The 115,343-nt window shown below is 60.3% G+C and carries 93 protein-coding genes and 2 pseudogenes (1 of these 95 running past the window's edge); 33 read left to right on the top strand and 62 right to left on the bottom strand.

Going from position 1 to position 115,343, the window contains the following annotated elements; translation table 11 throughout:
- Positions 1-730, top strand: the 3' portion of a protein-coding gene (locus QW379_02320; GenBank protein MEM2869244.1) for an enoyl-CoA hydratase-related protein. Its footprint begins 53 nt before the window's first position; only the last 730 of its 783 coding nucleotides appear in the window; its start codon lies beyond the left edge, outside the window; it ends in the stop codon at positions 728-730.
- A gap of 100 nt (positions 731-830) precedes the next feature.
- Here QW379_02320 and QW379_02315 read toward each other — a convergent pair whose 3' ends face one another.
- The 5 genes from QW379_02315 to QW379_02295 form a co-directional block, all read right to left on the bottom strand.
- Positions 831-1,361 carry an O-acetyl-ADP-ribose deacetylase gene (locus QW379_02315; protein MEM2869243.1) on the bottom strand — a complete coding sequence of 177 codons (531 nt, stop codon included), beginning with the start codon at positions 1,359-1,361 and terminating at the stop codon, positions 831-833.
- Positions 1,362-1,500: 139 nt separating this feature from the next.
- Entirely contained in the window at positions 1,501-1,911 is a 411-nt protein-coding gene (locus tag QW379_02310; GenBank protein MEM2869242.1) for a CopG family ribbon-helix-helix protein, read from the bottom strand.
- Positions 1,908-2,741, bottom strand: coding sequence for a metal ABC transporter permease (locus QW379_02305; GenBank protein MEM2869241.1), 834 nt, complete (start codon positions 2,739-2,741; stop codon positions 1,908-1,910). The genes QW379_02310 and QW379_02305 overlap by 4 nt, the downstream gene beginning before the upstream one ends.
- Positions 2,738-3,595 carry a metal ABC transporter ATP-binding protein gene (locus QW379_02300; GenBank protein ID MEM2869240.1) on the bottom strand — a complete coding sequence of 286 codons (858 nt, stop codon included), beginning with the start codon at positions 3,593-3,595 and terminating at the stop codon, positions 2,738-2,740. The genes QW379_02305 and QW379_02300 overlap by 4 nt, the downstream gene beginning before the upstream one ends.
- A 1-nt stretch (position 3,596) precedes the next feature.
- Entirely contained in the window at positions 3,597-4,547 is a 951-nt protein-coding gene (locus tag QW379_02295) for a zinc ABC transporter substrate-binding protein (GenBank protein ID MEM2869239.1), read from the bottom strand.
- A 381-nt stretch (positions 4,548-4,928) separates the two neighbouring features.
- On the opposite strand from QW379_02295, the gene QW379_02290 reads away from it, so the two are divergent.
- The 3 genes from QW379_02290 to QW379_02280 all read left to right on the top strand — a co-directional run bounded on the left by QW379_02290 (position 4,929) and on the right by QW379_02280 (position 7,901).
- A complete protein-coding gene (locus QW379_02290) occupies positions 4,929-5,261 on the top strand; it encodes a hypothetical protein (GenBank protein ID MEM2869238.1) in 333 nt (110 codons plus the stop codon).
- Between the two features lie 301 nt (positions 5,262-5,562).
- Positions 5,563-6,384 carry a serine protease gene (locus tag QW379_02285; protein MEM2869237.1) on the top strand — a complete coding sequence of 274 codons (822 nt, stop codon included), beginning with the start codon at positions 5,563-5,565 and terminating at the stop codon, positions 6,382-6,384.
- Positions 6,385-6,677: 293 nt separating this feature from the next.
- Positions 6,678-7,901: a DUF72 domain-containing protein gene (locus QW379_02280; protein MEM2869236.1), complete on the top strand. Its 1,224-nt coding sequence runs from the start codon at positions 6,678-6,680 to the stop codon at positions 7,899-7,901.
- Between the two features lie 45 nt (positions 7,902-7,946).
- Here the strand turns inward: QW379_02280 and tusB are convergent, their stop codons facing one another.
- From tusB to QW379_02260, 4 genes are all read right to left on the bottom strand, one after another.
- Complete coding sequence (gene tusB, locus QW379_02275) at positions 7,947-8,234, bottom strand: sulfurtransferase complex subunit TusB (GenBank protein MEM2869235.1); 288 nt, start codon at positions 8,232-8,234, stop codon at positions 7,947-7,949.
- A gap of 60 nt (positions 8,235-8,294) precedes the next feature.
- A complete protein-coding gene (locus QW379_02270) occupies positions 8,295-8,642 on the bottom strand; it encodes a DsrE family protein (protein ID MEM2869234.1) in 348 nt (115 codons plus the stop codon).
- A gap of 190 nt (positions 8,643-8,832) precedes the next feature.
- On the bottom strand, positions 8,833-9,183 hold the full coding sequence (locus QW379_02265) for a DsrE family protein (GenBank protein ID MEM2869233.1): 351 nt from the start codon (positions 9,181-9,183) through the stop codon (positions 8,833-8,835).
- 4 nt (positions 9,184-9,187) lie between these two features.
- Entirely contained in the window at positions 9,188-9,418 is a 231-nt protein-coding gene (locus QW379_02260; protein ID MEM2869232.1) for a sulfurtransferase TusA family protein, read from the bottom strand.
- Between the two features lie 258 nt (positions 9,419-9,676).
- On the opposite strand from QW379_02260, the gene QW379_02255 reads away from it, so the two are divergent.
- Genes QW379_02255 through QW379_02245 form a run of 3 tightly spaced genes read left to right on the top strand, consistent with a single transcriptional unit; the run spans position 9,677 to position 13,609 of the window.
- Positions 9,677-9,898, top strand: a complete 222-nt coding sequence (locus tag QW379_02255; protein MEM2869231.1) for a hypothetical protein — start codon at positions 9,677-9,679, stop codon at positions 9,896-9,898.
- A gap of 12 nt (positions 9,899-9,910) precedes the next feature.
- Positions 9,911-11,461: a flippase gene (locus QW379_02250; protein MEM2869230.1), complete on the top strand. Its 1,551-nt coding sequence runs from the start codon at positions 9,911-9,913 to the stop codon at positions 11,459-11,461.
- 54 nt (positions 11,462-11,515) lie between these two features.
- Positions 11,516-13,609, top strand: coding sequence for a site-2 protease family protein (locus tag QW379_02245; protein ID MEM2869229.1), 2,094 nt, complete (start codon positions 11,516-11,518; stop codon positions 13,607-13,609).
- A gap of 47 nt (positions 13,610-13,656) precedes the next feature.
- Here the strand turns inward: QW379_02245 and QW379_02240 are convergent, their stop codons facing one another.
- Both QW379_02240 and QW379_02235 read right to left on the bottom strand, forming a co-directional pair.
- The gene (locus tag QW379_02240) at positions 13,657-14,361 is read right to left on the bottom strand and encodes a hypothetical protein (protein MEM2869228.1); all 705 of its coding nucleotides are present in this window, start codon (positions 14,359-14,361) and stop codon (positions 13,657-13,659) included.
- Between the two features lie 16 nt (positions 14,362-14,377).
- Positions 14,378-14,566 (bottom strand): hypothetical protein, encoded by a 189-nt coding sequence (locus QW379_02235; protein MEM2869227.1) that lies wholly within the window; start codon positions 14,564-14,566, stop codon positions 14,378-14,380.
- Between the two features lie 50 nt (positions 14,567-14,616).
- Here QW379_02235 and QW379_02230 point away from each other — a divergent pair, with 50 nt between their 5' ends.
- Complete coding sequence (locus QW379_02230; GenBank protein ID MEM2869226.1) at positions 14,617-17,340, top strand: DUF4398 domain-containing protein; 2,724 nt, start codon at positions 14,617-14,619, stop codon at positions 17,338-17,340.
- A 31-nt stretch (positions 17,341-17,371) separates the two neighbouring features.
- Here the strand turns inward: QW379_02230 and QW379_02225 are convergent, their stop codons facing one another.
- The gene (locus tag QW379_02225) at positions 17,372-20,476 is read right to left on the bottom strand and encodes a hypothetical protein (protein ID MEM2869225.1); all 3,105 of its coding nucleotides are present in this window, start codon (positions 20,474-20,476) and stop codon (positions 17,372-17,374) included.
- 102 nt (positions 20,477-20,578) lie between these two features.
- Between QW379_02225 and QW379_02220 the strand changes: the two genes are divergently transcribed.
- The 3 genes from QW379_02220 to QW379_02210 are packed head-to-tail and all read left to right on the top strand — an operon-like array spanning position 20,579 to position 24,764.
- Entirely contained in the window at positions 20,579-20,995 is a 417-nt protein-coding gene (locus QW379_02220; GenBank protein MEM2869224.1) for a V4R domain-containing protein, read from the top strand.
- A 13-nt stretch (positions 20,996-21,008) separates the two neighbouring features.
- Positions 21,009-21,371, top strand: coding sequence for a roadblock/LC7 domain-containing protein (locus QW379_02215; GenBank protein ID MEM2869223.1), 363 nt, complete (start codon positions 21,009-21,011; stop codon positions 21,369-21,371).
- 57 nt (positions 21,372-21,428) lie between these two features.
- Positions 21,429-24,764, top strand: a complete 3,336-nt coding sequence (locus QW379_02210) for an FG-GAP-like repeat-containing protein (protein ID MEM2869222.1) — start codon at positions 21,429-21,431, stop codon at positions 24,762-24,764.
- Here the strand turns inward: QW379_02210 and QW379_02205 are convergent.
- Complete coding sequence (locus QW379_02205) at positions 24,670-25,170, bottom strand: nitroreductase family protein (GenBank protein MEM2869221.1); 501 nt, start codon at positions 25,168-25,170, stop codon at positions 24,670-24,672. The genes QW379_02210 and QW379_02205 overlap by 95 nt on opposite strands.
- 96 nt (positions 25,171-25,266) lie before the next feature.
- Here QW379_02205 and QW379_02200 point away from each other — a divergent pair, with 96 nt between their 5' ends.
- Both QW379_02200 and QW379_02195 read left to right on the top strand, forming a co-directional pair.
- Positions 25,267-25,656: an aspartate 1-decarboxylase gene (locus tag QW379_02200; protein MEM2869220.1), complete on the top strand. Its 390-nt coding sequence runs from the start codon at positions 25,267-25,269 to the stop codon at positions 25,654-25,656.
- A gap of 84 nt (positions 25,657-25,740) precedes the next feature.
- Positions 25,741-26,730, top strand: a complete 990-nt coding sequence (locus tag QW379_02195; protein ID MEM2869219.1) for a GRP family sugar transporter — start codon at positions 25,741-25,743, stop codon at positions 26,728-26,730.
- A 115-nt stretch (positions 26,731-26,845) separates the two neighbouring features.
- Here the strand turns inward: QW379_02195 and QW379_02190 are convergent, their stop codons facing one another.
- The 5 genes from QW379_02190 to QW379_02170 all read right to left on the bottom strand — a co-directional run bounded on the left by QW379_02190 (position 26,846) and on the right by QW379_02170 (position 33,088).
- Complete coding sequence (locus QW379_02190; protein ID MEM2869218.1) at positions 26,846-27,115, bottom strand: hypothetical protein; 270 nt, start codon at positions 27,113-27,115, stop codon at positions 26,846-26,848.
- A gap of 127 nt (positions 27,116-27,242) precedes the next feature.
- On the bottom strand, positions 27,243-28,559 hold the full coding sequence (locus QW379_02185; GenBank protein MEM2869217.1) for a UDP-glucose/GDP-mannose dehydrogenase family protein: 1,317 nt from the start codon (positions 28,557-28,559) through the stop codon (positions 27,243-27,245).
- Positions 28,560-28,605: 46 nt separating this feature from the next.
- Positions 28,606-28,956 (bottom strand): MoaD/ThiS family protein, encoded by a 351-nt coding sequence (locus QW379_02180; protein ID MEM2869216.1) that lies wholly within the window; start codon positions 28,954-28,956, stop codon positions 28,606-28,608.
- Between the two features lie 169 nt (positions 28,957-29,125).
- Positions 29,126-31,231 carry an aldehyde ferredoxin oxidoreductase C-terminal domain-containing protein gene (locus tag QW379_02175; protein ID MEM2869215.1) on the bottom strand — a complete coding sequence of 702 codons (2,106 nt, stop codon included), beginning with the start codon at positions 31,229-31,231 and terminating at the stop codon, positions 29,126-29,128.
- A 1,299-nt stretch (positions 31,232-32,530) separates the two neighbouring features.
- Entirely contained in the window at positions 32,531-33,088 is a 558-nt protein-coding gene (locus QW379_02170; protein ID MEM2869214.1) for a GDSL-type esterase/lipase family protein, read from the bottom strand.
- A gap of 729 nt (positions 33,089-33,817) precedes the next feature.
- Between QW379_02170 and QW379_02165 the strand changes: the two genes are divergently transcribed.
- Positions 33,818-34,324, top strand: coding sequence for an Hsp20/alpha crystallin family protein (locus tag QW379_02165; protein ID MEM2869213.1), 507 nt, complete (start codon positions 33,818-33,820; stop codon positions 34,322-34,324).
- 90 nt (positions 34,325-34,414) lie between these two features.
- Here QW379_02165 and glmM read toward each other — a convergent pair whose 3' ends face one another.
- Positions 34,415-35,797, bottom strand: a complete 1,383-nt coding sequence (glmM, locus tag QW379_02160; protein MEM2869212.1) for a phosphoglucosamine mutase — start codon at positions 35,795-35,797, stop codon at positions 34,415-34,417.
- A gap of 197 nt (positions 35,798-35,994) precedes the next feature.
- Between glmM and QW379_02155 the strand changes: the two genes are divergently transcribed.
- Together QW379_02155 and QW379_02150 are read left to right on the top strand one after the other, a co-directional pair.
- Positions 35,995-37,890 (top strand): PEP/pyruvate-binding domain-containing protein, encoded by a 1,896-nt coding sequence (locus QW379_02155; protein MEM2869211.1) that lies wholly within the window; start codon positions 35,995-35,997, stop codon positions 37,888-37,890.
- Positions 37,854-38,585: an N-acyl homoserine lactonase family protein gene (locus tag QW379_02150; protein ID MEM2869210.1), complete on the top strand. Its 732-nt coding sequence runs from the start codon at positions 37,854-37,856 to the stop codon at positions 38,583-38,585. Before QW379_02155 ends, QW379_02150 begins: the two co-directional genes overlap by 37 nt.
- Positions 38,586-38,743: 158 nt before the next feature.
- Here QW379_02150 and QW379_02145 read toward each other — a convergent pair whose 3' ends face one another.
- From QW379_02145 to QW379_02135, 3 genes are all read right to left on the bottom strand, one after another.
- Positions 38,744-38,881, bottom strand: coding sequence for a hypothetical protein (locus tag QW379_02145; protein ID MEM2869209.1), 138 nt, complete (start codon positions 38,879-38,881; stop codon positions 38,744-38,746).
- 98 nt (positions 38,882-38,979) lie between these two features.
- Positions 38,980-39,285 carry an elongation factor 1-beta gene (locus QW379_02140; GenBank protein ID MEM2869208.1) on the bottom strand — a complete coding sequence of 102 codons (306 nt, stop codon included), beginning with the start codon at positions 39,283-39,285 and terminating at the stop codon, positions 38,980-38,982.
- The gene (locus tag QW379_02135; protein MEM2869207.1) at positions 39,251-39,418 is read right to left on the bottom strand and encodes a zinc finger domain-containing protein; all 168 of its coding nucleotides are present in this window, start codon (positions 39,416-39,418) and stop codon (positions 39,251-39,253) included. Before QW379_02135 ends, QW379_02140 begins: the two co-directional genes overlap by 35 nt.
- Positions 39,419-39,545: 127 nt before the next feature.
- Here QW379_02135 and QW379_02130 point away from each other — a divergent pair, with 127 nt between their 5' ends.
- The 4 genes from QW379_02130 to QW379_02115 all read left to right on the top strand — a co-directional run bounded on the left by QW379_02130 (position 39,546) and on the right by QW379_02115 (position 50,458).
- Positions 39,546-42,854 (top strand): hypothetical protein, encoded by a 3,309-nt coding sequence (locus QW379_02130; GenBank protein ID MEM2869206.1) that lies wholly within the window; start codon positions 39,546-39,548, stop codon positions 42,852-42,854.
- A gap of 217 nt (positions 42,855-43,071) precedes the next feature.
- On the top strand, positions 43,072-46,377 hold the full coding sequence (locus QW379_02125; GenBank protein MEM2869205.1) for a hypothetical protein: 3,306 nt from the start codon (positions 43,072-43,074) through the stop codon (positions 46,375-46,377).
- A gap of 227 nt (positions 46,378-46,604) precedes the next feature.
- A complete protein-coding gene (locus QW379_02120) occupies positions 46,605-49,865 on the top strand; it encodes a hypothetical protein (protein MEM2869204.1) in 3,261 nt (1,086 codons plus the stop codon).
- A 359-nt stretch (positions 49,866-50,224) separates the two neighbouring features.
- Positions 50,225-50,458 carry a hypothetical protein gene (locus QW379_02115; GenBank protein MEM2869203.1) on the top strand — a complete coding sequence of 78 codons (234 nt, stop codon included), beginning with the start codon at positions 50,225-50,227 and terminating at the stop codon, positions 50,456-50,458.
- A 623-nt stretch (positions 50,459-51,081) separates the two neighbouring features.
- On the opposite strand, the gene QW379_02110 is transcribed toward QW379_02115, so the two are convergent.
- Both QW379_02110 and QW379_02105 read right to left on the bottom strand, forming a co-directional pair.
- Entirely contained in the window at positions 51,082-51,279 is a 198-nt protein-coding gene (locus tag QW379_02110) for a hypothetical protein (GenBank protein MEM2869202.1), read from the bottom strand.
- Between the two features lie 511 nt (positions 51,280-51,790).
- Positions 51,791-52,345 (bottom strand): TATA-box-binding protein, encoded by a 555-nt coding sequence (locus QW379_02105; GenBank protein MEM2869201.1) that lies wholly within the window; start codon positions 52,343-52,345, stop codon positions 51,791-51,793.
- 238 nt (positions 52,346-52,583) lie between these two features.
- Here QW379_02105 and QW379_02100 point away from each other — a divergent pair, with 238 nt between their 5' ends.
- Complete coding sequence (locus QW379_02100; GenBank protein ID MEM2869200.1) at positions 52,584-52,943, top strand: RNAase P; 360 nt, start codon at positions 52,584-52,586, stop codon at positions 52,941-52,943.
- 8 nt (positions 52,944-52,951) lie between these two features.
- Positions 52,952-54,223 carry a phosphomethylpyrimidine synthase ThiC gene (gene thiC, locus QW379_02095; protein ID MEM2869199.1) on the top strand — a complete coding sequence of 424 codons (1,272 nt, stop codon included), beginning with the start codon at positions 52,952-52,954 and terminating at the stop codon, positions 54,221-54,223.
- A 20-nt stretch (positions 54,224-54,243) separates the two neighbouring features.
- Here thiC and QW379_02090 read toward each other — a convergent pair whose 3' ends face one another.
- The 3 genes from QW379_02090 to QW379_02080 all read right to left on the bottom strand — a co-directional run bounded on the left by QW379_02090 (position 54,244) and on the right by QW379_02080 (position 57,682).
- Positions 54,244-56,085 (bottom strand): hypothetical protein, encoded by a 1,842-nt coding sequence (locus QW379_02090; protein ID MEM2869198.1) that lies wholly within the window; start codon positions 56,083-56,085, stop codon positions 54,244-54,246.
- Positions 56,086-56,202: 117 nt separating this feature from the next.
- The gene (locus QW379_02085; GenBank protein ID MEM2869197.1) at positions 56,203-56,511 is read right to left on the bottom strand and encodes a hypothetical protein; all 309 of its coding nucleotides are present in this window, start codon (positions 56,509-56,511) and stop codon (positions 56,203-56,205) included.
- A 1-nt stretch (position 56,512) separates the two neighbouring features.
- Entirely contained in the window at positions 56,513-57,682 is a 1,170-nt protein-coding gene (locus tag QW379_02080; GenBank protein ID MEM2869196.1) for a hypothetical protein, read from the bottom strand.
- A 114-nt stretch (positions 57,683-57,796) separates the two neighbouring features.
- Between QW379_02080 and gcvPA the strand changes: the two genes are divergently transcribed.
- The 4 genes from gcvPA to purC all read left to right on the top strand — a co-directional run bounded on the left by gcvPA (position 57,797) and on the right by purC (position 62,102).
- A complete protein-coding gene (gene gcvPA, locus QW379_02075; GenBank protein ID MEM2869195.1) occupies positions 57,797-59,209 on the top strand; it encodes an aminomethyl-transferring glycine dehydrogenase subunit GcvPA in 1,413 nt (470 codons plus the stop codon).
- The gene (gene gcvPB / locus QW379_02070; GenBank protein ID MEM2869194.1) at positions 59,206-60,642 is read left to right on the top strand and encodes an aminomethyl-transferring glycine dehydrogenase subunit GcvPB; all 1,437 of its coding nucleotides are present in this window, start codon (positions 59,206-59,208) and stop codon (positions 60,640-60,642) included. Before gcvPA ends, gcvPB begins: the two co-directional genes overlap by 4 nt.
- A 65-nt stretch (positions 60,643-60,707) precedes the next feature.
- Positions 60,708-61,118, top strand: coding sequence for a DUF3198 domain-containing protein (locus QW379_02065; protein ID MEM2869193.1), 411 nt, complete (start codon positions 60,708-60,710; stop codon positions 61,116-61,118).
- Positions 61,119-61,196: 78 nt separating this feature from the next.
- Positions 61,197-62,102 carry a phosphoribosylaminoimidazolesuccinocarboxamide synthase gene (purC, locus tag QW379_02060; GenBank protein MEM2869192.1) on the top strand — a complete coding sequence of 302 codons (906 nt, stop codon included), beginning with the start codon at positions 61,197-61,199 and terminating at the stop codon, positions 62,100-62,102.
- Positions 62,103-62,105: 3 nt separating this feature from the next.
- Here the strand turns inward: purC and QW379_02055 are convergent, their stop codons facing one another.
- Positions 62,106-66,683 (bottom strand): M6 family metalloprotease domain-containing protein, encoded by a 4,578-nt coding sequence (locus QW379_02055; GenBank protein MEM2869191.1) that lies wholly within the window; start codon positions 66,681-66,683, stop codon positions 62,106-62,108.
- Between the two features lie 133 nt (positions 66,684-66,816).
- Positions 66,817-68,196 carry a tRNA (N(6)-L-threonylcarbamoyladenosine(37)-C(2))-methylthiotransferase gene (locus QW379_02050; GenBank protein ID MEM2869190.1) on the bottom strand — a complete coding sequence of 460 codons (1,380 nt, stop codon included), beginning with the start codon at positions 68,194-68,196 and terminating at the stop codon, positions 66,817-66,819.
- An 82-nt stretch (positions 68,197-68,278) separates the two neighbouring features.
- On the opposite strand from QW379_02050, the gene QW379_02045 reads away from it, so the two are divergent.
- Both QW379_02045 and hypE read left to right on the top strand, forming a co-directional pair.
- The gene (locus QW379_02045) at positions 68,279-69,523 is read left to right on the top strand and encodes an MFS transporter (GenBank protein ID MEM2869189.1); all 1,245 of its coding nucleotides are present in this window, start codon (positions 68,279-68,281) and stop codon (positions 69,521-69,523) included.
- Positions 69,524-69,526: 3 nt separating this feature from the next.
- Complete coding sequence (hypE, locus tag QW379_02040) at positions 69,527-70,606, top strand: hydrogenase expression/formation protein HypE (protein ID MEM2869188.1); 1,080 nt, start codon at positions 69,527-69,529, stop codon at positions 70,604-70,606.
- Positions 70,607-70,681: 75 nt separating this feature from the next.
- Here the strand turns inward: hypE and hypD are convergent, their stop codons facing one another.
- The 7 genes from hypD to QW379_02005 all read right to left on the bottom strand — a co-directional run bounded on the left by hypD (position 70,682) and on the right by QW379_02005 (position 76,974).
- Positions 70,682-71,740, bottom strand: coding sequence for a hydrogenase formation protein HypD (gene hypD / locus QW379_02035; GenBank protein ID MEM2869187.1), 1,059 nt, complete (start codon positions 71,738-71,740; stop codon positions 70,682-70,684).
- A gap of 90 nt (positions 71,741-71,830) precedes the next feature.
- Positions 71,831-72,454, bottom strand: a complete 624-nt coding sequence (locus QW379_02030) for a hydrogenase maturation nickel metallochaperone HypA (protein ID MEM2869186.1) — start codon at positions 72,452-72,454, stop codon at positions 71,831-71,833.
- An 83-nt stretch (positions 72,455-72,537) separates the two neighbouring features.
- A complete protein-coding gene (locus tag QW379_02025; protein ID MEM2869185.1) occupies positions 72,538-72,780 on the bottom strand; it encodes a HypC/HybG/HupF family hydrogenase formation chaperone in 243 nt (80 codons plus the stop codon).
- A 78-nt stretch (positions 72,781-72,858) separates the two neighbouring features.
- Entirely contained in the window at positions 72,859-73,131 is a 273-nt protein-coding gene (locus QW379_02020; protein ID MEM2869184.1) for a hypothetical protein, read from the bottom strand.
- A gap of 18 nt (positions 73,132-73,149) precedes the next feature.
- Positions 73,150-75,555 carry a carbamoyltransferase HypF gene (locus tag QW379_02015; GenBank protein MEM2869183.1) on the bottom strand — a complete coding sequence of 802 codons (2,406 nt, stop codon included), beginning with the start codon at positions 75,553-75,555 and terminating at the stop codon, positions 73,150-73,152.
- An 80-nt stretch (positions 75,556-75,635) separates the two neighbouring features.
- On the bottom strand, positions 75,636-76,289 hold the full coding sequence (gene hypB / locus QW379_02010; protein MEM2869182.1) for a hydrogenase nickel incorporation protein HypB: 654 nt from the start codon (positions 76,287-76,289) through the stop codon (positions 75,636-75,638).
- Between the two features lie 106 nt (positions 76,290-76,395).
- The gene (locus tag QW379_02005; GenBank protein ID MEM2869181.1) at positions 76,396-76,974 is read right to left on the bottom strand and encodes a hydrogenase maturation protease; all 579 of its coding nucleotides are present in this window, start codon (positions 76,972-76,974) and stop codon (positions 76,396-76,398) included.
- Between the two features lie 221 nt (positions 76,975-77,195).
- Here QW379_02005 and QW379_02000 point away from each other — a divergent pair, with 221 nt between their 5' ends.
- Positions 77,196-78,116 carry a methyl viologen-reducing hydrogenase gene (locus QW379_02000; GenBank protein MEM2869180.1) on the top strand — a complete coding sequence of 307 codons (921 nt, stop codon included), beginning with the start codon at positions 77,196-77,198 and terminating at the stop codon, positions 78,114-78,116.
- Between the two features lie 5 nt (positions 78,117-78,121).
- Positions 78,122-79,564, top strand: coding sequence for a Ni/Fe hydrogenase subunit alpha (locus QW379_01995; GenBank protein MEM2869179.1), 1,443 nt, complete (start codon positions 78,122-78,124; stop codon positions 79,562-79,564).
- A gap of 350 nt (positions 79,565-79,914) precedes the next feature.
- Here QW379_01995 and QW379_01990 read toward each other — a convergent pair whose 3' ends face one another.
- The 26 genes and pseudogenes from QW379_01990 to QW379_01865 form a co-directional block, all read right to left on the bottom strand.
- The gene (locus QW379_01990) at positions 79,915-80,361 is read right to left on the bottom strand and encodes a hydrogenase iron-sulfur subunit (GenBank protein ID MEM2869178.1); all 447 of its coding nucleotides are present in this window, start codon (positions 80,359-80,361) and stop codon (positions 79,915-79,917) included.
- Entirely contained in the window at positions 80,362-83,475 is a 3,114-nt protein-coding gene (locus QW379_01985; GenBank protein MEM2869177.1) for a CoB--CoM heterodisulfide reductase iron-sulfur subunit A family protein, read from the bottom strand. It lies immediately after the preceding gene.
- 373 nt (positions 83,476-83,848) lie between these two features.
- Positions 83,849-84,250 (bottom strand): annotated as a pseudogene (locus QW379_01980) (hydrogenase iron-sulfur subunit).
- A 10-nt stretch (positions 84,251-84,260) separates the two neighbouring features.
- Positions 84,261-85,139: a CoB--CoM heterodisulfide reductase iron-sulfur subunit B family protein gene (locus QW379_01975; GenBank protein MEM2869176.1), complete on the bottom strand. Its 879-nt coding sequence runs from the start codon at positions 85,137-85,139 to the stop codon at positions 84,261-84,263.
- Positions 85,136-85,681: a 4Fe-4S dicluster domain-containing protein gene (locus QW379_01970; protein ID MEM2869175.1), complete on the bottom strand. Its 546-nt coding sequence runs from the start codon at positions 85,679-85,681 to the stop codon at positions 85,136-85,138. Before QW379_01970 ends, QW379_01975 begins: the two co-directional genes overlap by 4 nt.
- Positions 85,682-85,685: 4 nt before the next feature.
- The gene (locus QW379_01965) at positions 85,686-87,722 is read right to left on the bottom strand and encodes a CoB--CoM heterodisulfide reductase iron-sulfur subunit A family protein (protein ID MEM2869174.1); all 2,037 of its coding nucleotides are present in this window, start codon (positions 87,720-87,722) and stop codon (positions 85,686-85,688) included.
- Entirely contained in the window at positions 87,719-89,041 is a 1,323-nt protein-coding gene (locus QW379_01960) for a CoB--CoM heterodisulfide reductase iron-sulfur subunit A family protein (GenBank protein ID MEM2869173.1), read from the bottom strand. The genes QW379_01965 and QW379_01960 overlap by 4 nt, the downstream gene beginning before the upstream one ends.
- A 31-nt stretch (positions 89,042-89,072) precedes the next feature.
- Positions 89,073-89,348 carry a hypothetical protein gene (locus QW379_01955; GenBank protein MEM2869172.1) on the bottom strand — a complete coding sequence of 92 codons (276 nt, stop codon included), beginning with the start codon at positions 89,346-89,348 and terminating at the stop codon, positions 89,073-89,075.
- Positions 89,349-89,397: 49 nt separating this feature from the next.
- The gene (locus tag QW379_01950; GenBank protein MEM2869171.1) at positions 89,398-90,558 is read right to left on the bottom strand and encodes a (Fe-S)-binding protein; all 1,161 of its coding nucleotides are present in this window, start codon (positions 90,556-90,558) and stop codon (positions 89,398-89,400) included.
- 57 nt (positions 90,559-90,615) lie between these two features.
- Positions 90,616-91,050 (bottom strand): annotated as a pseudogene (locus QW379_01945) (hydrogenase iron-sulfur subunit).
- A 23-nt stretch (positions 91,051-91,073) separates the two neighbouring features.
- On the bottom strand, positions 91,074-94,379 hold the full coding sequence (locus QW379_01940) for a CoB--CoM heterodisulfide reductase iron-sulfur subunit A family protein (protein MEM2869170.1): 3,306 nt from the start codon (positions 94,377-94,379) through the stop codon (positions 91,074-91,076).
- Positions 94,379-94,819 carry a hydrogenase iron-sulfur subunit gene (locus QW379_01935; GenBank protein ID MEM2869169.1) on the bottom strand — a complete coding sequence of 147 codons (441 nt, stop codon included), beginning with the start codon at positions 94,817-94,819 and terminating at the stop codon, positions 94,379-94,381. Before QW379_01935 ends, QW379_01940 begins: the two co-directional genes overlap by 1 nt.
- On the bottom strand, positions 94,816-95,997 hold the full coding sequence (locus QW379_01930; GenBank protein ID MEM2869168.1) for a (Fe-S)-binding protein: 1,182 nt from the start codon (positions 95,995-95,997) through the stop codon (positions 94,816-94,818). The genes QW379_01935 and QW379_01930 overlap by 4 nt, the downstream gene beginning before the upstream one ends.
- Positions 95,990-96,538 (bottom strand): hydrogenase iron-sulfur subunit, encoded by a 549-nt coding sequence (locus QW379_01925; GenBank protein ID MEM2869167.1) that lies wholly within the window; start codon positions 96,536-96,538, stop codon positions 95,990-95,992. The genes QW379_01930 and QW379_01925 overlap by 8 nt, the downstream gene beginning before the upstream one ends.
- A gap of 13 nt (positions 96,539-96,551) precedes the next feature.
- Positions 96,552-98,381: a CoB--CoM heterodisulfide reductase iron-sulfur subunit A family protein gene (locus QW379_01920; protein MEM2869166.1), complete on the bottom strand. Its 1,830-nt coding sequence runs from the start codon at positions 98,379-98,381 to the stop codon at positions 96,552-96,554.
- A gap of 67 nt (positions 98,382-98,448) precedes the next feature.
- The gene (locus tag QW379_01915) at positions 98,449-98,883 is read right to left on the bottom strand and encodes a CBS domain-containing protein (GenBank protein ID MEM2869165.1); all 435 of its coding nucleotides are present in this window, start codon (positions 98,881-98,883) and stop codon (positions 98,449-98,451) included.
- The gene (locus QW379_01910; protein ID MEM2869164.1) at positions 98,880-99,431 is read right to left on the bottom strand and encodes a CBS domain-containing protein; all 552 of its coding nucleotides are present in this window, start codon (positions 99,429-99,431) and stop codon (positions 98,880-98,882) included. Before QW379_01910 ends, QW379_01915 begins: the two co-directional genes overlap by 4 nt.
- 76 nt (positions 99,432-99,507) lie before the next feature.
- Positions 99,508-100,434 carry a heterodisulfide reductase-related iron-sulfur binding cluster gene (locus tag QW379_01905; protein MEM2869163.1) on the bottom strand — a complete coding sequence of 309 codons (927 nt, stop codon included), beginning with the start codon at positions 100,432-100,434 and terminating at the stop codon, positions 99,508-99,510.
- A 79-nt stretch (positions 100,435-100,513) separates the two neighbouring features.
- Entirely contained in the window at positions 100,514-101,038 is a 525-nt protein-coding gene (locus tag QW379_01900; protein MEM2869162.1) for a 4Fe-4S dicluster domain-containing protein, read from the bottom strand.
- Positions 101,039-101,121: 83 nt separating this feature from the next.
- Positions 101,122-103,155 carry a CoB--CoM heterodisulfide reductase iron-sulfur subunit A family protein gene (locus QW379_01895; protein MEM2869161.1) on the bottom strand — a complete coding sequence of 678 codons (2,034 nt, stop codon included), beginning with the start codon at positions 103,153-103,155 and terminating at the stop codon, positions 101,122-101,124.
- Positions 103,156-103,239: 84 nt separating this feature from the next.
- The gene (locus tag QW379_01890; protein ID MEM2869160.1) at positions 103,240-103,704 is read right to left on the bottom strand and encodes a helix-turn-helix domain-containing protein; all 465 of its coding nucleotides are present in this window, start codon (positions 103,702-103,704) and stop codon (positions 103,240-103,242) included.
- A 143-nt stretch (positions 103,705-103,847) separates the two neighbouring features.
- Positions 103,848-104,555: an NUDIX hydrolase gene (locus QW379_01885; GenBank protein MEM2869159.1), complete on the bottom strand. Its 708-nt coding sequence runs from the start codon at positions 104,553-104,555 to the stop codon at positions 103,848-103,850.
- A 63-nt stretch (positions 104,556-104,618) separates the two neighbouring features.
- Positions 104,619-106,205 carry a replication factor C large subunit gene (locus QW379_01880; GenBank protein ID MEM2869158.1) on the bottom strand — a complete coding sequence of 529 codons (1,587 nt, stop codon included), beginning with the start codon at positions 106,203-106,205 and terminating at the stop codon, positions 104,619-104,621.
- 76 nt (positions 106,206-106,281) lie between these two features.
- Positions 106,282-108,162: a cation:proton antiporter gene (locus QW379_01875; protein MEM2869157.1), complete on the bottom strand. Its 1,881-nt coding sequence runs from the start codon at positions 108,160-108,162 to the stop codon at positions 106,282-106,284.
- 262 nt (positions 108,163-108,424) lie between these two features.
- Positions 108,425-108,592: a hypothetical protein gene (locus QW379_01870; GenBank protein MEM2869156.1), complete on the bottom strand. Its 168-nt coding sequence runs from the start codon at positions 108,590-108,592 to the stop codon at positions 108,425-108,427.
- A gap of 457 nt (positions 108,593-109,049) precedes the next feature.
- A complete protein-coding gene (locus QW379_01865; GenBank protein MEM2869155.1) occupies positions 109,050-109,412 on the bottom strand; it encodes a hypothetical protein in 363 nt (120 codons plus the stop codon).
- Positions 109,413-110,639: 1,227 nt separating this feature from the next.
- Here QW379_01865 and cas3u point away from each other — a divergent pair.
- The 3 genes from cas3u to cas7u are packed head-to-tail and all read left to right on the top strand — an operon-like array spanning position 110,640 to position 115,298.
- Positions 110,640-113,351: a type I-U CRISPR-associated helicase/endonuclease Cas3 gene (cas3u, locus tag QW379_01860; protein ID MEM2869154.1), complete on the top strand. Its 2,712-nt coding sequence runs from the start codon at positions 110,640-110,642 to the stop codon at positions 113,349-113,351.
- On the top strand, positions 113,348-114,121 hold the full coding sequence (locus QW379_01855; GenBank protein MEM2869153.1) for a hypothetical protein: 774 nt from the start codon (positions 113,348-113,350) through the stop codon (positions 114,119-114,121). Before cas3u ends, QW379_01855 begins: the two co-directional genes overlap by 4 nt.
- Positions 114,069-115,298, top strand: a complete 1,230-nt coding sequence (gene cas7u, locus QW379_01850; GenBank protein MEM2869152.1) for a type I-U CRISPR-associated RAMP protein Csb1/Cas7u — start codon at positions 114,069-114,071, stop codon at positions 115,296-115,298. The genes QW379_01855 and cas7u overlap by 53 nt, the downstream gene beginning before the upstream one ends.
- Positions 115,299-115,343 lie beyond the last annotated feature (45 nt).

Below are 115,343 nucleotides of genomic sequence, written 5' to 3'. Positions count from 1 at the left end.
CATCAACAGGCCGAAGTCACTCAACGCTCTCAACACCGCGACTCTTCGCGAGCTCGCGGCTGCGTTGGAGGAGCTGGAGAGGGACGAGGGCGTTAGGGTAATAATAATCACCGGCGCGGGTGACAGAGCCTTCGTGGCTGGAGCCGATATATCCGAGATGTCTGGCTTCGGGCCGATGGAGGCAGAGGCCTTCGCCTCTCTGGGTCAGCAGGTTATGATGAAGATTCAGCGGTGGCCAAAGCCCGTTATCGCTGCGATCAACGGCTTCGCCCTCGGCGGCGGCTGCGAGCTCGCGCTTGCCTGTGACATCAGGATAGCCTCAGAGAAGGCTCGCTTCGGCCAGCCGGAGGTCAAGCTTGGCGTCCCGCCGGGGTTCGGTGGAACCCAGAGGCTCGCCCGTCTCATAGGCCCGGGCAAGGCGAAAGAGTGGATTCTCTCCGGGGATATGTACGACGCCGCCGAGGCGCTCAGGATAGGGCTCGTGGAGAGGGTCGTGTCCCCGGACAGGCTCATGGAGGAGGCGAGAAAGCTCGCTGCCACAATCGCCTCTAGGGGCCAGATCGCGGTCAAATTGGCAAAACTCTGTATAGATAGGGGACTTGACATGGACCTAGAAAGCGGGTGCGCCCTCGAAAAGCAGTCCTTCAGTCTATGCTTCTCAACACAGGACCGGGTCGAGGGTATGAAGGCTTTCCTCGAGAAGAGAGAACCGAAGTTCATCGGTAGATAGAGAGCCCCCTTCACTCCACCAGCTCCTGAGGAGGCATTCGGCTGCTCCATGGATCCCAACCTCTCAGGACAATATGGGCCCCACGCACAACCAATGGTGCTCAGGAGCGCATTAACTCCTGCAGAGCCCTTGCGTGAATCTCAAACGCCTCCCTCCCCCACAGCACGAAGATTACCTCCTCCACCCCATCTCCCTTTTCAAGAACCTCAGCGACGGTCCGAAGAGCGACTCTCGCCGCTTCTCCCATAGGGTAGCCGTAGGCGCCGGTGCTGATGGAGGGGAAGGCGACGCTCCTCAATCCCCGCTCCCTAGCGATTCTGAGGCACTCCCGGTAGCATGAGGCCAGAGCAGCCTCCTCCCCGGCCCTCCCACCCTTCCAGATAGGCCCGACTGTGTGAATTACGTACCTCGCCGGAAGGTTTCCACCAGTTGTGAGGACCGCCTTCCCCGGAGGGAGGCGGCCGATTCTCTTCACTATCCTCCTACACTCCTCGAGAATCGCGGGTCCTCCAGCCCGATGAATGGCCCCGTCCACACCCCCGCCGCCCATAAGGGAGCTATTGGCGGCGTTGACAATGGCGTCGACCCTCTGCTTTGTTATGTCGCCCTCGACAATTCTGAGGGTGCCCATTCCGATTCTGACCTCCAACCCTTCTCCCGTGGACAGGGGGGGCTCATCCTTTTGGTCCCCCTTCGCCCCCTTTCGAGGCGGTTTGCTACCTTCGGTGTTCTCTCCCCTCACATCCCCAATCACGTGACCGGACCCCCTGTCATCGGGCAATGAATACCTGAATCTCATCCACCTTCTTTATCGCTTGCATTCCATTTGCGAGTCCCCTGACCCTCCCCGCCTCTCCTCTGAATATCAGGACCTCGCAGCATCTCCGGTCGTTCAGGTCGAAGTCGCAATGGGTGTAGGAGCGGACGATGTCGGTGAACCTGTGCCTGAGCTCGGAGACCTTCTTCTCCGCAGAGTGGTCGTAGATGGCGATGATTATCCCCTCCGCCATACCCTCGAGACGCTCGAGCTTCTGGTGGCGCTTTATCAGGAGCCTTATGGCGTCTCGAATCAGCTCGGATCGCGCGGTGTACCCGACTTTTCTGGACAGGGCATCCAGCCCGCGCACGAGCTCCGCCGGCAGGCTGAAAGACAGAACCTCGAGATTGTTTCTCTTTCTCACCCGCGACCACCAAGCCTTCTGTATATCCCGCAAAGCGCCGCTGCCGTGATTGATACGAAGATTATCACTGCGCTGGTCGGCAGGTCGGCCAGCGCGGACAGTATGATTCCTGTGATGACGGACACCACCGCGAGCCCCACCGCCACCGAGATGGTACCCCTGAAGGAGGCCCTGAGCTGGAGGGCCGATACGCCGGGGAGAATCAGAACTCCAGTGACCAGCAGAATGCCGATGAGCTTGATGGAAAGGGTGACCGTGACTGCCACCAGGACATTGAAAGAAAGCTCAATCGCCTCCACAGGCACCCCCGAGACCCTCGCAGACTTCTCGTCGAAGGTTATGTATAGAATCTCCTTGTGTAGAATCAGGAGGAAAATAAGGGAGAGGATTGCTAAGCCAGCAGAGGTGTAGAGGTCCTGCACGTCCATAGTCAGGATAGAGCCGAAGAGATAGGAGAAGAGGTCCACGCTAAAGCCCTTCGAGAGAGAGATAAGCACGAGCCCTAGGGAGAGGCCGAAGGCAACAACGATTCCGATGCCGGCGTCAGATTGGGCTATGCCCTTCCGGTGCAGATAGGTGATGATAATCGTGGCGATAATGGAGAGCAGGAGCGCGGTATAAATCGGGTAAACCCCGAGGAAGAGGCCTAGCGCGATGCCGCCGAAGGAGAGGTGGGCCAGCCCCTCCCCTATCAACGCCTGCCTGCGAAGAAGAAGAAATAGCCCTATGGCGGCGCAGGTGGCCCCGGCGAGCGCCCCGCCAACCAGCGCGTTCTGGAAGAACCCGTAACCGAGCAGGGATGGGAGGTCAGAGACGGAAAGGCCGCTCATCTGAACCCCCCCGAGCACTCGTGCCTGTGGAAGACGAATGTGAAGTGCTCGCCGTAGACCTTCTTCAGGAGCTCACCATTCGCGAGGTCCCCTGTGACGCAAGAGGAGAACACCACCCTATTGACACAGAGCACCATCGACATTCTGCAGAAAACGGTCGAGAGATCGTGCGACACCACGAGCGTCGTTATACCCCGGTTCCTCTGCAGCTCGCTAAGCTTTCCATAGAAGCTCTCGAGCGCAGGTGCGTCCATGCCCGACTCAGGCTCGTCGAGCACGAGAAGGTCGGGCCGGCGCACCATCGCGCGCGCCACGGCCACCCTCTGCTTCTCTCCCCCAGAGAGCTCTCCGATTCTGCGGTTCGAGAGCTCCGCGAGGCCCATGAACTCAAGCTCCTCATCGACCCTGACCCAGTCACGGGGACGGAGCGGGCGGCCCAGCCGCCTGCCTGAAACGAGACCGATGCCGACGAGCTCCTTCACGGTCAGCGGGAATGAGGGGTCGTATGCCGTCGCGTCCTGCGAAACGTACCCCACCCTGTCCCAATCCTTGAAATCGCGGAGCTCCTGCCCGAAGATTCTGACACTGCCACCGGAAAGGGGCAGGAGGCCGAGTAGACCCTGGATGAGGGTGGTCTTCCCCCCTCCGTTGGGGCCGACGATGCCGACGAACTCGCCCCTCGGTATCCTGAAGGTGGCATCCTCGATCACTGTCCGGCCGTTGCGCTGGATGGTCAGGCCCCTGGCCTCGATCGCCGGCGTCGAGTCGGCCCCGGCCCCTCCCGCTTCTCCCGATTTTTGGTGCAACTCGCTCTCCCCGCTCGGCCCGGCTCCCGTGGACCCAGCCCCGCCCATCTCACTGGACCTCCAGCCCCTCCCTGAGGGCCTTGAGGTTCTCCCTCATGATTTCGAAGTAGTCCATCCCGGCGTGGGGGCCGGCGCGGCCGTGGATGCCATCAAGGAGGAGCACCCGGACCTCCCAACCCACCTGTCTCGACACCTCGGCTGCAATTGTCCTGATGTACTGGTCGTCGTAGACCGGCTCCCCGAAGACCACGGAGAGATTGTTGGCGCGCGCGAGCTCGACCACCTCTGCCATCTGGGCTGCGCTCGGCTGCTCGTCGGGCGAGAGGCCCAGGACCGCCTCGACCTCGAAGCCGTACCGGCGCGCAAGGTGCCCGAAGCCCTCGTGCGTGGTGACTATCAGGTTCTTTGTCCTGTTTTTCAGGCCCTCCTCGAACTCGGTGTGGAGCGCCCTGAGCCTCGCCTTCAGGCCCCCAGCCCTCTCTAGGTAGTAGGCCTCGCCCTCTGGGTCTACCACGATATAGCCCTCGAGAATTCTGTCCACCTGGTGGGAGGCGAGCATGGGGTCGAGCCAGATGTGGGGGTCCGTGTCATGGTGGTGTTCGTGCTCTTTCTCCTCCCCACCGTGCTCTTCCGTGAAGTTGAGACCAATCGATGTGTCCACGACGACGAGAGAGGCCCGGTTGTGGAGGGAAGAGAGGAGGTCTTCCACCCAAGGCTCGAGCCCGGCGCCGTTGTAAATGAATAGCCTCGCCTTGTCGGCCCTGACGATGTCCCTGGGTGTCGGCTCCCAGCTGTGGGGCTCGGAGTTGAAGGGTATCAGGCTCTCGACCGCCGCCCTATCGCCCCCGATTTCGGAAGCAAAGTAGTAGAGAGGGTAGAATGTCGCTAACACGCGCATCCTCCCCCGGGGCTCCGGTGGAGACTGGACCAGCAGAGCCGTGACGAGCCCCGCAACAAGGAGCGAAACCACCACGAGAAACGCAACCTGTCTGCGGTTCACGCCACGCAATTCTAAAGGCAGTTAATAAATTTTTTGATTTTTTTAATAAAATGCAAGAATCGTCCGGCGCCCTCCTCCCCAGAATTCAGGCCCCGGAGCCTTGGCGCCGGTTCGAGCCTCCCCCCGGGGCTGGGAGATGGACCCGCGCGGCTCGGGTCACGGCCTCCACCGCCAGAGGGGACGGCACAGTGGTTCCCGGAAGCCCCCCACTTTCACTCACCCCCGCGTATCGTTCTTATGAGTTGACGGAGAGTCATAGGCTATGGGGTGCGGGAGGGGCGTGGGCGGAGAGGGCGGGGACCAAGCGCGCGAGGAGGGAATAACGGGCTCGGGGAGGAATGAAAAGGACTCGCGCAGAGGTGATGCGCCACGGGCAGGAGCGTGCCGACCTACAGGACGAGGCTCGAGATGCTGATTGCCGAGCTTGGGCCATACAGGCGCGCCCTCCGCGAGGAGGACAGGAGGGCCTTCGACGCCCTGATGAACAGGGCTAGAGGGTACGCGTCGGCCGCGGGCTACCTCGCGGCTGCGGACCCGCTCGACACGGCCTTCCTCTCGATGCTCGTCGGTCTCGAGAGGGAGCTGGGGGCGCTGAGGGAGAGGGTAACGGGGGTGCTAGCACGGGAGCATGGGCATCCAGTAACGGATGCAGCGAAAGAGGAGACGAGGAGAATGGGAGGGGGCGAAGGCTCTGGGGGAGGAGTGAGTCCCTAGATTGTGAGCGGATCGCTCCTCCGGAATGGTCAAGAAATTTGCAGAAACCGGAAGATATACCAATCGATATAGCGTTGAAGAAGAAGGCGGGTGGAAAATCATAGAGAAAGTAAAGGGGTGGCAATAATGAATAGAGAAGAGAGAATAAAATTAATTGAACGAAGTGAAAAGGAACGTGGTTCTTAATCGTTTTTATAGCTGGTGACCGAAGTGGCTTGGAGACTCGAATAGCATTTGATATTTTCCCTATTTTTCATGAACATCTCATGACAATTGGGGATCAAAAGAAAATAGAGCTTTTTTGTATAGTACTGGAGGACTAACGATGGCGGGATATGGCCTAGTTAATTTGATTCGGGAGTTTTGTGATGAATTTCACGTCATTATTCCATTTAAAGCGTACAGTTGTGCAACATTAATCTCTTTGGGAGCGAATAGCATCTCTATGACGCGAATGGGACAACTGAGCCCAATTGACCCTTCTCTGGAACATCCTCTTGGACCAGTCGTTCAATTGCCGGGTCAGCCTCCGCGAATCATGCCTGTGAGTGTAGAAGATGTAAACGCTTATATCGATTTAGCCACAAAGGAAGTTAAATTAAAAGAAGAAAGTTCGATGGCAAAAGTATTTGAAATCCTTTCAACAAAGGTTCATCCTATGGTGCTTGGTGCGGTCCAAAGATCAAGGGAACAGATTGGCTTCTTGGCTAGATCTCTCTTAAAGATGCACATGATGAATTCGAGGCGTATTGAAAAAATTGTTTCAGTTATGACGAGTGAGAGTTTCTCTCATACGTACCTCATTAGCCGAAAAGAGGCGAGACAGGTATTGGGCCTCAATATAATTGATGCGGAGCCGGAGGTGATGAGGCTTTTTGAAGAGTATCGTAAAATATTATTGCTGGAGCAACCATTCAATCCCGAAACATTTTTAGGAACGGAACCAAAGAAGGTGGGTCAATTCGACAGAGCGCTCATAGAATCTAGGGAGCTAACACATGTATTTAGAACTATTAAATCAATTGAGAGGGCATCAATAACCCAGCCTGGAATTCCAATCCCTGTGAGCGGTTATCAGGAGATAATCAATCAGGAGGAATGGATAAAATGCCTCGACATATAAAGCCCCACAATAAAATATTAGTACAAGAGAGAGGATAATGGATATGAAAGAATGAACTATCAAGCGAGTGAGAGATGCGCCTTGAGCACAAGTGGTCTCACTTCTGTGGACCAGCTCAGCAATTCTACTGCAGGGGAGCTCTTTCGGTTCAATGGAACGACTTCGGCAACTGACAACTTTATAATTGTGCCTCTTTCTTTTTATGAACGCCCCGAGTAAGCTATTTATTGTGCCCTAGCTGTCAAGCTGGAGAGAAAATAGTGTCTTTACAATATTAAGAGGGGCCGGTTCCCATGACGAGCGTCAGGGTCGCCTGCTGCGGCTGGCAGTACGACGACTGGGTCGGGCCGTTCTACCCAGAGTCGCTGCGCGGGAGGAGGGGGGAGTGGCTCGCCTACTATGCCCGCTACTTCGACGCCGTCGAGGTCGACAGTACATTCTACTCCTTCCCCGGGGAAAGGACGGTGGCAGCTTGGATAGAGAAGGGGAGGGCCATTGGCAGGATGCTGCGGGGTGGGGGCGTGGGCGAAGGGCGTAATGGAGGCGAGCATGCAGGAATAGTGTCCGGTCGGGGCGCATCGCAACTTGTGGTTTCTGGGGCCTCCGGTATCGGGATTGATTCGGCGGACGCCGGTGGATTTGAGTATTCTGTGAAGATGCACCAGGACGTTACTCACGCGCATCTCGTGCGCGGGAGCATTGACGAGGCCGTGTCACTAGCGAAGGACTTTGAGACGGCGGTCTGCCGGCCCCTCTCTGACCACGGGCTACTAGGTGCGGTCCTGATTCAGCTCTCCCCGCACTTCCACAGGGAAGGGAGCGGGGAAAAAGATGCTTGCGCGGGAGGAGGAGCGGGTGGAAGGGGAGGGCTTGAGGCGCTAAAGTCCATCCTGGACGGGCTTGATGTCGATAGATACCGGTACGTCGTCGAATTCAGACACAGGAGCTGGCTCGATGGTAAAGGCAAAGAGATTCATCCGGAGGCGCTAGCGCTGCTCAGGCGGAAGCGAGTGGCAGTGTGCATCCTCGACTCCCCCGGCTTCCCTGCGACCCGGGCCCTCACAGCGGACCACGCCTACGTTCGCTTCCATGGCCGCAACTACGACCTGTGGTACAGAAAGGAGAGGCCGGAGGGCGACCTGAGAATCAATAGATATGACTACCTCTATTCTGACGAGGAGCTGAGGCCCTGGGCAGAGAGGGTCAGGCGGTGGATGGGCTCCGACCGGAGGGCAGGCGGGAGGGCTGGAAATAGCGATGGAGAGGTTGAAATGGAGGAGGCGCAGACTGGTGAAAGGATGGGAAAAGGAGACGACCATGCCTGTGTTGCTCCGGCCAGCGAGGTGTGGGCGGGGACAATCGACGACTACGAAGCCCGCCTGCGGGAGGTCAGAATCGCTTTCAACAACCACGGCCACGCCAAGGCCGTTATCAATGGCCTTAGGTTCAGGCAGATGCTCGGGCTTGGCTCGCGCGAGCTGCGTGCGAGGCCGAGGACGCTGGATGATTTCGGTTGATTAAAAAAGGTCACTGGGAGAGGGGGAGAGAGGGGCGAGACTTTTCTAGCGCCAGCTCACGATTTCGTTCCTCTCGACTAGCTCGACGAAGCCGTCGTACCCCACAGCATGGATTCCCTCAACCACTCGCTCAAGGAGACCACGGGCGAGCAGGTCGTCCTTGAGGGCGTAGAGCTCCGCGCCCCCAGCCAGCAACTGCCGGACAAGGGGTTCCGAAGGGGACCCTCGGAGCGCACAGAGCACACCGTCTTCGATAAAGATGGCGCATACCGCACCGGCCCTCACCGCGGCCTCAAGATCCTTCTCCGGCCTCGAGATCACATGGAGTTTCATGGTCGCTCCGCCCCTCTGCCGGACTGGCGCGCACGCGGGCCCACCGGCGCTTTATAAGCCTCAGAATGGCACAACCGCCCTCGCCTCCTCAATCATCCCTCGAAGCTCCTCAGGCGTGATTATTCTGATGGGCGCCCCGACAAGCTCCTCCAGCCTCAGCCCCCTCGCCTCAAGGTCCACCCCGACAACGCATAGCTCGCCCAACCCCATCCCAGACAGCTCCGCAAAAGCGGCCCCAAGGTCGCCGAAGCCCAGCTCTCCGCCGCCCTGCCCCCTTACCAGATTATAGACCCCGTCTTCTATGAAGACCACGCGCAGGCAGACCTGGAAGGCGAGAATCGCCTTGGCGACCCTCAGCCCCTCAGCGGGATATACAGAGCCGTAGGGCGGTCTGCGGAAAAGCAGCAATACGGTTCGGATGGAGTTCGCGCCGGCTGAATCGGCGTGGTTGCGGGGAAGGTGAACTGGGGGTGGAGGACGGGGGGAGTGCGCTTCGGCCGGGAGCGACCCATGCGTGGGATGGGGCTCTCGCTGAGGGGAGGATGAGTTCATGTGAGGCTCATCACCGAGTTGGTCAGTCCACATCGACCCCTTCACTCTACCCGCTCCCGAAGACTAAGAAACGGTCGCACTCCTCGAGCAGTTTAACGAGGGTACCTAGTCCGCCCAGGACGATGTTTGGGGGGAGGACATCCTTCACCACGCCGCGGAATCGGGCGCAGGTCCCGCACGCCGTGACCCCCGCCGCACTCCCGAGCTCGGAAAACATTTGGGGGAGATTCCTGTGCCCAGGGGCGCTGATGGCTTTATTGGCTATGTTTACACCGTCGGTGTAGAGAAATATCTCGACCGAGTGGCCTCGCGCGATTGCGGCCTTTGCGAAGTGGTAGGCGCTGTCAGCCCCTTGGTACTGGTAGGGGCCTGTGAGCAGAAGAATTCCGATTCTCACAGAATCACTTCTTTCTTATATAAGCCGTCACCACACCCCCCTCCTCCGTAATCTCGACAAGCTCATTGCCCGTCCGCCGGCACCAGGCCTTTATGTCCTCATACGAGGCGGGGTCATCCGCGAGGAGCTTCAGAACCATTCCACCCCTGAGGTGCTTCATGCACTCGGCGAGCTTCACGACTGGTTCGGGGCAGAACATACCTCGTGCGTCGAAGGTCTCATCCTCAACGACCATTACCTCTCCCGGCCGGAGTTGAGGGTAATTTTTCTATATATAATTTCTCCTGAGTCTCGGTCTTCCGCGCCCACGATTGTCCCCCAAAAATCACAGGCCTTGATTTAGAATGAGCCCTCTGGATTGGTGTAATGCCGCGATGAGAATGCGGTCTCGGGAGGGGAGCCGGATAGGTTGCCGAGGTTTCGGGGTATAACAAACTGTTAAATAACGCAAGCGGGATGGCCGGACAAGCATGGGGTGCGGGGGAGTGAGGCGATGGCGCTCAGGGAAATAACCTTGCAAGAGGCGATGACGATTGCCCAGAAAAAGGGGCTCAGGCCGGGAAAGGTGAGGGGAACCACGCGTGTCCAGTTCACCAGAGGCAAGAATTATAGGATCGAGGTCGTGGACTGGAGTTTCTTCAGGACTTGTCTCAAGAAAAGGGGTCTCGCTATATATGAGGATGAGGGTTTCCTGAAGCTCATGAAGAGGCGATAAGAGGGCTATCCGATGCCCAATATTGGGCCGGGCCGTATGGTCAGCGGCATCGGCTGGAACATATTCGGGGTGGTCATCGGCTCCGCGGCAGGCATTCTCACCTCAATAATCCTGGCCCGCCTCCTAGGCCCCGCGAACTACGGGACCCTTGCGCTGACGCTCTCGATTCTGAACGTTCTCGTCGTCTTCTCCTCTCTCGGATTCGAGTTTGCGCTGAATAAATACATCCCGATACTTCTTGAGCAAAAGATGGGAGGAGCCATAAGGAGCGTCGTGGCCAGACTCATTGTCATAAAGCTTGGGATATCAATTGCCCTGGCCGTGTTTATTTTCATCGCTGCGGGACCGATTGCGGAGCACCTTTTTAAAAAACCGGTTCTTGCAAACTATTTTCGCCTCTTAGGGCTGATGGTCGTTCCCTACTCCCTCGAGCCCATCTTCAAGGGGGTTCTGACGGGCTTCTATATGCAGAAGTTCATCAACCTCGTGGACGCCGGGGCCAAGATTTTGTACCTTGTAGTGGCTGCGACGGTTCTGATCGCCGGTCAGGGCGTCGCCGGCGTTCTAATGGCAAATCTGCTGGCGAACCTAATGTTTGTGACGATGGCGGCTCGGCGGAGCTGGAGCGTTATGCCTGAGGCGAAGCGGGGCCGCTCCTTCCCTATGCGACCCATTCTAAGGTATTCACTTTTTCTTTTCGTCTACACGATAATGAATTTCCTTCTGGGTCAGCAGCTCGACCTACTGATGATCGGCTCGATGCTGGAGGACGTGAGGGAGGTCGCCTTCTACACAATCGCCTACTCTCTCTCCTACATGGTTCTGAGCTTTTTCTCTCTTGCCCTGATGGGTGGTATCACCCTGACGTATTTCTCCGAACTCCACGCAAGAAAGGACATGGAAGGCCTGAGAAGGGGCTACACAGTCATGCTGGAGTACCTCTTCGTCTTTATAATCCCTCTCGCGGTCGCCGGGGCTCTGTTCGCTCCCGAGATTCTACAACTCCTATACGGCCGCGATTTCGCGACGACGGGCGCCCTCCTTCTACTCCTTATCTACTTTCCCACAATGGCCATGATGAAGATCGGGACCCTGACATCGACATTCATGAGTGCGATGGACCAGGAGAGGCGGCTGGTCACATCCCGAGCAATTTTCGGAGGAGTAAATATTTTACTCAACCTCATCCTCATACCACGCTTCGGAGCGCTCGGCGCGCTAGTGGGAACCACGACAGCGTCAATCACGGGGTCGATTTATGAGTGCTGGGTCGTCCACCACTCCCTCCACCCCCACTACCCCGTACACTTCGTACGCACGATGCTCGGAGCCTCGCTCATCGCAGGTGGGGTTGCCATTTTGATAAAACACCTTCTCATCCCCCTCAACCCCTACACGGGGAGCGCGGGTGCGGCTGTGATTCTTCTAGGTGCGGGCCTTCCATGGTTCGGAGTGGTCCTGGCCCTTTTCATTGCCCTGAAGCCTCTCTCGCCGGAAACCGTGGAGGTTATAGGGCGCCTACCGATACCGTTCAGGGAGAAGGTGAGGGAGCTCCTGATCTAATTCCCTCAATTCTTATCAAAATCCTTATCTACGAGCACCAGACATGCACTAACGATGCCGGAGGAGCTGGGGCCAGAGGGCCTGAGGCGTGCGGTCGGATCCTACTTCACCACGCTCGGTCTTCACTGGGACGCTGAATCGGTCTATGTCCCGATAGCTGTACCTTCAGAGGAGGCGAGGCTAGAGAGGGCTTTCGACCAGCTGAGGCGGGAGCTGGTCTCCAAGGGCTTCATCCCGATGCTGATCAGGGACCGCTCGGAACTCGGAATCTACATCACAAAGAAGCCTCCTGCCCGTTACCGCAGCCCTTACTGGAACGTCGGTCTCCTCCTCGCCACGGTATGCACAACGGTCTTCGCGGGGACCCTCTCCTGGGCTTCTTACGAGGACCTGGATGTACTGTCCCCGAGGGCCATCGCCTACGGGTCTGTGTTTTTCGCCCTTCCCCTTATGCTCATCCTCGGCGTCCACGAGCTATCGCACTACTACGCTGCAAAAAGGCACGGCGTCGCGGCTTCCTTTCCTTTCTTCATACCCGCCTTTCCGCCGCTTGGAACTTTCGGCGCTTTTATCTCAATACGGGAGCCGATACCGGACCGAAAAGCGCTCATGGACATCGGCGTCTCAGGCCCCATCGGCGGCTTTCTCATGACCATTCCCGTCACCATCGTTGGTCTGTACCTCAGTAGCTACTTCCACATTCCGGCCCCAGAGGACACCAGCGGCCTGATATACCTAGGGACACCGCTGCTATTCGAGGGCCTGAGTTCCCTCGTGGGCTCGGACCCCAGCTACCTCCTCCACCCGACAGCATTCGCGGGTTGGGTCGGGTTCCTAGTCACCGGCCTCAACCTACTCCCCGCGGGCCAATTAGATGGAGGCCACATCGCCAGAGCACTCTTGGGCGAGAGGGCGAAGTACGCGGGCTACACCGCCGTAGCGGTTCTGGTGCTACTCTCCATATTCTCGGGCTACCCGGCGTGGATGGTCTTCGTCCTCCTCATCCTCTTCCTGGGCCTCTACCACCCCCCTCCCCTCAACGACGTCACGAGGCTCGACCGCCGCGGCAAGGCGCTGGGCGCGGTCGGGGTAGCGATTCTGCTCGTGGCCTTCGTGCCGACGCCGATGATTCAGGTTGAGCCCCGATACGACATGGCGCTCAGTGCGGAGGCCGCGGAGGGGAATGTTCTGCCCAACGAGAGCCTGAATTACACGATATATATCCAAAACCGCGGCAATATTGGCTTCGATGTCAGGCTTGAGGCCCGTCTCACCGACCCCGACGACGTCTTCGAGGGCTGGAGCGCCAACCTCTCGAAGAGGGCGATATTCGTGCCCGCGTCGGGCTACCGCGAGGTAAATTTGACTGTGAGGGCACCGGAGCACGCAGCCCCGGGAAACAGGAGCCTGGTCAATATCACTGCCCACCCCGTTCCCGACTCCAGAGCAAAGAGATACCTTGAGCTAGCAACCACTGTCGGCTACCTGAGGGTCTCGGCTGACAGCACGGTGAAGCTCGTCTCCGCTCCCCCCGGGCAAAAAGGGGCCCCGCAGGCGGCTTTCAGCGTGACCTTGCTGTCCCTCGAGAATACGAGCGCGCCCATCACCGCTAACTTAAGCGTTGTGGCGGGAGATGGTTGGGCAGCATCACCAGGTGGGAACTTCTCCATCATGCTCCTGAGCGCCCACCCTGTGACCTTCGAGCTGACTGTCCGCAATATCACCCCCATGCCCGCAGGCTCGACGGGTCTGGTTGAAATCAGGGTCGAGCCGGGCGGAAACGCCAGTCGCGCTTCCGTTCTCGAGCTTACGGTCTCGATGGCCCAGCTCCACTCACTTGAGCTAAAGGCAGAACCCCCTTCAGTCTACATTGTGCGGGGGGGGAGCGCCACGGTTAATGTAACCCTCCGGAACACCGGAAACGGAAAGGACGAGTTTGACCTCTGGACAGCGGCGACCCCCGGCCTGAGCGCGGTCGGCCTCCCCGCCTCCGCGGCTCTAGGGCCTGGAGAGGTCGCTGTCTGGGAGATGACGGTGGAGGCCACCCAGTCTGCCGCGACCGGCCTCCTCTCTCTGCGGATATTTACCGCCTCCTCCGGAATGCCGGCTGCGCAGCAGAGCGCCGTGGTCGGCGTTGTTGTAGAGTGATATCGCCCGAGCCGCTCATGCGAACCGGGAGGCGCAGGGGGTGGGGCTCATCGGCGGCGCCTCTGCCTCCGCAGAGCCCTCTTGACATCGCCCGGAAGTGACTCTGATAGGTACACACGGATCACGAATCGCGATAGCCATCCAGTGTAGCCGAGCATCAGGAGCACCACCGGGACCCAAAGCCACATTTCAAAGTAGATGCCAGCATAATACACCAGCATGAAGAGCGTTCCGAAGGGAATCTGGGCTAGGAAGGCCTTCGCCGCTCCATGCCAGGGCGTCGAAGTTGCGCTCCCAATGCCGAGAATCGCGCCGGCCGAGATGCGGAAGAGAGTCGAGGATAGAGCGATTCCGGTCAGGGAAAGAAGACCGATGGGTGTCAACCCGCCCGCTGGGGACGTAGCTGCATAGGTCAGGCCCATGACACCTGAAGCCGAGAAGCCCGCCCCGACCGCCGCGCCGGTGAACGCGGCGTCGTTCTGCCCCCGGACCCACTTCGAGTTGAGAACCACGAATATCATCATCGTGTCGAGCACTGCGAAGCCGACGACATAGACAAGAAACCCAGAAACACTGGGCGGAAAAAGAACGATGTCGAGGAAACCGTGGAAGAGGAAGGAAAGGAGGCCGAGCATCAACCCTACGGTAATGCCGATGAAGACGCATCTCTCGTTAAAGGCGCCTTCGTACCTTCTCAGCACGAGCCACAGCACAAGCAGCGCCAGACCCAGTCCGAGCAGGGCCGACAGCATAAACCCGGGCTGCAGTTCAGGTCCCTCCCTTCCCCGCGCGCCGGCGGACGAGCAGATTCCCCATTAAGAGAATCAGAGCAAATGAAACGAACAAGAGGAGGAGCTGGTCGGTGCTCTCCTGGACGAGGAGTAGGACGGCGATTGAAATGAGGGCGTAGAGAGCGCTCATCGCCGCCGTGATTTTCCAATGTAGCACCAAGGGCACGGGGCGTGAAACGCCACACAACACTAAATATATATCCATACGAATCATTGATGAAAACGCAGAGGCGGCGCTCGCCGTCTGCAGCCTCGGAAGCGGAGGGAGAGTATTTGGTGGAGGAGGAGCCGAGAACGGAGCTGGATTTCGCCCAGAGGGTCAGACAGCTCAGGGAGGCCGAAGAAAGCCTCAAAAGGTCGAGGGAGGAACTCGCCGCAAAAGAAAGAGAAATCAGGGAGAGGTCGCTGATGCTCCAGCACCTGGCGGAGGAATTGGTCAGGAGGGAGGATGAGGTTGCCGCCAGGGAGCTAGCCCTCCTCTCTGCGGTGGAGCAAAGGAGCGCGGGAGCTGTGGAGGGACTGGTGGACATTTCCGGGGCGCCCGGTGTCGTGGCCGGAGAGAGAAGGCTTGCCGAAGAGGCCCGGCGCCTGAAGGAGGTAGCGGCCCAGCTGAGGAGACGGGAGGAGGAATACGCTGAGAAGGTCAGGCGTTTCAATATAGAGGCCGAAGCTGAGCTCAGGAGAAGGGTGAATGAGATACTCAGGAGGGGGAAGGGAGGGACTGTGGAGGGTGGGGAGTTTCTCGCCCGTGAGGAGGAGGTGAGAAAACGGGAGGCCAGCCTGGATGCGCGGGAGGATGAGCTAAGGAGAAAGGAAGCGAATCTACTCTCGAGAGAGGAGTCGCTAGGGAAGAGGGAGTCGGAGATAAAGGCAATGGAAGAGGAGCTGAGGAGACTCAAGGAGGAGACATCCGAAAAAGCGAAGGAGCTCAGGAGGCTTGAGGAGGAGTTGGTCCAGAAGAGCGGAGCTTTGGCCGAAAAGGAGGCGATGGCAAAGGAGCTCGATGAGCTGAGGGGCGAGCTGGAGAGGCGGCGCGAGGAGGTGAGGGCGAAGGAGAAAGAGGTGAAGGTCAGGTTCGACGAGGCGGAGAGGAGGTATATTGAATTAAAGGAGAGGGAAGAGAGGGTCCGGGGAATGGAGGAGGAGGTGGTGAGGAGGGATACCGAGGTGAGGAGGAAGGAGGAGGAGGTGGCGAACAAAGAGGCGGAGGTGTTGAGGAGGGAGGAGGCTGTTGAAAAAAAAGAGGCGGAGCTGAGGGATAGGGAGGAGGGATTGAGGGCGAAGGAGGAGGAGTTGAGGGTACAGCGTGAGAATCTAGAGGCCATGAAGGCGTCAATGGAAGCACAGCGAGCGGCAGGAGCGGCAGAGGAGCTGGAGGAGAGGGCTAGGCTGCTCGACGAGCGCGAGAGGGCGCTTGAGCAGTTCAACCAAGAGCTGAGGGCGGCGGAAGCCATCAATCAGAAAAAGGAGATGGAGCTGGAGGAGAGGCGTAGGGCGCTGGAGGAAGCCGAGGCGGCGCTTCAGGAGAAGGAGAAAGCTCTGGCGATGGAGACCGAAGCCCTAGCCGCGGACAGGGAAACCTTTTCGCAGAGGGAGGCGGAGTTCCTGCGGCAGAGGGCGGAACTGGAGAAATTCCAGGAGTATTTACGCACTCGTGCGCTCGAGCTGGATGGCACGCAGAAAATACAGGACCGGAGGGAGGAATCCCTAAAGGAGGAGGAGGGGAGAATATCGGCGCTGAGGGCCGAGCTGGAGAAGAAGAAAGAGGAGCTTGAGGCCCTTGAAAAGGACCTGAGGTATCACGAGATTCATCTCCTCACCCTCGAAGAGGAGATTGCGGACTGCCCCTACTGCTCGACAATGGATGGTTTCATCACCACCATGCAGCTGATCGCGGATGCAAAGGGGCTCGGTGCGGACGTCACGGAGGCCGAAAGGTATCACAAGCAGGCAAGACAGGCATTGGAGAGTGGCGACTTCGACAAGGCCGCCACACTTAACCGGAACGCCATGACACTGGCGAAGGAGGCCAAGCAGAAATACCTCCACTACGGAGTGAAGTACATAATTTCCGGCGCGGAGACCGCCGTGAAAAGCGCTTCCCAGATGGGCGTGGACACCTCCGAGTGCGAGGAAATGTTGAAGAGCGCGCGCGAGGCCCTGGACAGAGGAGAGTACGAGAGCGCCGAAGAGCTCGCGCGCAGGGCCGAAAGGACCGCCATCCTCGCCGAGGAAAAGCTCAGGGAGCTCGTAGGCACCCTCGAGCGCATCGAGACCCGGCTGAAGGAGATTCGGAGCTACGGTGTGGACCTTTCCGAGGTGGAAAGCGCTGTCTCGGCGGCTAAAGAGCTGATGAGGGAGAGGAAACGGAAGGAGGCGCAGGAGAGACTGCAGGGGGTAGAGGAAATAATGCTCCTCTCATTCAGGCGCCATGCTGCAAAATTGCGAGACGAAGCACGTGACCTCGTGATGGCGCTGAAGGCGGAAAGCGCCGACGCGGGTGACGCCGAACTCTTTCTGGGAAAGGCTGAGGAGGCCCTCCTTGAAGGGGAATATGGGAAATGTATTCAGTGCGCTTCTGAGGCCCTCCGCCTAGCGAACGAGGCAAGGAGTGCAGGGGCACCGGGAGTGGTGGAAACTAGGACAATGGTGCCACAGACACAGGCTCCAGCCCCCGCCCCGGGAGCGGTCCCCGGCCTGAGAAGGGGTAGGGTGCCACCCCGAGTCGTCGCGGCTACAATGCGAATTCAGGGTGGAGAGGCCGGCCCCCGGCAGCCCTCGGCCCCGGCTGTGGCTATTCCCCGCGGCCCCGCTTCCCCCGGCACCCCGCCGGGTGAATACGAGTGCCCGGGCTGTCGCAGTCATTTCTCGGTCGAGGACAGGCGCAGGCCCGTCCTTACAAAGTGCCCGGTGTGCTCCATGCTTCTCCAACTCCTCTAATTCATATAGCGACCTCATCTAGCGACCTCTTCTACCTGCGCCTGCGTGGCCTTGGGCCCCCTCGACCCACCCTTTTCTTATAATAGATATAGGCCGCGCCAGAGCTGACGGCCGCCAGAAGGAGGAGGGCACCGACGGCGTGGGTCCAAAGTGGGCGGTCGGGGGCCGGGCCTCTCGCCTTAGGACTGAATACATCAATAACCCACTCAACGCCCACGCTGGTCCAGCCATCACTCACATTGAGCCTCACGATGTGCCCACCAGGGACCGCTGGCGCTGTGAAGTCAAAATAGTCGACCCCAGTGGCGGCGAGCTCTCCATCTGCATACCATGTGTAAAGGAGGACGTCGCCGTCCGGGTCGGCAACACGGGCTTCCAGCCTGACAGTCTCCCCTGTCCTGAGCGGGACGGGACTCGGCGGATTGAAGCGCTCCACCTCCGGCGGGCGATTGACATCCCGGACCGTGACCGTCCAGGAGGCTGAGCTCGACAGAACTCCATCAGAGACGGAGAAGGTCAGAGTGTGGACCCCGCTCTGGGTGTGGTCCGGACGATATGCAAAGCTCAAGGTTCCAGAGGCAACCTGGACGCCGTCAAGGAGCCACCGGCCAGTCAGGGGGTCGTTGTCCGGGTCCAGAACTTCGACGGAAAAGCTCCTCGAGCTCCCCTCGTCCATGGAGACTTCGCTGGGAGGACTCTGCGATATAATGCGAGGCGGGAGGTCATAGACAATCCTGATGTTCCTTACCTCGATGATACCGGGCGTGGAGGAAAAAAAGTTCAGGCATACGCTGGCAGTGTCTCGTCCGAGCCTCCTCTCCTCTATAATCGCCCGGTTGAGCGGCTCCCTGAGCTCTGGGGAGGCGAGGGGCTCCCCGGGCGCCAGCCCTCCCAGTCGTGTCCAGACCACTGCGCTTGAGCGTCCGAGAGAGAGGCGGAGGTCCGAGGGGAGGCTTTCCGTTCGCAGGTCTATATACACCGACGAGAGGCTCGGAGAGGAGGACGATGAGCCGGCGAAACGGAATCGGTATACTAGGACCCGGCCCATTGCTGGAAACTCGACCGTCTGGCCTGGGCTCGCCTCTAGCCAGCTGCTCCCGTTGTTGGCGCTGAGCTCCAGTCGAAGGGAGGCCGGGCCCGCGCCAGCGATGCTGTAAACCCAGGAGGCAGTGGCGGATCGCAGGGTCTCGTTGAACTGAACCGGTCTCGACGTCAGAACACCCGAGCTCACGTAGACATTCCATTCTAGGTTCAGGCTTGAGATCCGTGGCGTGGCCGAAGGCAGAGAGGTATTCAGCTCCACTCTCCACTGCACGAACTCGGCCGGAGGGAGAGCCCCCTCCCGTCTGAGCCTATCAACCGGGACCCAATCGGTCCATGGTCCAGAGGAGCTGTTCGAGCTTCTGAGAAAAAGCCCCACCGCCGTTCCGTGTGGAGTCTCTATATCAGCGGAAGCGTTTGTGAAGCTGGCTGGAATCTCGCCGAGGTCGAGTGCCTGGCTCTCCCAGAATCCTGAGGAGAGGTAGGGGTGGAGGCCTCGGGCATAAAATGTCTGGAATATGAAACCGTAGCTCCCTTGGCGGGTCCTATTGTCCTGCCAAGCGACATGTATATCCCCGAATGAATCCACGCAGACCACGGGCGAGTAGGAAGTGACCTCACGAGCGGTGTCGTCCACTCGGACCGAGGGATTGAAGGAACCCCCTCCGTTGGTGGAGTTGGCATAAAATATGTCCGGGTCGCCATAGCGCCTATCGTGCCATACAACGTGAATAACGCCGTCCCGGTCGACAGTGAGCTTGGGCTGGTACTGGTCCTTCCAAGGGCCCGATGGAGGGTCCACCAGCATATTCGTCGAGAAGGTCCTCCCGTCCTGGGTTGAGGAATACATAACCCTATAGTAGCCGGATCGCATGTCGTGCCACACGATGTGTGCCCTCCCATCACCACCCACCGCAACATCTGGGAGGGCCTGAAAAGTGTGCGAGTCTCCGGAGCTGTCCACCCGCACCTCGGGGAGGAAGGTCCCCCCACTGAAACGGGAGTAATAAATGTCGAAATCCCCGCTCCTGTTGTCGTACCAGACGATGTGGAAATCGCCGTGAGGGCCAGCGGCGGCGCGCGGGCGGAGTTGCTCTTTTCCAGAAGCGTCAGTATTAATCCGCGCGCTGGCTCCAAAAACGGTCCCATCGCTCGAGAAGGCGCACCTGATATCAATGTCGCCCTCCCGGTCATCCTCCCATACCACAATCACCACTCCGGAAGGGCCGACCGCAATCGACGGGCAGGACTGGTTCGTTCCCGCGGGGCCGTCGTCGACCCTGCGGTTTGGCGAGAAAGTCGCTCCCCTATCCTTCGATAGGGCAATGTATACGTCATTGTCGCCGCTACGGTTGTCCATCCAAACAACGTAGACCGTTCCATCGGGACCCACCGCGACGTCCGGCGAATCCTGCAGATTTTTCCCGACTCCAGAGTCGTCGTTCACGCAGACCGCAGTGGAGAAGCTCGCGCCGCGGTCTAGGGACCGTGAGAAGTAGATGTTTAGGTCGTAGTCCCTCTGGTCGACCCAAGCGATGTAGATTTCGTTATCTGGGCCGGCCGCAATCGCTGGGTCCCACTCGGACTGATTGCTGGGAGCGGGGCGAGAGTTCGGTGTGAAGTACACAGTCCCGGAATTCTTTTCGAGGACTAGCTCCTCTCCCGATGTGTCTATGCCCTTTCCCGACCGCTCCCGCCAGTTCGTCAGGTTAAAGGAGTGCGTCAGCTGCGCCAGCCTCAGCTCTCCACCAGCTGGCGCAAGACCCTCGGAAGAGCTCCCGTTGAGGAGAGCTTTGATGCCGGCGTCGGAGATGAAGGCGGGAGTTCTAATAGGGCGCGCGACCACCTCGAGAGACCCGCTCAGAACGGTGCAATCTGCCGGAAGGAGGACTGAGGCGGAGCTGTTGGAGCCGGGGGGCACCGTGATCACGAGCTCCCTCGAGAGCTCTCCGCTCGAGAGCGTGAAGAGCTCGGAGAGGCCACCCGTAGGGGGGCTCGCAGCGAGGGCTGTCAGAAGGAGCGCTATGGCTGGGAGGAATCTGGAGAGCCGCCTCTCGCGGACCGCCCTCTCGTGGGGCACCACCATTCCCGCCATATCCCATTAAGACATTAATCACTGCCGCTATATAATGTGTTGTGCGATGCCAGTATCGGGGATAATCTTTATTTATAAAGAATAGCATTGATACCCTGGAACATGTCTAGCAGGCACGTGATGATTTCACAGGAGGAACTCAGGGACATCAGGGAGCTCTATGAGGGCGTGATGTGTCAGGCCTCCCACGGTCTTTTCTTTAAAGAGGGATGTATCATTGGAATAGGTATCGCCAGCCTCGCTAGTCGCGACAGGGCGGTATACTTCGAGACCTGCGGAAAGCTGCTGAAGGAGAGGAACTGGGTCAGGGAGGTTGAGTTCGGCCCGGACACAGTGACTGTTCGTGGTTCCATCGAGGTCTCGAAGAGCGACCGACCGACCTGCCACCGGCTGAGAGGAATTCTGAGGAAGCTTTACGAAGTCCATGGGGGCAAGAATGTTTACTGTCAGGAAGTCGAGTGCGAGAGCACGGGCAAGGAGGCCTGTGTTTTCAAAATAATCAGCGAGTCGAAATGGTGATGGGGGAAAGAGGATGCTGAGGTCGGAAAAGCTTGGTGAGATTCTGAGAGAGCTCAAGAAGACCGGGGGCATCGAGGCCTCCGCGGTGGTGAGCCGAGACGGAATTCTGCTGGCCTCCGACATCCCAGACGATGTCCACGGCGAGACATTCGCCATCATGAGCGCCACGATGCTCGGGGCAGCAATCACGGCGAACTCCGAGCTCAGGAAAAAAACCCCCGAAAGAATTCTTGTCGAGTCCACTGATGGAAAAACCATCGTAGCAGGAGCGGGCGAGAAGTCCCTCATTGTGGCCAGCACAAGGGGCGACGCGGACTTCCAGGCAGTTCTAAAGGCGATATCTGTGGCCGCGAATAAGGTCGCGGAGATGGACTGACGGGTATTGGCAAAGGGGGGCGGGCGCTGGTGGATTCGCGATAAAAGGGGGTCCGTGTTGAGAGCCCGGGCCGTCTGCGCTGCCCTCGCCGCGCTTGTTATTGCAGCAACGATGCACGGCGTCATCGGAGGAGGTGCGCTGGAGAGGGCGGGAGACAGCGAATCACAAGCGCAGGTGCGCTTCGTCAATGTGACAGCCGAATCGGGGCTCTCGGGCATACCCGGGAACTTCTTCGCCTGGGGCGACTTCGACAGAGATGGACATCAGGACTTGCTAGTCGATGGAAAGCGGCTATTCAGAAATTCAGGGCCACCGGACTGGAATTTCATAGAGGTCACCGCGCGCGCGGGAATCGGTGACAGTGGGGCCAACACGGGCTCCTGGGCCGACTACGACAACGATGGCTATCTCGACATCTACTGCCCATCTGGCGGCTGGAGCACCGACTACTCCCCCCTCTGGGACATCCTCTGGAGGAACAGGGGGGACGGAACCTTTGAGAATGTGACTGAGGCCGCGGGCCATGTGACGGACACATTCCCCTCGGTGGCGGCGGCTTGGGGGGACTACGACAGGGACGGCTTCGTAGATATATATGTTGCGAACTACGAGAACTCGTCAATGAGTTCCTACTACCCAGATGTGCTCTGGAGGAACAGAGGGGACGGGACCTTCGAGAATGCAACGAACCGGGCCGGAGTTGACGAGAGCGCGGCGCCGAGGCCGGGCCGCGGTGTTTCGTGGTGCGACTTCGACAATGACGGATGGTTGGACCTCTACGTATGTAATTACAGGCTCCAGGCAAACTACCTCTACAGGAACAACCGCAACGGCACTTTCACGAATGTGGCGGAGAATTGCGGTGTCGAGGGTGAGCCCTCTAGTCGTCTCGGGAGGACCTATTACGGACACAGTGTGGGTGCGGCCTGGTCCGACATTGAGAATGACGGCGACTTTGACCTCTGGGTCAGCAACCTAGCCCACAAAGACCTCTACAGGGGGCCGATATGCGACGATTCAGAGTTATACCTCAGCGCCGGCGCTGGAGGGGGTTACGTATTCGAAAACGTCCGGTCGGACTCCGGAATTCCGACAAAAAGAATCGGTGGCGGCGAGGACGAGCTCTTCGTCGGATGCGCGTGGGGGGACTTTAACTGCGACGGTTATGAAGACCTCTTTATACCCCAGATATACGACGACGTCCCCTACGCTTTCTCATACCTCTTCCGCAACAACGGCAACGGGACATTCACCGACGTCTCGGCCGAGGCCGGCGTGTCGGTCTGGGACACCTACGGGGGCTGCTGGTGCGACTACGACGAGGACGGGGACCTCGACCTGATCACGGGTGGAAAGGGTGTGGCGACAGCCGGCGCCCCGCACGAGATTCACCTCTTCAAGAACCTGCTCAATGAAGAAGGGGACACGAGCTGGCTGGAGCTTGAGCTGGTCGGTACGAGATGCAACGCCGCAGCAATCGGCGCCCGCGTCCAGGCCACCGTTGATGGGATGACCCAGATGAGGGAGGTCCAGGGCGGCATGGGAGCCCACTCTATGCAGAACTCGATGAGGCTGCACTTCGGATTCCCCGGCAGGCCTCGAAGCGCTGACCTGAGCGTCCGCTGGCCTGACGGCAGCCTCCAGGAGCTGAAAGGGGTTGCCTTGAACAGAATATTAAGGATAGTGCAGGGCGCAGGGTGGCAGCCGGACCTCAGCGTTGAGAGACTCACTATCTCGCCTGCCGTACCGGTCGAGGGGGACGAGGTCACAATTCTCGTCACAGTGAAGAACGCGGGAGCAGGGGCCGCGGAGAGGTACAGGGTTTCGGTTTATAGGGACGATGTAGTGCCCTCGAACAGACTGGGGGAATTGGAGATAACTACCCCCCTCCCGAGCGGCGCCTCAGTGGACCACCCGTTCGTCTGGCGAACGGAGGGAGCATCCGGAGACCACACTGTCATCGCTATAATCGGCGACGTGAGACCGCCAGAAAGCAATACAGGAAACAACCGGAGGGAGGCGAGGGTATCGGTGCTCCCGCCGGGTTCGGGCCGTCCACCGGTCGCTCTATTGACTGTTTCTGCGGGTACCGTCAGGACGGGCGAGAGCGTCCTTTTCGACGGAAGCGGCTCATACGACCCCGACGGGAGGGTCGTGGCGTGGAATTTCGACTTCGGCGATGGCTCCTCCACGGGCTGGGTGGTGGACCCTCTCGCGCAGCACTCCTACTCGGCTCCCGGGAACTACACCACCCGGCTGTACGTTTTGGACAACTCCTCCCTCGTCAGCAGCAACGATGCTCATGCGACGGTCAGGGTTGAGCCAGCGGAGAACAGGAGGCCGGTGGCCAGAATCGTCGCCATCCTGCCCAACCCCGCAGTCGCGGGCGAGGAGATTTCTTTCATCGGCGAGGCTCGCGACGACGACGGAGTGGTGGTTGCCATCTGCTGGACCTCTGACTTGGACGGCCATCTGAGCCACCGACTCAGCTTCTCTACATCATCTCTCTCCACTGGTAATCATCGAATCACGCTCACCGTGATGGACGACAGTGGTGAGTGGTCCCCGCCCGCGGGAGCTGGACTCGAGGTACGGGAGCCGCCCAGCAACAAACCCCCAAGAGCGTTTATCGAACGAATCTCGCCGAGCCCAGCTTTGGTTGGAGAGATGGTAACGCTGAGGGGCAGGGGCGAGGACGACGACGGCTCCGTGGTCGAGTACTTGTGGAGCTCCTCCCTCGATGGTTCTCTGGGTTCCGGAGCCATCCTGACCGTCAACGGCCTGCGCGCTGGGAGCCACAGGATATCGCTAAGAGTCATGGACGATGACGGGGCCTGGTCCGGCGAAGCGACCGCAAGGCTCGAGGTCCTGAGCTATACCAAGGAGGAGGGGGCGAACAGACCGCCGAGGGCTTTCCTTTCTGTTTCCCCGCCCACGGTTCAAACTGGGAGGTCTGTCCGCCTTGACGGCTCGATGTCCACCGACCCCGACGGGAGGGTGGTGGAGTACCAGTTCGACTTCGGCGACGGCAGTGGAATCTGCTGGACCGCATCGGCCATAATAGAGCACACGTATCCCGCACCAGGCCAGTACGCGGCCCGGCTGAGGGTTAGGGACGACGCGGGTGCAGTCAGCCCATGGTCGCCAGAGGTGCTGGTCACCGTCGAAAGACCCTCCGGCACTAAACAGCCCCTAAGTCCGCTCCTCCCCGGTCCAGGGACTCTCACCGTGGCCCTTGCGATATCGGCGGCCGTGGTTTTTGTCCAAAGAAAACGCCGGGGGAATACGAGGTACGCTCTCAGCCGCGGACCCCGTACCGCTCTCTATAGACCAGGGCGTCTAAGGGCTTTTTGGCACGGTGAGGGGGCTCCTCCGCCGGATACCCGACCGTGAGGAGCATTACTACCTGCTTCTCTGCCGGAATTCCGAGTAGCTCCTTCACTTTTTCCGGTCTGAAGGAGCCGATGTAGCACGTACCCAGACCAAGTTCCACTGCCTCCAGGACCATGTTTTCCATCGCGAGCGCAAGGTCCACACGGGCCCATTTTGCGGTCGGGTCGTCCACGCCACAGATTACCACTGGGGCCTCCGCGATCTGCCTTTGGTTGTTGCACGCGGGAACCAGAGCCTGCCTGCCCTCTTCCGATGTCACAACAACGAGCTCCCAGGGCTGGAGGTTCATGCCGGAGGGGGCCAGGCGTGCCGCTTCGAGCAGCTTCAGGAGTTTCTCTGGCTCCAATGGCCTGTTCTGGTATCTGCGAATTGTTCTGCGCTTCAGAATGGCCTCGAACACTTCCATGGCCCACAAATCCAAGACTTAATATAAAAGGATTCCAGCGCGGCAATCATGCCCCGCGTCGCAAAGCTTTATTAGTGGCACGCTTCTGCTCAGGCGATGATGCGCCTGATGTGCTGGGGGAAAATCCACCGGGCCACAGTCACGGGTGCTGTGGTGGACTACGTCGGCTCGATCACGATTGACGAAGCCCTGCTCGAGGCTGCGGACATCCTGCCCTACGAGCTCGTCCAAGTTTACGACCTTACCAACGGAGCTCGTCTAGAAACCTATACCGTACCCGCGAGCAGAGGTTCGGGGACAGTGGAGATGAACGGCGCCGCGGCGAGGCTGATCCGGAAGGGGCATAAGGTGATAATTGTGAATTATGTCTGGATGGAAGAGGAGCAGGCTCGCAGGCACAGGCCCAGAATCGTGCTCGTCGACTCTAAGAACAGGCCTGTGGCAGCGAGGAAGGGTCAGTCTGGCGGCGCCCCGGGCCGACTCTGACGGCGAACGCCGGAGCTGCGGCACTGAGCGCGTTGCGAAGGGCCCGGGCCACGGGGTAAGAGCGGGGCTGGGACAACGGCGGAAATGACACCTTTGCTTTGGATTGTGCTGTCGGGAGTTCTCTTCGGGAGCCAGTTCATACCCCAGAAGTACTGCCCGGCCTTCCCTACAGGAGCCTATAATGTCTCAATGGCCCTCGGCATCGCAGTCACAGGTGGGATCTTTTTTGGCGTCGCGCAAGGACCCGCACCCACGCTGCCACTTTTCTCTCTTGTGGCTACTGGAGGATTGTGCTGGGTCATCGGCAATTATCTCCTGATTTTCGCTGTCCGGAGGGCGGGGATGGCGAGGCCCTTTTGCATAATCAACCTAACCTCAGTCCTCTCCTTCATCGGGGGAGGGTGGCTCCTGGGCGAGTTGGGAGAGGTTTCCATGGCAAGGCTGGCCCTGATGGCACTGGGGGTCGCTCTCGTTGTGGTCGGCTCAGCTCTCATCAGCCTCATATCAGAAGACCGGGGGGAGATTTCGGTCGCGGGCGTGACTGGAGTAGGTGGAGGAAGGACGATGAGAACTGGTGGTGAGAGGAGGGGGATCGCGGCGGCCTTTGTCGCCCCCTTCTTCTTCGCTGTCTTCAACGTCGTCATCGCCCAAGCAATCAACCATGCGGGCGTCGCGCCCGGTCCGGCGTTTATTTCCTTCTCTCCAGGAATCATAATCGGAGCGCTCGCTCTGGCGCTCCTCCCGGAGGGGGGCGAGAGCCATTGGTCGCCCTCCGTGACCGAACCCGGAATTCTGGCATGGCGGAGGGCCCCTCTGAGGTGGCATGGCCTGGCCCTCTCTCAGGGAATAATATGGGGCACGGCGATGGTGTGCGTTATGATAGGGTGGCTCGGGACGGGTCTCGCGATAGGGGTTCCGGTGGGGCAGGGTGTGATAACACTAGTCAGCGCGCTATGGGGTCTTCTGGTTTTCAAGGAGCTCGAGCGGCTGAAAGACAGGCGCCGCTCCGGTCTCCAGTTCTTGGCTGGCGCAGCCCTGACCGTGTCTGGAATAGCCTTCATTGTGCTAGCGTAAGAGAGTTTGGCTCCCTCGTGGAGTGGTGCGATAGGATAGCCTCCGATGGGAAACGGCTGGCCGCTCTGAAGGCCGCTCTAACAGAGTTCCCGGGCTCTTGGAGGTGAGAAGAGTCTCACTCGATTCCGAGAAGGTCCACGACAGTTCTCTGCGCTATAAACTTCTTCGCGAGCTCGATGAGTCTTGTCATATCCTCCACTGTCTTCGCGCTCCGCTCCGCCTCTTCGAAAGCCTGCCTGTATTTGGGGTCTATTAGCTGGGCGAGGTAATTCATTGCGACCTTCATCTGAATCATGCGATCAGTCCGGCCAAGCTCCTCTTCCAAGCTGGCGAGCGGGTCGCTCTCCGACTTCTTGGGCACGTCCGGTGGCTTGCTGCCGATCATCTCACGAGCCCTCCCTTTCTACGGTCTCCAAATGCAACTCGGGGCTATATAACCATAGTGGTCGAGCGCGCGCCCGGCATTTCAGACCTCTCGCACCGCCTAGTTGCCCCCTCTTCTCTCCGCCGCCTCAGTCCCTCGGTGCCCCTATAGCGAAATACCTCACCCCGGCGAGCTTGAGCTTGCGGGGCTCAACCGTCCTCCTTCCATCAATAACTATTGGTCTCTCCATCAGCCTTATGTAAGCGGAGGCTGGAATTCGGCGGTACTCGGGCCACTCAGTCTGGAAGACCACCGCGTCCCTTCCCTTGAGAGCGTCCAGAGCCGTCTCGGCATACTCGATGTTGAGTCCGAATTCCTTTTTGAAGTTCTCCATCCCATGCGGGTCGTGGGCAATCACCCGCGCTCCTCTGGCCAGAAGTGCACGGATGAGTGGCTCCGCCCTCGAGTTCCTGACGTCGTCCGTGCCAGGCTTGAAGGTCAGTCCTAGCACCGCCACAGCTTTTCCTCTCAGGTCCCCCAGCGCCTCTTCGGCCAGCTCGACCACTCTCAGTGGCTGCTCCTCGTTCTGGCGCAGCACTGCCTCGATTATCCTGCTCCGGGCGCCGACCTTTCTGGCCACCCTTGCCAATGCCAGGAGGTCTTTTGGAAAGCAGGAGCCTCCGAAGCCCATGCCTGCCCGAAGGAATTCGCGCCCTATGCGGGAATCGAGCCCGACGCCCTCCATGACCTCATACACGTCCACATTGAATTTCTCGCACAAGTTTGCCATTTCGTTCGAAAAGGCGATTTTGGTAGCGAGGAAGGAGTTGGAGATGTATTTCACGAGCTCGGCCGCCGTGAGCCACATCCTTAGCTTTGGGCACCTCTTTCTCGAGTAGAATGCGAGGAGATTGTCGCCGCTTCGCCTGTCGAGCTCTCCTATTACGATTCTGTCAGGCTTAAGACTGTCCTGCAGTGCGTCGCCCTCCCTCAAGAACTCGGGGCACATGCAGGCCCCAAAGTCCCCGGGCTGGGCGCCGGAATAGCGCGCAACGGTCGGGACAACGAACCCTGCTGTCGTATCCGGGGGGACGGTGCTCTTGACCACGACGACGTGATAGCCCTTTCTGTCCCTCAAGCCCGTACCAATGAGACGGGCGGCCTCGCTGACTTGTCTGAGGTCAGCGGAGCCATCCCTTCTTGACGGAGTGCCAACGCATATAAACGACATCTCCGAGGCAGCTACCTCACGCTCGATATCTGTGGAGGCACTCAGCCTCTTTTTCGAGACCATCCTTCGCACTGCCTCCTCAAGGCCCGGTTCATAGAATGGGGCCCTCCCGGAGCGAAGCGCCTCGACCTTATCGTCGGCAACATCCAAACAGATGACTCGGTGGCCGTCCAAGGCGGCTGTGGCACCTGTGACAAGGCCGACGTATCCAATGCCGAGCACAGCCACTCTCATATCCCATCCCCCTTTCCATCGAGACCTCTCTTCGATTTCCCGCCGTTCACCCCCCGGCCACGAAAGGCATTATGGATAGAACGTCTCCGGATTTAAGCCTGAGGGTTGGCTCCGGGAACTCCAGCGCCCTCCCGTTCAGGACGAAGACTAGAAATCCGGCCGCCGGGTCGCTCAGGCGCTCTCGGAGCACGGGCCACCTTCTCCCGAGCTCCGTCAGGAGCTCTCCAAGAGTTCCCCAGGTGATGCTGACTAGGACTCTCTCGGTGCCGGTGTCTCTCGCGATGCCCCCGTAGAACCTGACCTCGCACTCCACCACACCTCGCGCCCGCCCCTCTCCCCCTTCCTCCTCCTCCCGCTCTGCCCTTCCATCCTCAGAACCTGTTTCTCTCTCCGTCATCCCCAGCCCATCCAACCCCATAAAGCGCCCCGTCTCACTATCGCTTTTTGTTGCTGAACATCTGCTCCTGAACAGTCTGGCCTATCGAACGGTGCTCCAATATCATGCCCCAGGGCACCCGAAACCCTCCTCAACCGCTTCTGAACTTCCTCCTACCCGCGTGCTCTCGTCACAGGTGCTTTTTCAGCAGCTCCATCACATCTGGGAAATCGATTCCGAGTTCCCTGACTTTCTCTGGAGTGGGTATTCCGTTCTGGGTCCAGCCGCGCCTTTGATAGACCGCGTCCATGAGCCTCTCGTACTGCTCCTCCCGGTATCTGCGCAGCGCGGCGAGCTTCTCCTTCGTGCTCTTTCCCTCGGGGTTCATTATCCCATTCTCAACCAGCTGTTTGTCGTACCGGTCTCTTCTTGACTCATATTCTTCCTCGGTGACCGGGCCCATCGCGCGATAGGGAATTCTGTCATCCTTTCTTGTACCGAAGCCCATCCGCAGGTTGAACAACCTCTGGAAGTTGTAGACCCGCTCGCTCATCTTAATTAGGTCGTCGGGCGTGGCCTTCCTACCCGTGGTTGCAGTGAAGTACTCCGCGTACCACTCGACGTGCTGCATTACCTTTGCCGGCTCTGGGGTGTTTTTATTCTCTGGGGGCACTATGTCGTTCCAGGGCAGCTTGCAGAGACCGTTCAGGCCGAACCAGGTCCTCCACATTGGGAACCAGTGGAGGGCCTCGGCCTTCTTCTCGAATGTGGGGAGGTAGCCGTGGACCATGTCCAGGAATATCAGCCAAGCCTCGTCATGCTGCGGCCCCTTCAGCGCCAGTCCATATCCTCCCTGCTGAGCCAGCGATTCTTTGGTTATATACTCGGAGAACTCGAGACCCTTCGCTTCCATGCCTATATCAGCCATAATCTGTGGGTCGGCTCCGAAGTGGGCGGCGAAGTATTGCTTCATCCTCCTGACCCCCTGCCCCACGATCTTACCAAAGCCCTCCCCCCAAGCCACTTTATGCAGGAGCTCAAGGGCGGCATCCGCGTTTCCGAACCTCAGCTCAAGGCCGTCGGTGTGTTCCTTCTTAATCAGGCCCATCTCATAGCACTCCATCACGAAGGCGAACCCCGTGCCAACCGATATCGTATCGAGGCCGTAGGTGTCGCAGTAGAAGTTCATTTCGATAACGAAGTTAGGGTCGAAGACACCAAGATTGGACCCGCAGCCCGCGATGGTTTCATATTCGGGTCCATCGACCCAGACCCTCTCTCCCTTGTAGGGTCCGGTTCTCGGAACGAAGTCCTTCACCGTGTGCGAGCAGGCGACCGAGCATCCGACCCAGCAGCCGTCGTAGCCGGGATGGAATATTCTCCTGAAGACCTCCTTGCCGAGTTTCGGGGCGTCAGGATGGCTCCCGTACCGGAAGTTATGGACAGGGAGGAGGTCGTGGTCGTTCATGATGGTCACAAGATGCGTCGTTCCTATCGTGGACATCTCATTCTGCTTGGGGTCGAGTTCCCGAATCTGCGCGTTGTACCTCCTGCCTCCCTTCTTCAACGTCTCGGGGTCCGCGGGGTGGTTGATATCGGGTTTCATCTCCGAGAACTTGGCCACCAGCGCCTTGAGTCTCTTGTTCCTCATGACGGTCCCGAGACCTCCCCTGCCGGCCTGCTTGCTGCGGTAAGATTTGCGCGCGAGGTCGTAGTAGGAGAAGTTCAGGCATCCCCAGAGGCTGTGCTCAGCGCCCCTCCCGCTAGTGACCGACGCAACTGACCTAGGGTTACCCTCCCCGTATCTCTCACCGAGAGCAGGGGCGAGCAGGTGTGTGTCGAGGGGGAGGCCCTCGGCCTCCTCAATCCTGACCTCCCTCCTGTCTCCATCCACGACAATGATGGAGTCTTTTGCCGCCCTGCCCTGCACCTCGATAGCGTCGAAGCCGCAGAACTTCAGATAGGGGCCGAAGAACCCGCCGACGTTCGAGTCCATTACGGAGCCGGTCAGTGGGGAGATACTAACAACAATGCTCTTTCCAGAACCGGGGTAGAGGGTCGTTCCACCGAGCGGGCCGGAGGCTATGCAAAGCTCGTTCTCCGGGTCGTCCCATCTTATCACCCTATCGCGGGGGAGTGAGTTCCAAAGAAGCCAGAGGTCGAATCCCCTTCCCCCTATGAACGTCTCCTTCATTCTTGCGTCAACGGGCTTCTCCCGGAGCTCGCCGGTAGAAAGGTTGATGTAAAGTGTCCTGTTGTTGTAGCCCCTCTCAATGATTCCCGGTTTATAGTTCATAATCGCTAGAGCCACCGAACTCCCCCATAGGGTCTGAATACCTTCCTTCAATATAGATTTTATCGCTCCGATACTCCCCCCAGGTTAGCATCGAAAATCCACCAGACCATCCCGGAGAAAATACATTAGCACCCCTTCCCTCCCCACAAACCTCTGTCTCCCATCGGAATTCTCTCTCTCCGGGCAAGGTAGCTCAATCCTTGATAGGAAAGTCCATATTAAACAAGGCCCATTAACCAATCTTACGGCACGCCCTGTGAGGACATTGAGGAGCAGTCGCAGCTCATAATGTGTGGCTGCGGGGGGAAGGAATGCCGCAAAATATGGTCTCCCGGAGTTGTTGTGATAATGAAATCGCTACTCACTCAGAGCCCCTTCTCTCTTCCCCAGCGATGTTCGTAGTTCTCAATCATCCTTGGAAAGCCTCGGAATCGGCCCTTCGGAGGTGCTCCCTTTCGTGTGAAAGACGAGCAGCCTGTCGATGTCTCGAAACTCTCGCTCTTTTATCATTGAGGGACTCATGACTGTCAGGGCAGTCACCACTCCCGCTTCGAGCAGATTGTGGAAGTGTGTATCGAGGGATGGGGGGCCCTATGGAAAGCGGGTGTGGACGAACCATCGTAGTAGGCTAATCGGTCATCTCCAACACGATTCCCATCTCTTGGATGTTCGTTACCCCCTCAATGGAGTGGAAGCCCCTCTTAAGCCCACGATTCCGATGTCATTGAGCCAAATTACCCACATCAAGACGGGGTTAAGAGGCACAATGGCATCCACAAGGGACGGAACCCGCATTCTCTCCTATTGAAGCTTTGACCTGAACTACAATATCGGGGACGGGATATTGATAGGCATAGTTGGGGCCCTTCATTTCCCGCTCCCCTTTACCTCCGGAGGCTTTTCTTTTACGTAGTGGGGCTATTCGTGGCAGCCACTCGCTACAAGGATGGGTTTTACAGCAAACATTTGCGCTAGGCTCCGGCGACGATAGGGATTGTGGAAGCGTTGAATATCTCAACGAGCTGCTTTCTATCAAATCTATCCAGCTGGTCTTCATCCGGCGCGCTGACGGCATTTGTGTTCCCAGCCCAGGGAGCGGCGTGCCACCTTGAATTCCCTTATTATCAGCAATTCGCGCACCCCGGCTCTACACTCAACTTCTTTTTACCAAACCAGTGCCTTGGGTGGATTGCGGGGCTGGAGTGCGCACGCGCTACCATTCCCATACTGAAGAGGAGGAATTGTAAATACTAGGCTCTGGTATCCAGGCCAGTTCCGGAGGTTTCGTAATATCAGGGCCTAATCAATCGGGAGAACCGTCACTGCCACAGGCAAGATGTGGTATCTGTCCAGCTCGGCGTACATAGCCTTTAGGTTCTCGAAGACCTCCTGGACTGGTGTCCCGCCGAGTAGGTCGTTGATGCCCCCTAGAAGGATGCATACGTTGGCACCACTCCGCGCCACATCCCTGTGCAGGCGGAGCATCATTCCATCGGTCGTGTCGCCGGACACCCCAAAATTAAGGACTTTAACGCCGGGCCTTTTCAGGTAGTGCGTATATGGCTCCCACTCGTTCTCCGTGCGGCTGTTGATGTGGCCTGGGTAGCCCTCGGTAATGCTGTCGCCCAGACAGGCGACGGTTGTGCCCGGCCTCAGCAGATCCACAAGCTCGATAGCGAGGAATTCCCCCAGACGTCTGTAGCCCGCCGCATTAAGATGCCCCCCATCCCCATATGAATACTCTCTCTTCAGTCGCCCAGCGCCGTCGTCGAAAACTGGATAGGCATCCGCCAGCCTTATTCGGGCTCCCCTGCAGTGACTGCGAATCAGCTCATTGAGCCGCACTATTTCCTCCATATTATAACACCGATCGCCCGCAACGGACGCATTGGCCCTTCCTGTGGCCGAAAGCGCATTGTCGGCAGAGGCGCGCCGGAACCCGAAGGTTTCCGACCCACGAGCCGCATACGACGCACTCCTCCTTCTTCGCTCCGAAAGAGCACTCGCGGCAAAGCACAGCATCAACGCCGCCACTCCCGATCCACTCGCCGCATCTGGCGCAAGACTCACCCTTTGCCCCAAAACTGCACATCTTGCAGAGCAGAGCCGTGACCGCCATCCAGATACCAGAACCCCATTCCTTCTCTGATATTTCTGGTTTGCGGGTAAATTCCAGGCCGTCAATTCTGCTGGAGTTTACCTAGACCCTATGTGTCGCTGGGTGTTGTCTCTCCGGTTTAAAGGTAGGTATGCCGCGGCGAGCGCCGGCCGAAAAGCACTTCATGTAGGTGATTTCGATTTTCAGCTATTTTTATTGAAATCGAACCCATATAAGCCTCAGTAAACCCTCGTCGACTGCACGGGTTAAAAGCATGAAGAATTCAGAATATTCTTCAGAATAGAATATTGAAATCTGCAATGTAATTATTATTTAAATGATTAAATATTATATCTATAATAATTAATTTATCTCAGGGTTATTTTTCGATTTTTAAGTGTGTTAGTTTTTATCAAGAAAGGCCTAAATATTTGATGTGAGAAATATAATATATGGTCTCAAAAAAAGCCAGAGTGGAGGTGATGTAAATGTTCAGGAAGGAGAAGAAAAAGGAGCAGATTGTGCCTGTTTCGAGAACCGACATTTCCAGCAGGGATCTCTTCAGCCTCTGGAGCGACATGGACCAGCTTTTCAATAGCTTCAGGAGCTCGATTGACAGTCTTTTCTGGCCGAGCGAAGCTCTCAGGAGGCCTGAACTCGCGGGGCTGAGGCAACCCCTGATGGATATCGAGGACACGGGCAAGGAGTTCAGGGTAACCATTGAAGTCCCCGGGTTCAAGAAGGAGGACGTCAAAGTGGAGGTCTCCGGGTCCACCGTGGAGGTTTCGGCGGAGCGGAAGCAGGAGACGGAGGAGAGGCGGAGGGATTACCTCAGGAGGGAGAGGAGCTCCTCGAGCCTCTACAGGTGCTTCGAGCTCCCCGCCGAGATTCTTCCGGACAAGGCTGAGGCGCGGATGGAAGACGGCGTGCTGGAGCTGGTTCTGCCCAAAAAGGAGCCGACGGAGACCGGGAGGAGGGTAATAGCGGTGAAATAGACTCCCCTCCTCCACCTTTCCCTCCACCGGCCCCGGGATTTGCCTTCCCGGGGCCCGCATCCTCTCAGGGCTCCGATTCTCGGCAAGGAGCTAGCCAGCTCTCCCGAGCGAGGACATAGTCTCCGCCAGCTCGCGCTCCAGAGCCGAGGCGATCGCCTCCATACGCTCTTGCGTTCTCGCTTCGGCAAATAGCCTGACAAGAGGCTGAGTGTTGGAGGGCCTGACCATCCCCCAGCCGTCTTCGTAAATTACCTTCAGGCCGTCGGTCGTGTCAACTTTGTCCCCAGCTTTCCTATGCCTCACAATCATGGCTTCCACTGCCTGGAATTTAAGGCTGTCGGGGCATTGAATACCTTTTTCTGTCATCGGGTAGGATGGAATTCTGTCCAGCATTTCAGAGAGCGGGACTTTCTCTTCCGATAGAATTTCCGCGAGCTTCACGGACGTGAGAACGGGGTCGTCGAAGACCCAGAAGTCCGGGATAAAGTAGTGGGCAGAGACCTCCATTGCGAAAACCGCTCCATGTCTTTTAATGGCCTCGGACACGAATACATCTCCGACCCTAACCCTCATCACCTCCCCCCCGACTTTATGAATCTCGTCTTCCACTATCATCGAGCACGGCACGTTCGCTATTACCCTGCCTTTTCTCTCCTTGAGGAGGCGCTTCGATATTATTATTCCAATCTTCTCGACCTGCGCAACTCGCCCGAGCTCGTCCACGAAAACCACCCGGTCCCCGTCGCCGTCGTATGCCGCGCCGAAAGCTGCCCCCGAGGATCTGACGAGCTCCTGGAGCTGGCCTAGATTTCTCTCCGTGGGATGGGGGGAGCGGCCGGGGAAGGTGCCGTCGGGCTCGCCGTTGACCACCTCTACCTGAGCCCCAAGCTTTTGGAAGAGCGTGGGTGCCGTAAGGGCAGAGGCGCCGTTCCCGGGGTCGAGAGCCACCTTCATTCCGCCCTCCAATTCGGTCCTGTCGAGTATGAACTCGATGTATTGGTCAATTACGTCTTGCGCAACCAACTCGGAGATTCGGCCAAGCCACCTCCAGTCGGCTTTCCTGAGCGCCGTTCCGAAGAATAGATCCCGAACCGTCGTGTTGTCGTCGGTGTAGCCCGTCCCATCGGGGTGGCGGAAGCGGACGCCATTGTACTCGGGCGGGTTGTGGGAGGCGGTGATGTAGGCTCCGGCGTCAAAGCGCATGTGGAGGGTCGCGAAATTCGCGGTCGGAATCGGTACGAGGCCAACCGAAACTACATCGCACCCCGTCATCGCCAGCCCGGCCGCGAAGGCCTTCTCGAGGGAGGGGCTGCTCGTCCTAACGTCCCTCCCAACGCAGACCCTCTTGTCGCCTCCCAAGTGGGTACCGAAGGCCGCGCCGATTCTGGCCATGACTTCCGCCGTCAGCTCCGCGTTGACGACGCCGCGCACATCATAGGCCCGGAATATGCCCGCAAGGCCATTCTTCGCCATAGTTGGGTGAATGGCTTCTGTGGTAAATGACCTTTGGCCCCGGGGGCCACCACCTTCAGAGGCCTCCCGGAGATGAGTAGCAGGAGGAGCGGGAGTACCAAGGAGAGTTCGCCAACCGATGGGCCGAAGGCCCAAAGGCGCAAGACCATAAAATAAATAGCAGCGTGGAGCATAATCCACGGCGGAGAGCTAGGCCGATGCCCCATGAGAGCAGGTACGAAAGGTTCTTCGTTGACATCGAGAGGATGCCTGCGGGGGTCAGGGTCGTTGGGAAGGGGTTCGTAGGCGGAAAGGCCCTGGGGCTGATTTTCGCCGCGCACGCCAGAGAGTTCGAGGGCGAGCCCCTCTCGGACTTCCCGGAGCTCGTCGCCTTCCCTGAGTCGACAATAATCACCACCGACCACTTTGACACCTTCATGGAGGAGAACGGCCTCAGGACGGCTGTCCAGGAGAAGTGCGACGGCGCCATAACGAAAGCGGAGATGGCGAGGAGGTTTGTCGGGGCAGAGCTCCCTAGTGACGTCGTGTCGGAGCTCCGCAGGCTCCTGGCCGTCGAAAAGAGGCCCCTCGCCGTCCGCTCTTCCAGCTACCTCGAAGACGACCCCAGGCACTCTTTCGCAGGCATCTACGAGTCCTACTTCATTCCCAACCGGGGCTCGCTCGAAGCCCGCCTGCACCAGCTCGAGACAGCTATCAAGTTGGTATACCTTAGCACCTTCGGTGAAAACGCGCGAGAGTATAGGCTAAAGCACCGCATAAGCTGGAAGGAGGAGAAGATGGCCATCCTTATTCAAAATTTGATAGGCAAGGAATATCCCTCCGGCCTCTACTACCCCCTCATTGCGGGCGTCGCCTTCTCAAAGAACTTTTACCCATGGAGCGATGCAATCAGCACCGACGACGGCGTGGCGAGAATCGTGATGGGGCTGGGGACGAGGGCCGTCGGCAGGTACTACGCGCGCGTGTTCACCCCCGCTGCCCCTCACTTGAGGCCGGAGGGGACTGGCGTCCCCGAGATTCTCCGCTATTCTCAGTCGGAAATAGACGCGCTCGACCTCAACACGGGGGCTCTCTCCACGCGAAGACTAGAAGAGCTGAAGTTTGAGAACGAGCTTCTCCCGGAGGTCGCCCAGCTCTTGATCGAAGGCTCCTACATCATGGACGCCACCGGCAGAATCGGCGAGGACGATAAGCTCATATTGACCTTCGACCCAATTCTGAGGAGCGGCTCGCCCTTCCCATTCGTCAGGGTCCTTAGGAGCCTCCTCACCAACCTCCAGCGCGTTTTTGGAATTCCCGTAGACATGGAATTCGCTCTCAATCTGGGCGGGGATGATAGGTTCTATATCCTCCAGGTCAGACCCCTCGGTGGCAGGCTCGAGCACCGGCCGGTCAGCCTCCCGGCGAGGGTGCCGAGCGGCAGCGTGATTCTGCGCAGCAGGAACGTGCTCGGCAACGGGCTGAAGAGAGGTCTCAGGTACATAGTCTATGTTCCCCTCGAGAGGTACCGGTTCGAGAGGGGGCACGCGATAGCGAGGAGAATCGGCGAGATCAACAGAACTCTTGAGAGGGAGGGCTACGTGCTAATCGGCCCGGGCCGGTGGGCCACGACACATCCCGAGCTCGGAATTCCGGTTGACTACGCCGAGATCTCCAATGCGCGGGTAATTGTCGAATGCTCCTACGGCTCCTTCACCCCGGAGCTCTCGTACGGCACCCACTTTTTCGGGGACATGGTGGTCTCCAATGTTCTGTACATTCCCGTGTTCCCGGAGAAGGGGGACGTTCTCAATACCGCCATTCTCAAGCAGCGAGCGTGTGTCGTCGAGCCGGACCTGTGGCTCGTCGATATGAAGAGTGGCGTGGATGTGTATGTTGATGGAAGGACCAGGACGGGTCTTATCGTGAGGAGCGGGGGAAAGGGGGCGATGGGGGTTTCGGAGCGCCCGGGTGGAAGGAAGGAGGGGGCCGGGACGATGCGGAGGCGCGAGCGGCAGGGAAGGGGAGGAAGAAGCGGGCGAAAAGGCCAGGGGGGCCCCGGAGCGATGGAATGCGGATGCCAGGAGGACCGGCGGGAGCGGGGAGGGTCATGACGGTCAGGGAAATCAGAATTCTGCGCGACGGCCACTTCGAGATAGATAAAGGGCTCATGGTCTACCTGAAGACGGCCTACTACGGCCAGACATACCTAGCGCCCATCAGACCCCTCCTGGTCAGGACATCGGAGGGGAATCTTCTCGTGGATACGGGTCTTGGCGACATCGACGAGAAACTCAGCAGACTCTATCGAGTTCACAGGGATTCCTCTCTACTGAAAAGCCTCAGCGCCGAGGGCTTGGTTCCCAGGGATGTATCGCTCATCGTGAACACCCATCTCCATTTCGACCACGCGGGGAACAACTCCCTCTTCCCGAACGCGGAAATATTCGTGCAGAGAAGGGAGCTAGAATTCGGCCGCAACCCGCCTAGATTTCTCAGAGGGGGCTATGTTAAAGATGTCTTGGAGGCACCCAACATCAGAGCGATTGAGGGGGAGAGGGAGATTGTAAGGGGGGTCTCAGTGATTCCCACGCCAGGCCACACTGCGGGCCACCAGTCCGTCGTTATCGAACTCGGTGAAACACGGTACGTCTACACAGGCGACGCATCGCCTGTCAAGGAGAACTGGGAGAGTGGCGTCCCTTGTGGAATTCTTCTGGACCCGGTCGCGGCGAGTGCGTCGATTGAGCGCCTAAAGAGCTTGGGCGCGAGACCGATATTCAGCCACGATGAGCAATGGGAGTTCTGAGAATCGTGGCTCCACTCCACAACAGCTTTGTACCGGCAGAGGGACGGAGAATTGATTAGGGCCCGCATAGGACTAGCGCATCAATCGAGCTGGCCTGGAAATCGGGAGGCATACTCAGACCATCAACGTCTTCCCTTGAAGAGGAGTAGGGTATCTACCTACTCCTCCTCTCCAGTGTACCTGTGCTCCTCCTCCTCGAGCGTGCACTCGTCTCCGTTGAAGTAGGCGCACATGTCGCAGCAGTCGCTGCGGTCCTCGCAATCATCGTACTTCTCACAGTGTCTGCAGCAGGGCATGCTCCACGGAGGGCGGAGCGCGCTTCAACGCTATAAATCTTTGCGGCGGAATCCCCGGCGCAGGATTGTGAATAGAGGTGCTCGGGTTTTACTCAGAATCAGAGAAGGCCCATATCCAGAATCTCGACGCTCTGGACCCTCGGAATAGTCTCGAGAGCTCTCTGTATGGCGTCGGGCCCCCCCTCAGCGTCCTTCATCTGGACGACGACATTCAGCGCCCTTAGGCCGAATGCGATGTCCTTCGTCTCGATACCCCTGAGCCTGACGCCCTCCGGAATTCGCCTCTTTACCTCCTCCCTCATCGTGTCCATGTCCACGTCTACACCGTCGGGGAGGAGCCTAAAGAGCACCAGAACCTCGCCCATGAGCTCACGGCCCCTGAAAGCCACAGGCCGGGCATACATAGTCCACACTCTGGTCCCGGCACTGCTTGCATCGTCCAATTGTTGCCCCGCCGCACTGCGGACAGCTGAAGCTCACGCTCCCCTTCTCGACTAGTCTCACGCCGCAAGATGAGCAGCTCTCGGCCCTCACCATGTTATGACCGAGGGCTGATTACACCTCATTGATATAATAATTTTTACCCTCCTTGGCAAGATAATAGTTTTTCTAATTTTCTATAATCCGACAAATTATAAATATTGATTAATTATTGTGGTTCTGTATGTTCGAGAATGCTCGAGGCGAAGTGCGCATTGTGATTTCGATTTCAGTTATAGTGGCGATGGTGCTCTCCGCCCTACCAGCGGCAGCAGCCGCTTCTCGGTCTGAAGGGGGAGCCATCCAGCGTGCCATAATAGACAACGCCAACAACTTAATAATTCCCGCGGGTGAGGAATATACCCTATACGGAACTCATACCTACAAAGATTCTGTTCAGATTGACGGCACCTTAAAACTCAAGCCCTACGACGGCTCAGATGAGAAGACCGGGACGTTGGTCATATACGCCAAATCGATAACCATCGGGCCCACCGGAGCGATTCTGGGCGATGGAAGAGGCTATGGAGGTGGGGGAGGAGGAGGGAGCGAGGGAGGCAAAGGAGGCACTGGTGGCCAGGGCGGGGACGGCGGCAGGCCGACCGACTACTACGCCAGCGGCGGAGGCGGGGGCAGCAATGGTGGACAGGGCGGCCCCTCGGGTGGATACTCCGAGTTCACCCCCGGAAAGGCCGGAACGGAGAGCAAGGGCGGCGACGGCGGAGGCTGTGACAACTGGGGGGACTATGGTGGCAAGGGCGGACCGGGGTGGGGGGGGGGGGGGGGGGGGGGCGGGTGTGACTACTATGGCGGCGGCGGAGGGGGCGGCGGGGGCTCGGGCGGAAAGGACGGCAGCAATCCAAATGGCGGAGATGGGGCCGGGCCGTACGGCGGCAAGGGCGGCCAGGGGCCAACCTACAGCTATGACGGCACAAAGGATGGAGAGAACGGCGGCTACATGGCAAAACAGTCCAACGGCGACACGACCACGGACATGACCGTTGTGAAGGGCAGCGGGGGAGGAGGCGGGAGCTCGGCGCAGTACTATTGCGGCGGGGGAGGCGGGGGAGGGGCTGGCGGCGGTGCAGTCACGCTGGTATCGGAGAACGAGCTCATCGTGCAGGGCATTATTTCGACGACGGGTGGCGGCGGGGGCGGCTACTCGGTATGCTGGGGCGACGAGTACTACCGCTCCGCCAAGGGCGGTGGGGGAGCGGGCGGGGGCATCTGCCTCTCAGGCGTATCTCTTATCATCAGCGGAACCGTGGACGCTCGCGGAAGGGACAAGGACCAGCTCTCTACAACCAATGGAGGAACAGTGAAGTGCTTCTATTTTTCGAAATCAATAACGGGAACTATCAGGGCCGGAAGAATTTACTCCAACGGTCTTCCGGCAATGAGGGGGCTGATCTCACCTGAAGACGGGGCGGTAACCGGTCCCAAGCCTACCTTCAAATGGCTGAAGGGAGAGGACCCCGAGGGCGCATCGCTGACTTATCACCTTCAAGTCTCGGGGAACGAGCAGTTCACCACTACCAAGCTAGATGAGAAGGGTATCAAGGGGACCGAGTTCAAACCGACGGTGGGGCTTCAGGGCGAGTGCTACTGGCGAGTCAGGGCCAGTGACGGCTCGGGCTTCGGGAACTGGTCTGAGGTGCGTAAATTCACTGTGGATAGCTCTCCCCCAGAGTCTGCCGTAGATGAGTTGCCAGAATATGTCAATACCACTCCCTTCTGGGTGTCGTGGTCTGGAACGGACAAAGGACTGGGCCTCGCCAGCTACACGATTTGGGTGTCGGAAAACGAGGAACCCTTCAGGCCTTGGCTTGTCAACACCACGCAGACCCGCGCGCTGTTCGAGGGAAGGGATGGCTCAAGATACGCCTTCTACTCAACGGCCCTTGACCTCGCCGACAACATGGAGACCCCGCCCGCCCACCCAGACACCCAGACAATTCTGGACGCCACACCACCCACGTCAAGCATTGGCGACCTTGCCCCATATCAGAGTAAAGTAAAGTTCATGGTCACATGGAGCGGCACTGACTCGGTCTCCGGCGTGAGGTCCTATACTGTCTACGCCGCCAAGGACAGAGGCGAGTTTGAGAAGTGGCAGGACGATGTCCCTGGGGACGTAGTCTTTGCACAGTACTCGGGCGAAGAGGGGCACAGCTACTCTTTCTTCGTGGTCGCCACTGACTTCGCAGGCAACACGGAGCCGGTCCCGCCCCCACCCTCAAAAATCAAGACCACGATTGTTGATGCCACACCGCCCGTCACTAGATTCGCTCCTGAGAGACCAGTCTACGGAGAGAACCCAGTCTACATCACTCCGGGCAGCGTCATCGTACTTAAAGTGAACGAGACCGCATCTGGCGTCAAAGCTACGTATTATATGATTGACAATCGCCCCCAGCAGGACTATATCAAGCCCTTCAAGGAGACTGTGATAGGGCACCACAACATCACGTTCTGGAGCGTCGACAAAGCTGGGAACGAGGAGAAGCGAGTAAGGGTCTGGTTCTTCGTGGACAACGAGCCGCCTGTGACGAATCTAGTTCCTTTAGGACCGAACTACACTTCAGAGAGCGGGAAGCTCTACATCGCCGCCTCCACGCTAGTCTCGTTCGACGCTCAGGACAAGGGTAGCGGGGTTAATGTCACGATTTACCAGCTCGACGGGATGGAGGGGCTTACGTACCTCGGGCCCTTCAAACTGGGTAAGGGCGGGAGCCACATCATCAAATACATAACCTACGATAATCTGGGTCTACAAACCCCGGAGACGAATGTCACGGTGGTTGTGGACGATTGGCCCCCCAGCACTAGGGCGATAGGACCCACGGGACCCCAGAGCAGGACGGTCGAGATTGAGCTGAACGCCACCGACCTCGAGAGCGGTCTGGCGGACACATACTACAGAGTGACGCGGGAGGGAGAACCCCCGATGAGCTTCATTAAAGGAAGAAAAATAATTATCGACGTTAAATCGGACGGCTCCACCGATGGAAAATATATTGTCGAATATTACAGTGTTGATAATGTAGACAACAAAGAAGAGACGAGAAACCTGACAATCATCGTCGACACGAGCGGCACCCTTGAGCTAGGATTCGGGAGCGCTTCGACGAGCAAGGACAGGTTCACCGTCAAGGGCACGGTCGAGCCCGGCTCGACGGTTTATGTTAACGGGAGGCTGACCCGAGTGAACCCTGACGGTCGTTTCTCCATCGAGATAGAACTGAAGGAGGGTGCAAACAAGATCGAGGTCAAGGCGATAGACCCCGCAGGGAACGAGAAGACCGAGACCCGGACAATTACGTACAACAAACCCCTCGAGACCGGCTCCATATGGCCAGTTATTGCCATAGTGGTAACAATTGCGGTCGTGGCAGTCATCGCTCTCGTGATGGCCAGACGAAAAAAGCCGGTTGTGGCACCCCCGCCCCCCTCCCCCCCAGCGCTTACGCCTCCCCTTCCTCCGGCGCCCTGAGAGCTCTGGGAATTCGCCGGCCCGAATATAATAACAACCGACCACCTAGGGAAAAATATGAGCAGTGATATCTATTTGTTATATCGCCCAGCCGATCCCACATTGCAAAAGCGCACATTGGAAAAGTGGGCAAAACTTTATGCTATACAATTTTTGAATAGTGTTCCATAATTATTAAATAATATAATTCTTATGACTTAAACACTGAGGGATTGAGATGAAGGAACAATCTTATAAAGGGAGATCTATAATCGTAATTTTACTGGCGGCGCTGATGCTCCTGCCACTTGCACCGGCTGCTGGGGTCTCAAGTGCCGCTGGGAGTGTCGATACCGCTGGAGCCCGCGAGGTCGAGGACGGCCACAACCTGATTGTTCCGAAGGGGGAGACCTACGAGCTCTGCGGCTGCCACACATACCCAGGGAGGGTTGAGATAGACGGGACCCTCGTCGTGAAACCATACGATGGCACCGACGAGAGCACTGGAACTCTGGTCATCCGGGCTGGGAGTATATTCATCGGCGCAACCGGAAAGATTCTGGCGGACGGAAGGGGCTATGGGGGCGGAGGCGGGGGCCAGTCCGACACCGTGGCCTCGCCAGGTGGTTCAGGGGGAACCGGAGGGAAAGGTGGCAATGGGGCGGCCGCGACCAGCGGCGGAACCCCCACTACTAAAGGTGGCGGAGGGGGCGGAGGGAGCAATGGAGGAAAGGGCGGGGCGGGGAACGCAGCCGGCAGTGACGGCACCGAGTCTGGCGGAGGCAAAGGAGGAACCTGCTCATCGGCCGGCGGGGCCGGAGGAAGTGGATACGGAGGGGGAGGCGGTGGGGGTGGCTCCACGACGGTCTCGGGCGGTGGCGGGGGAGGAGGAGGCAGTGGCGGCGCGAGCGCCTTCGGTACGACGGGCGGGAAGGGCGCAGGAGAATTCGGCGGCGCGGGAGGTCCCGGCACCACGGGCACGTGCAGCGCCTCTCAGAACGGCCAGAACGGGGGCTACATGGGGCCCCAGATAAACGGCGATACCACCACGGATTTAACGGTGGTCAGGGGAAGCGGTGGCGGAGGGGGTGGTGCCTCGTCGGGTTACGGTGGGGGGGCCGGAGGGGGTGGCGCGGGAGGCGCGGCCGTGACGCTGATAGCGGAGGGCGAGCTGAAAATTCTCGGCAGTATTTCATCAACGGGCGGCGGGGGCGGAAAAGGAGGGGTCTGGGGTTCAATAATTCCGGACCCAGATGACAAAGCGCCGGGTCCCGGACCCGTGCCGGTGCAGAATACGGGCGGCTCGGGTGGTGGAGGAGCGGGAGGGGGCATTGCGCTGATGGGGATGTTGGTCACCATCTCCGGTACGATTGACGCCCGCGGGCGCCTCCAGGACACGCTCTCAACACAGAACGGTGGCTCTGTAAAGATATTCTATGCCGAAAAAACTGTCACGGGTTCCGTGCAGGGCGGAAGGGTCTACTACAACGGAAGGCCCACAATAGAAGGCCTAAGCTCGCCTGCTAACGGGAGCTATATGAAGACTCTCCCAACTCTCTCGTGGAAGGCCGGGAGCGACCCGGATGGGGATGCCTTTACCTATGCAATTCAGGTATCATCCGACGAAAGCTTCGAGACCATTCTCATTGAGCGCGCAGGTATCACTGGAACCCAGCTGAGCATCCCGGAGGATTTCAGAGACGGGACATATTGGTGGAGGGTGAGGGGCGAGGACGCGATTGGCCCCGGCGGCTGGACTCCAGCTTGGAGGTTCACACTCGACAGGGTTGCACCACAGTCCTACGTTGTGGAGCTACCCGAGTACACCACTACCTCGAGCTTCGAGGTATCTTGGAGCGCCGAGGACGAAGTGTCCGGAATATTGGACATAACGGTGTATGTGTGCGAGGACGAGAGCGGCTTCAGAGTCTGGCAGGAGCACACCCTCAAGACCTCAGAGCGGTTTGAAGGCGAGGAGGGGCACAGATACGCCTTCTACTCTGTTGCGAGAGACCGCGCAGGAAACGAGGAAGCACCTCCTCTCTCGCCTGATGCCTTCACCACAATCGATACAATCCCTCCTTCCTCCTCGATTTTGCCTCTGAGCCCCTACCAGACCGAAGCGAGCTTTACTGTGAGGTGGAACGGCAAGGACGCGACCTCGGGCATTTCGGACTACACAGTATATGTCTCGGTCGATGGGGGCTCCTTCAGCCCGTGGCTCGAGGGGACGAGAGACACGGAAGGACTCTTTGACGGAGCGGGAGGTCACGAGTACACATTCTATGTCAGGGCGAGGGACCGCGCCGGGCTCGTTGAGCCGGAGCCCTCCTCCGACAAAATGGTCAGGACGAAGGTTGACCTGAAAGCGCCGGCGACGACGCTCGCCATCGGCCAGCCCAAGTACGGGGAGAAACCTGTTTTCGTCTCGCCCTCAACGGTCATTCAGCTCACGGCGAAGGACGACTACGCCGGTGTGGGAGAGGTGCTGTACAGCCTCGACGGGGGTGCACCGACGACTTATAGCGGGCCGATAAAAGGGGCCCCGCCGGGCCACCATAACCTAACCTACTGGAGCGCGGACCTTGCGGGCAACGTGGAGGAGAAGAGAAGCGTCTGGTTCTTCGTGGACGGCGAAGCCCCCGTCACAGAACTCGTTGTCGAGGGACGGAGCTGGGCCAACAGTGGACGGACCTATCTGTCTGGCACCCATAGCATCTCCCTGCGCGCAATGGACTGGGGGAGCGGTGTGGCCAGGACGGAGGTCGGGCTCGACGGCTCGGGCTACAGTCTCTACGAGGGGCCGATCTCCTTCACCGGCGGGGGAGCGCACACCCTGAGGTTCAGGAGCCAGGACAACCTAGGGACATTGGAGGAGGAGAGAGAGCTAACCTTCGTCGTAGACACCACTCCGCCCTCGACAATTGCCCAGGTCTCGATGGAAGAACTTATTGACCAGATTGTCATATCCCTGCAGGCCCAGGACACGCAGAGCGGCGTGGCGGGCACGTGGTACCGCGTGCTGAAAGGAGAGGAAACAATTCAGGACTGGACCGAGGGTACGAGCGTCGTCGTAGCCACGCCTCTAGACCACTCGGGCGACGGGACCTACACGGTCGAGTTCTATAGCGAGGACAACGTGGGCAACAGGGAGGAGACCAAAAAGAAAGAGCTCGTCGTGGACACCCTCGCTGAGCTCTACACAGACCAGCCCGAAAAGGTTACCGTGAGCAAGGAGCGGTATGTTCTCTCGGGGAGGGTTGAGCCCGGGTCCAAGGTAACGCTCAACGGAAAGAGCATCACCGTCGGCTCCGATGGCTCATTCAGCGTCGAGCTGGAGCTAAATGAGGGCGCGAACGAGGTGGAGCTGAAGGTAACTGACCCGGCGGGGAACGAGAGGAGCGAGGTCTACAGAATCATTTACAACAGGCCTGCGACCGCCGGTGTGCCAACAATGCTCATCGGGATAGTGGCCGCTGGTATTGTCGCGATCGTGCTTGTGGCTGTCGGGCTGGTGGTGTACAGAAAGCGGAGGGCTAAATAGACTAGGCTGGCAGGCGTCAACCGGTCAGGAATTCGCCTGAACAGCCTCCAGCAGCTCGTCTTGGCATGACCCAGGTGAGACTCCACCCCATCCATACCCGGTGTAGGGAAGTGATGAAATACCGGACGAATCATCGGGAGTAATAACGGAGAATTGTAGAAGTTGAGCTATATAAACATTACAATTGTACAATAAATTCTATATCCAATTAAATTAGTGGCACTAACATGTTCGGAAAGGGAAGCGATAGCTATCGTGCGCTGCCGTCCGTTTTTCTTGCGCTCCTGCTCTTCGCTCCGGCCGCCACAGCGGGGGGAGACAGGAATTCCGAAGAGATTCGCGAGGGGCCCCGTGCGGTCACAAATGATGCAAACGACCTGATTGTGCCCGAGGGGGAAGTTTACAACCTCTCGGGGTCGCACATTTACGCCCGCAGCGTTCAGATAAACGGGACACTCAGAATCAACCCGTACGACGGAAACGACGAGAGCACAGGCCTGCTCTCGCTCCAAGCCCCGTGGATTATCGTTGGCCCTAATGGAAAAATTCTCGGCGACGGCCGTGGCTATGGAGGAGGAGGGGGAGGGCAGAACTCGGATAAGAGCGTCACGGGAGGCAGGGGCGGAACAGGTGGAAAGGGGGGTGCCGGACAGGACTCGTACTGGGGGGGAACATGGCAGGTCGGCTATGCATGCGGCGGGGGCGGCGGGAGTAATGGAGGCGCCGGAGGAAAGCCGGGAGGTTCGCCGGGGACGGAGAGCGGCGGAGGTAGCGGGGGCACGGGAAGCTGGGCAGGTGGCGCTGGCGGCACCGGTTTTGGCGGGGGCGGCGGGGGAGGCTCTGGAGGGGACGGCTCAATCACGTACTCCGGTGCCGGAGGGGGAGGCGGAGGCGGCTGCGGAGGTGCGGACGCTTCTTGGACGAGCGGGGGCAAGGGTGCCGGGCCCTACGGAGGCAACGGCGGAGCCGGGGTTCAGAGCGGGCCACCCGGTAACGACGGTGAGAATGGGGGGTATATGAAAAAAGGGGCCAACGGCGACACAACGACTGATATCTCGGTTGTCAGGGGTAGCGGGGGCGGAGGGGGAGGGACGAGCGCGGACCCGTCGTATGGAGGTGGAGGGGGCGGAGGGGGCGCGGGTGGAGCGGCTGTGAGACTGATCTCCAGCGGGGAGCTGGTTGTTCATGGGGTGATAACCTGCACCGGTGGGGGCGGCGGGGCTGGGGGTCAGGGCGGGAAGACCAAGGGTGGCAACGGCGGCGGCGGAGCGGGCGGGGGCATCGCCCTTGCAGGCAGTAGGGTTGTGATTAAGGGCACGCTCGACGCCCGCGGGAGGGAGTTCAACTCCCTCTCACTGGTCAACGGAGGGACGGTCAAGATATTTTATATGGAAAAAGACACCGCTGGAGGGGTGATTCTGGCGGGCAGGACCTACACAAACGGGAGGCCGGTGATGCAGGAGCTGAGCTCGCCCCCCGACGGGAGCGCAGTCAATGCTCCGCCCCTACTAAAGTGGGCGCCCGCGAGCGACCCGGAGGGCGAGAGCGTGACCTATACGGTCCAGGTCTCCAGCGGGTCTGACTTCTCGACTATCGTGAACGAGGAGAGCGATCTGGCCGGAACTGAATACTCCCTCTCGGGGAGCCTTGCTGATGGCGTCTACTACTGGAGGGTAAGGGCGAGCGACTCCTTCGGCCCCGGAAGGTGGTCCGAGGTCTGGAAATTCACCATTGACACCGTTCCCCCATCGTCGAGTGTCGCCGCGCTGCCCGAGTTCACCACCTCCCCATCGTTCTATGTTAACTGGAGCGGCGCGGACGACCGCTCGGGCGTCGCGGGCTACACCATTTTCGTGATGGACGATACCGGGGCTAGTACCCCATGGCTCGTTGGAACGCTCCAGACTTCGGCCAGATTCACTGGCAAGGACGGCACCGGCTATAGGTTCTACTCAGTGGCGGTGGACGGGGCTGGCAACACCGAGCTCCCCCCAGCGCTCCCGGACGCGGAGACGGTGGTCGACACCACGCCGCCGGAGTCGAGAATTCTCTCTCTAGACCCCTTCCAGAACTCCGAGAAGTTCACGGTGAGATGGTCGGGCACCGACGCCACATCAGGCGTCGCCACCTACAATGTCTTTGTGTCCGTAGACGGCGGAGAATTCGAGCCCGCTCTGGAGAACTCGACCGCCTCCTCACTCGAGTTCACCGGAGCAAACGGCCACCATTACACTTTTTTCGTGAGGGCCAGAGACAGGGCCGGCAACTACGAGCCCAGACCGACCCCAGAGAAGCATGTGAGCACGAGAGTGGACCTTCTGGCCCCCTTGACCTGCGCTACGGTGGGAGCCCCGAAGTACGGTGATGAGCCCGTGTTCATCACCACCTCCACTCAGATTGGCCTGAGCGCCAGCGACGAGGTCGCCGGTGTCGAGGCGATATTCTATCAGCTGGACGATGCGGGGGTCGAGAGATATAGGGCTCCCCTCAGCTCCCTGCCGCCCGGGTCACACAACCTAACCTACTGGAGCGTCGACAGGGCGGGCAATGAGGACCAAAAGCGAACGGTTCGCTTTTTCGTGGATGTCTCACCCCCTCAGACCGTTATAGATTTCGACGGACCTAGCTGGGTATGTGGCTCCACGGTCTATATCTCGAACGCCACACGGATAGTGCTGAGCGCCTACGACGCTGGCTCCGGCGTCGCCCTCACGGAGTTCGCTCTGGAGTCGGGCGACTACGAGCGCTACACTGGGCCAATTTCTCTCACAAGGGCCGGGACGCACACACTGCATTTCAGGAGCATGGACAACCTTGGACTGGTGGAGGATGAGAGAGTACAGAATCTCGTTCTTGACCTCGCTCCTCCTGTCACCGGAAGTAATGCACCCTCAGGGCCTCAAAACAGGGATACCACCGTGGTCTTCAGGGCGGAGGACCCAGAGAGTGGCGTGGCTGGCACTCTCTACCGCGTACTCAGAGACGGCCGGGAGCTCGTGCCCTGGACCAACGGAACGGCCTTGACTGTGCTCGCGCCCGCGGACCACTCGGGCGACGGGTGCTACACAATTGAGTTCTACAGCGTGGACAATGTGGGGAACAGCGAAGTGGCGAAATCGGTGGTCGTGAGAATAGACACTGTATGCGAGCTCGTGCTGGACGCGAAATCAGGCATGAAGCTGAAGAGCACGCGCTACACCCTCAGCGGCAGGACGGAGCCGGGAGGGAGCGTGACCGTGAACGGAGCCCGCGCATCGGTCAACACTGACGGGAGCTTCTCAGTGGAGCTGAAGCTGAGGGAGGGGCGGAATAAAATCAGCGTGAAGGCCACGGACGGCGCAAACAACACTATGATTGAGGAGATGGAGATCGCCACAGAGAAAATAGAGAGGGGGGTTACCCTCCCTGTGCTGGGAGTCGCTGTGGCGGTCGTCGCGGCGGCCGCGCTCGCAGGCAGTGTGTTTGTGCTCAAGACAAGGAAAAAATAGGGCTTCAGCGAGCGGAGCGCCCCTGCTCCATTCGCTCCTCATCCCGGTCATTCCACTCGCCGCTGGTCAGGGGCGGGAAGTCACTGGCGAAGGCTCTGCTCTTGAGAATAAAAATTCGAGGCCAGTCATGCATGGCCCCATTTCACCTTTGAACGAGAGCTGGGTAAAAAGCCTCCAATGGCCGGAGCAGAGACGCCCCAGCGATCCGGAGGGGGACTCGGTCACGTACCCCTTTCAGCTCTCCACCGACGCTGGGTTCAAACGTCTCTAGTTCGATAAGGATTGGGTGAACACCATCGTCCTTCGGGTCCCAACAGGGCATATTAATGCCGACTACCTTTGGCGCGTCGAGGTCAGCGATGGTGACGCTACGGCACCTGGTCCTAGACCTGATGCTTTCCTATCGACACCGTCCCGCTCGGCTGATGGTATCTCCACTCCCCGAGGAGCTTTACCGGCATCCTGTGCTACTGGGATGGAACGGGGGCGACGACAGGGCCGGGATTGTCGTTTTTGAAATGGTTGTAGTGGAGTCGGCTCTGGAGAAATGCACCATCCAGAAGAATTCTTTGCACACCTTCGCGCTATTTTAAGGAGCCCACGGGCCCACCTACTCATTCTTATCCATCGCCCCTGACATGGCCGGCAGAGTCGAGGAGACTCCCGCCACTCCAGACGCCTATGTCACCATAGACCTCTCCCTACCTCGTTCCAGCATGGGGCCGCTCCCGGCATACCAGACGTCCCTCCGTTTCACCGTCTCTCGGCAAGCAACACCAGAAGCAGTGTATACAAAACCCTCTTTAACCCTGATGGGTCAGGCTCCTGGGCCTATCTTTTCCAAATTCTAATCGACCAGCTTGGCTCGCATGAGTTCGAGTACTGGAGTTCCGAGCGCGGCCGAAAAGAGGAGGAGCACGCGAGCCGCAACCCGACGCAACCTCTTCGTGGACTTAGAGCCTTGAGTTACAGCCTTGAGTTTTAACGTCCCCAGCCACCCCGCCGGGTGCGTCGTCTATACAGCAGCCTCCACTTGGATTGTGCCCGCCGCAAAGGACAGCGGATGCGATATCGAGCCGGACGGAGTACCTTGCCGTAGGCGAGGGAAAGGGCGTGTATCAGGGCCCCTCTGTCCTCCGCGGCTTCGAGAAACAAACCGTGGCCTTCCGGAGCCGCGACAACCTCGGGAATTCCAAGTCAATTAGGGAATTGGAAGTCAACAGCGATTAGACGCCGCTTGTTTGGGGGCGACAAAGCTCCTGACAACACAGAAATCGCTGGTTCGAATTCCACCCATTGCCTCCGACACTTGAAGCGGCATGGCTGTAGTGTTCTTCTGGCTCCTTCGGGGAGAGACCCTCGTCCAGGGCTGGACGGGGGACGAGAGGCCCTCGTCCCTGCCACACCAGACCACTCCTTCGAGGGCAGGTGGGCGGTTGGGTTCTACGCCGGGGACAATGTGGGTAATAGAGCAAGGGTCGAGAGTTTCAGTGTAACCCTGGACGCCTGCATCTGGCGCGGGGTCAATGTGCTCACTATAATCTCACTATAATAATTACCCCGGATAGAAGCTTTTAAAGTTCACGGGAAAGACAGAGCCCTGCGCTCGGCTAGAAGTCAATGGGAGCGGCATGCTTGTGTATCCGGAGGGGAACTTAACGGTGCGCCTTTTCCTAGCCGGCAGTTGCAACACGATAGATGTCTCCGCCACGGATATCGCCGGCAATCAGGGCAGTTTGACAATTACCGTCACCCTGAAAATTCCAGCAGAGCCCCACCGTTTATTGGACGGAGGGCGCTTCCACGCTAGACGCGGTTGCGACCAATGGCGCGGCGGGTTCGTGTATGCTTGGGCTCAGTTACTGGGTAACACCGAGGTAAGCTCCAGCGGGCCACTCCAAAGGCGCCGGACTGCTCTATTCGCTCTAAGCGCGCTTGAGCAGTCCCGCCGTGTTGAGCTCGTCGTATATCTTCTGCACCGCGACCTTAATGTCCTCGACCTTCTTTGCGCCAGTGCAGACGATTTTTCCAGAGCCGAACAGAAGGGCTACAACCTTTGGCTCGTCTATTCTATACACTAGCCCGGGAAACTGCTCTGGTTCGTATTCCACCCTGTCAAGACCTAAGCTTATCGCTATGGCGTTCAGGTTAAGGTCGGTCTGTAGGTCTGAGGACGCAACTATGTTCTGGACCTCGATTTTTGGCTCTTTGCTGACTCTGATTCCGGCCTCCGAGACCCTCTGAATCACTGTCCTGATCGCAGTGTGGACGTCGTCAATGCTCTTTGCGCCCGTGCAGACGAGCTTGCCGCTGCGGAAGAGGAGTGTGGCGGTCTTAGGCTCTTTGATTCTATAAACGATGCCGGGAAACTGCTCGGGCTCGTATTCCGCCCCGTCCAGTGCCAGCGCAATTGCTTTTAGGTCAAGCTCCGCACCGACGGAGGTGGTTGCGACGACATTCTCGATTCTTATTTTCACCATGCCCGACTCCCCATTATAAATAATATAAGGGGTTTATATAGTTGCTTATATATTCTCTTATTTCCCCGCATACCTTTGCTAATCATTGGCGCTCCGTAGCTGGCGACGCGGGTCAGCCCACCAACACGACCATTCTCCCCGGCGTCCCCTTCGCACCGAAGACCCGGGCCCCTTTCACTAACTTTGGCATTGACTTCCGACCGTTATTAATATCTCCCCTTAGCTCATTGGGCTTTCCGTGGGCAAGAGGAGACATAGGGTCGGGCGGAGGTCCCGGGAGATTGTGCGGATAGCCCAAGAGAGGATGGTCATTCTTTTTAAAATGGCTCGGGAGAGGGCCCTTGTCGGAGACCTAGCTCTCGCGGACCGCTATGTTGCGCTCGCAAGAAATATCGGTATGCGGTACAATGTGCGCCCGCCAGCGCCACTGAAGCGTCTGTACTGCAGGACCTGCGGCTCGTTCCTTATTCCCGGCCGAACGCTGAGAGTGAGGATAAGGCCCGGCAGGGCAATTAGCTCATGCCTGAAATGCGGCAGGGTCGTCCGCCGCCCGACGACCCCTGCGACCGGGAAACATTTATTAAAGCAGAGGCCATAGCTCGCCCGATGCCTCTCATGAAAGACGCGGGGAGGGGGACTCCGGAGCTTGTCAGGCGCGCCGCGAGGCGGGAGGGCGTCGACCCCGAGCGCCTCCGTCGTCTCGTGGCTTCGGGGAGGGCTGTGATTCCCTTCAATCCCGCCCACGACCCAGCTCCATGCGGAATAGGCGAGGGCCTCAGGGTCAAGGTCAATGTCAACATCGGAACCAGCCGGGACTGCTGCAGCCTCAGGGAGGAGCTGAAGAAAGCCCGACTGGCAGTCCACCTCGGGACCGACGCCCTGATGGACCTCAGCACCGGCGGCGACACGAGGGCCATAAGAAGGGCGATTCTCAAGGTGGTCAAGGTCCCGGTGGGGACCGTGCCGATTTACGAGACGGCTCTGGAGACATTGAGGAAGAGGGGCTCCTCCATTGTGGACATGACCGAGGACGACATTTTCAGGACCGTCGAGGAGCAGGCTAGGCAGGGGGTTGACTTCATGACGGTCCACTGCGGCATCACCCGGGAGAGCGTCTCGCGCCTCAGGCGCTCGGGCCGCATCGCGGACATCGTGAGCAGGGGCGGCGCTTTCCTCTCCGCATGGATAATTCACAACGATAAAGAGAACCCGCTCTACTCGGATTTTGACCGCCTGCTGGAACTGGCGGCGGAGCACGACGTGACCCTCAGCCTCGGGGACGGTCTGAGGCCGGGGTGCGTCGCCGACGCCACGGACAGGCCCCAGCTCCAGGAGCTCATAATCCTCGGGGAGCTGGTCGAGCGCTGCAGGAGGGCGGGGGTGCAGGCGATGGTCGAAGGCCCAGGCCACGTGCCCATGAATCAGATAGAGGCTAACGTGCGCGTTCAGAAGACGGTCTGCAGGGGCGCCCCATTCTATGTCCTCGGCCCGCTCGTGACCGACATTGCGCCGGGCTACGACCACATCACGAGCGCCATAGGCGGCGCGCTGGCCGCTTGGTACGGCGCGGACTTCATCTGCTATGTGACGCCGGCGGAGCACCTCTCCCTTCCCACTGTGGAGGACGTGAGGCAGGGGACCGTCGCCGCTAGAATAGCGGCGCACGCTGCTGACCTCGCGCGCGGAATTGGTTGGGAGATGGACCTGGCGATGGCGAGAGCGCGTAAGGCACTCGACTGGGAGCAACAATTCAGGCTCGCGATAGACCCGGAGCGGGCGATGGAGCTGCGGCGCAGGCGAATGCCAAGGAAGAGCAGGCACACATGCTCGATGTGCGGGGACCTATGCGCGATGAAGATAGATGACGAGTTTATATAGAAGCGGCCCCTTCAGCCCCATCATCCGATTCTCTCGGACCAGGCGTCCTCTGCCCTCACCGGTATGGAGAATTCAAGAGTGTCCGTCTTGCCAGAGGGCGAGAGGGCGGCCAGGCAGATGCACATCGCCTCCAGCTTTCGCGGGGTTGCTTCACTGCCGGTTGCCAGGTCCACGAGCTCGATTCTCATGCTGACGGAGGGGCCCTCCCGCCAGCGAAGGTCGTAGCTCCTCTCATGGGCGGAGATGCAGTCGCTCCAGCAAATCTTGAGCACGCTCACGGCCCTGTTGAGTATCAGGCAGAGAGAGTAGTAGTCGAGCTCGAGGGTTACGGTCCTTATGTGGCACGCGGTGGCGGAGCGGATGTCTGTGAAGGAGTTGTAGGCGTCCAGAGATGCCAGGTGGCTGGCGTTGCTGAAAAGAATACCGGCGCCGAGATTTGAGAAGATGTTGCCGGAGAGAACCGGAGGCGCCCTCGCCTCGAGGTATAGACCGAGGGTCCCAAGGGACCCATAGCGCCACGAAATGGGGGTATCTGGAGGTAGGTCGCTCGTGAAGGTGTTGTTGCAGAGACTGCTGCCGGGACCGCACCGCTCAGCGGAGACGCTATTGACGATGGTCCTGAATGTGTTACCTTCCGCTCTGAGGTTGCCTAAGACGCGTATGCTCCAGAGGAGGTTGAAATCGGAGTGCGAGAGGGTGACGTCGGGTGCACGGAGCTCGAGCTCGTAGGGGCCAACCACGGACACTCCCGAGAGCGTGAGCGAACATCCTGCGGAGAGCTCGATGTAGCCCCTCGCGAGGACCCGGGAATTGAGGATGGACAAATTCACCACCTCCGCGTCCATACATAGCTCCCGCAGGCAGCCCCGCAGCTTCGAGGAATCTTCAAAGAAGGACCCCGGGTCCGAGAGGAGTAGCTCGCGCAGTGGAGCGAACTCCGCTCCCCCGCAGCCCGCCGTCACCTTCTCGAGCGCCCAGCCCCCTCCACCCAAGTACACCTGGGCGCGATAGCGCCCGACGCCGTCGTAGATGCCGTAAGAGGGCAGGAGCAGCTCCATGTCCCGGAGCACGCCCTCGGACGCTTCGAGCCAAAGGCTGGACACGTTGAGCCGGCAGCCGCTTAGCTCAATGGAGTTAGTCCCCATCCCCATAATCCACACACTTCTGGCCTCGGGACCAAAGGAACCGTTCTGGAAGCTCGCGTTGACACCGGGTTGAAGGAGCCAGAGACCGGAGAGGTTTGTCTCATCCGACACTATCATCGATTCATTGACGGAGTGAATCGCGATGCGGACCTCGTTGTTCGACGGGTCTAAATCCTCCACGCCGACCGGAGAGGCCCTCAGCACTAGTTCTCCTGAGGGGAGGCTGGCGGCGCTGAGGCTGAGGGTTGGGCTGCCCCCCTCCCAGAACCAGAGAGCGGGGTCTTCAAGCTCTATGTCGCCCAAAGCGCAGCTCCAGCAGTAGTCAAGGCACTGCGCGCCCCTGTAACTGTAGGGGAAGGTGATGTTGAGGAGAGTGTCCACAGGGTCTAGGTTGACCTTGGGTTCCCCGAATGACAGGTCGCAGATGCGCTGCTCGGGGACGGCCAGCTGGAGTACATCATGGGGACAAAGCAAGGTCCGTGCGTCAATGGTTCCCCAAGATATCGAGTTGACCGTCTCGAGCCAGAACTCAAGCGCGCCCTCGTCCATCCTGCACCAGACGTATGAGCTCCTCATTGACTGGATAAGCTCGGCCCTCAAGCGGTGGGAAAAGTCCAGTGGTGGCCCGAGGTACCAGTCGTGGAACGGGTCGTTGTGCCCTCTCCCAAAGACCTCCACCCACCCATCGTCGAACCTCCCCTCGCCGAATTTTTTCATGAAATGGTCGAATAGCGCCTCCGTGCCGGTGCTGTTGCAATAGAGATGGGTTGTGGGATCATCCCTGAAGCCGGGCTACTTTAGGCACATGTAGCGCGCCACAGGCACCTCGGCGGTCTAGCTGTTATTCTGGACCATTCTCTCGATGCCTTCTATCGGAATCGCGCTGAACAGCGACACCGCTCCAGCCTGACCTGTGCCGCTGTAGTGGGCGGAGACCCAGAAGGTGTTCCCACGAACTTGAGCGAACGCCTCCATCGTGCAGTTCTCACGGGACAGCCACGCGGGCGGATATATCATCAATGGAACACGACCCGTGAGCCCGCAGCCCACCACTGAGACCGTCAGGTTCCGCAGCATGATGCAGGTTTCTCTGCTGAGGATGGAGGTGTTGAGGATGGAGGCCGTTCCGTTCCCACAAGCCATATCAACCGCTCCAACTATTCCAAAATCGCACCCCTCGACCCGGCAGCGCTCCACTAAGAGATTGGTGTGTATGTGTGACTATGATGGCCTCGTACTGCCCGTGGAAACCGGAATAGACGACTTTGATAACAGAGTTGTCGGCGCTGAGGCCAGTGCCGTTGTTCATCTTGCACCCGCTCATCTCGACATGACAGGACTGCGCGTGAATGAAAGGAGTGTGCCACCCGCCCCCTTCCGCTTTTATCTGGTCGAAGGAGCTGTTGGCGATGCAGACTCTCGCGCCCCTTGCGTCGACCATCCAGCCACGGAAGTTCAGGAACTGAAAATGGCAATTCTTTAAAACGACCTCGCCGCCCTCGCATTTGACCATGAATGGGGACTCGAGCCACTCGGCATGCCACCCCTGATAGTCATTTCCCTGCTTTTTGTATATCAGGTCGCTCGACACAGTGCGGAATTGGTCGGCGACGACTTCAGGCTCGATCAGGTGAAAACGATAGTAGTTCCTGACGGAACTGGTGACGAATCGGAGCTCGGTCACCCCACCGCAGAACGGGGTGAGGTCCACGCTACAGTTCTCGGTCACGTTGCCGGGGCCGTCCGAGGTGTGCCAGATGTCCTCTGTCCTGTGGCCACCGCTCACCACGTCCAGCCGGGTAGAGGAGCCAGAAGCCGTCTCGTATTCAGCTATGAAATTCAGACGCGCCCGCTTGCTATTCGTGAGGTTGGTCAGGAGCACAAGCTCTCGCCCGCCAAAGTCGCACCCGAAACCGTGTTTGCGCGGGAAGTCCTTGAAGGAGCTGCAGTCTAGGCGCAGCTTCCCATAGACATAGAACGTCCCGTTCATAGTCACGTTGCACCGGAAGAGGGTCAGCGATGCGCCCTCCCTCACGATGATGTCGCCCTGAATCGTGAGCTCGCGGTCGGCGATAATGGTGTCCTTTTTCACGTCCATGCACAGCCGCCAGGGCTCCGGGGGCGGGACCCCCGTCACCTCTCTCTCCTGCGGACGGGTGAGGATGTAGTGAAGGTATGGCACCGACACAATCAGGAAAACGATTATACCGACCAGCGGGAGCCCAGGGTTCGTGAACAGGCGGCTCCAGCGCGAGCCCGCTCTCCGTGGACCGGGCATGAGCTCTGAGAGCTCCCCGGTCTCAGAAGGCAACATTGTTTATCAATTTGTGTGTGTCCTAATAAAATTGAAGCTCCCAACCCGTCGGACGACGTAAAAGATATATCCCGCCCCAGCATTCGCCGCGCCTGAACACAAGGGGGTCGAATTGTGGAAGAGCGGGAGAGGGTTCCTGGAGGGAGCGAGAGGGACACGGAACGGACCTGCCACCATACATACGAGAAGCTCCTGCCCGGTCTCAGGGACCTTGATGCATTGCTGAAGGGGGCCGGCGTGAGCAGCGTGGAGGAACTCTTTGCCGACATCCCCCCCGAGCTCCGAATTCAGGGCTGTGCGCTCCCGGATGGGATGGCCGAGTGCGAGCTTGTGGAGCACATGCGCAGACTTCTTTGTGCAAACAAGACTTCTCGCGATATCCTATCATTCCTCGGCGCGGGCTACTACAGGACCTACATCCCCGCTGCGGTCAAGGCCGTGACCTCACGCTCTGAGCTCTATACCGCCTACACCCCTTATCAGGCGGAGGCGAGTCAGGGGATGCTGCAGGCCCTATTCGAGTTCCAGAGCATGGTATGTGAGCTCACGGGCATGGAGGTGACCAACACCTCGATGTACGACGGCCCAACAGCCCTTGGCGAGGCCGCCCTCATGGCCGCCCGCATAACGAAAAAAAAGGAGATAATCATACCTAGGAGCCTTCACTGGGAGAAGGCGGAGGTCCTCAGGACCTACGCGCGGGGTCCGGGCCTCAGGGTCAGGGAGCTGCCCTTCGACCTCAGGACCGGGAAGACCGACTGGAGCTCTCTGAAGGGGATGCTCGGTGCCGACACAGCGGCAGTCGTTGTCTCAAACCCGAACGTGTTCGGCGTCTGGGAGGAGGAGGCGCCCGAGCTGAGGGGCATCATCGGCGACGCACTGCTCATCGCGGACGTCAACCCCCTGTCACTTGGGATTGCTAGGGCGCCCGGCGACTACGGCGCGGACATCGTCGTGGGCGAGGGCCAGCCCCTAGGCAACCCTCTCAGCTTCGGAGGCCCGAGCTTTGGAATTCTGGCGACAAGAAAGAGGTTCGTGCGCGACATGCCGGGGCGCCTAATAGGGATGACCCGGGACGCCGAGGGGAGGAGGGCATTCTGCATGACCCTCCAGACCCGAGAGCAGCACATCCGCAGGGCGAAGGCAACCTCGAACATATGCTCAAATGAGGCCCTTTGCGCAATCGCTGCAGCCGCCTACCTCTCCGTGCTCGGCAGGAGGGGGCTCAGGCAACTCGGAATCAGCCTAGCCACGAAGGCCCGCGAGCTAGCGCGGGCACTCGGGAGAAACGAAGGGATTGAATCGCCTCTGTTTGAGGGGAGCCACTTCAACGAGTTCGTCATCCGCTCCTCCGTCTCGATGAAAAGCGTCTGCGCCCACGCCGCGAGGCATGGAATTCTCGCGGGCGTTAGGCTCAGGCCTCGCTACCCCGAGCTCGGCTTCTCTCTTCTAGTCACCGTCAGCGAAGCCCACACGAGGGAAGACTTCGAGAGACTCGCCTCCGTACTCCGGGGGGTGAGAGAGTGAGCGGGGGATATAGGCAGGCCAGATACGAAGAGCCGCTGCTCAGGGAGCTCGACCCCGGCAGCGAGCTGGAGCCCCTCCCGCCCGGAGTGGTGCCGCCTTCGCTAGAGAGGAGGGAGCTGGCGCTCCCGCAGCTGACGGAGGTCGAGGTCGTAAGGCATTTCCTCCGCCTCTCACAGATGAACTACGGCGTCGACACAGGCCCATACCCCCTCGGCTCCTGCACGATGAAGTACAACCCAAAAATCTGCGAGGAGATAGCGGGCTGGCCGGAGGTCGCGGACCTCCACCCCTATCAGGACGAGGCAACCGTTCAGGGGGCCCTTAGGCTCATGTACGAGCTCGGCCGGTACCTCTGCGAGCTCTCGGGCATGGATGCCATTACCCTCCAACCTGCCGCAGGGGCAGCCGGGGAGTATACCGGAATGATGATAGCGAGGGCCTATCACGAAGAGAACGGCGAGCTTGAGAGGAGGAAACAGGTGGTACTTCCCGACACTGCGCACGGCACCAACCCCGCGAGCGCGGCGATGGCTGGGTTCGAGGTGGTCGAGATTCCATCAAAGGACGGTTGTGTGGATTTGGATGCCTTGAGGGCCGCGGTCTCCGACAGGACTGCCGCCTTCATGCTGACCAACCCCAACACACTTGGCATATTCGAGGACAGGGTGCTGGAGATTGCAAAAATCGTCCACGACGCCGGGGCGCTCTTGTACTACGACGGGGCCAACCTGAACGCCATCATGGGCCGCGCGAGGCCCGGCGACATGAACTACGACATCGTGCACTTCAACCTGCACAAGACATTCGCAACCCCCCACGGCGGCGGGGGCCCCGGCGCGGGACCAGTCGGCGTTAAGAAACCCCTCGAGCCCTTCCTGCCCGTGCCGACTGTTGAGTTCGATGGGGAAAAATACTATTTCGATTACGACAGGCCAAAGTCCATAGGAAAGGTCAAGGGCCTCTACGGCAACTTCGGCGTGCTCGTCAGAGCCTACATATACATCCGGCTGATGGGCGCCTCAGGTCTCAGAAAGGCCTCAGAAATGGCAGTGCTGAACTCCAATTACCTTAGAGCGAGGCTCGAGAGGCACTTTCACCTCCCCCACCGACGGCTGCGCAAGCACGAGTTCGTGCTCAGCGGAGAGGGGCTGAAGAAAAAGGGGCTGAGGACCCTGGACCTCGCCAAGCGCCTTCTGGACTACGGCTTCCATGCGCCGACGATATACTTCCCCCAGATAGTGAGCGAGGCCCTGATGATAGAGCCCACGGAGAGCGAGAGCAAACAGTCGCTCGACGCCCTCGCCGACGCCATGATAAGAATTCTGGATGAGAACCCGGAGCTCGTTAAAACGGCACCGCATAGCTGCGCGGTGCGGAGAGTGGATGATGTACAGGCGGCGAGGCAGCCCATTCTAACTTGGAGGGACCTGTAAGGAGGGGCCGAATCGAAAGGGTTTTTACCAGCGACTGCATTGCGAGAGCAACCCAAGGGGTGTGAATGGTAAGCCAGGAATGGCAGAAGCGCTGGAGCAGGCTTAGGATAGTTATTCGGGACATGACCCTAGGCCTGAGCGGTACAGGATTCGTCCTCGGTCTCTTCATGGTGGTCGTTGGCGCCCTCTCCTTTTGGTTTCAGGAGACTCTCCCGGAGGACTGGAGACTGTTCCTGCGCGGCAGCAGCAGGGTGGATGTTTGCGTAGGCGGCGTAGGGCTGTTGCTACTGATCATCGCCGGCTACTACTTTGTGGATAATATTTATAAGAGAATAAAGTTTCACAGACTTATAAACACGACAAGCCGGCAGAAGTTGGTGATGAACAGGGAAAAGCTCGAGGAACTCGCGTGGGAGCTATCCTCGAGACATGAGAGAATGGTGCAGAGGAAGCTCAGGGAGATGAAGATACGGTAAAGCCCGGAGAGGGTAGACGAAAAGGCTTGAGGCCCGGCTGGCACCCCATCTCCTCAGGCCGGGTGCAAGGAGGTGACCATGAATCTCGTGCGGAGGGGGAAGGTGAAGGACGTCTACGAGGAGTCGGCCGAGCTCCTCCGCTTCAAATTCACGGACCGCATCTCCGTTTTCGACAAGCTCGTCCCGACGGAGATACCGCATAAGGGAGAGACACTCTGCAGGACGAGCGCACACTGGTTCGAGATTGTGGAGAGGATGGGCATCCTGACGCACTTTGTGGACACGCCGTCCCCCACTGAGATGAGGGTCAAGAGGGTCGAGGTGATTCATGACCCCTCGAGGGTGGGCATCTGTGGCAGGAGTTACCTGATACCGCTCGAGTTCATCTGCAGGCACTATGTCGCCGGCTCCCTTCTGGACAGACTCAGGACTGGGCAGCTCTCCTCCGAGGAGCTCGGGTTTCCCAAGGGCCACACACCCGCGGCCGGCGAGAAGCTCCCCGAGCCGTTCTTTGAGGTCACGACCAAGCTCGAGGCCACCGATAGAAGCGTGGGTCCTGAGGAAGCGCTCAAAATCTCGGGCCTGACAATGGACGAGCTTAACGGAATCCGGGAAACTGTGCTGAAGATAGACGAGAAGATGGCGAGTGAGCTTAGGCCCCGGGGCCTGATTCACGTCGACGGGAAAAAGGAGTTCGCATTTGACGCGAACAGGGATCTAATGCTGGTGGACACCTTCGGCACCGCCGATGAGGACCGCTTCTGGGATGCGAAGGCCTACGACGAAGGTAGGCTCGTCGAGCTGAGCAAGGAGTATGTGCGTCAGTACTACCGGAGAATTGGGTATCACGAGAGATTGGAGAGGGCGAGGGCCGTGGGGGAGAGCGAGCCCGAGATTCCCCCCCTCCCAGACGATGTGCGCGAGGAGGTCAGCCGCGTCTATATCGATATTTTCGAGAGGCTGACGGGGCAGAGATTCAGGTGAGGTTCAGTCCCCTTCTTCCCAGCTCACTCGCGGCGCTCCCTCATAGCGCGAACTCCCTCCCGGGGGCTCCCCCTTTTTCCTTCTCAATAGTCCGGCCGCTGCGGCGACGGCGATTGCGAGCATGACGGCGATGAGGAGCCAGAGCAGCTGGCCGGAAAGGCTGAACGGCGACGGGTGGCCCGTGCCAATCCCACCCGGTCTGGAGACCACGAAGCTCCACTCCTCGCTCCACGCGCCCCGGTTCCCTGCTATGTCCAACGCCCTGACCCGCCAGTGATAGGTGCCCTCCGACAGTTCTAGCGTGTGGCTACAGCCCTCCACTACACCCGCAAACAGGGGTGAGTCGAACGAGGGCGTTTCGTCAACCTCAAGATAGTAGGCCCTGAGCCCGCTCTGGGGGTCCGTGGAGTTCCCCCACCTCAACACGACGGGCTCGAGGGGTAGTCTCGCGCCGTTTTCTGGTAGCTCGAGATGCGGTGGGGCCGGGCCCTCCGTGTCCACCAGCACCTCTAGTTCGGCCCACTCGCCCCAGTTGCCCGCGCCGTCTTTAGCCCGCAACCTGAACATCCACACACCACCCCGCCCAAGCTCGAACCCGATGGACGTCGCGTTTAGCTCTCCCTTTTTCTCGATGCTCCCCTCCCTCGCAAGCTCGTAGCCATAGACCTCCACACCGGAGGGGTCCTGGACAGCGCTCCATCTGAGCTCCAGCGTGGATACATTGTACCATGTCTCTCTTCTCGGGTGTGTGCTCGAGCTGATGGAGGGCTTTCTAGGGGGCGTTGTGTCCAGGGTCACCTCGAGCACCGATGGAGCGCCATCGTTGCCGGCGCCATCGCGCACCTGGACAAAAACGCTCTTCTTACCATCCCCTCCCTCGAGGCTCCAGGGAAGCCCATGGGCCGCGTAGTCCATCCAGTCGCTCCAGAGGCTTCCGTCGTTGCTGAGTCTCACAAACGCTACGCCCGAGATGGCATCCTCCGCCTCCACGATGAGGAGCAAATCGGTGGAGTTGACGATGGTAATTCCCCCCGAAACCTCAAAGTGCGTCACAACAGGACCAGTGGTGTCCAGTATGATCGTAGCGCTGACGGGAGAGGCCTCGTTGCCAACCCTGTCCCTCACTTGGAAGAATATGCTCCTCTCCCCATCACCCGGCGTGAGTGTCATCTCGTGCTCCGTGGCGAAGGGAATCCAATTGGTCCAGTTCCTAGCATCCATACTAAACCGCATCTCCCAGGGCCCGGAGACCGCGTCCGTGGCGGCGAGCTGGAGCAAGAGCCGGGGGTCGGCAGTCAGGACGGAGCCACCGTTTATTGACACGGAGAGGTTTCCGGGGGCCGAGAGGTCCACAGTTATCCCATCGCTTTCGGCGCCCCACGCGCCCTCATTGCCCGCCAGATCCACGGCTTTTACCCTCAGATAATAAGTTACCCCATCCAGGGCTCCCTCGAGAGAGTAGCTCAGCTCCGACGTCCTCATCCCGCTCAGGACGTCCTCGGCTCCTGGGGAGGTGCCGATTGACACTATGTATCCGGCGACACCGGACAGCTCGTCGGAAGCTTCTTCCCACGAGAACACCACACTAGGTGAGCCCGTGAAATCTCCATCGTCACGCGCGGCTACGGTCCCGGGAGGTAGAAGGTCGATGAGGAATGGTCCGATGTGAAATGCGCTCTGGTTCCAGTTGCCCGCCCGGTCCACCGCCCTGATATGGAGGTAGTATCTGCCACTGATTAAGGTGATTTCGCTCCAGTTCCCGTCCTCCTCGAGCTCCTTTGTGAAATCGGGGGAGGAGAGGGCTGCGGTGTCCCAGAGAATCGAGAAGCCGTCCGCGCCACTGGCGCTGTCAGAGAAGCCGCTCCAGGCCACCCTGACAGTGGCCATCCGGGACCATCCGCCTATCGAATGGCCCGAGAGGACTTCAAAAGAGCCCGGGTTTGCGGGAGGGACGGTGTCTATGTAGAGCGGGCCAAAGTGGAGCGCCGTTTCGTTCCAGTTGCCGGCCCTGTCGACCGCGCGTATGTGGAAATATATGGAATCGCTGTCGGCCAATGGCGGGCTCGTAGTCGAGGTAGCAGAGGCGTCGAGCTCCATCACAGCATCTGGAAGGGCGTCGGGCAGGTTGTCCCAGACCAGAGAGTAGCCCGCGAGGCCGCTCCCCGAGTCGGAGGCCCCCCACCACTGCACTGTTGCGGTGGTGAGATTGGACCAGACCGATGGTGTGTGAGAGGGGCTCGAGGCGCCCCGGGGACTTGAGGGGGGTATGGTGTCTATCAAGAAGGGCCCAAGATGCGCGGCCTCAGTTGCCCAATTACCGGCGCCATCCACGGCCCGGATATGGAAGTACCAGGCGCCATCAGCTGGAATTGTGCTGTTTAGCTCGCAGGCACTTCCGTCGCAATCGGCCGTGGCGTCCGGAAAGGTCGCGGGACTCCCGTCCCATAGGTACGAGAATCCGCTGACGCCGCTGTGCTGGTCCGACGCGCCCGACCAGCGTATGGTGATGAGAGTGCGATTGGACCAGCTCGATGTGGCGTGGGTCGGGCTCGTCAGGGAGCTGGGGCTGGAGGGCGGGAGCTGGTCGAGATAAAGGATCGCGCTGGTGCGGTTCTCGTGATTCACATTCCCAGCTTTGTCCCTGAGCCACAGATAAATCGTGTGTGCTCCGGACCCGGTGACGGTTATTCCCCCCAACGGCTTCGACGGGCTCCAGGTCCCGTCCGTGGGGCTTGCAGGGGCGGAATCCAGCCTGTAGTAGATTCCGGGTTCGATACCCGATGTCCCGCTCTCCGACGGATACACCCAGTCTATCGTGAAGGAATTGACCGCACTCCAGCCCGACGGGGAGACCGTGACGCCGGAGGGGGCGGCTGGGGCGGTCAGGTCCACATTGAGGCTCCGGGCAGGGCTGTAGCTGCTCCACAGGCCTCCGCTATCTCGCGTTCTGACGCGCCAGTACCATTTCCCCTCGCCGAGGTCGGTTCCCACGGCTGTGCCATTGGCGCTCGACACCACATCCCCTGAATCCCATAGGGGAGAGCCGAAGCCAGAGTCGTCGTCGACCTGCACGCGGTAGGCGGTCTGGCTGTCGCCAGGGTCCGAATCGGAGAAGGTCCAGTTCAGGGCGGGCTTCGTCTTGTTGGTCCACGCACCATCGGAGGGCGAGACCGGGGTGGGGGCGCTTGGAGGGCTGTTGCCGAGGTCCACATCGAAGGTCATGGTGTTCCCGGAGGCGCTGATGTTGTAGATTCTGATTCCTGTGTTTTTTCCGGAATAATCATTCGTGTTTGGCGATGAGGTCGGCGTGAAGCCCGTTGCATTGCTCTTCCATGGGTCCGTGGGGTCGGAGGCCTTGTTATTGTCGTCGGCCTCCTCGAGGTCCACGAGCCGGTAGGCGTCCCGATTGTTGTTCGGCGCGCTGTCGTTGACGTGCCATATCAAGAGACCGTTTCCCGGGAGGCTGGCGTCGAAGCCCGTCTGCTGCCTGTTCTCGATAAGAAAATATTCCTTGTTCGAGAAGTTCACCCAGACCTTGTAAACCACGGCGTTGTCCTCGGCCCTCTTTGCCTCCAGGCCCTGGCTGTCCGAGTTAACCACCGTCGGGCTGACCCAGCCGAGCTGGATTTTGCACCAGGCCGAGAGCATCGCGGGTGTGGCGCCGCCGTTGTTCCAGTTCCCACTCGCCATCAGGTCCCATTTGCCTACGCCGCCGTCGGAAGAGTAATCGGTGTCGTAGAGGTCCGGGAGGCCGATGTCGTGCCCGAACTCGTGGGCGTAGACGCCCATCGGGTCGTCCTCGGAGAGCATTGTGTAGTAGTAGAGCTTCACGCCGTCCAGATAGACGACGGAGCTCATCGCCCACGCGTGAGACCACATCTGCGGGTCGCCGGCGGGGCCGCTATAGTCGCCGTCGTTGGCGTCGTCCTTACCCGAGTGGACAATCACTAGATGGTCGACGTATCCATCGCCGTCTTTGTCGAATTTAGAGTAGTCTATGTCCGCGTCCGCCTTCAGGACGGCCTCGAGGGTCAGGTTCTGGGCGTTCCCATAGCCTGAGGCGGGGGGGCTGGAGAATTCGTAGGTCCCGTACCAGGCCTCCGTGTTGTTGGCGGTGTAGAACTTAGAAGTCACCGTCCCGCTCACGTTGAAGGTGTTGAAGGAGTTGTCCGCGAAATACTTCGCCATGCTGTTCTGGCTCGTGTTGAAGAGGAGGTTCTCAAAATAGGCCGGGGTGTGGGAGCTTGAATTGCTCACGTCACTGAATTTGATGAGAATTACAAGAACTGTAGCGTTGCCAGTGACGGCGTTGAGCGGCGAGGGGGACTGGGGGAAGCGCTCCTTGTTGATTTTGTGGAGGGGGTCGGAGGCATTGTATCCGGTCCATGGGGGAGGGGCCACGAGGTTTCTGGGACCCTCCAGAGATGAGGCCGACGCAGCGTGGGGCCACTCTAAGGGCTCCACTAGGGCTGTTGAATCTGCCGAGCGCGGCTCCACACCCCTCCAGTTCCCCGCAAACTGGAACCCCGCTGCACAGAGGACCGAGAGCAAACAGATGAGCCATAGAGGCGCCCTTCCCATACTTTCAGCTCCTATAAAAAGTATAGAGTAATTATCAATTTAAATGTTATTTGAATATATTCTCACTATTCTCTCTTCTCTTTCTCTCGACTACTCGACCGCCGCGTCCGCCCGATCGCCGCATCACTCCCACTTACCCGGTCACCGCCTCCCCCAAAACATATCCGGGCCTCGCCGCGCTGATTTTGACATTGCAGATGCTCCCCGGAGCGGGTCCGCCTGGAATAATCACGGGATAGTATCCCCCGGTCCTTCCGAGCGCACCTCCATTGGCGCCCATCTCGCTCACAAGCACCTCCTCCACCCTTCCCACAAGCCGCTCGTTGTTCTTCAGCGAGATTCTTCTTTGGAGCTCTCTTAGCCTCGAAATCCTCCGCCGAACCTCCAAGTGGGGCGGTCTTCCCGGCAGGCGGCACGCGGCCGTCCCGGGCCTCGGGGAGTAGGCCTTGATGTTGATTATATCCGGCGCCGTCTGTTCAATGAGGGAGAGGGTTGCGGTGAATTCCCTTTCCCCCTCCCCCGGGAAGCCGACAATCACATCTGTGGCGAGGAGGCCGAGGGGAAACGCCTCCCTGAATTTCCCGACGACCTTCATGAAATCCTCGACCGTGTAGCCGCGCCCCATCGCCTCGAGCATCCCATCGTCACCGCTCTGAACGGGGACGTGAAGAAACCTGAAGACCTTCGGCCTCCGCATGACCTCTATGAGCGCCGGAAGAATTCTCAGAGCACTGCCGGGGTTCATCATCCCTATCCTAACCCGGAAGTTTCCATCGAGCGAGCATATTCCGGACACGAGCTCCGGAAGGCTTGTGTGGATATCCACGCCGTACGTGGCGGTGTCTTGGGCTGCCAGCCTCAGCTCCCGGTATCCCCTGCGAAGGAGAACCGCCGCCCTCTCAACGAGGCTCTCAACGCTCCTGCTGCTGAGCTTCCCTCGGGCGATTCTCGTGATGCAATAGGTGCATCCACCGGTGCAGCCGCTCGCTATGGGTAGCTCGGCCCAGACCGCCTCGCCCGGTCCCGGACCGCGAAGGAGAGTTCCTCCTTCCGGACGCACTACGGGCGAGAGCACCCCCACGGCTCCAGCCGCCTTCCCTCCGGCCTCACCCTCCTGCCCCTTCTCAGGGTCGCCGCCGGGCATCTCGGACACCGGCGAGGAGTTCACGGCTTGGACGAGCCATCGCAGGGTTTCTAATAAGGAGGGGAGCTCGCGCCGCTTGTCCGGCGGGAGCAGAATTGCGCCGGCGCAGATCGCCCTCACCCTCGCCGGCCGCGCGGAGGCCATACAGCCCGCCACGACGACGGGCTTTCCCGCCCGGGCCATCAGTCTGAGTCTGTCCAGCATCCTGTTCTCCGTGGTCTGAATCACGGTGCAGGTGTCTAGAATGAGAACATCGGCCTCCTCGACCGAAGCCACTATCCGGTGCCCCCGCTCCTCCGCCGCTTCGAGCATCTCCCGGCTCTCGCCCCTGTTCAGGGAGCATCCGTAGGTCTCGGCATAAATTCTCATCGCTCCCTGATGGCGCCCGGCTCTATTTATCACCTTTTGCCCGCCAATAAATTCTTATTACACCCCGGTCCATCCGGTAGCGATGAGCGGGAAAGGGAGGCATGGAGGAGAAACTGGCCTTCTCTGGCCGCTCTACGCGGCCACGTTCTTGATTCGCTTCTCCTTCTCCATAATGATAATGGTATTTCCGCTCTACCTGAGCCACCTCGACCGCGTTCTTTACGGCCTAATATGGGCGGCCTCGCCCGGGGCCGAGTTCTTCACGGTGATATTCATCGGGGCTATTATAGATAGATATGGCAGGAAAATTGTGCTTATGTCCGGTCTCGTTCTGGGTACGCTTATGATGTTTTTCATTGCGCTCACGCAGGACCCCCTCGCGGTGGGTATCTTCAATGCCTTCCACGGTATTTCCGCTGGAGCGATACTCGCGTCCTCTTTGGCGCTTGCCGCCGACTACGCCCCTGCCAACCAGCGGGGGCAGGAGATGGGAACCTTCGACGGCGCCAACATGGCGGGCTGGGGCGCTGGCTTCTTGCTCGGCGGGATGGTCAACCAGACCCTCGCGTCGGAGCTCTACCTAGGCTTCGTCATCGCTGGCGCGATTGGCGCACTAGGCTGCGTCTATGCCCAGCTCGCGGTCTCCGAGCCAGCGAAAACCGAATACACCGTGAGACAGCTTGACGCCCGGCACATAGTATCAGCGCTGGGTAGAAAGTCGGTGATCTACCTGACAATGCCATGGCTACTGATCTACGCCATGATTGGCGCCGGGCTCGCGTTCGCGGGCCTCGAGGGAGCCAACCTCGATATCCCTGCATGGATGGTCGGCGCGGGGATGGCGGGCCTCTGCGTTCTGCTCGTCACCACCCAGCGCTTCTTCGGCCGCCTGTCCGACAGATACGGCAGGACGCCTCTGATGCTCACCGGCGCCTCAGGAATTCTAGGGCTCGTGCTCAGCGGCGTCGCGGTCGCGATCGTCGGGGTCCCGACTGTGGAGGACATTCAGGCCAACATGCCGGTCTGGGGGCCCTTCTTAGGCCTGCTCGCCCTGTTCGCGTTCATGGCCTTCGCCTTCGCCCCCGCTGCCCTTGCTTCGTTGGGCGATGTCGCACGCAAGCGCCAGCACGGGGTGACGATGAGCGTCTATAGTATGGTGATAGCCGCGGGAATGGTCGTCGGTGTCCCGACCTCAGGCGCGGTCCTCAACGCCTTCGGGCTTACAGGGATACTGGGCTTCTTCGGCGCTTGCGCGGGGCTGATATTCCTTTTCATCGTGCTGAGGCACTTCGAGTCAAGAAAGGATAAACTGGGTGAGGAGGAGTGAGTCATGAGCGGCGAGCTCTCCAGAGTCACCATGGCCCACGGCGCCGGCGGAGCCGCGATGCAGGAGTTGATATCCTCCGTCATTCTCCCTATCCTGTCAAATAAGAAATGGAGGGTCCGGGGGCTAAGGGTCCCGCTGGACGCGCTCGACGACAGCGCGGTCGTGGACGGGACGGTCTTCACAACCGATTCGCACACCGTAAGACCGATTTTCTTCCCGGGTGGCGACATTGGCTCGCTCTCCATCGCGGGCACCGTCAACGACCTCGCGGTCGTCGGGGCAAGGGCTCTCGCCCTCTCCGCAGGCCTAGTGCTCGAGGAGGGAATCGAGCTCGGGGAGCTGGAGAGGGTCGTCAGGAGCATGGCCTCTACTGCCAGACTGGCGGGCGTCCCCGTGGTCACAGGCGATACGAAGGTTGTCGAGAGCGGCGCAGTCCAGAAGATGATCATCAACACCTCCGGAGTGGGTTGTCGCCACCCCCTGCTAGACCGGAATTTGGCGGAGGCGCGCCGCCACCGCAAGGTGAGGCACGAGTGGCTCCTCGACTCCAACCTCCGCCCCGGCGACAAGATAATCCTGTCTGGGACGGTTGGCGACCACGGAATCGCGGTACTCTCAAAGCGCGAGGGCTACGGCTTTGATTCGGTCGTGAAATCGGACGTGCTTCCCTTGAACCGCTTGATGGAGGCGGTCCTGAGGGTGGGGGGTGTTGTGTCGGCCAAGGACCCCACGCGCGGAGGCCTCGCCAACCTGCTCAACGAGTGGGCCCAGAAATCCATGGTGGGGATAGAGGTATATGAGGAGTCGATCCCTGTCTCCGACGGCGTCCGCAGCGCCTGCGAGATGCTTGGTCTCGACCCGCTCATCATAGGAAACGAGGGAAAGGTTGTTCTGGGGGTCGTGGAGGAGATGGCTGAGGAGGTTTTGCGCGCCCTGAGGAGGATGAGGGAGGGGAGGCGCGCGGCCGTCATCGGCGAGGTCCGGAGGGACATCAGGCCAGGAAGGGTGGTGCTGGCGACCTCCGTAGGCGGGAGGAGAATTCTGGAGCAGCCCGCCGGGGACCCGATACCGCGCATCTGCTGAGGGCTCTATCCAAGTCGCGCAAAATGCCTTTCACTCCCCTCGCCTAACAAAGGGGACCTGAAGGGCGCCCGGCCCTCACCCGGTATCCCTGCCGTATTTATATAAAATGTTGCACCCGCCCTCCGCGCTGACCATGCATGGCCCCACGGGGCTCTCCGGTCTGCATTTTCTCCCGAAAAGAGGGCACTTCTCTGGCTCGCGAATTCCCCTGAGGACCTCCCCGCAACGGCAACCCGGTGGCTCCCGGAACACTTTTTCTCTCAGCGGCGCGAGCTCTTCTGCGAATTTCTTTCTGGCGTCCCATTTCTCGAACTCGGGGCGAAGCCTGAGTCCGCTGCCGGGGATGACCGGGAACCCGCGCCACTCCACGTCGCAGGCCTCGAATGTCCTATCCAGCAGCTCGAGAGCCTTCGCATTGCCCTCGGGCCTCACGACCCGAGAGTACTCGTTCTCGACCTCCGCCCTCCCCTCCAGCTTCTGTCGGCCGAGCATGTAGACGGCCATGAGTAGGTCGAGGGGCTCGAAGCCCGCCACGACCTGCGGTATGCGGTACTTTTCCGAGAGGGGCTCGTAGGGCCTGATGCCTATTATCGTGCTGACATGGCCGGGCTCAATCAGGCCATCAAGCCTGAGCTCGCCCATCCCGAGCAAGGCCTCCAGCGCTGGGGGTACGTTTCTGTGACAGGTGAGCACGGAAAAGTTCTCCGGCGGGCCGGTCTTCAAAGCCAGAGCGGTCCCTGGGGCCGTCGTCTCGAAGCCCACAGCCATGAAAACAGTCTCCCTGTTATCCCGGCGGGCGAGTCGCACGGCGTCCTCGGCGCTGTAAACGACTCTCACGTCTGCACCCCTTGCACGGGCCTCCTCGAGAGAGCCGGAGGGGCTGGGTACCCTGAGCATGTCGCCAAAAACGGCCACCCTCATTCCGCTCCGCGCAAGCGTGAGGATTTCTTCGAGCTCACGAGGCGTTGTGACGCAGACTGGGCAGCCCGGGCCCTGCCTGATCTCGACGCCCGCGGACCTTAGCATGGGCTCCAGACCGTGCCTGACCAATGTGTCCTGATGGGTGCCGCAGACGTGCATGATTCTCAGGCTGAGGTGCATAGACCTCAATCTCTCAATGAGCCTGCGGGCCATGGAAGGGTCCCGGAGATGGAATCTACCGGGTGAGTCACTAGACACTCTTGGAACCCCCAAAAGTTTTCCGAGCGAGAGACGTGGATGAATTCACAGCCTACCCCCCGGCCCTTTCAGACTCATCTGCGCCGCTCCTCCTCCCCTTCCATCTCCCCCTCCCCGGACGCCTCCCCCGCGACCCCGCCGGCCCCCCGCCCCCTCTCGCTCCGACTTCTCTCCTCCATCCTCCATAACCACCCTCATTTCCCGTATTAAGCACTCGCGCCCCCCAACAACCCTCACATCGCCGCCGCAGCGCGGGCAGTTCAGAGCCGGAATAAAAAAATGGGTGGCCAGCCCTTCGGGAGGCTTTCCCACGCCCCTGTAGCCACAGGCCGGGCATTCAAGAACCACTGGTCTCCTCACAATCATTAGCTTCGAACCCCTGAGAGGCCCATTCTCTGTCAGGAGTTCCCACGCGAACTTCAGCGGCTCTTCGCTGAGCATGGTCAGCTCTCCAACCTCAAGTGTCACGCTCTCGACGCTTGCGATTCTCGGGTGGCTGGTGTTATCGACTCCTTTTCGGGTCTGGCACCCGACTCTTCCCACCCCCGCGTCGGTCCCCTCATGTTCCGCGGGACCACCTCGCCTTGCTTCAGTGGCTCCTGCATTCCTCGCCTCGAGCTCGCTGAGTAGGGCCTCGACGACACGGGATATCACGGAAAACTCGTGCACCGGACCCACTCCTTGACTATAGCCATCTCGCCTCCCGCACCCCCGAATTCAGCTTCCCCTCCCCCCTCACGGCCACCCGCGCCTCAAGCATTCCCGGCGTCGTGCCTCCCCTCAACCCCACCAAAGACCTGCCTGAATAGCTCGAGGGTCTCCAGTGCCTGCCGCTCGTCGAGGAGCTGGATGGCGAAGCCCGCATGGACGATCACCCAGTCCCCCACTGTGGCATCGACGAGAGAGAGATTGACCTCTCGGACCGTTCCGCCGAAATCGACCTTTCCTGTGTCGCCCCGCCTCTCCAAGACGAGAGCTGGGATGCCCAGGCACATGCTCCGCTGGCAACCCGTTTCTCGAATAAAGCGTTTTTGGTTAGGACGAGGCGCCGGTGCCGCACGAAGGGTGAGAGCTCACTGTGTTGGCGCACTGGGCCTCGGCTCGAACGCCTTCTGGGGACAGGTGGCGGCGTCCGCGCTCGGGAGCCTCTTGCCTGCGATAGGGCAGCTGCCCTCCGTCTCGCTCTGGGCTGTGTAGTGCTTGCACTCGGAGCAGGTTTTCTTCCTGACCGCCTCCTTCGTGGCCTCCACGCCCTTCTTTCCAAGCTCGACGCCCTTCTTCCCGACCTTCGCCCCAAGGTCCACTCCCTTTTTCCCCACGTCCTTCATCTTATCTATAAGGCCCATTCCGGTCCCTCCTCCCCATCACGATTCACTAATACCAATAATTACATTTTGCCCCGCAGAAATGCCTCCGTCGCCGTTGGGAATTCTGTCGTGCAGGAGGGGCTCCAGCCCCCTCTCCCTCACCCGCCTCACAACCATTTCCGTTATCGGTATGTTGTATGAAACGCCACCGGTCCAGCCGATTCTCCTGAGCCCCTCCCTTTCGGCCGCTTCGGCTGCCACGTCTACCATCTGCCCGACTAACGACTCAACAATGGAGCGGGCCCAGTCCGCCCTCTCCCTCTCCGTCAGCACCCTTCCCTTCACCGCCATGTGCAGCTGTCTGAACAGAGGCGTCACGGGAATCACGCGGGTCGCGCAAGTGCCTCCCCCTCCTAGCTCCTCCATTTCAAACCTATGGACTGCCCTCCCCTTTTCCAGATATAGCTCCAGCCTGATGGCTGGCTCCCCATCATAGGTTCGCGCCTTCCCCACGCCCAAGTAGCAGGAGATTGCGTCGAGAACCCTCCCGAGGCTCGAGGTGAGTGGGCTGCTCCCCTTCAACCTCAGCAACACCTCCGCCCTATCTCTCTCGAGGAGGCTCTGGTGCTCCCATTCCCTCCAGTCCACCCCCGCTTGGCCAAGCAGAGCCAGAACTAGTCTGGGTGGGTCCCGGACGGCAGCGTCACCACCGAGCAGCGGGAAACTCTCAAGTGTGCCCACGCGCTCGAAGCCCCTATAGGAGGCAAGCAGAATCTCACCGCCCCAGACCGTCCCGTCGGCTCCATAGCCCGCGCCGTCGGCCGCTATGCAGACCAAGCGCTCATCCCTTTCGACGCCGTTGTCGAGCATCAGCGAGGCCGCGTGGGCCCAGTGATGCTGGACCTCGTCAACCTCCGCCCCCCACTCCCGGGCCAGCTCTGCGCCCAGCTTTCGTGTTGCGTACTGGGGGTGGAGGTCCACAACGACCCTCTCGATGCTCTGAACTCCCAGAAGCCTCATCAGATGCCTGGTAGCACTCTCCTGGAAAAGCTGAACGCTGTACCTTGTCGTGTTCCCGATGTACTGGGTAGCGTAGAGCCTCCCGTCCTTAGAGACGGCGGAGGTCACGTTCCTCTCAGCGCCCATGGATAGGACCCGGCTTTTGTAGGGCACGGGAATTCCGTCCGGCACCCAGCCCCTCGATTTCCTTATGAAGAACCTCCGCCCCCGGAATGGAATCAGAACGCTGTCGTCGGTGCGGCTCACGATGGTCCTGTTGTGGAGGAGGTAGAAGTCAAGCCCCAGAGAAAAGGCCTCCTCGTTCTTAATCAGCATGGGCTCGCCTGCGGGGTTGGCGGAGGTCATAATAATTGCGTCCGAGCGCATCATTGAGAAGAGCACATGGTGGAGGCCGGAATAGGGCAGGTAGCAGCCGATGCTGCCCAGGCCGGGAGAAACGCAATCCAGCACCGCATCGCCACCCGCGCCCGTCTCACCCACCTCACCCTCCGCATCGAAACCTCCTCCGGCTTCGCCGCCTCCCTCGCCTCTCTCTCTCGTCTCGCAGGGCTCGTGCCCTATAGCTAAGGACGCTTTCGTTCTGGGGAGCACGACTATCGGCCTTTGTGGCGACGTGAGAAGCCGCTCGGCGAAATCGTCGACATCCGCGACCCTCTTTGCGGCTTCAAGATTTCGGAACATCACTGCGAATGGCTTGGCCGGCCTCCGGTACCATTTCCTCAGTCGCGTGCATTCCTCTAGCCTGCAGACGATGTGCATCCCGCCCCAGCCCTTGACAACGCCGATCTGACCTGCGTCGATTCTTCTGGCTGCCTCCCCTATCGCCTCCAGCCCGCTGGCCAGCACCCTTCCTTTGGCGTCGTGGAGCACGTACTGGGGACCGTCGCGCGGGCAGGATATTGTCTGGGCATGGAAGCGCCTGTCGTCCGGGCTGGTGTACTCCGCACGGCACAAGGGGCAGAGCGGGAACTCGTCCATCGACGTGTTCCTCCGATCGTAGGGCACGTCGCGTATCACGGAGAATCTGGCGCCGCAGTCGGTGCAGTTGGTGAATGGGAACAAGTAGCGCCTGTCCGAGGGGTCGAGAAGCTCTTTGAGGCATGAGTCGCAAATCGCCGTGTCCGGGGGAATCGGCGATACCCTTGACCCAGACCTGCTGTGCACGATGCTGAACCCCTCCACAGCCCTCCGGCCCAGCGCTCTGAGCACCGCGCTCTCATCTGCAGACTCGTACCTCACCTCCTCTATTCGCGCTAGCGGCGGGAGCGCCCTCTTAAGCGCGTCAACGTACTCGCGCGCCCTCCCGTCGACCACAACCTCCACATTGGAGCCGTTGTTGCGGACGTATCCCTTCAGCCCCATCGTCCTCGCGACCCTATACGCGGTCGGCCTGAACCCAACGCCCTGCACGACTCCAAAAAAGACAATGCGTGTGAACTTCACCTAGTGCCTCCCGTTGCCATTTACTCAAGCCCCTCTCGCCTCGCAGGCGCGCGCCACCTCCCGGCCTCCTCCGGTTCCCGCTACCAGATTCCCATCGCCCTCATTAGATTAGGAACGCCCAGTCCGCTCTTGGCGCTGGTCAGAAAGACAGGAGCTTTCGGCCTCAATCTCCGGGCGTCCCTGACAAGCACCTTCGGGTCCACCCCGATTATTTTCGCCAGATCAACCTTGTTGATAATGATGAAGTCGGCCAGAGAGAATATTACGGGGTGCTTGCGCACCATGTCGTCGCCCTCCGTGACCGAGACCACAACCACCCTCTTATCCGTGCCCAGCGGGAAGTCGGTGGGGCAGACGAGGTTACCGACGTTCTCTATGAACAACACGTCCAGATTTTTAAGGTCGAGTTGCTCTAATGCGTGGTCGACGAGATGTGCGTCCAGATGGCACTCCCTGCCGGTGTTGACATTCACGGCCGGGACCCTGTGCGCTCTGAATCTCTGGAAGTCGTCGTCACCGGCAACATCGCCCGCGATGGCCGCGGCCCTCTTCCCCTTTTTCTTCAACACATCAATCATCCTCTCGATGAGCAGGGTCTTACCGGAGCCTATCGAGCCCATGAAGTCGAAGGAAATGATTCCATTCGCCCGGAGGCGCTTGAGGTTCTCCTCAGCGATTCTCGCGTTGGCGCTCAGAACGTCGGCGCCAAGGCCGATTTCGACCGTTTTGTGCATTCGGGGACACCCCCCGCCTTTATCTCTGGTGGCGTTGTAGCACCGAGGAGCGTGGTATTATAATTTTTGGGCGGCCGTGGCCTCCGAGCGGCTGGCGCCGGCCCCTTCATACTGACTGGGTCCGGGCGTTGCGCAGAATTCTCGCTGCCCTCTCGAGGACCATTCCGGCCGCGCGCTCCACCGCTCTGGCCACCGCATCTGAGAGCCCCTCCCTCATCCTGTCCGGGAGGGGGGATGGCTGGCAGGCCAGGATGCCTATCTCGACACCCATTTTCTCCAGCTGGTAGAGCATGTTGGAGGCGGGGGTCATGTGGAGCGAGAAGTCCTCTGCCTTCTCCAGACTCAGCGCAGCTATTGGCACCCAGAAGAGCTCGCCAGGCTCCCTCCCCGCGTCCAGGGCGTCAACGATGATGAGGCCCGCCGGTCTCGAAGGCCCGGTCAGCAGGTTGAACAGGATGGTGCGGGAGCCAGTTCCGGCGTTGATTATGCATACGGCGCCTTCGTCAATTTTTCCTCCGCTCTCGCCCCCAAGTGCCGATACGAGGCGCCCGGAGGCCTGCATGGACAGCAGGAGCTCCGCCACCGCGGGTCCGAAGCCATCGTCGCCGACCAGCGGGTTCCCGCAGCCGAGCACGAGCACTTCAGCGGTGCAGTAGGACGGGAGCTCTTCGCGAGGTTTCTCCACGCCCCCTCATAGACCTGATGATATTTAATCGATGTTCAGAATTCGCTCTGGAGCCGACGCGAACGGCGCTCGTCCCCCCACCACGCGCTCGCACTGGACCAACGGCGGGGGCCCCGGATTGCTGCGCTTTTCTACCAAAATATTAGTAATCTGATAATCTATAAATAAAAGAGTCGCAATGCCATGACAAATAATATCACAGGGACTGGTGAGGGAATAACATGCCGACAATAGCCATTGAGAACTTTGCCGTGTGCACGGGTTGCGAGGTATCGGTGCTGGACATGGGCGAGACCCTTTTGAAGCTGCTGCCCCAGCTAGACTTCGTCCACTGCCAAGTGCTGATGGACAGAAAGTGGTTCGGGCAGAAGGGAGAGAAGGAGAGACTCGAAGTCGCAAGCGCCGATGTGGGCATCATCACAGGTGGCATCAGGACGGAGGAGGACAGGCACATCGCCCAGGAGCTGAGGAAGAACGTGAAGACCCTCATCACGCTGGGTGCGTGCGCGGTCCACGGTGGAATTCCAGCCCTCGCGAATTTGTCCACCCGGGACCAGATAATGAACACCGTGTACAACACCCCGACGACGGAGAAGGGGGTCATGCCCGGCAAGGACATACCACCCCTAACTGACCGCGTCTATGCCGTTGACGAGGTCGTCAAGGTTGATATGCAGATACCGGGCTGCCCTCCCTCGCCCGAAGTCATCGCGAACGCGCTCACGCACCTCCTGCAGGGCAAGCCCTGGTCCTTGCCCGAGAGGAGCGTCTGTGATGACTGCCCGACGAAGAGGGAGAAGAAGGCCCAGGTAAACCTCAAGAGGCCCCTCCAGAACCCCGATAGGGACTACACAAAGCCGCTGAGCGAGATGCGCTGCTTCAACGAGCAAGGAATTCTATGCAACGGTCCCGCCACGAAGACGGGCTGCGGGGGAGAGGACAAAGTGCCTAGGTGCATCAAGGCCAACATGCCATGTCGCGGGTGTTTCGGGCCGATCAGGGCAGGCGCGAAACCCATGGTGGACATGATGGGCGCTCTGTCCTCGATAGGACTGGACCCGAAGCTCATCGAGGACAGGATGGCCCACTTCAACAGGTACATTGGAGCGCACAATAACCTGAGACCCCTTCCAAAGAGGTGATTGAGATGCAGAAGACCATTACCATACAGCCGATAACGAGAATCGAGGGCCACGCCAAAGTGACGATAAACCTGAATGCAGAGGGCAATGTGGACGACGCAAAGTTCCACATAACCCTTCTCCGCGGATTTGAGGAGTTTTGCAGGGGCAGACCAGTCGAGGAGATGCCGCGTATAACAACGAGCATCTGCGGCGTCTGCCCGGTCTCGCACCACCTCGCATCCGCCAAGGCGGGGGACGCAGTGCTCGGCGTGGACATCCCGCCCGCTGCAAGGAAGCTGCGCGAGCTGCTCAACGCCTTTGCATACGTCGAAGAGCATCTCCTGCACTTCTACTTCCTCGCTGCCCCCGACTTTATCATGGGCCCCGGAGCCCCCGTGGGCGAGAGGAACATTTTCGGGATAATCAAGAAGATGCCGGATGTCGCGACCAAGGTGGCCATGGCGCGCCTCCACGCCAACAAGGCGGTCGAGATAATCGGCGGGCGGTCGATTCATCCCGTCGCCGCGACGCCGGGCGGCTTCAGCAAGCCCCTGAGCTCTACAGAGAGGGAGAAGCTCAAGGAGTGGGGGAGGGAGCTGCTGGACATCGCCCAGTTCTCCATCAAGAACGCCAAGGAGAATATATTCCCGAAATATATCGACCTCGTGAAGACTCTGGGCGTCATCAGGACGGGCTTCATGGGCACTGTGGACAAGGAGGGGGCCCTCGACCTCTACGACGGGAAAATCAGGCTGATGAGCGCCGGCGGGGATATAAAGGAGTTCCCGGTCACGGATTATGACAAACACATCAAAGAGCACGTAGAGCCTTGGAGCTACCTGAAGTTCCCCTACGCTCCGGAGCTCGGCCCCTACTCCTTGGACCCCGACAACCCAGGCGGAATGTACAGGACCAACACTCTGGCCCGGATAAACGTCTGCGACAAGATTCGGACGCCTCTGGCAAACGCGGAGCTGAACGAATTCAGGAAGACATTCGGAAGGCCCGCCCAGCAGACTCTTCTATACAACTGGGCCAGGCTGATAGAGCTCCTCTACAACGCAGAGCACCTGAACCAGCTACTAGACGATCCCGAAATCACCAGCACCGACACCCGGAAGGCTGTGACTGTCAGAGCCGCCAGAGGCATAGGCTCCGTGGAGGCGCCGAGGGGGACGCTGATACACGACTACACCACCGACGAGAAGGGCCTCATCAAGGAAGTGAACCTTATTGTGGGGACCACACACAACAACGGGCCGATCAACATGTCAGTCAAGCAGGCGGCTAAAAGTCTCATCAAGAACGGGCACTACGACGAGACCATTCTCAATGAGATCGAGGTGGCGATAAGGGCCTACGACCCGTGCCTCGCCTGCGCCACCCACACCCTCGACGGGAGGGTTCAGGTCCAGGTGGACATTAGGGACCACAGGGGGGTCCTGCTGGACAGCTTCAGGAATTGATGGTGGCCCCTCGCGGGCTCGCCGTTTTTTATACGCTCAGCGAAAGCTATAATGAAGGCGGTGGCTTATCGGGAACTCGTTGATGAGCTCGCCCCCCACTTGAGATAACCGGTTACGAAAGGAACCAGAGGGATGGGAGCGTGGGAAAGGACAACTTTAGGAGCGATAAAAGCCATGGACAGGCACATGGGCGAGGAATTCGACAGGCCTGGCATCAAGTAAGACCGGTTTGGAAATGCGCTTGGGGCAATGGCCGGTGACATAAAGGTGATAAGACGAATGGCCGAAAAGTGGGGGAGGAGCCAGAGGAGACCCCGTAGCCGGTGAGCGCTGCTCAAATCTATGCGCTGTTATCTCTGCCTGTACGGGCTCGGTCCCAGCGCCCTGACCTTCTCCACAAAGTCCCTCACGACCTCGGCGAACCGCTGGCCCTCCGAAGCCGAGACCCACTCCAGCCTGAACCTTTCCTCCTCTATCCCGAGGTCCATGAGCATCAGCTTGATGGCCTCGGCCCTCTGCTGCGCCTTTTTGTTCCCGTCCAGATAGTGACAGTCGCCGATATGGCAGCCGCATATCAGGACGCCGTCGGCGCCCTTGGTGAGGGCATCGATCACCAGATTTGGATGGACCATACCGGAGCACATCACCCTTATAATTCGTATGTTCGGCGGATACTGAATTCTCGATGTCCCTGCAAGGTCCGCGCCGGCGTAGGAGCACCAGTTGCAGCAGAAAGTGATTATCAAAGGCTCGAAGGGCCTCTCCTTCGCGGTTTCCTGACCCTCTGCCTCGCCCATTCACTCCACCTCCGGCGACTCGAGAGCGGCGTCCACCATGTCCGAGAGCTGCTCCAGACTGAATCTCTTTACGTAAATCCCCTTCTTCGGGCAGGTTGCCATGCAGCAGCCGCAGCCCTTGCAAAGCGCCTCGTTCACCCTCACCGTCTTCTTCGTTTGGCCGTCCTTCTCGTACTCGACCAGCGTGATGGCCTTGAATGGGCAGGGGTCTACGCAGTAGGCGCAGCCGTCGCAGTTGGCATCGATGACGGTGGATATCGTTGGCTCGATCTCAAGCGTGTCTCGTGAGAGAACGGTGGCGGCGCGCGAGGCGGCACCGTAGGCTTGCGAGAGCGCCTCGTCAATGAACTTGGGGCCGTGGGCCATCCCGCAAAGGAAAACCCCTTCGGTAGCGAAGTCCACAGGCCTTAGCTTCATGTGGGCCTCGAGGAAAAAGCCATCGCGGTTCAGAGGGACCTTCAGAAGCTCGGAGATGCGGGGGTTGGTTGGTGCCGGCCTGACGGCCGCGCTGAGTACGAGCCAGTCGGCAGGGATGGACATGTCCCTGCCCAGCAGTGGGTCCCTGACCCTCACCCTGAGCTCCTTCCCTAGAGTCACCTCCGGTTTCGCGCTGTCGTCCCACCTCAGGAATACCACGCCCTTCTCAGACGCCTCGCGATAGTATTCCTCCCTGAACCCGTATGTCCTTATGTCCTTGTATAGCACATAAACGCTCGTTGATGGCGAGAGCTCCCTGACCTTCAACGCGTTTTTGATGGCCTGGCCGCAGCATATCCTAGAGCAGGAGGGGTTCTTCTCGTCCCTCGAGCCGACACATTGGATCATCACCACATTCTTTCCCTTGAATTTCCCGTCGGCCAGCAGCTCCTCGAGCTGCCGCTGGGTCACTATGCGCGGGTCCTTCCCGTAGTGGTACTCGGTCGGCACATACTCCACGCCGCCCGTGGCGACGATGACGACCCCGTGCTCGACGACCTCCTCCACGTGCGAGCTCCCCTCTGCAGGCCCCAGCGTGGTCCTGAAGTTCCCGATGAACCCCTCCAGTCCCCTTATCTCGGTCGCCAGATGCACCTTTATTCTTGGGTGCCCAGTCACCTTACCGATAAATTCTTTGAGAATCGCCCTCGGGTCGTCCTTTTTAGAAAGGAGGAAGCGGCTCCGGCGCAGATTCCCGCCGAGCTCCTTCTCTCTCTCGACGAGGTGAACCTCGAAGCCCTGCTCCGCAAGATTGTGCGCAGCGGCCATCCCAGCCAGCCCCCCCCCGACCACGAGCGCAGACTGCTTCACGGGCAGGGTGCCCTTCTTCAAAGGTACGTGCTTCCGGGCCTTCGCGACCGCCATCCGGACGAGGTCCTTGGCCTTCTTTGTCGCTTTTTTGGGCTCATTCATGTGGACCCAGGAGCACTGGTCCCTTATGTTCGCCATCTCGAAGAGATAGGGGTTCAGCCCCGCCTCCCTGCAGGTGTCCATGAAGAGCGGCTCGTGCGTTCTTGGTGTACAGGAGGCTACGACGACCCTGTTCAGCCTGTGCTCTTTTATTTTTTCCTTAATTCTCTTCTGGGTGTCGTCAGAGCAGGTGTAGAGATTGTTCTCCGCATAGACGACGTTTGGAAGCGTTCTTGCGTACTCCACCACAGATGGCACATCAACGACGCCGCCGATGTTGATACCGCAGTGGCACACGAAGACCCCGATGCGGGGCTCCTCGCCCGAGACGTCGAGCTCCTGGGGGTACTCCTTCGGACTGACCCTAGTGCCCCTAGCGGGAGCGATGACGCTCGCCGCCAGGGCCGCCGCCCCAGAGGCCTGGGCCACGGTGTCCGGGATGTCCTTGGGGGACTGGGCCACGCCGCACACAAATATTCCCGGGACATTTGTGCAGAGAGGGGAGGCCATGGTTGTGTCGACAAAACCGTCCTGATTGAGTTTGACCTTGAGCCTGGCCGCCAACTCCTCGAGGCCCCGGGGCGGGCAAAGACCGACTGAGAGGACGACCATGTCAAATGTCTCCTCCCTCATCTCCCCATTCTCGTCTTCGTACTTTATTTTCAGGCCGCCGTCCGGGAGCTCGGAAACAGAGGGGGCCCGGGAGCGAACGTATCTAATACCATACTCTTCCTGAGCCCTCTTGTAGTAGTAGTCAAACTCCTTCCCGAAGGCCCTCATGTCCATGAAGAAGATCGTTGCCCTCAGACCGCGGGCGTGCTCCTGCGCTATTATCGCCTCTTTAGTGGCGTACATGCAGCAAACGGCCGAGCAGTAGAGGTTGCTCCTCTGGTCCCTGCTCCCTACGCACTGGATGAAGGCCACACTCTCCGGCTCCTTCCCGTCGGAGGGCCTCATCACATGTCCAGCGTAGGGGCCGGTGGCGCTCAGAATTCTCTCGAACTCCATGCTCGTCACGACATTCTTGAAGACGCCGTAACCGTAGGGGTTCCCAGGGCGGGGCCTGTAGACCTCGAAGCCTGGGCAGAGGATGATCGCGCCGACGTCGAGAGCCTCCTCCTTTGTTCTGTCGTCATATCTTATCGCCCTCGCCCTACAAGCATATTCGCAGCTCCCACAGCCGATGCACCTGTTTTTATCTATGGAGTACACGAGGGGAACGGCTTGGGGGTATCGAACCGATATCGCGGCCCTTTCGGTCATCCCCTCGTTGTATTCATCGATCGCCTCCACGGGGCACTCCTGGGCGCAGGTGCCGCAGCCGGTGCATTTAGAAGGGTCGATGTAGCGCGGGTGGCGGGCGATTCTGACCCTGAAATTGCCAGCGCTCCCCTCAGCGTCGAGGAGCTCAGCGTTGGTGATAACCTCTATGTTGTGGTGCCTCCCGACCCCCACGAGCTTGGGCGCCATGATGCACATCGAGCAGTCGTTGGTCGGGAAAGTCTTGTCGAGCTGGGCCATCACGCCGCCTATCGATGGCTTGTTGTCGAGGAGATATACCTTGAAGCCCGCGTCCGCGAGGTCCAGGGAAGCCTGCATCCCGGCGATTCCTCCCCCGACCACTAGCACCGCACCTACCTTATCCCTAGGTGCGCCAAGTGCTCCAGCGTTTCCCGAGCCTCCAGGGGTCGCGCCCCCACCCCGCTCTCCCTCCGGCACTCCCGCCATTTTATACCCCCCTCTCCCGACTGACCGCTGCAAAGAGAGGGTACTGCCCCTCCTGCCCGCAGAGCTCGACCAGGCCCTTCTTCTTCATCACAGCGATATGCCTCAGCACCTCGTGGGCGGGGAGGGAGGTAGCTCCAGCCAGCGCCTTTACTGACATGGGTCTCTCGAGCGCCCGGTTGAAGATGAGGGCGCGCGCGTGCTCCGCCCTCACGACCTCCGCGATTGTCTGGTCCATTTCCTCCCGCTTCAACCGCTCCCCATAGACGTTCCCCTTCTCCACGAGGTGGAGGAACTTGTTTAGCACGTTCCTAACCCTCTTGTTCGCCATTGTGTCCTTTATCGCCTGCAGCTCCGGCCTGAGTTCCGGGTGCTCCTTGAGTGGATTGGGACCGAGGGCCGAGATCTGTTCCGAGAGGGAGCGCACGACTTCCGCGAAGCGCGAGCCCTCCGAGGCGGAAACCCACTCCAGCCGGACCCTGCCCCTGAACGCGGTTTTATCCAGAAGGCCCATCAGAACACCCATGCGCTTCTCGGTATAATGGTTTCCTGCTATATAGTGGCAGTCGCCTATGTGGCAGCCCGCGACGAGGACCCCATCGATTCCGGAAAGAAGCGCCTCGACCACGAGAACAGGGTCAACACGGCCCGAGCACATCACCCTGATGACGCGCAGCGTGGGGGGATACTGCATCCTGCTCACGCCGGCGAGGTCGGCTCCGGCGTAGGAGCACCAGTTGCACAGAAAACCCAGTATTTTGGGCTCAAAGTCCCCCATCGCCTCCCCCCTATCCCTTCGGCTCCGGGAATTTTATCGTCACTCGCGTGCGATTCAGGTTGATGGCCATCTCGGCCGGGCTGAATCCCATCGCGATGCCGAGCAGCTGCGGGTAGTAGAGCCCCGGAATGGAGAACTTGCCCCCAACCTTGGTCTCTATCGCCTTTTGGTTGATGTCATACATTACGGCGCAGAAGGGGCAGATGAATGTCATCGCGTCCGCGCCCGCCTCCTTTATGTGCGTAAGCTTCTGTTGTGACATCTTGAATGCCGTCATCTCGTCGATTCCCAGAATTCCGCCGCCGCAGCACTGGAGCTTGTCCTCATAGTCAACGGGAGTGGCCCCGGTGGCGGCCACCAGTTTGTCGAGTGTCTCGGGTCTCTCCGGGCTGTCGAAGCCGTCGTATATCTCCGAGGGCTTGAGGTAGTGGCAGCCGTAGTGAGAGGCTATTTTGATGCCCGTCAATGGGTTGGTCACGGAGGCCTTCAGTTTGTCCAGCCCAACCTCCTCCAGGAGCACACGGGCGAAGTGTCTGACCCTTGTCTTTCCCCTGAACTCTTCGCCGTGGGCCTTCAGTGCCTTGTTGACCTCCTCCCTGAGGTGGGCGTTTTCTTTGAGCACTCTGTCGGCCTTGGTCAGGGTGGCGGTGCAGGCGCTGCAGAGCGTGACGATCTCGAGCTCACGCTTCTCTGCCGCCACCAGATTCAGGGCGGCCATCACGAGGTGTGTTAGGTGGTCCGCGCCCTCCAGCGGGAACCCGCAGCACCCGAACTCCTTGATGTCAATGAACCGAATTCCCAGTTTCTCCGCGACCTTCCGGGCTGGGGCTTCGTAGTGGAGTGCCCTGACGGGAACGGTGCAGCCCAGGAAAAGGGCATAGTCCTTCATTTCGACCCCTCCCCCGTGGTGCAAACCCTCTCAGCCAGCTTCCCCTCAACCTTTTCGCGAATTCTCGTGGCGTCGAACACCTTGCGCACCCTCTCGACGTCCGTGGCCACCTCGGGCAGTCCGAGCTTCCTCCTTTTCTCGTTCTCGAACTCCCCGACCTCGAGGAGTCTACCGTGCTTGTCCAGCATCTCAACGTACGATTTGTACAGGGGATGTACGTTGCCTTCTTTTATTGCGATGTTCCGGATGGCCATCATCAGCTCTGGGATGCGGACGTTCTGGGGGCAGCGCTCGTGGCAGGCGTAGCAAGTGGAGCACAACCATATGAAGTCGCTGCACAGAACCTCTTTTCTCATCCCCAGCAGTGCCATCCGTATGATGCGCCTCGGGTTGTAGCGGTCGTTTATTGCCCTCACCGGGCAGGTTCCGCTGCAAGTTCCGCACTGGAAGCACAGCTTTATGTTCTCCCCGCCCGGCTGTCTCGCTATCTCGAACTTGAACTCCGGGTCCAGCTCGCTTGCGTCGATTACGTCCTCTGGCAATTCATCACCCTCCTGAGAGCGCCTTGATCTGGGCGACGAGGCCCTCTGTGGTGTATGATTTCATCTTTATCGCTCCCTGCGGACAGGAGGCCGCGCAGGTCCCACAGCCTTTGCACATCACTTCCGTGACCTTTGCCTTCCCGCTCCCGGGGTCAACCTGTATCGCCGAGTAGGGACAGACCCACTCGCAGGTGTGGCAGCCGGTGCATTTCTCCTCGTCAACCATTGAGGTCAGGGCCTCCGCCTGCACGTAGCCCCGCATCATCGGGATAGCAGCCCTTGAAGCGGCCGCGAGCGCCTGGTGCACGCACTCGGTGATGTCCGCCGGTCCCCGAGCGGTTCCGCATACGAATATACCGTCCGTCGCGAAGTCAACAGGCCTGAGCTTTACGTGGGCCTCTAGGAAGAAGCCGTCTTGGCCCAGCGGGACCTTGAGAATCTTCGAGAGCTCGCCGGCGTCGGGCTGGGGGACGAGCGGGGTGCTAAGGACGACCATGTCCACAGGGAGCTTCCTCTCCGTCTTCAGGGTTTCGTGCCAGTAGGTCACGACGAGCTTCTCCCCCTCCCTCGTGACGGTGGGCTTGTGGTCGGGCGTGTACCTGACGAAGCGAATTCTCTTCTCCCTCGCCTTGTTGTAATAGAGCTCGTGCTCGACTCCGTAGGCCGTGATGCTTCTGTTGAATATCGTGACCTCGACCCCCGCGCCCGCCGGGGCCGTGACAGAGACTGGCGACTCCTCCTCGGCAGCCATCCTCCTCCTCCGCCGCCTGCGGTCCGTGATGTCCTCCGGCGCCTTCTCTTCCACGGATATCCTGCTGATGAGCTGCTCCTGCCCCTCGACAACCTCCCTCCCAAGCATGTTGTTCAAGTTGTCCATGAGGTTGATGGCGTTCTTGATCGCGACGTTGCAACAGATTCGCGAGCAATAGGAAAACTTTTCACCCCTTGAGCCGACGCACTGGATGAAGGCGATGCTGCTTATCTTTGGCAGCTTCTTCTTCTTGCACAAAATCTCGAACTCTGTCAGGTTGACCACGTTGTCATATGTGTCGTAGCCGTAGAGCCCCTCGGGCATGTAGTCCAGCGCGCCAGTCGCGACTATTATCGTACCCACCTTCACTTCCCGCTCATTTCCGTGGGGCGCAGCCGCGGGAGCGACCGTGGCTCCGGAGGGACCCCCGGCCTCGGGCCCGGCTGGGGGCGAAGGAGCGATTCTCACCCTGAAGTTCCCGACGTAGCCATCCACCCCAGCCACGCGTGAGCTCAGGAATATAGTTATCTTCGGGTGAGACGTCACCCGGTCTATGATGGGCTTGAGGGTCTCCATCGGGTCCCCACCCTCGAGAAAAAGGTTGTGGAGGTTGCGCACGAACCCCCCGAGCTCCGCTTCCTTCTCCACAAGATAAACCTGAAAGCCCTTGTCGGCCAGAGAGAGGGCGGCTGTCATCCCGCTGATTCCCCCGCCTATGACAAGAGACGAAGGCTCGACTGGCACCCTGGACTCGGTCTCGGGCGTGAGCATGGCGGCTCGGGCCACGCCCATCCTTATCAAATCCTTCGCCTTCTCCGTTGCCTTCTCTTTCTCTTTCATATGAACCCACGAGCACTGCTCGCGTATGTTCACGAAGTTGAAGAGGTACTTGTTCAGTCCCGCCTCCTCGCAGACCGACTGGAACAGGGGCTGGTGTGTTCTGGGGGTGCAGGAGGCTACCACGACCCTGTTCAGATTGTGCTCCTTTATCGCGTTTTTTATCGATGCCAAACCGTCCTCGGCGCAGGTGTAGAGGTTGTGGGTGGCGTAGACCACGCCGGGTAGATTCCTCGCGTACTCGGTCACCGCCGGCACGTCGACAAAGCCACCGATGTTGTGTCCGCAGTGGCACACGAAGACTCCGATTCTAAGTCCTTCTTCAGCCCCTCCGGCCGGGCCTCCCCTCGTCTCCCCTCCTCCGCCCCGTGCTCTCTCGGCCCCTTCTTCGGACCCGGCGTCGCAGGTGCCGATTCCGGGGCGAGCGGCGTCTCTCTCATCCTGGCTGCTCAAGCCCTCACCTCCGCTTCCCCTTTCCTTTTGGCGGTCGAGAGAATCACATCCATCGCCCTCGCCGCGGCGGCCGAGCCCTGGGCCACGGATTCGGGTATGTCCACCGGCGAGGCGCAGTAGCCCGCAAGGAAAATCCCCTCCCTCGTCGAGTCGGACGGCCTCAGAATTCTGTCCGCGGATTTGAAGAATCCGTGCTCCGTGATGGATATCCCTAGCACACGGGCCAGGCTATCTACACCTTTCCTTGGAACGAGCGTCACCGCTAGCACGACTGCATCGAACTCCTCCCTTGCGCTCTTCCCGGCGACGTCGTAAAGAACATAAAGATTGTGATTCTCGGGTTTCTCCTCCACAGTCGCGTCAGAGTTTATGTACCTCACTCCATATTCGCTCCTGGCCCTTTCCATGTACTCGTTGAAGCCCTTGCCGGGGGTGCGGATGTCCTTGTAGAAAATCGTGCTCTCTATGTCGTCGTAGTGCTCTCTCGATATTATCGCCTGCTTGGTCGAGTGCATGCAGCAGACAGCGCAGCAGTAGGGGTGGCCGAGGCTCGGGTTGCGCGAGCCGACGCACTGTATAAATGCGACCCTCTTCGGTCTCTCGCCGTCGCTCCTGCGCCTCAGTTGGCCCCCGGTCGGGCCGGAGGCGTTGAGCATCCTCTCGTACTCCATGGAAGTGAAGACGTTCGGGTACTTTCCATAGCCGTACTCAGAGGCCACCGACGGGTCCCAGAGGTCGAAGCCCACAGCAACGACCACCGCGCCTATGTTCACCTCCAATATTACGTCCTTCATCTCGTAATCCACCGCGCCCCGCTTGCATGTCTTCTGACAGAGGCCGCACTTGCCCTTGGTGAGCATGAGGCAGCGGTCCCTGTCTATCAGAGCGACGCGGGGAACGGCCTGCATGAATGGAATGTATATCGCCTTGCGGACCGACATCCCATATTCGAACTCATTGGGCACCTTGGTCGGGCACTTGTCCATGCACTCACCGCATCCAGTGCACCTGTCCTCGTCGACGTAGCGCGCCCTTTTCATTATCCGGGCCGTGAAGTTCCCCGCCTCGCCGTGGAGCTCGATGAGCTCCGAGTAGGTCAGGACGTTGATGTTCGGGTGGCCGTAGCAGTCGGCCATCTTCGGCGCAAGGATGCAGATCGAGCAGTCGTTTGTCGGAAAGGTCTTGTCGAGCTGGGCCATCCTTCCGCCGATGCTCGGGCTCCTCTCTACGAGGTGCACCTTAACTCCTGATTCCGCCAGGTCAAGGGCCGCCTGTATGCCCGCGATTCCCCCGCCGATAACAAGAGCGCTCACATTCATTAAACCGCCCTCCCGACTCTGCCACCATCACCTACTCAACAGACCTCGGAGCACCGCTCTGCCCTCTCCTTATTCTTTCATACTCCTCCGCGCTGAGCTCGATGACCTTTGCGACCATGGGCTTTTTTCCTCTCGTCTCCCTGACGTATCTCTGGCAGTTGGGGTAGGTGCAGGGGCTGCAATTCCTGTGGGCGCAGGAAAGCTCTATCATGACTATCCTTCTGTCCCCATCTGGCACCTCTGGTATTTTCTCATCCTCCCTTTCCTTTATCTCGGCCATTTCCCCCCTCACCCGCCATGCGGGCATGTTGCTAATACCGTTATTATATTTATATATGTCGTGGAAAATTGTGTTGTCATATCGCCCTTTCCAGTAGCGCGAGAAAGTCCACAATCTCCACCTCAACCTCCTCCTTGGGCAAAGGGAGTTCTCCTGAGAGGCAGCACCTGAAATGTATCTGGCACTTGGGGCAGAAGCTCAGCATTTTCGTTGCGCCGGTTTTTTTCGCCTGCCTGAGCCTGTCCACCTGGAGGCGCTTCGACACTGAATCGCAGCCCGCGAACGCGCTCACGCCGCAGCACGCGGTGTCCTCGCCAGAGTTCTCCATCTCGACGAGCCTCAGGCCCGGCACCTTCTCCAGCAGCATCCTGGGCTCCTCGACGACCCCGATGTGCCTGCCGAGCCTGCAGCCGTCATGGTAAGTGACCGTCTCTCTCACCTCTTTCGTGAACTTCAGCTTCCCGTCCTCAAGCGCGTCGGCGAGGTACTCGCTGATGTGCAGCACCTCGGCGTCGAAGCCCGGGTCGACCTTCTGATAGTCCTTCAGGAGCGTCCGGAATCCCTCGGGGCAGATGGCGATGACGGTCTTCGCTCCTGCTCTCCTCATCCACTCGATGTTCAGCCTCGCCAGCGCCTCGAAGGTCTCCGTGTCCCCGGTCCAGTAGACGTCGTGGCCGCAGCACCTCTCCTCGCCACTGACGACCGGCGTCACGCCCAGCTTGTTCAGAATTCTCACCGCAGCCCTTGGAGATTCGAGCAGTCCGGGGTGCTTCTCCGAGAAGATTTTTTCGAAGTACGGCACGCAGCCTATGAAGAGCACAGTTTCCCCGCTCTCTGTAACCCTCAGATCCGGCGTCAGCCAACCAAGCCTGTTCTGCTTGAGCCCGGGCCTGGCCTGAATTCTCGATATCGTCCTGAGCAGCCCCCCCTCGGAGCAGACCGGTCCCGCGCCCGCCCTGAAGGCCTCCTCCCTCAGCGCCCTCACGAACTCGTTGTACTTCACTTTATAGGGGCACTTGGCGCTGCACCGCGCGCAGCTCAGGCAGGTCCAGAGATCCTTCTCGCTCCCGGCCTCCGCCCCCATGCCCTCCTGGGCCCTGACCACGAGGAGCCTGGGCGCGAATTCCTGATTGTATTTGGTCACGGGGCAGAGCGAGGTGCACTTGCCGCACTCGACGCAGTTGAAGGCGCCGGTCCTCTCTATCAATTTGTCCAGCTTTTCCTTCGCCAGGCCCACGCACGCCGCTCTCCCCGCCGCCCCCGCAGCTCCCGAGGCTCCCGCACCTCCGCGTACAAGGGGGAGCGGGCCCAGCCCCTTTATTCTTCCAACGAACTCCCTCACGGTCTCCGCGAACTTCTGGCCCTCCGAGGCCGAGACCCACTCCAGCCTCAGCCTGTCCCTCTCGATACCCAGAACCTCGAGCACGCCGTGCGTCTTCCTGATGTTCTTCTCGGCCTCCAGGTTGCCGCTGATATAGTGACAGTCGCCGGGGTGGCAGCCCATGACGAGGACCCCATCCGCGCCGAGCTCGAAGCTCCGGAGAATTATCACTGGCTCCACCCGGCCAGAGCACATCAGCCTCACGATTTTTATGTCGGGGGGGTACTGGAGCCTCGAGACGCCCGCGAGGTCCGCGCCCGCGTAGGAGCACCAGTTGCAGCAGAAGGCCAGTATTCTCGGCTTGAAGCCCTTCGAGCTGCCCGGCGCGCCCCCACCCGCCTCCGCCACAGTACCCCCTCTTTCCCGGCCGCTCACTCCCTCATCCCCCCGCCCGGTCCAGAACCCTGTCTCTCCTCCATCCCACCGGCGCCGCCCCCTCCCCCGCTCGCTCCCTCACCCGCAGCCTCACCCTTCTCGCCCCCGCTCGCACCTACACCCTCGACCGTCTTGGCGGCGTCGGGCCCTCCTTCCGGGCCATCGCATGGGCCGCACAGCGCCGCCTCCACCGCCGCCATTATCTGTTCCGTCCCGAAGTGAAGGATGGATATCGCCCTATTGCAGCATAGAGCCACGCACTTCCCGCAGCCCTTGCAGAGCGCCGGATTTATGCGCGACACCCTCCTCCCGTCCCCTTTATCCACGAGCTCCGGGGCCCGGAAGTCGCAGGCCTTCACGCACGTCCCGCAGGCCCTGCACCTCGCCTCGTCCACGACAGCCACCGCGGCCTCCGCCTCCAGCTCGTCCTTCGACAGAATTCCGCATGCCCTCGCGACCGCCCCCTGGGCCTGGAATATGCACTCCTCCACAAATTTCGGCGAGTGGGCGAGGCCGCAGAGAAATATTCCATCAGTGGCGAAGTCCAGCGGCCTGAGCTTGACGTGCGCCTCCAGGAAGAAGCCGCTCTTGTTCAAAGGTACCTTGAGCATTCTGGCCAGCTCCTCCGCGCCCTCGGCGGGGAGGGTGGCCACGGCGAGAACGACCAGGTCGGGGCGAATCACCACCCGCCTCCCGATGACCGGGTCCCGGACCGTCACCCTCAGACCGCCGCCCTCTTCCTCCACTAGTGGCGGCTCGGCGTCCTCGTGTCTGATGAAGTTGATGCCGAGCTCCCTGGCCTCCCTGAACCACTCCTCCCTGAAGCCGTAGGTCCTCATGTCCCTGTACAAGATGAATATCTGAACCTCCGGCCTTTCCCTCTTCAGCCTGAGCGCGTTCTTGATTGTCTCGGTGCAGCACACGCGGCTGCAGTAGGTCCTCCTCTCGTTCCTGCTGCCCACGCACTGAATCATTACGACCGTTTTGAGGGACGGGAGGGCTCCTGAGGCAATCCTCTCCTCGAGGTCCAGCTGGGTGATGACCCTCTCATTTTTTCCGAAGAGGTGCTCCTCCGGTCTGTACTCCCTTCCGCCGGTGGCGACGATTATCACGCCGGCCTCCACAACCCCCTCCGCTCCCGCCCCCCGCCCGCTCGGGCCGACCACCGCCCTGAAATTCCCTACGAACCCCTCGACCGCCTTGACTTCTGTGCTCTTCAGGACGCGCACGAGAAGAGCACTCTCGACCCTTTTTATCAAGTCTTCCAGATGGCCGCGCACGTCGAGACCGTCGAGTGTGTAGTGTATCCTCCTCGAGATTCCTCCGAGCTCCGGCTCCCTCTCGACGAGGGTGACTGGGTACCCCTGCGCCGCCATCTCGAGGGCCGCGGTCATCCCCGAGATTCCGCCCCCGATCACCAGCGCGCTCTTCTTCACCGGCGTCCTGAGCCTCTGGAGCGGCTGGAGCGTCCGGGCCCGGGCCACGGCCATCCTGACCAGAGCTATCGCCTTCTCCGTCGCCTCCTCCCTCTCGAGCATGTGTACCCAGGAGCACTGCTCGCGCAGGTTCGCCATCTCGAAGAGGTAGGGGTTGAGCCCGGCCTCCCTCATCGTCGCCTGGAAGAGGGGCGCGTGTGTCCTCGGGGTGCAGGAGGCCACGACGATTCTGTTCAGCGAGTACTCCTTGATTCTCGCCTGGATGTTCTTCAGCGTGTCCTGAGAGCAGGTGTAGGTGTTCTCGGCGGCGTAGACGACCCCCTTCTCCTTTTTGATCGCTTCGACGACCCTCGCCACGTCCACCGTGCCGGCGATGTTAATCCCGCAGCGGCAGACGAAGACCCCGACGCGGGGTTCCTGGCCTGAGACGTCGGTCTCGGGGGGCAGGGCGGGGGGCTGGACGAGCTTCCCCCTCACTGTAGCAATGACGGAGGCCGCCCTCGCCGCGGCGCCCGAAGCGTTCGCGACGGAGTCGGGGACGTCCTGGGGGACCGCGAATGCGCCTGCGACATAGATTCCTGGTCTCGATGTCTCGGTCGGGGTGAAGGTGCCGGTCTGGCAGAAGCCGTAGGGATTGAGCTTTATGCCCATTACCCTGGCGAGGCTCCGGGCCTCCGCCGGGGGCCTGATGCCCGCGGCGAGGACGACCATGTCGAATTCTTCCTTTACGAGCTTACCCTCGGCCGTCTCGTAGGTGAGCTCTAGGTTGAGGCTCCCGGGTTTCTCGGTTATGTGCGAGGGCCTCCACATGACGAACCTCACGCCGTACTCCCTCTCAGCGCGCCTGTAGTACTCGTCGAAGTCCTTCCCGAACGCCCTCATGTCCATGAAGAATATCGTGCTCCTCAGCCCGCGCACGTGCTCCTGCGCGATGAGCGCCTCCTTCACGCTGAGCATGCAGCACACCGCGGAGCAATACCTCTGCCTCAGCTCCCCGAAACGCGAGCCAACGCACTGGATGAAAGCGAGCTTTTCGGGAATCTTTCCGTCGGATGGCCGGAATATATGGCCTCTCGTGGGCCCCGAGGCGCTCAGCATCCTCTCGAGCTCTATACTCGTGATCACGTTAGGGAACACCCTGTAGCCGAACTCCCTGAGCATTCTCGGGTCGAACTTCTCGAAGCCGGGTGCAAGGACGATGGAGCCGACCTCTAGCGTCCTGGTCTCGGTCTCCTCGGGGCTGAACTCCACCGCTTTTGCGGGGCAGACCGCCGCGCAGCGGCCGCAGCCGACGCAGGCCCTCCTGTCAATCGTGTAGCAAAGGGGCACAGCCTGAGGGAAGGGTATAAAAACCGCCTTCCTGTCGCACATCCCCTCCTCGAAGGCCGACGGGGTCTCTATCGGGCAGAGCTCTGCGCAGCGGCCGCAGGCGGTGCACTTCCCCGGGTTGATGTACGGGAGCCTTCGCTTCACTGTGACCGTGAATCTCCCCGGCCCCCCGTCGACCCCCTCGACCTCCGCGTTATTGATTATCTCGATGTTCCTGTGCCTGCCCGTCTCGACAAGCTTGGGCGCGAGTATGCACATCGCGCAGTCGTTCGTCGGGAAGGTCTTGTCGAGCTGGGCCATGACGCCGCCGATGCTGGGCGTTTTCTCAACCACGTAGACTTTGAAACCGCCCTCCGCCAGATCCAGCGCGGCCTGAATGCCGGCCACCCCGCCACCCACCACAAGAACCGCACCGACCCTTGCGCCGGGGGTGCCATCTGCGGGGGCCCCGCCCGCCGCATCCGGCCGCCCGGCCCCCTCCGCATCCACCGGCCCCTCCCCTCCCGCCCCGGGCGCCCTCTCTCCCGCGCTCTCCATCAAGCCCCCCCACCTCCCGTCCGGTGCTGCCCCGGCCCCTGCCGGAGCGGCCCCAGCGCCCGAATCTGCTCCACCATCTCCTGAACAACGCGGGCGAACTTCGCCCCCTCCGAGCCCGCTATCCACTCCAGCCTGAGGCGCTCGCGCTCGATGCCGACGCCCTCGAGGAACCTGCGCAGGAAATCCATCCTCGCTTTGGCGCTCTCGTTCCCGCTGATGTAGTGGCAGTCTCCCGGGTGGCAGCCCGCGACGAGCACCCCGTCCGCTCCCTGCCTGAAGGCCCTGACGACGTGCGCCATGTCCACCCGCCCCGAGCACATCACCCTGACGATTCTGACGTTGGGCGGGTACTGAATTCTGCTCACGCCCGCCAGATCAGCTCCGGCATAGGCGCACCAGTTGCAGCAAAACGCGAGAATTCTTGGCTCGAAGTCCGTCAAGGCTCAGACCTCCGTTTCTCCAGCGCGTCCGCCGTGAAGACCGTGAAGTCCCTCACCGGGATGTCGACCAGAGCGCGGTCCACAGGAACCTTGTCCGCCGCGGCGCAGTCCAGATGTATCTGGCACTTCGGGCAGAAGGTCAGCATCACCTCCGCGCCCGTCCTCTTCGCCTCCATCAGCTTGTCCATCTGGAGGAGCTTTGTGCCAGCCCCGCAGCCCATCCAGCCCGACACCCCGCAGCAGAGGCACCTCTCGCGCGAGCCCTCCATCTCGACGAGCTCCAGGCCCGGAATCGCCCTCAGGAGCTCCCTCGGAGCGTCGTATATACCCATATGCCTCCCGAGCCTGCAGGCATCGTGGTAGGCGACCCTCTTCTTTGTCTCCCTGAACCTCAGCCTCCCCTCGCGCACCCAGGCCGCCATGAGCTCCGATATGTGCACCGCGGTGAAGGGGATGTCCTCCTCCGCGACGAGCGGGTAGTCCTTCCTGAACGTGCGCAGGCCCTCGGGACAGGTGAAAACCACGCGCTTCGCTCCCGTCGCTTTGATCGCGGCCACGTTCCTGTCAACCAGCATGGCGAAGTGCTCCTCGTCCCCCATCCAGTTCAGGTCGTGGCCGCAGCAGACCTCCTCCCGGCTCATCGCTGGAACCACCCCGGCGGCGTTCATTATCCTGACCGCGGCCCCCGGGACGCCGCCGATGTCCAGCCCCTTCCTGTCCCTGAACACCGTGGCCAGGTGCCTCGCGCAGCCGGTGAAGTAGTACAGCTCCCCCCTCTCCGCGACCTTCAGTCCATCCGTAACCCAGCCGAGGCGGTTCTGGACCAGCGCGCCCTTCGCCATCACCCTCATCATCGAATGAAGCAGGCCGCCCTGGGAGCACTCGGGGTCCACGCCCCTGAGAACGCCCTCGGCCCTCAGGGCCCTGATGAACTCCGTGTAGTCCACTTTGTAGGGACACATCGAGGTGCACATGCCGCAGGTCGTGCAGGTCCAGAGATCCCTCTCCCCCGCAAGGGCCTCCGGGTCCGGGCGGTCTAGGGCCCTGACCACCATCAGCCTGGGGGCGAAGTCCGGGTTGTGCTTGGTCAGGGGGCAGACCGAGGTGCACTTGCCGCACTCGACGCAGTCGAAGGCGTGCGTGTCCTCGATGATTCTCCTGACCACCTTCTCACTCATTCAGGTACCTCTCTCCAAGGGCCCCATCCCTCCCCGGCCGCTCCACCATACTATCCTCCACTCCCCCGTCTCTACATCCAGGGCTAACCGGGCCGGGCCCCAGCTCCCTCAGCCGCGCCGAGAACTCGTTCATCGCCCTGGCGAACTCGACCCTCTGGGAGGCGTTTATCCACTCCGTCCTGAGCCTCGCCGAACCGATTCCGAGCAGGTCGAGCAGCTCGCGCATCATCGCGGCTCTCTCCTCCGCCCTCTTGTTCCCGACCATGTAGTGGCAGTTGTCCATCTGGCAGCCGACGATGATCACTCCATCGGCGCCGTACTCGAAGGCCTTCATGATGTAGGCCGGCTCCACCATCCCGGAGCACATCACCCTGATGATCATGACGCCGGGCGGGTACTCGATTCTGTTCACGCCCGCCAGCACCGCGGATGGGTAGCCGCACCAGGCGCAGGTGAAGGCCACTATCGAGGGCTCGAAGCCGGCCGCGCCCGGCCCCCCGGCCCCCGCCCCGGCGCCCCCGGTCTCCTCGCCGCCGCTCATGCGCCGCCCTCCGTCATGCCGCGCCCTCCCCCGCCCGGCCCCCGCCCCCCTTCTCCCTCGACCCCGCCCTCTCCAGCAGCTCCCTCATCTCCGCCTCCATCTGCGGCCTCGTGAAGTGCTTTATCTGAATCGCGCGGCTGCAGCACTGCGCGGCGCAGGCCCCGCAGCCCTCGCAGCGCGCCTCGTCTCGCACCGAGACCATCCTGCCGCCCTTCTCGACCACTTTCGCGGCGCCGTACTCGCAGAGCTCCTCGCACCTCCCGCAGCCCCGGCACCTCTCCTCGTCCACGACCGCGATGGCCCGGGTCTTCCTTATCCTGCCCGCGGCCATCATGTCGGCGGCGGCGGAGGCCGCGATCTTGGCGTCCTCGATGGAGTACCTTATCCCCTTGGGGCCCTCGGCGCAGCCCGCCACGAAGACCCCCCTCCTGTACTCCGCCGGGAAGTTGGGGTTGAGATCCTTTATGAACCCGTCCTGGTCGAGCTGGAGGTGGAGGAGCTTCGCAAGCTCCTTCGAGCCCGCCGCGGGCTCCTGCCCTACCGCCAGCACCACGAGATCAGTTGGCATGTCCAGGACCTTCCCGAGGTCGGTGTCCTCGAACCGAATTCTCAGCCCCTCCTTCGTCTCCCTGACCTCCGACACCCGGCCCCGGACGAAAACCACACCCTCGGCCTTGGCCTGCTCGCAGAACTCCTCGAACCCCCTGTAGGGTCCCCTGAGGTCAATGTAGTGAACGAAGACCTCGGTCTGCGGGTGGAGCTTCCGGATCTCCCTCGCCTGTCCTATCGCGTAGGTGCAGCAGACGAGGGAGCAGTGGAGGTTCCCCTTCACCCTGTCCCTGGAGCCGACGCACTGGATGAAGTTCACCCTGCGCGGCACCTCGCCCGTCGAGGGCCTGACGAGCCTCCCTAGGAACTCCCTCTCCCGGGCGAGCATCTTCTCCAGGTCCATGGTCGTGACCACGTCTTTGTAGACGCCGTAGCCGTACTCGGGAATTCTCCGGGCGTCGAAAACGTCCGAGCCGCAGGCGACGACTATCGTCCCGACCCTCAGCTCCACGGGGCCCCCGGGCGTCCTGAGCCTGATCCTCCTGTCCCCGAAGCCGCCCTCGATGGACTCGACCTCGCTACACAGGTAGACATTGACTCGGGGGTTCTGGAGAACGCTCTCCACCTTGGGCGTGAGCACGCACTCCTTGCAGTACTGCATGCAGCAGATTCCGCAGTTGTGGGTGGGGAAGGTCACGCTCAGGCTGTAGGCCCTCCCACCGAGTCTGTCGCTCCTCTCGACCAAATGGACCCTGAAGCCCCTCTCTGCGATGCAAAGCGCCGCCTCCATCCCCGCAACCCCTCCTCCAACGACGAGCGCCTCGGGAACCACCGCGAGCTCGACGTCCTGGAGCGGCTCGAGCTCCGCGGACCGCGCGACGGCGGCTTTCAGGAGCCTCAGGGCCTTCTCCGTCGCGACCGCCCTGTCGCCGTGGACCCAGCCGCAGAGCTCGCGTATGTTGACCTGCTCGTAGAGGTACCTGTTCAGCCCGGCGCGCTCGAGGGCGTCGCGCATTATCAGGCCCTGTATGTTCGGCGTGCAGGCCCCGACAACGACCCTGTCCGCCCCCGACGCTTTCCAGGCCTCGACCATCTCCTTCTGGCCCTCCGGGACGCAGAGGGCCTCCTGGACCCTCACCATCGCCACTCCGGGGAGCTCTGATATCGCTGGGGCCAGCCTCTCCATGTCGAGGTGTTTCCCCAGCTCGCTCTTGCAGGTGCAGAGGAAGACCGCGACCCTCGCCCCGCCACCCTCCTTCCGCCCCGCCGGCGCTCCCAGCGCCCCAGTGGTCACGTGACCACCCCCGGGCTCGCCCCCGCTCCCCGGCCCCCCGCGCCATCCTCCGGCGCCTCCGAATTCCCTAGCACGACAGCATCTCCCCCGTCCTGTGGACCTTCTCCCTCCTCATCTCGTTGAAATATTCCTCTATAATGCAGGCGTCGGTGATGAAGCCGTAGAACTCTCCCCTGTCCAGCACCGCCAGGGCCGATACCCCGCAGCGCGTCATCAGCCTGGCGGCCCACCTGAGGTCCATCGTGAGATCGTTCACGGTGATCAGGGGCTTGCTCATTATCTCCGAGACCCGGACCTGCTTCGCGTCCCTCCCGGCTGCGAAGACCTTCTTCAGAAGGTCCCCCCTGGTCACAATGCCATAGGCGTCGTTGCGGCCCTTTCTGGGAACGAGGAGCGGGGCGAAGTCGGACGCCGCCATCTTTCTCAGGGCGTCGAGCGCCGTCGCCTCCGCCGGAATCGTGTCGATTCTAAACTTCTTTATAGCGTTCTGTAGAGGAATCATTGCGCACCGCCCTCCCGCGCATCCCGCGCCCCCGCGTCGCGGCCTCCCGCGCCCGGGACAGCCTCCCGCCCCTCCCGGCGACCTCCGGCTCCGCCGCCGGCGCCCTCGCCCCCGACTCCCGCTCCAATTTCAGCACCGGCCTGCGCCTTCCCCCCGCCCTCCAGCCTCCTGAGCCACCCCCGGAGAACGTCCCGGTCCGTGACGAAGCCCCTGAACTCCCCCCTGTCGAATATGGCCAGGCAGGAGACGTCCCACTGGGCCATTGCGGCCGCCACCCACTCGATGGCGACCTCGACGTTGTTCAGGATGAGCAGGGGCTTGGAGGCGAGCTCGCGCGCTGTGACCCTCTCCGGGTCCAGGCCCTCGGCGATCAGCTTGCCGATGATGTCGCGCCGGGTAATGACGCCCTCCGTGTCCCCCGGGCCGGTCTTCTCCACAAGGAGAAGGGGGACCCTGTACTCCGCCATGAGCGCTATCGCCTCCGCGGCGCTCGCGTCCGGACTGATGGTCTTATAATCCCCCTTCAGCTCCAGATCTCTCAGCGTCATCTCTCCCCCTCCGGTTTCTCTCCAGATGCGCCCCGCCGGGCGCCGCAGAAAGCCAGCGTACTGAAAAGCGGCCGCGTCATCCCTCCACCACCGACGGATAGAGCCTCTTGAGGAAGGGCCGCACGGTCACGAAGTGCCACTCGAAGCCAAGCCTGTCGGGGTCTATGCCGAAGGCCAGGGCCAGCAGCTCGGAGATGTGGAGCACGGGAAGCGACGAGATTCTCAGCTCCCTCTGGGCATGGTCGAACTGGAAGAGGCAGTAGGGGCACCCTGTTACGATGCACTCGGCCCCCGCCGCCAGCATGCTGTCGAGCTTGTCCTTTGTTATGGCGTTGGCGAGCCGCGGCACCTGCAGCCTGACCCCTCCCCCGGCGCCGCAGCAGGCGAGCTTCTCCGGGTACCTCACGCTCTCCGCCCCGGTCGCCTCGACGAGCTCGTCCAGCATCACGGGGTTCGCGGGGTCGTCTATCGTGGTGCGGATGGTCGGCCTCAGGTAGTGGCAGCCGTAGTGAACGGCCGCCCTCACGCCCCTCATCGGGTTCCTCACGAGCGCCTCTATCCTCTTTCTCCCGAAGTCATTGTACAGGACCTCGATGATGTGCCTGACCCGCACGGGCTCGTAGAAGTTCCTGTGGCCCTCGGTGCGGACCAGCCTGCCCCTGTACTGCCTCCCTATGTCGGCCAGGACGTTGTTGACCATGTTGCACTTCAGAACGTTCTGAAGCTCCTCCGAGGCCTTGAGGAGAGAAGAGAAGCAGCCGTTGCATATCGTCACCAGGTCCGCGCCCAGATCCTGGACGACCGTCAGGTTCCGGGCCGCCACGGTGAGCCAGGTGAACCTGTCGGACGAGTAGAATGTGGGGAGCGCGGGGCAGCAGGTGAACTCCTTCACATCCAGGAGCTCCGCGCCCAGGTATCTCTCGCCGAGAATCTCCCTCGTCGCGTACTCCACACCCGGGAACCTGTTGGGTATCGTGCAGCCAGAGAAAAGCGCGTACCTCATTTCCGCACACCCTCGCCCCGGCTCTTTCCGGCCCCCTTCCGGCGGCCCTCACCGGCCTTCTCCCCGCGGCCCGCCGCGCTCATTTCTTCTCCTCCAGACCTAGAATTCTGTCGAACCCCGTCCGGCGGAATATCGTCGCGAGCTCCTCGAGCGCAGTCCTGTAGCCCGGCAGGGTGTTGGGCAGGGGCTCGAGGCCCTGCCTCTCCCTGTACCTCCTTATATCGTCGCTCGGCACCGCGCCGAACCCATTCCTGAGAATCAGGCCGACGTTGTCCCTTATCCAGCGGGGCACGCCCCTCTCCCTGACCTGTATGTGCCGGATCGCGACGAACACCTCCGCGGGGTCGATGTCCGCGGGGCAGTGCTCGTAGCAGCGGTGGCACCCCGCGCAGATCCAGGGTATCGAGAAAAATATTTTTTTGTAGCCGTACTGGCAGAGCTTTATCAGGTTCCGGGTCTTGTAGGGCGTCTTGAGCGAGACGGGGCAGACGCCCGTGCAGTTCCCGCACTGGAGGCAGGTCTGGACGTCGTGCCCGCCGTACCTGATTATCTGCGAGACGAAGTCGGGGTCGTGCTCCTGACCCGTCAGGACGCTGTCCTCCACGATCAGGGCCTCCTCCGCCCCGGCGCTGTTCCCGCTCCCCCCCTCGGCCCTGCCCCCCTGTGTCGCCCTCTTCTCGCTCTTCTCTATCCTCCCACCCCCCTTCCGTTCTCCACTTTCTCCCCCTCGCCCGGGAGCGCCGCAGCCATCTCGCTCTCGAGCTGCTCGTCGCTGAAGCCCCTGACGGTTATCGCCAGGCGCGGGCAGGCCGCGGCGCAGGTGCCACAGCCGTGGCAGAGGGCTTTCTGAATTCTCGCCTTTTTGCCGCTCCCGGTCTCCACGAGCGAGGGCGCGCCGTAGGGGCAAAGGCTGGCGCAGAGCCCGCAGCCCTCGCACAGCGCCTCGTCCACCTCCGCCGTGGTGGGCTCGAGGATTACCTTCCCGCGCGCCAGCATCGCCGCCGCGCTCGAGGCCGCGGCCTTGGCCTGCGCAACGGTGTCCGGGATGTCCTTGGGCCCCTGGGCGCAGCCGCATATGAAGACCCCGTCGCGCGAGGTGTCCACGGGCCTGAGCTTCGGATGGACCTCTTGGAAGAAGCCGTCCGGGCTCCTCGGAATTCCGAGCATCCGGCCCAGCGCCTCCGTCCCTTCGGAGGGTACCATTCCGATCGAGAGGACCACAAGGTCGAACTCCCTCTCGGTGATTTTGTTCAGCAGGGTCTCCTCGGCGCGGATGGTGATGTTCTTCGTCCGCGGGTCCTCGGTCAGGCGAGCGGGCCTGCCCCGGATGTACTCGACACCGGCCATTGACCTGACCCTGTGGTAGAACTCCTCGAAGCCCTTCCCGAAGGCCCGGATGTCAATGTAGTAGACCGAGGTGCTGATGTCCTGGTAGTGCTCCTTCAGGAGCTGGGCGAGCTTCATCGTGTACATGCAGCAGACGCGGGAGCAGTACTTGTTCGAGGTCGCCTTCCAGTTGCGCGAGCCCACGCACTGGATGAACGCCACCCGCTTCGGCGCCGCCCCGTCCGAGGGTCTGCGCACCTCCCCCCTCGTCGGGCCAGAGGCGTTTATCATCCTCTCCAGCTCGAGGGCCGTGATGACGTTTGCGAACTCCCTGTAGCCCCAGTAGCCGTGGACGTGGGGGGTGTAGGGGTCGAAACCCGTGGCGACTATGATCGCGCCCACCCTGACCCTTACCTCCTGCGGCTTCATTTCGAAGTCGATGGCGCCCGTCGGGCAGTTCTTCCTGCAGAGGCCGCACTTGCCCGTTTTGAAGTGTATGCAGCTCGCGGGGTCTATCGTGTACTTCAGGGGCGCGGCCTGCGGGAAGGGGACGTAGATCGCCTTCCTCCTCCCGATGCCCATGTCGAACTCGCTCGGGGCGCCGCCGGGGCAATTCTCGGCGCAGATGCCGCAGCCGACGCATTTGCTCTCGTCAACGTAGCGCGGTTTCCTCTCTATCCTGACGTCGAAGCTGCCCGCGTGGCCGGCGACCTCCCTGACCTCGGAGTAGGTCATCAGCCGGATGCCCGGGGTGTGCAGCACCTCGACCATCTTCGGCGCCAGAACGCATATCGCGCAGTCGCCCGTGGGAAAGGTCTTGTCGAGCTGGGCCATCCTTCCACCGATGCTCGGGAGCCTCTCGACGAGCACGACCTCCAATCCCTGCGCGGCGAGGTCGAGAGAGGCCTGGATGCCCGCGATGCCCCCCCCAATGACCAGAACCCTCCTCTCGACCCCGAGCTCCTGCGCGGTGAGGGGCTCGAGCATCCTCGCCCTCGCCACGCCCATCCTGACGAGCTCCTTCGCCTTCTCCGTCGCCCTCTCTTTATCGCCCTGGTGGACCCAGGAGCACTGCTCGCGCAGGTTGACCATGTGGACCATGTACGGATTCAGGCCAGCCTCCTCCCCCACCCTCTTGAATGTCGCCTCGTGGAGCCGCGGAGTGCAGGAGGCGACCACGATTCTGTCCAGACCGTGCTCCCTTATCTGCTTCTTTATTTCTTCCTGACCGACGGTGGAGCAGGTGTAGATGTTGGCCCTGGCCACGACCACGTTCTCCAGCGTGGTAGCATACTCGGCCACGGCCGGGCAGTCCACCGTGCCACCGATGTTGGAGCCGCAATGGCAGACGAAGACCCCTATCCTTGGCCCCCCGGCCCCCCCCCTATCCCCCAAAGCATCCTCCCTCCGTCTCGCTCCCGACCCTGGCCCCGCGCTCGCCTCCTTCCCGAATTCTCACATCCGCACTCTCCGCCCCTCTCATCGCTGAGACCCCGCGCGCGCCCCTCCCCGAAGGCTCTCCCCCTCTCCGCCCCCCGCGGCCCCGGCGCCGCTGACGGCCGGCCCGCCCGCACCTGCACCGGTCGCCTGCACGGGGCCGGTGCCGAAGAGCTGGAGCCCGGCCCTCTCGCCCCTCGTCTCGACCCTGCGCGCCCTGAGCAGCATCAGAAGGTGCCTGTGGACCGCGCTCCTGTCCAGCCCGGTCGCGCGGACCAGCTCGGGTATCGTCCTCTCGCCGCCCTCCAGCTCCATCATTATCAGCTCGCGCTCCAGCTCCACCCTGCCTATCTCGTCCATCAGGTGGTCGAAGCGCGCGTCAGTGAGCGTCTTTCCGAAGACGTTCCCCCTCTCGACCAGCTCCTTCCTTTTTCCGAGGAGCCACCTGACCCTGTCCCCCCTGACGACCCTCTCCGCCGCCCTGAGCAGGCGTGACTCGTCCCCCATGGCGAACCCCAGTCCCCGCTTTTCATTCCATTGCTCCAGTAGCTGATGTGGCTGTTCCCCTCAATTTGCGCTCGCCACGTCCGGCACAACGATGGAAGACAATATTATTATTAATAAATTTTGGATGCTTTGCCGGGACGGGGTCACCCTCCGCCCCCGCGGGCCCGGCGCCTGCGGGACGGGAGCACCCCCGCCCTCTCGAGCAGCTCCCTCGTGTCCCCGTGGAGCTCGTCGCCGAGCGCCCGAATCTCTTCTACGGTGAACCACCTCGCCACAGCCACGTCGCTCCCCGGCCTCGGCCCAAAGTCCCCGCCCCGCGCCGGCCCCGCTGCTCCCCCATCGTCGTCCGCTCCCTGGAGTTCTCCCCGGCTCGCCCGGGCCTGGGGCCGGTCCTTAGGCCCCGCTCCGGCCCGCGCACCCGCACCCCATCCTTCCCCCCTCCCTCCCTTTCCAATCCCCGAGTTGCACCCCGTCTCATCCGCCGCCACGCGCCCACTCACCCGCGCCAGAAAGTCAATGTAGACGACCTGCATGAATTTCCTGCCCCACCAGCGAATCAGCCTGTCCGAGGGCTCCAGCGCGCGGACGATGTCGATATCGAGCCCGGTCTCCTCCCTCACCTCCCGCCTCGCCCCCTCCTCCAGAGTCTCGCCGAACTCGAGCATCCCGCCGGGGCAGATCCAGCGACCTCTCCAGAAGCGTTTCCGGGGATCATCGGAGGGGTGGTGCTTCACGAGCAGGACCCGGCCCGCGTCGTCCAGCACCACAGCGCCCACGCCGACGCGAATTCCCTCCGGCCGGACACCGCTTCGCTTGCCTCGCCCTTTCTCACCCATCCTCCTCCCGCTCATGGGCACCCCCAACCATTCCGCCCCCTCAGGCCCATCATCGGTCTCCTCCCCGGGACGAGCGGCTCAGTAGTCCAGCAGGGTCTTTTGGTCCGAAGCCCCTCTCTTCCCGCCCCTCGCAGTCTCCTCCTCGCCCTCCTCTGCGCCACCCTCGCCACCGCCCTCCTTTCCAGCGCGACGAGCGCTCCGGGCCGAGCGCTCCTCCTCCGACGGAGTTCCGAACTCCGCCACGCGCCTCGGGACCGAGCCCTCCCCCGACGCCAGCATCAGAAGGTTACGGACCGCCGGCGATGTGCTCTCTGCGTCAAGCAGGAGCGCGACGTGCTCCTCCTCGAGCCTGAGCCTCCTGATGAACTCGCAAGCGAATGCCCTGTCGGTCTTGAAGAGGTGCTTGAACACGGGGAGCATCACTTGCCTCGCCTGATGAGTCGAGAGATGTGTGTAGGAGGCGAGCCCTGCGAGAACCTCGGCCTCGACCCTCCCTGCGGCGAGCGCCCTGGACCTCTTGACAAGCCAGAGCGGGAACCTGTACTTATTGAACTCTCTGTACCTGTGCCTCTTGGCGAGCGCCACCCCAGCGCTCATCAGATCGCTTGCATATGCCCAAAGGCTGTAGGCCTGAAGCCTCTGGGCTCTGCCGAGAAAAATGTCGGCTCTCGAGAGAGCGTCGAACCCCGCCGCCAGATCCCCAGGGTCCCTGTACTCGACGGGCAGGTTTTCGTCGAGCCAGAGCAGCACGAAATCCGGCGGCTCCTCCACCCTCTTCATCGCGGCCCTCGCCCTCTCGACGCTCGTTCCCTTCAGGATGTCCACGACGACGTCGTAGATGCCGGCCCTCTCGTCCCTCTCGCCCAGCGCCTTCAGGCTCTCCATCCTCAGGACCTTCGTGCCCTCGCAGAGCGACTGGAGGTCGTTGATCGCGGCGCGCAGATCCCCGCGGGCGCGCACCGAGAGCTCCTCGAGCGCGTCGGGGCTGGCCGAGACCCCCTCGGCCTCGCAGATTCTCCGCAGGGCGGCCCGAATCACGTTCTTATTAATTCTATCGAATTTGATGAGCTGGCAAAGGCCCTTCAGCGCCTCTCCCCCGCCTTTCGTCAGGGCATAGGCATCGTTGACGATCAGCAGAATCGGCTGGCGGGTGCCGAGCACAGTCTCCACAATGGCCCTCTTCCCACCCCTGTCGCCCACGTCTTTTGTCCCGGCCGGCGGGGGCTCCCCCCTCTCACCCCCCTCCCCCCTGGCCACGCTCACGCGCGCCGCCTGCTCGTAGAGGTTGTCGGCCTCGTCGAGAATCACCAGCTTCCTCCCGCCGCTCCTCGAAGATATGTAGTCGCCGTCGTCGGTGAATGTGTCGTGGAGGGCGCCTGAGAGCGCCACCTTCTTAATGACGGCATAGTTCCGGGCGTCGGATGCGTTGAGCTCCAGAACCCCCCAGCCCATGTCCTCCGCCAGCGCGAGCGCGGCGCTCGTCTTTCCGGTGCCCGGAGGGCCCACGAGAATCGCAGCCTTCTTCTGCGGGTGGCCGTGCTCCCAGTTCTCGGCCCACCTCCTCAGCTCCGCGAGGGCCCGGGGATTGCCGAGAACGTCTTCGAGGCGGCGGGGCCTGTACTTCTCGGCCCATGACTCGCTCGAGGCCCGCTGGGCGCCAGCCAACGGCGAGCCCCCGGCCCGGCCCCTCTCGCGCCCCGCCCCCCCCTCGACGCGCCCATGGCTATCGCTCTCCTCACCCTCAGTGCGCTCCTCCCGTCCCTCCCGGCCCCCGGAAGTCCTCTTCCGCTCCCGCGCCACGTGCTGGGTATTCGGCTCCGACGTGATTATGGTTTCGGTGGCCCCGGAAAGGCCGGGGCGCGGCCTGATGCCTCCCGGGGGAGAGCAGGAGCCCCTCGAGCCTCCTGTTGACGCGGTGAAGGGAATCCTCGAAGAAGTAGGCGGCCGCGACCAGAAGCGCTATCGCAATGGCGCCCGCGAGAGTTCTCTGGACGGGGGAGAACGGGAGGAGAAGGCTCAGGAAGGCCATCAGGACGACGGAGAGGGACGCCGCTGCCACGTTAGCGAAGAAGCGCCTGACCAGGCCCTCGCCCGCCGCGCGGGCGCTGCTCGAGCCGTGGACGACGGCGGAGGATACCTGCGCGATGAACCTCTGGACTCTCCGTGCGATAATGACCGACTGGACGAGGAGGACTGCGAGGGCTGGGAGGAGGAAACTGAGCTGGACATGGAACGGGTCCATGCTGAGCCGCTCCGCCACCCACCCTGCCTGCGGGACCGCCCACCCAGCCGCGAGGGCCGTGGCCGCTATGATGAGCCCGCTCAGGAACATGCTGCGGGCGAAGCGCGCCGCGCCGCGAAGGAGCGCGGGGTTTCTTTTCATCCTCTTTTTGAGGACGCCCACCCACTCCGCGCTCGTGGAGCAGTATATGCCCAGGCCAGATGGCCGGGAGCGCGTGGCGCGGGCGACGAGAGCGTCCCCGGCCCTGACCATGTACGGGTGGAGAGCACTCGTCACTAGGGAGGCGATGAGCGCCACGGCGAGCAGGGGCTTTGTTACCGAGCCCGAGGCCTCGGCGGTCATTGCGATGACGAAGGAGAACTCGCCCATCGCGAGCATGCCGAGGGACACGCGCAGCGCGGCCTCGCGGCTCCTCCCGCCCAGAAGACAGGCGAATGCGATGGAGCCAAAGTTCAGGCCGATGAAGGCCGTCGCGACGAGCAGGCCGAGGGGCAGGGCGGATAAGAGCTCGCCCAGCGTGGCGTAGAAGCCGATGGTGACGAAGAAGAGGGCGATGAAGAAGTCCCTAACAGCCCCCATCTCTCTCTCGACCATTCTCGCGCTGCGAGCCTCGCCCGCGATGACGCCCATCACGAAGGCCCCTATTGAAGCGGACATCCCGAGCGCCTGCGCCAGACCAGCCATCCCGAAGCAGAGCCCCAGCGCCGTCAGGACGGTGAGCTCGCGGCTGCGCCGCCGCGCCACCCAGTCCACGCCCCGCGGGACCACGTAGGCCCCGAGCGCAATCGCAAAGACTGCGAAGAGGACCATCCTAAGGACGGTCATCAGAACACCGCCCAGCGGCATCTCGAGCCCGGCCTCGACCGATGAGAAGAAGGCGATGATGACGACGGCGGCCGCGTCCTCGACGATAGCGATTCCGAGCATCAGGCGGCTGCTCGGCCAGCGCAGCCTCCCCGTCCGGGCGAGCTGGCGGTATATCATCACCGTGGATGTGACGGCCACCATCCCGCCGAGCGCCGCCGCCTCCGCTCCGCTCCAGCCGAGAATGAGCCCGAGCCAATACCCGCCCGCGAGGCACAGAGAGACCTCGATGCACGCAATGAAAACGACGAGAAGGCCGTAGCTCCGAAGCCTGCGAAGGCTGAACTTCAGGCCGATGGAGAAGAAGAGAAGGGCCATGCCCAGCGACGACATCAGGTCGATGGACGAGGCGCTGCTCACCAGCCCCGTTCGCGGGACCACCGTCGCCAGAATCACTCCAGCGAGAATATAACCGGGGAGCAGGGGGAGCCGGAGGTGGCGGAAGAGGAGCGCCACGACGGCGGCCGCGCCCATGACCAAAGCGAAGTCCGCGAGATACATTGCCTCCCCCGCCATCGGCCGGTCATTGCGGTGCGTGAATTTATTGGTAGCCCCTCCGGCGACCGGGACCTCCAGGGCCCTTGGGGCGCTCCACGGCGAGACCCGAGCCCGGGAACACCAATGCCCAGCCGCCCCGGCTCCCCTCGCTCATATAAGAAAAAAACCGCTGCGGGCCCCATCAGACCCGGGCGCGCGGACGAACTCAGGACCAATAACACCGGCATGGCTCGGGCTCGAGGACTCGACGTCAGCGGGGAACCCGGGTCAGTGGGCTCCGTCACGCGCCGTTCTGGACCGCGCCCGCGCGCTCGACCCTGCCCCTGCCGTGCACCAGCGCCTCGTGCTCCTCCCTATGGCGGCATCTGGGGCAATACTTCCTCTTTTTCACAGGGTCGTAGCGCTTGTAGGTTCCGCACTTCCCGCAGAAGTGGCTCCTGTCGAGCATGGGAACGAATTTATATCACCGAAGTGGTAGATATAATTTTCGAATTTCCCCAGGGGGACAGGCGGTCTCCCCGCGGGGACGGAGGAGATGACCTGCGAGGACCGCAGCCGGCTCCACCGTCGGAAAAAGCGCCGCGCCGAGATGAATTCCTGTGCCCCGCCCGGGACGAACTCGATACCCGTTGGGACGCGCGCGATCTCGGCGTAGGCTTGCGTGTGCCCCGCGGGGGCGCAAATGGCTACATCGGAAACGCGGACGAAACCTCCTTGGACGAGCGTGACACCCGCGGGCGCGCACGGCCAAGCCGCGGGGGCGCGCGGCGGCCCGTCATCAAGGGCTGGAGCCGCCGGCGGAATCGCCTCGCAAACGGCCGGGAGCCGCCGGCCCCGCGAGGCCGCGGGAGCGCGCGCAGACGCCCCCGCGCAATACCTTACCAGACGGGCACGCCGCGGAACCCTCAGGCGCCCCGCGCCCTCGGGCCCGCCCTCACCCTGCTCCTGAGCCTGCGTATCGTCGCGGCCGCGGGCGTCCCCTTGCCCACCGCGCCCTGAATCATGTCGAGCTGCCCCGAGGCGAGGACGTACATCGCCCTGTCGGCCTCGTTGAGCTTCTTGGTCTGCGCCTTCAGCGAGGCCTTCAGCGCCTCCTGCCTCTCGTTCTCGGCCACCGTCCTCTGAATCGCGCCCTCGAGCTCTCTCGCCATCCTCTCGGGGTCCAGCCCGGCCTGCCTAAGCATCGGACCGTTGGAGCCGATGAACTCGAGAAGCGACCGCGCGAAGCCAACCCTCTCCGTGTAGGTCAATCTCGGCAGGGAAACCACCGCCGGGTAATTCGCAGGTGGGATTATAAAGGTTGGCCTGAATCATTCTCCGCACCGTCCCCTCCCGGAGAAAACGCCCCGCGCAGCCGGCGGTCTCCGATGTCACGCCGTCCGGGAAACCGTGGGCGGCGCTACGGCTGCGGGCGGCCCCAGAGGCGGTCGCAAACGGACAACAGAAAAGCCGTCACCGGGGGAGGCGCACCCCGAAGGGCCCGAAGAGAGCGGAGCGCGGTACGGCGCTCTCGGGTCCCGGGCGGGGGCGGGGGGAGACGACGACGGCGCCCATGAAGCAATTGAGACCCGGGGAAGGGAGGTTCTCTCCCAAGACCGCCAGGACAGAGGGCGATGCGTTGAAGGGAGGCGCACGGAATTTACGGGGGCGATTGAATTCGAGGTATCACACACGCAGAATCAATGCGGTCTCTCACCAGTATGGAGAGACTAGAAATTCAAGCGAGGAAGGAAAGTGGCATCGGAGAGAAGGTTGGGCTTTCGTGAGAGGCAGCGATCCGAAGCGGCAGGGGAAGCGAATTCAGACTTTAATCTTACTAGGGTCAATTTCTGCAGATTTAGTTCGCAAGGTGCATGGCCTGCCGCTCAGGGCCGCCTTGTGCCGGGCTAATAGCTCGGGCTCTAGGTGAACCGCCAAAGGAGCAGTCCCGGGCCCGGAGGGCTGCCGCTGGGCGTGCAGTGGGTATGAATAACCTCAATATGCGCCCCCGGCGAAAAGGTCGAAAAGTTTAATAATGAACAATTGTATTCACTTTCCCCCCTTAGGCCTCGTCCAGGAGCGGAGAAGGTTGTTAGGAGCGTCACCACGACGGCCAGATTCCGGAGCCGAAGAGACCGTTTCAAGAAGGCTTCCAATCCAGATCGGTGGCTGCAAGCCAACCCCGTGCTGGAGAGAATTTGTGATATCAGAGGGACCGCCGCACTCTCAGGATATCCCAGTGGAGGTTGTAATGACCCGGGAATGGAGGAGAAATCTCGCGCTGGAAAGACTCAGAAGGGCGGCGTCTGGGATGCTGGTGCGATGCGGGATTGTGCGCGATGACCGGAGGGAGCATACGCTCCATATAAGAGCGAGGACACCGTTCTTTATAACCGAGTTGGGAACTAAAGCCTTGTTAAACCCATATACAGAATACAAGCAATGCGGGGTGATAAATTGATTAATACCTATTATAAAAATGAAGATATCCCTTATTTAATAGTTGGAGAATTTCTATGAGCCTCAGAGAAACCTTTTTTGAAGAGTCCTTTAAGGCGCTCACGGACCACTCACCAATGCGATGGCAAACAAGACTCTATCAGAATATCTCGAATGGCAACTTCCCAGATATTATAAATATACCCACTGGGTTGGGGAAAACTTCAGTCATTCCAATTTGGCTGATTAGTCTAGTCACGAATGGAAAATGCGGGAACGGCTCTATTCCTCGAAAATTAATATATATTGTCAACAGGCGGACCGTGGTCGATCAGGCCACAGAAATAGCCTTAAAATTAAGAGAGCGCCTGCTCAATCCCGATATTGTTCAAGATGAAGAACATAAAAAAATTCTAACCGAGATTTCTGGACGATTATATAATTTATCTTCCGGAATAGACAAAAACCCTTTGGCGATAAGCACTCTAAGGGGTGAAGTGGCTGATAACGAAGAGTGGAAAATGGACCCTGCTCGACCGGCAATAATTATCGGAACAATCGATATGATTGGCAGTAAAATCCTATTCAGCGGATACGGAGATGGTAGATACCACCGTGCTCATCATGCAGGCCTGCTGGGACAAGATTCGCTGATAATCCATGATGAATCTCATCTGACACCGGCATTTGGTGAGCTGCTCGCTCAGATCTCTAAACTACAGCGTAACAATAGCGGTGTTCGGCCCATTCGAATTATGGAACTTTCGGCGACCCCGGGCTCTAGCCTCCCCAACACCATGGGCCTTGAGCCACAGGACGAGGAGGAGGAGATAGTAAGGCAGCGGATTTGTGCTAGTAAGACGCTCTTTTTCCACAGCGTAGAAGAGAGGCTATATATTTCAAAAATCGTCGAGATTGCGATACAACATGAGACTCCACCATCAAAAGTTTTGATATATGTCTATTCTCCGGAGATGGCTCGAAAAGTATCGAATGAGTTGCAAAAACACCTCGGCAGAGGCTCCGAAAACCGTATCGCTATTCTTACAGGAACCATCCGGGGTTATGAGAGAGACAAATTGGTTCGGGAGAACAAAGTATACCGTGCCCTTATGAATCATGAGGAAGCAATTGACCAGACGGTTTATCTAGTCAGCACATCCGCAGGAGAAGTAGGGGTTGATTTTGACGCTGACCATCTTGTCTGCGACCTTGTCCCGCTGGACTCTATGATCCAGAGACTCGGGAGGGTGAATCGCTGTGGGGGTGTTGGTAGAGCGGGAATGGAGCGAAGGGCAAGAGTGGACATTGTGACCTCAGAGGACAATCAAAAAAAGGCAACGAGCCCACTCTTTACCGCAATTGCGAGAACAAAAGATATTCTAACACGTTTACCAAGTACATCAAATGGGGGATATAGTGCGAGCTCCCGCGACCTTCTTAATTTACTCTCATCTTTAGACACTGACGAGAGAGCGGGTGCATTCTCTCCCAGAGGGGAAATAAAACCCCTGACCGAGATTCTTCTTGATCATTGGTCCATGACGAGCATTAGTAAACCTATGCCTGGCAGGCCTCAGGTATCACAGTACCTCCACGGCATCACTCAAGACCCTCCTGAGACATTCCTAGTCTGGAGGCTGGAGGTTCCCCATTTGGAAGGTATAGACGATGCCCCTCTCGAGGACTGGTTCCGTGCCTGTCGCATCGAGAGCCATGAGAGATTGAGAGAGCGCACTGATGTCGTTAAAAAAGTTCTAAAGTCATTGCTTGAAAAGCACCGCAAAGCGGAACCGAATCGCGATTTCACCGTTATTCTGTTGGATGAGCGGGGAAATGTCGAACACAAACGCCTTTCAGAGATAGTGCAGAAAGAATTCGATTTGGAATACCTCACGGTGATAATGCCAACCGTGGTCGGAGGCCTGACGCAGGAGGGCATGCTGAGCGCGGACACAGCTATAGAGAGCATGGACGTGGCCGAAGCCGCTCGGGAAGGTACGCGGAGAAGAGAGAGGTGGCTTCACATTGCATCGAGCGGCCAATCTACATGGATCAGACTTCTAACGGGAGAAAAGTACGCTTCGCCCCCTGAAGACCTCCAGGAAGTTGAGCGCATTACGCTCAGCGAGCCGCCTGAAGCCATTGAGGAGGGAGGAGAATTCAAATATCTCGTTCTTTTAGTGGAGGGGCGGAGAACATCTATTGAAGACCCCGAACTCGTCAAATTCAGACAGAAGTTGAATGACCATAATCTACTTGTTAAGGAATACACTAAACGCATCTGTGATGCCTTGGGGTTGAGCGAAACCATTAGAGCTCCACTGATGATAGCGGCGCAATGGCACGACAGCGGCAAGAGCCGTCGCGTTTGGCAGTTGTTCGCGAAAAATCAGAATTCAAACGAACCCTTGGCCAAATCCGATAACTATTCCAATTGGCGCCTATTGGGTGGCTACAGACATGAGTTCGGTTCTTTGATCGACGCTGTTAAAAGTGAGGTCGTTAATACAAATCCCGATATGGAGCTGATTCTTCATTTAATAGCCGCTCATCATGGATGGGCACGGCCTCACTTTGAGCCTAGCGCATATGATCAAACTCAGGCAACAGCGGAAAACGAGCGCATTTCTGTTGAAGTTTCGCGTAGATTCGCTCGGCTTCAGCAACACTACGGCTGGTGGACCCTGGCATGGCTCGAGGCTCTTCTAAGATGTGCAGATATAGCCGCTTCCCGACCCGTTGGCTCTGACCGTAGTAATAATTTACTGGAAGGTGCTCAGAAATGACTATCATTCAGAACATCTCTATAAATATTGACCCAACCAATCCGGGCCATTTCTTCGCTTGCTGCGGTCTGCTCGAGCTATTTAACAGATTATGGCCTGGAGCGGAAGGATACTTCAATAGCGAACTATTCACTCTTGAAATTCCAACAGAACAAAATGAACTCTTTTCTAAATTTTTAGAAAAACTCCGCATGGCTCCATTAATCACGGACAAGGATAACGTCGACCTAAAGATATGCCCTTTCAGGCTCGGGGACCCATTCAATATTCGACTGGATTGGTGGCTTGACGAAGAGACTGGCGGCAATGAATTAAAGACATGGGCAGGTCAACAACGAGTAATTGATATCGCTAAGGCAATGAAAATCGCCCTGATCGATTGCCCAAAACATAGCGATATCCTGAACTACCAAACGATAGTTAAAGATATAGAAAAGAAAAAAGCAGTAGATCCATTTTATTTTGACCCCCGAAGATTCGTCCATGCATTGCACACGGGTTTTTCCACTGATACGCTCGGCATGGACGTTCCAGCATTCCCGGCCGTCGAATTCTTTACCCTTATAGGGCTGCAAAGGTTCCGCCCTGTACCTGATTCGCGAAGGACTTTCAGATACACTATATGGTCCGTGCCCCTTAACACTATCATCGCACCGGCCGCACTCCATGGAATCATTCCCGGAGGAGAAACATATAGATTCCGTCTTCTTTCAAGAGATGCACAAGACCGTTATAAAGGGTTCGATTTTGCGAGAAAATTGGGAGGCTGAGAAAATGACAGACGGGAAAGAAATAGAAAAATACGACGAGTGGCTGAAGGACGACAGCCCGGTGGCGGCACTGACGATGCGCCAGTGGTTTTTACCCGCCGAGGGCAGGGACGCCGTGATATTCCCTCCGACCTACCCGCTGGATCGCGACCAGAGCGGGTACAATATCGATAAATTCGAGGAGGACGGGACGAGCGTGTGCCAGATAGACAGCGTTGGCTCGCAGGCCAATAGAATGGAGCCGATCTTCAAGCGAGAGCCATACAGGGCACTCGTTCCCCACGTCTATATCAAAGCCAAAATTGAGGGCGTGGAGAGAAGAATCGACATTCTCGATGCCGGCCATCGCGCCGCAGACGCGATAGTGAGGTTCTCAGAGCTAGGACCAATTCTGCATAAGGCTTTTCGGAGCTATCAGAATGAAGGAGACGCACGGCCTCTGGCTCAAATCGCCCCCACATCGATAGTGTTCGGCTCCTGGGACTCCCGCGCCACACAGGCCAAGATTCCTAGAATTGTCCGCTCGGTGATCAGGGCATTTAACGTGAAACCGTTGCGCAGGTCAGCCCAGTATACAACGATCGCCGGTGAAATACTCGCTGGTGGAGAAGCCGAGGTAGAGATTAAGGGTCCAAAAGCCGAGCTCGGGCTGGCTCATGTGCCCTCCACGGGCACTCATGGGGGTGTTCTTGTTCAAGGAGAGATACGCAAGGACGCAATTCTTAATCTGAGTGCCCTCCGAACCCTAGGAGTCCCCGGACAGCCCGAGGAAACGATGAAGCTCCGCCGCTATATCTTCGGCCTCTCGCTCGTCGCTTTCACTGCACCGACAGAGACCTTTCTACGCCAAGGGTGCGAGTTAGTCCAAGATCCGAACAAACCGACAGAATGGAAAATCGTAAATTATGATGGTATCCGCTCAGAGCTGAAGATTACCCACGACGAAGCATTAAGCTTTGCAAAGGCCGCCGCGGAAGCTTTCGGAGTCAGTAAAGAAGACAAAGAAGCGACATTCAACACTGAGGTCGCCAGCGCTCTTTTAGAGCTTGAAGAAGATGAGAGAAAAAAACTCCTCAGAAGCGGCAATCTAACTATCGAGGCAATCAAGGCAGTGAAAGCCACGCCAAAGAGAGGAAGAAAAGGCAAGACTGAAGAAAGCCCGGAGCAAAGAGAATGACGAAATACCTATGCATCTCGGCAATATTTCTCGACCGCCTTTTCC

The sequence above is a fragment of the Thermoplasmata archaeon genome (assembly GCA_038851035.1).
In the GTDB taxonomy this organism is placed as follows: domain Archaea; phylum Thermoplasmatota; class DTKX01; order VGTL01; family VGTL01; genus JAWCLH01.
Note: the sequence above shows the minus strand (reverse complement) of the source record. Positions and strands in the feature narration are given on the sequence as shown.

Bases quoted from the DNA above. Each gene is read 5' to 3' on its own strand.
- QW379_02185 (MEM2869217.1), bottom strand. From the start codon at position 28,559: ATGAGAGTGGCTGTGCTCGGCATTGGATACGTCGGCCTTGTCACAGGT.
- QW379_01915 (MEM2869165.1), bottom strand. From the start codon at position 98,883: ATGATTCCTCTACAGAACGCTATAAAGAAGTTTAGAATCGACACGATT.
- QW379_02090 (MEM2869198.1), bottom strand. From the start codon at position 56,085: ATGAAAAAATTCGGCGAGGGGAGGTTCGACGATGGGTGGGTGGAGGTC.
- QW379_02105 (MEM2869201.1), bottom strand. From the start codon at position 52,345: ATGGTGAAAATAAGAATCGAGAATGTCGTCGCAACCACCTCCGTCGGT.
- QW379_01870 (MEM2869156.1), bottom strand. From the start codon at position 108,592: ATGCTCGACAGGAGCCACTTCTGCGGGAAGTGCGGAACCTACAAGCGC.
- QW379_02315 (MEM2869243.1), bottom strand. From the start codon at position 1,361: ATGGGCACCCTCAGAATTGTCGAGGGCGACATAACAAAGCAGAGGGTC.
- purC (MEM2869192.1), top strand. From the start codon at position 61,197: ATGAATCTCGTGCGGAGGGGGAAGGTGAAGGACGTCTACGAGGAGTCG.
- QW379_02050 (MEM2869190.1), bottom strand. From the start codon at position 68,196: ATGAGAATTTATGCCGAGACCTACGGATGCTCCCTGAACAGGGGCGAG.
- glmM (MEM2869212.1), bottom strand. From the start codon at position 35,797: ATGGCGAAGAATGGCCTTGCGGGCATATTCCGGGCCTATGATGTGCGC.
- QW379_01875 (MEM2869157.1), bottom strand. From the start codon at position 108,162: ATGGCGGGGGAGGCAATGTATCTCGCGGACTTCGCTTTGGTCATGGGC.
- QW379_02130 (MEM2869206.1), top strand. From the start codon at position 39,546: ATGTTCGAGAATGCTCGAGGCGAAGTGCGCATTGTGATTTCGATTTCA.
- cas7u (MEM2869152.1), top strand. From the start codon at position 114,069: ATGCACAAGACCGTTATAAAGGGTTCGATTTTGCGAGAAAATTGGGAG.
- hypD (MEM2869187.1), bottom strand. From the start codon at position 71,740: ATGGCCCGCAGGCTCATTGAGAGATTGAGGTCTATGCACCTCAGCCTG.
- QW379_02215 (MEM2869223.1), top strand. From the start codon at position 21,009: ATGCTGAGGTCGGAAAAGCTTGGTGAGATTCTGAGAGAGCTCAAGAAG.
- QW379_02025 (MEM2869185.1), bottom strand. From the start codon at position 72,780: ATGTGCCTGGGCATCCCAGCTCTCGTCTTGGAGAGGCGGGGCGACACA.
- QW379_02045 (MEM2869189.1), top strand. From the start codon at position 68,279: ATGAGCGGGAAAGGGAGGCATGGAGGAGAAACTGGCCTTCTCTGGCCG.
- QW379_02020 (MEM2869184.1), bottom strand. From the start codon at position 73,131: ATGGGCCTTATAGATAAGATGAAGGACGTGGGGAAAAAGGGAGTGGAC.
- QW379_01890 (MEM2869160.1), bottom strand. From the start codon at position 103,704: ATGGGGGACGAGTCACGCCTGCTCAGGGCGGCGGAGAGGGTCGTCAGG.
- QW379_02255 (MEM2869231.1), top strand. From the start codon at position 9,677: ATGGCGCTCAGGGAAATAACCTTGCAAGAGGCGATGACGATTGCCCAG.
- QW379_02125 (MEM2869205.1), top strand. From the start codon at position 43,072: ATGAAGGAACAATCTTATAAAGGGAGATCTATAATCGTAATTTTACTG.
- QW379_02305 (MEM2869241.1), bottom strand. From the start codon at position 2,741: ATGAGCGGCCTTTCCGTCTCTGACCTCCCATCCCTGCTCGGTTACGGG.
- QW379_02200 (MEM2869220.1), top strand. From the start codon at position 25,267: ATGATGCGCCTGATGTGCTGGGGGAAAATCCACCGGGCCACAGTCACG.
- thiC (MEM2869199.1), top strand. From the start codon at position 52,952: ATGCCTCTCATGAAAGACGCGGGGAGGGGGACTCCGGAGCTTGTCAGG.
- QW379_02205 (MEM2869221.1), bottom strand. From the start codon at position 25,170: ATGGAAGTGTTCGAGGCCATTCTGAAGCGCAGAACAATTCGCAGATAC.
- QW379_02065 (MEM2869193.1), top strand. From the start codon at position 60,708: ATGGTAAGCCAGGAATGGCAGAAGCGCTGGAGCAGGCTTAGGATAGTT.
- QW379_02225 (MEM2869225.1), bottom strand. From the start codon at position 20,476: ATGGCGGGAATGGTGGTGCCCCACGAGAGGGCGGTCCGCGAGAGGCGG.
- QW379_02230 (MEM2869226.1), top strand. From the start codon at position 14,617: ATGAAAACGCAGAGGCGGCGCTCGCCGTCTGCAGCCTCGGAAGCGGAG.
- QW379_01960 (MEM2869173.1), bottom strand. From the start codon at position 89,041: ATGAATGTGAGCGCTCTTGTTATCGGCGGGGGAATCGCGGGCATACAG.
- QW379_01905 (MEM2869163.1), bottom strand. From the start codon at position 100,434: ATGAGGTACGCGCTTTTCTCTGGCTGCACGATACCCAACAGGTTCCCG.
- cas3u (MEM2869154.1), top strand. From the start codon at position 110,640: ATGAGCCTCAGAGAAACCTTTTTTGAAGAGTCCTTTAAGGCGCTCACG.
- QW379_01885 (MEM2869159.1), bottom strand. From the start codon at position 104,555: ATGAGCGGGAGGAGGATGGGTGAGAAAGGGCGAGGCAAGCGAAGCGGT.
- QW379_02195 (MEM2869219.1), top strand. From the start codon at position 25,741: ATGACACCTTTGCTTTGGATTGTGCTGTCGGGAGTTCTCTTCGGGAGC.
- QW379_02080 (MEM2869196.1), bottom strand. From the start codon at position 57,682: ATGTTGCCTTCTGAGACCGGGGAGCTCTCAGAGCTCATGCCCGGTCCA.
- QW379_02085 (MEM2869197.1), bottom strand. From the start codon at position 56,511: ATGGCTTGTGGGAACGGAACGGCCTCCATCCTCAACACCTCCATCCTC.
- QW379_02180 (MEM2869216.1), bottom strand. From the start codon at position 28,956: ATGACGGAGAGAGAAACAGGTTCTGAGGATGGAAGGGCAGAGCGGGAG.
- QW379_02300 (MEM2869240.1), bottom strand. From the start codon at position 3,595: ATGGGCGGGGCTGGGTCCACGGGAGCCGGGCCGAGCGGGGAGAGCGAG.
- QW379_02135 (MEM2869207.1), bottom strand. From the start codon at position 39,418: ATGGTGAGGGCCGAGAGCTGCTCATCTTGCGGCGTGAGACTAGTCGAG.
- QW379_01930 (MEM2869168.1), bottom strand. From the start codon at position 95,997: ATGAGTGAGAAGGTGGTCAGGAGAATCATCGAGGACACGCACGCCTTC.
- QW379_02120 (MEM2869204.1), top strand. From the start codon at position 46,605: ATGTTCGGAAAGGGAAGCGATAGCTATCGTGCGCTGCCGTCCGTTTTT.
- QW379_02250 (MEM2869230.1), top strand. From the start codon at position 9,911: ATGCCCAATATTGGGCCGGGCCGTATGGTCAGCGGCATCGGCTGGAAC.
- QW379_01990 (MEM2869178.1), bottom strand. From the start codon at position 80,361: ATGGGCGAGGCAGAGGGTCAGGAAACCGCGAAGGAGAGGCCCTTCGAG.
- tusB (MEM2869235.1), bottom strand. From the start codon at position 8,234: ATGAAACTCCATGTGATCTCGAGGCCGGAGAAGGATCTTGAGGCCGCG.
- QW379_02155 (MEM2869211.1), top strand. From the start codon at position 35,995: ATGCCCCATGAGAGCAGGTACGAAAGGTTCTTCGTTGACATCGAGAGG.
- QW379_02190 (MEM2869218.1), bottom strand. From the start codon at position 27,115: ATGATCGGCAGCAAGCCACCGGACGTGCCCAAGAAGTCGGAGAGCGAC.
- hypB (MEM2869182.1), bottom strand. From the start codon at position 76,289: ATGCACAAAACGGTCGAAATCGGCCTTGGCGCCGACGTTCTGAGCGCC.
- QW379_02115 (MEM2869203.1), top strand. From the start codon at position 50,225: ATGGTGACGCTACGGCACCTGGTCCTAGACCTGATGCTTTCCTATCGA.
- QW379_01955 (MEM2869172.1), bottom strand. From the start codon at position 89,348: ATGCCCGCATGGCGGGTGAGGGGGGAAATGGCCGAGATAAAGGAAAGG.
- QW379_01995 (MEM2869179.1), top strand. From the start codon at position 78,122: ATGCAGAAGACCATTACCATACAGCCGATAACGAGAATCGAGGGCCAC.
- QW379_02140 (MEM2869208.1), bottom strand. From the start codon at position 39,285: ATGTATGCCCGGCCTGTGGCTTTCAGGGGCCGTGAGCTCATGGGCGAG.
- QW379_01910 (MEM2869164.1), bottom strand. From the start codon at position 99,431: ATGACGCTGAGAGATCTGGAGCTGAAGGGGGATTATAAGACCATCAGT.
- QW379_02145 (MEM2869209.1), bottom strand. From the start codon at position 38,881: ATGCCCTGCTGCAGACACTGTGAGAAGTACGATGATTGCGAGGACCGC.
- QW379_01855 (MEM2869153.1), top strand. From the start codon at position 113,348: ATGACTATCATTCAGAACATCTCTATAAATATTGACCCAACCAATCCG.
- QW379_02280 (MEM2869236.1), top strand. From the start codon at position 6,678: ATGACGAGCGTCAGGGTCGCCTGCTGCGGCTGGCAGTACGACGACTGG.
- QW379_02260 (MEM2869232.1), bottom strand. From the start codon at position 9,418: ATGGTCGTTGAGGATGAGACCTTCGACGCACGAGGTATGTTCTGCCCC.
- QW379_02055 (MEM2869191.1), bottom strand. From the start codon at position 66,683: ATGGGAAGGGCGCCTCTATGGCTCATCTGTTTGCTCTCGGTCCTCTGT.
- QW379_02240 (MEM2869228.1), bottom strand. From the start codon at position 14,361: ATGCTGTCGGCCCTGCTCGGACTGGGTCTGGCGCTGCTTGTGCTGTGG.
- QW379_01975 (MEM2869176.1), bottom strand. From the start codon at position 85,139: ATGAAGGACTATGCCCTTTTCCTGGGCTGCACCGTTCCCGTCAGGGCA.
- QW379_01985 (MEM2869177.1), bottom strand. From the start codon at position 83,475: ATGGCGGGAGTGCCGGAGGGAGAGCGGGGTGGGGGCGCGACCCCTGGA.
- QW379_02245 (MEM2869229.1), top strand. From the start codon at position 11,516: ATGCCGGAGGAGCTGGGGCCAGAGGGCCTGAGGCGTGCGGTCGGATCC.
- QW379_02220 (MEM2869224.1), top strand. From the start codon at position 20,579: ATGTCTAGCAGGCACGTGATGATTTCACAGGAGGAACTCAGGGACATC.
- QW379_02000 (MEM2869180.1), top strand. From the start codon at position 77,196: ATGCCGACAATAGCCATTGAGAACTTTGCCGTGTGCACGGGTTGCGAG.
- QW379_02150 (MEM2869210.1), top strand. From the start codon at position 37,854: ATGCCAGGAGGACCGGCGGGAGCGGGGAGGGTCATGACGGTCAGGGAA.
- QW379_02165 (MEM2869213.1), top strand. From the start codon at position 33,818: ATGTTCAGGAAGGAGAAGAAAAAGGAGCAGATTGTGCCTGTTTCGAGA.
- hypE (MEM2869188.1), top strand. From the start codon at position 69,527: ATGAGCGGCGAGCTCTCCAGAGTCACCATGGCCCACGGCGCCGGCGGA.
- QW379_01940 (MEM2869170.1), bottom strand. From the start codon at position 94,379: ATGGAGAGCGCGGGAGAGAGGGCGCCCGGGGCGGGAGGGGAGGGGCCG.
- QW379_02170 (MEM2869214.1), bottom strand. From the start codon at position 33,088: ATGGAGGAAATAGTGCGGCTCAATGAGCTGATTCGCAGTCACTGCAGG.
- QW379_02175 (MEM2869215.1), bottom strand. From the start codon at position 31,231: ATGAACTATAAACCGGGAATCATTGAGAGGGGCTACAACAACAGGACA.
- QW379_01925 (MEM2869167.1), bottom strand. From the start codon at position 96,538: ATGAGCGGCGGCGAGGAGACCGGGGGCGCCGGGGCGGGGGCCGGGGGG.